Below are 107190 nucleotides of genomic sequence, written 5' to 3'. Positions count from 1 at the left end.
TGCCGGCCGGACCTACCGCCATCGCGAAAATCTCTCAAAACCACGAACTCCAGGCCGAAAACCGCACAAGGCCATGAGTCAGAAAAATTGCTGAAATGTCTTAACTTGGGTGGATTGGGTAGACAGGGGGGTAGTGCTGAAAAATGAGTCATTTTTCATAGTAGTGTTCTACGGACACCGTCTCCGCCAGTATTTTTAAAAACCGCAAACTCGCAAGAGTTTGCGGTTTTTTCATTTCTGCAGTCCGGAGCCGAATCGGCTCCTTGCGGGGCCGATGGGTGGAATTCGAAGCCTTGCGCGAGTACGCGCAAGGCTCTCAGAATCGCCCAATCACCGCGCTACGCGCAGCGGCCAACGCCGTTTCCTCACTTCAGGCACTGGCGGCAAGCGCGGTCTGGGCACTTCCAATCGCATATAGCCATCAATTTGATCCATCTCTACCCCGTTACCAATGGCTGGCAGATAATCTGTCGATGGTAATGCTATGGGTAATCCAGTAGTGCCAGAATATTTTCCAAAAAAGAGGCCGCGATGCTGGAAATCCAACCAAAAGATCGCCGTGGCTACTACATTCTTCCCCAGCGGCCGCAGGAAGCTTGCTTATTACGCTTACGGCACACCTACGCGCGTGGCTGGACAAGATGCGCATCCGAAGTGGCTTTCCCTGCTTTTTATGGTGGAGGCCCGATGGCAGGGGATGGATAAGCGAGCGATTGGTTTCGGTAATTTCAGTCTCGCTGATGGGGCTAAGTTTGATCCGCATGAGGGCCACCAGAGTGGACTCGATATCGATGTCAGGCCTCTGCGCAAAGATGGCGCAGAGGCGTCGGTTTCCTGGTCGGATACGCAATATGACCATGATGCCACCACGAAGTTAATTTCATTGTTCTTGGAGTATTCAATAGTGAAAGTGATTTTCTTTAACGACAAAGAAATTCCCCGTGTCATACAAAGAATTCACCATGACAACCATTTCCATGTGACCGTAAAGGGCTAGGAATGCCATGAACCGCTACCTGCTACCTGCTACCTTTGCTACTGGCGCTTGGCGCCGCCGCCCTGGTTCAGGCTGCAGAGCCATGGGATTGGATGCCGCGAGTCATGCAAGCAAAATACATCATTTACGGCGGTGATCTGGGTGGCCCCATGCGCCAGGCAAAGGCGATATGCGCATCGCGTTTTATGTGCGAGGTTCCGCCGCAAAAGAAATGTTTGATGCGATGGGACCGGACCGGAAAAGTGAGTGCGGTATCGAGAAGGGTGGGCGCGTGCGTGAAAAGGAGCGTATCGCGTGCAGCTATCGCCCATCCGATGGCTACCAGTGCGATTTTGGTTTTGATCTCAGCTCGGGAAAAAGCATAGGTGGTTCTGTTTGTTGATCCTGTGGCCGCACTAGCAACTTTGCTTGCTGGCCGTGTCCCGCATCGCCTATACCCCTACACCACGCACGGCCCAAGCATAAATAAAAATGATTCTCATTTATAATGAGGGTCAACTAGGTGGACGATGGGCAGGCGCCAGCGCACCGGGCAGCGGAGGAGGGCACGATGGGCAATGGGTACGGCAACGAGGACAGCATCGCGCACGAGCATCGTGTGCTGATGGGCGAGTACGGGCGCGCGCAGGCGCGTTGCAGTGCGATGCAGGCCGAGCAGGCGGCGCAGGCGATACGTATTGCGCAGCTGGAGTCGCAGCTGATGCGCACGCGGGCGCAGGTCGTCATCGGCGACACCAGGCTGGCGCTGGCGCGCGAAGCGCTGGCCGAATTGGCTGCTGCCGCGCCGGGCTTGCCCACGCGGGCACGGCTGGCGCGCAAAGTCGAATGGCTCGGCGAGCGGGTGCAGGACCTGATGCGCGAATTGCTGCGCCTGCAGTGGCTGGCGTCGCCCTCCATCGCGTCCTTGCCCGCGCTGCAAGCCGATCTGCTGGCACGCGTGCGCGAAAAAGCCGTGTTGTATGTGAGCAACTACCTGGCCCACGAACCGGGCCAGGGGGCGGGCGGCGCCAATGTAGCGCAGCAGGCGATCGAGCAGGCCGGTGGCCGCTTCCTGCACCATGCGGGTGGCGATGATGGCGTCGACGACGTTGCCGCCCTGGAAGCGAGCCTGGTGGCGGCCGACCTGGTGATTTGCCAGACGGGCTGCGTCAGCCATGACGCCTACTGGAGAGTGCATGACCATTGCAAGCGAACGGGCAAGCAGTGCGTGCTGGTGGACCAGCCGCACGCCATGCATTTCGTGCGCAAGGAAGCGCTGGCGACCTGAACTTCGCGCTTCTTAACCTGCGCTTAATCCGCATAAGACAGAATGGCCATCCATTCGACGTCCTTGAAAGCGCCCATGCTGTCCCTGCAAATCGGCCCGCTGGCCTTGCCCACAGGCCTGGTCCTGCTGCTCGTCTCCCTGTGTATCGCCTACGGCGTGGCGCATTGGCTGCGGCGCCATCGCCAGATGCCGGATGCCGGCCCCCTCGTTTCCGATATGCTGATCGCCGGCTTGCTGGTGGCGCGGCTGGCGTTTGTCTTGCGCTGGCACGAGCAATACCTCGCGGCGCCGTGGTCCATCATCAACATCCGCGACGGCGGCTTCATGGCGCCGGCCGGCATTGCTGCCGCACTGGCCATCGCCGCCTGGCGCTGCCGGCGTCCTGCCATGGCGGCCATGCGGCGTCCCCTGTCGATGAGCGTGGCCGGCGGCGCGCTGGCCTGGGGCGTGTTGAGCGCTGGCCTGGGACTGGCGTACGACAAGCCGACGGCCTTGCCGGCCGTGGCGCTGCAGACGGTCGGCGGCACTGCCATCAGCCTGGCGGTGCTGGCCGGTGGCAAGCCCATGGTGGTCAACCTGTGGGCTAGCTGGTGCCCGCCATGCCGGCGCGAGATGCCCGTGCTGGCGGCCGCGCAGAACGCGCATGCAGGTATCGTTTTCGTGTATGCGAACCAGCGCGAGGATGCCGCCGCCGTCAACGCTTTCCTTGAGCCGGCCGGCCTGGCGCTGCGCAACGTGGTGCTCGACAGCGAGGCGGCACTGGGCAAGGCAGCCGGTTCCTCCGCCTTGCCGACCACGCTGTTCTACGATGCGCAGGGGCGCTTGATCGACACCCACCTGGGCGAATTGTCCGACGCGTCGCTGGCCAGCAAGTTGCAAAAGATTGCCGGGCCATCGTCCTAGCCCGCATGCGATGTCAATTGAGCCGCCATCGGTCAGGATGCGCGGCTTTTTTTATGCCTGGCCGCAGCTGGAATTTTTTCTGATAGTATACCCCCCTATAGTATTTAAGCGGAGTGAGGCGATGGGACACACATCGAAGAACAAGACTAAGCTGCTGAACCGCGTGAAGCGCATCCGCGGCCAGGTGGAGGGCCTGGAGCGGGGCCTGGAAGAGGGCCGCGACTGCGGCGAAGTGCTGCAGCTGATCGCCGCCGTGCGCGGCGCCGTGAATGGCTTGATGGCGGAAGTGATCGAAGAGCACTTGCGCGAGCACGTGGCCAGTCCCGACATCGCCAGCGATGAACGGGCCAGGGGCGCCGATGATATCGCCGCCATCCTGCGTACCTACCTCAAATAAGCACAAGGAAGAACAGCATGAAACACGAACACATTGCGGAAGATTTATCCGCCTGGCAGCATGATCATGTTTTTGGCGGCGCCAATGTCAAGGCCGAAAGCCGCGCGCGCATGGTCATGTGGATTACCCTGGCCACCATGGTGCTGGAGATAGTCGCCGGCTGGTGGTACAACTCCATGGCCTTGCTGGCCGACGGCTGGCATATGAGTTCGCACGCGCTGGCCATCGGCCTGGCCGCCTTTGCCTATGCGGCTGCGCGCCGCTATGCGCGCGATCCCCGTTTCGCCTTCGGCACGTGGAAGATCGAAGTCCTGGCCGGCTACACCAGCGCCATTTTGCTGCTGGGCGTGGCCGTGCTGATGGTGGCGGCCTCCGTCGAGCGCCTGTTCTCGCCGCAGGCGATACATTATCCGCAGGCGATGGCAGTGGCGGCCTTCGGGCTGGCCGTCAACCTGGTGTGCGCGCTGATATTGGGCGGCCATCACGACCATGACCATGGCCATGGCCATCATGAGCATCACGACCACCACGATCACCATGATCACCATGGCCACGGCGAAGACCTGAACATGAAAGCGGCGTATATCCACGTGCTGGCCGACGCCGCCACGTCCGTGCTGGCCATCGTGGCCCTGGCCGGTGCGTGGGCTTATGGCTGGCGCTGGCTCGACCCGGTGATGGGCATCGTCGGCGCCGTGCTGGTGGCGCTGTGGGCGAAAAAGCTGATGACGGAGACGGGCAAGGTCTTGCTGGACCGCGAGATGGACCACCCGGTGGTGGCCGAAATCCGCGAGGCCGTGGAGGTGGAAAGCGGCGGCGACACGCCGCGCATCGTCGACCTGCACGTCTGGCGCGTGAGCAAGCAGCTGTATTCATGCGCCTTGTCCGTCGTCAGCCGCGATGCCGCATTGACCCCCGCCGAGCTGCGCGCGCGCATCGGCATTCACGAAGAAATCGTCCACAGCACCATCGAAATTCAATACCGTTCTTGACCTGGGTTCGCAGCGCGCCGTAAAAAAGCGCGCTGATACGGGGTGTAGGCAGTATACTGTCGGCTTTTACAGCCAGGCGCTGTTCACCAGACAGAGAGAAGTATGAGCACCTTACCAGCATGCCCGCAATGCAAATCCGAATTCACGTATGAAGATGGCAGCCAGTTGATCTGCCCTGAATGCGCGCATGAATGGTCGGCCACGGCTGGCGATGCGGTAGAAGAGGGTGCCAGGGTGTACCGCGATTCGGCCGGAAATATTCTGCAGGACGGCGATACGGTCAGCGTCATCAAGGATTTGAAGCTGAAGGGCGGCGGCGGTGTCGTCAAGATGGGCACCAAGGTCAAGAACATCCGTCTGGTCGACAGCGATCATGATATCGACTGCAAGATCGACGGCTTCGGCTCCATGAGCCTGAAGACCGAGTTTGTGAAAAAAGTCTAAGTTTTTTAATTTTCATATGCGGCGCGCCTTGCCTTGTGCCGGCGCGCCGTTTTTCATTCCGCTGTTACTTATCGCCCATGCAAATCGACTATCTCCGCCAGCGCCTGCGCGCCTTGGGCGCCAAGCCACTGCACGAACAGCGCGTGCTGCGCGACTGGATACAGGCGCAGCCGCACGACCAGGGCCGGCGCCGCGCCGAGGATTTTCTGCCGCTGCCAGTACGCGAGGCGCTGCCTGCGCTGGACTTGGAGCTGCAAGGCATGCTCAAGCTGCTCAGCACCCATCCCGGTGCGGACGGTTCGGCGCGCCTGCTGGTGGGACTGCACGATGGCCAGACGGTGGAAAGCGTGCTGCTGCCGCGCGACGGTCTGTGCGTTTCCAGCCAGGTTGGCTGCGCTGTCGGCTGCCAGTTCTGCATGACGGGCCGCGATGGCTTGATACGCCAGGTGACCAGCGGCGAAATCGTCGCGCAGGTGGTGCTGGCGCGTACCATGCGTGCCGTGAAAAAAGTCGTCTTCATGGGCATGGGCGAACCGGCGCATAACCTCGCCAATGTAATGGAAGCGATCGAGTTGCTGGGCACCGAGGGCAATATCGGCCACAAGAACCTGGTGTTTTCCACCGTGGGCGATCCGCGCGCGTTCGAGCGCCTGCCACAGGGGCGGGTCAAGCCGGCGCTGGCCTTGTCGCTGCACACGACCAAGCCGGCGCTGCGCGAGCAGCTGCTGCCGCGCGCGCCCAAGCTATCCCCGCGCGAACTGGTGGCATTTGGCGAATCGTATGCGCGCCTGACTGGCTACCCGGTGCAGTACCAGTGGACCTTGATGGAAGGCGTCAACGATGGCGACGACGAGATGGATGGTATCGTTGAACTCTTGAAGGGCAAATACGCGGTGCTCAACATGATCCCGTACAACACCATTGATGACTTGCCATTCAAGCGCCCCAGCTGGGAAAAAGCGCGTGCCATCGCCGCCACCCTGCACGGGCGGGGCGTGCTGACCAAGCTACGCGATTCGGCGGGACAGGATGTGGAAGGGGGATGCGGGCAGTTGCGGGCGCGCGCGGCGAAGGGCAAGGTCATTCCCATACGCGCCAGCACTCCTTAAAACCCACCCAGTAAATCGTTTTCATTCAATATCGCAAACGCGATCTCGGGATGCGCGGACAGGCAGCGGCGCACGGCGGCAGGAATGGCGGCGCGCGTCTTGCGGCACAGGCCAGGCTGCTCTAGCAGGCGGATCTGGAAGCCGCGCACGGTACGCACTTCGCTGCTGCCCGGCGCGACCTGCAGTTCCACCCCCAGGTTGCTCTTCAAGCGTTCCTGCAGCTTTTTCAGTTGCGCGTAACTATCGATGTGCTCGATATGCGCGAGCAGGCGCTTTTCTTCCGTCAGGTTCAGGCGCAGGATGGCGATGTCCGCCTGCGGATATTGCAGCAGCAGCTCGCGCTCGCAGTCGCACAGCTGCGGCGGGCACTCCTTGCGGACTTCAAAATCGACGACGCGCATGCGGGCATTCCAGTGGTGATCCAGGATGAATCAAGTATCGGCCGATGCCTGGCGCATGTCAATCTGCGCCGCACTATCAGCGCGGGCTGACGATCAGGCGCCAGCGGATCGGTCCCTGTTCGCCGCTGTGCTGGTGATGGTTTTGCGGCGGCATGACGTGGCCTTCCGTCGATACGATTTCGTGCGCGCAGCCGTCGCAGCGGTAGATGCCCGAGTACGGCACGGCTTCGCCGGGTGACGTCAGTTCGTCGAAGCGCGGATGCATGGAGCGGGCCACGTAGCTGGGGTTTTTGTAGTCGGCCATGGGTTCCTCTGAAAGTGGGCGATGAACCTATTCTGGCACAGAATCGTGCGCAGCCTTGACCGCGCGCGCCTTGGCGTGCGCATGGACGGCAAGCTCTATGCCATCAAGCAGGCCTTGCTGATGGCGGCCGTGCGCGATGTGGATGCGGCGCTGTATGCAGAAGGCTGATGTATGCCTTTTCGAAATTATAGACTGCCTGATTTGATATTGGTCTTGGTCGTGCCCCGACGTTCGCGATACAGTGGATTGCTCTGCTATCACTGCAAAGGAAAGACCATGCTGGAATTGATCGGGGTGCTGGGAGTCTGCGTCAGTATTATCGTAAAAGTGATTTTCGTCCAGATCGGCGCAGCGGGCAAAGGGAAGGAAGACTAATATGCGAGGGCCGCCACGCAGGGCGCCGGGACGGATAAAGCTTGCAAGCGGCAGGCTGGCGCGGCCCCGCTCCACTCCGCAAGCTGGACGCCTGCGCACTTGAGCGCCGCTTCGCGCGCCGTCCAGGCCTGCGCCAATTGCAGCGGACGTTGCGCGGCAGGGCAGGCGGCCAGTTCCTGTGCCACCTGCGGCCCCAGATAATCGCGCGCCACGTTCTGCCAGTCGGCAATGTCCTGCACGCGCATCACGTCGATGCCGATTGGGCCATGCAGGTGGATGGCGGCCAGCGACAGACCCGCTTCATGGCTGAACGACAGCCACGCCGCGCGGCCGGCCAGCAGCAGGCGCGGAGCTTGCCCTGGCGTTGACGCCATCGCGATGGAATCGATATCCATGTTCAACCACTGCGCTGCCGCAATGCGCACTGCCTGGCGCAGAAGTGCTCTGGCTTCGGCACGCGAGGCAGGGGCGTCGATGCCGATCACCAGCAAGCCGTCCTGTGACCAGTACCGGGTCACCTCCATCATGTATGCAGAGGCGCCGCCGGGCAGCCTGCCCAGTTGCTGCCGGCGGGGATATGCTCGCCCTTCATCACCAGCGTCAAGGGGCCCAGGCGCGCATTGTCGCCCACTTTTGCGCCATACAGCACGGAACTGCGCGGGCCCATGTAGACGCGCTGGCCAATTTCCACGTGGTCGATCTTCATCACGCGGTCTTCGAACAGATGCGTCTGCGGGCAGGTGAGGGCATTGAGCTCACTGTAGTCGCCGATGTGCACGCAGTCAAATTCCGTGATGTCGGTGGTGTCCATGTAGACGCCGCGGCCGATCTTGCAGCCAAACAGGCGAAAAGCCAGCGGCAGCCACGGCGTACCGCGCAGGTAGCGCATGAAATTGGGCACGGCGATGCCTTCGTATAAATTCGTCACGCCTTCCGAAACCCACACGAATGGCGTCCACATGGGCGCTGCATGCTTGCGGTAGCGTCCCAGCAGCAGCCACTTGAACAGCACGACCACCAAAAAATTGCCGATGCCGTAGGCCAGGCCGGCGATCGCCAGGTCGCCGACCACCTCGCCCCAGCGGCCGGCGCCCGCGATCGGCATGACGTCCAGCACCAGCGTATAGCCGACGGCGATCACTACCGCGTGCGGCGCGACGATGCGGAAGGCTTCGATCAGGCTGCGGCCCAGGCGGCGCAGCATGGACGGCTTGAAGGTCAGGTGTTCGGGATAGCCGCTGACCTGTTCGCGCGCGGGCAGGTGCATGGGTGGCGAACCGAGCCAGGTGTCGCCGCTGTGCATTTGTTCATTGCGCGGCGCATGCGTGTGCACGCCGATCAGCACGTGCTCGGGCAGGGTGGTGCCGTCCGGGATATAGCTGCCATTGCCGACGAAACTGCGGTGCGAGATGACGGTGGGGCGCATGGTCATCCAGCCGCCGTCGATCTGTTCGTCGCCCAGCATCACGGCGTCGGCGATGAAAGTGTCGTCGCCCAGGGTCAGCATGTCGGGTACCACCCCCAGCGCCGTGGAAATTTCGGCGCCCTTGCCCACCTTGGCGCCCAGCAGGCGATACCAGTAAGGCGCGAACACGGTGGCATAAATACCGTGCAGGACGTTCAGGCTCGACTCCTGGATATGGCTGACCAGCCACTTGGCGCAATAGATATTGCTGTGCACGGGCGAGGTGCCCGGTTTCAAGCGGGGCAGCGCGCCCCAGCGGATGGCCGCCGACAGCAGTGCCGTGAGCACGATCAGCACGGCGCTGGCGGGGAAGGCCAGCAGGAAGTAGCGCGCCAGCTGGGTCGTCACGTCGCGCCCCTGCAGCCACGGCATCATTTCGCGCTCGTCGAACCAGTCGATCAGCACGAAGCTGGGGAAGACGGGCATGAAGAACAGCACGGCGATCAGGACCATGCCGAAGCAGAAAAACACGCTTTCGCCCATCAGGCGCAAACGCGACACGGCAGGGCGCGGCGGCTGGCTGGCTACGTCAAAAGCGCCTATGTCGCGCGCCGGGGAGCCTGTCCAGATCCGGCCCGCCGGCACCGACACGCCATCGGCCAGCGCCGATTGTCCCTCCAGGTGGCCAAAGGCGCCCACGCTGGTATTGCCTTCCAAAATCGCATAGGAACTGATACAGGCGTCATCGCCGATGCTGATGCGGCCCAGCAGCAAGCGGCCCCGTTCCACCCTGGCGTTTTCAAAGTTGACGGCATTGCCCACACTGACGTTGTCGCCGATGTCGAGCAAGTCGGGCGCGCGCAGTGTCATCGAGCCGATGACGACTTCCTTGCCGACCTTCGCGCCCAGCGCGCGCAGCCACCAGCTATTGAGTGACGAGCCGCTGAGCAGATACGCGGGTGCCGATTCGACCAGCCGGTCGGCCAGCCACCAGCGGTAATACGTCAGGCCCCACAGCGGATAACTGCCTGGCTTCAGGCGCCCGGCGATCAGCCATTTGCCGCCGATGGCGATGGCAAATTCGGCCAGGGTCGCCAGCAGGAATACGCCGATCGAGGCGGCGATGGCGCGCGGCACCGTGTCGCCCGTCTCGCCGGTGAAGAAGTGATAGGTGAAGAAGGGCGCCATCCACTGCGCCATGCGCAGGGTGACCAGGCCCGGCACGGCCGCTGCCTGCGCTGCGCCGCACAGCCAGCGCCTGGCTGTGGACGGCGGCGTCCATTGCGCCTCGGGCGTGGCCAGCGCGGGCGTCTCGTTCAACACGGCGGCGATCTTGCCGATTTGCCGGTTCTGGTAGATGTCGCGCACCGTCATGTGGGCAAAATTCGGATCGGCGCGCAGGCTGGACGCCAGGCGCGCCGCCAAAAAGGAATGGCCACCGAGGTCGCTGAAGAAATCGAGCCGGCGCAAGATGGCCTGGCCCGGGAACAGCTGCGCCAGCGCCGCGAACAGGGCCGCCTCTGCTGGCGTTTCCGGCACATCCGATTCACCCGCTTCGCCGGCCGGCGGCGCGCACAAAGGCATGGCTTTCAATGCCTTCCTGTCGATCTTGCCTGAGGTCAGGCGCGGCATCAGCGCCAGCAGCTCGAAGCGGCCCGGCACCATGTACGGCGGCAGGTGCAGGTTCAAGGCTGTGCGCAGGGTCTTGGCTGTCAGCGCGTCGTGCGGGGCGTCGTCGCTGCCGACGATATACGCCACCAACTGGTCGATGCCGTCATCCTTGCGCAGCAGGACTGCCACCGTGCCCACGCCCGCCTGCTGCGCCAGCACGGCTTCGATTTCGCCCAGCTCCACGCGGAAGCCGCGAATTTTCACCTGATCGTCGGCGCGGCCCAGGCACAGCACCTGGCCGTCAGGATCGATACGCGCCAGGTCGCCCGTGCGGTACAGGCGCGCATAATCTGCACCCGCATCCTGCCCCGTGGACCACGGATTGGGCAGGAATTTTTCGACCGTCAGGTCGGGCCTGCCCAGGTAACCCTCGGCCAGACCGGGGCCGATGATGCACAGCTCTCCCGTTTCGCCGCGCGCCAGCAAGGTCAAGGGGCGGTTTTCTCCCGGCTCGGCCACTTGCAGTACCAGCAAGCCGTAGTTGGGCAGTGGCGTGCCGATGGTCACCGGCTCACCTGGCCGCAGGCGCGCCAGGCTGCACGAGACGGTGGCCTCGGTGGGGCCATAGGTATTGAACATGGCGCGGCCCGGGCGCGACCAGCGCTCGACCAGGGATTCCGGGCACATTTCGCCGCCCAGGTTGATCAACCGCAAGCTGGGTACTTCTTCGGCGAACAGGGCCAGCAAGGTCGGCACGGCGTGCAGCACGGTGACGTGATTGGCCGCCAGCGCGCGCGGTAGCGCTTCCGGATCACCCGAGATGTCCTTGGGGCCCAGCCACAGGGTGGCGCCCACCAGGTAGGCGATCCAGATTTCCTCGAACGACATGTCGAAAGCCACCGAAAAACCCTGGTAGACGGTATCGGCCTGCGTCACTTCCAGCACGGCGTTTTCGCTGCGCAGGAAGTGGCAGATGCTGCGCTGGGAAATCAAGATGCCCTTTGGCTTGCCCGTGGAACCGGAAGTGTAGATCACGTATGCCGGGTGTTCGGGCAGGACGGTTGCGCGCGCGGGCAGGTGTTCGCCCTGTGCGGCGGGCGCCAGCAGGCTTTCGGCCGTCCACATGGGGCGGCTAATGCCAGCTTCCTGCAGGCGCGGCGCGAACTGCGCACAGCTGACGACACCAAAGCCGTTGGCGTTATCGATGCAAACTTGCAGGCGCTCGACGGGCGTGTCTTCATCGACAGGCAGCCAGGCGGCACCCGCCTTGGCAATGGCGGCCTGCATCAGCAGCAGATGGGCGCCGCGTGGCAGCCACAGGCCGACGATGTCGCCGGGCTTCACGCCGGCCGCCACCAGGCGCGATGCCGCCAGTCCCGCCTGGGCATCGAGTTCGGCATACGTGATGCGGCGTGCGCCGTCGATCAGGGCAATTTGCTGCGGGCAGCGGCGGACGGTCGCTTCCAGCAGGTCGGCTAGCACTTCCTCGCGCAGCAAATCCGGTCGCGGCGGGCCGTACAGGATGTCAGCATGGGTGGACGGGGTGCCTGGGCTGGCTGCGGTGAAATCGTTCATGGATGAGGCTTATTTGTCATGCTGTGTGTGGAAACAAATGGGCTGCGCGTGGTGCGCAGCACAGTTGATACATTACAGTACGCTAGACATTTCTGCGTTGCAGAACGGGGACTTTTGCCAGGCTTTCAGCAATTATTTCGCTACAGGCTCACCGCCATGCTGACGGAATGTAAAACGGGGAAACATGGCGCCAATCTGCGCCAGCGTGCGCGCCGCCGGATAGCCGTGCAGGGAGCGACCGGCCAACGCAGTATCAACGCAGCCGTCGGCCCGGAACTGCTGCAGCACGTAGTTGTTAACGCCCTTGGCGGCCAGGGTTCTGGCCAGGGCCAGCAGCTGTTCATCGGGCAGCAGGTCCGGGTGCACGGTGGTGCGGCACTCATGAGCGACGCCGCTGGCCACGATGGCGTCCAGGCAGGCGCGCGCCGGGTCGCCGCTGCCGGCCACGCGGGTCACATGACGATAGTCGCTGAACGGCGCCTTGATGTCGAAGCCTACCCAGTCGAGCAGGGGCAGCACCTGCACCAGGCGCTGCGGATAGATGCAGGCCGTATGCAGGCCGATGGCAAAACCCAGCGCCTTGACATCGACGATGGCACGTTCGAGCACCGGATCCATGCAGGCTTCGCCGCCGCTGAAGACGACGGCGTCGAGCAGGCCCACGCGGCGGCGCAGCCAGGCCAGCACGTCGCGCCAGGGCATCACGCCGTCTTGCGTGCGCGGCTGCAAATGGGGGTTGTGGCAGTAGCCGCAACGCCAGGGGCAGCCCTGCACGAAGATCACGGCCGCCAGCTTGCCTGGGTAGTCGCTGGCGGAAAAGGGCGTCAGGCCGCCCACTTTCAATTCAGCTGCCATGGCAGACGGGCTGGTCAAGCCGGGCGCTCGCTTGCGTAAAGTACTGGCGCTCGTGGAATTCGCCCTGTTTGCCGATGTTGAACGAGGCGACGGGGCGGTGGTAGCCCATCACGCGGGTCCAGATTTCGCAGCGCTGGCGTTCGTTGTCGGCCAGGGTGATGGCGGCGGTGGTGGCGGTAATGGTCATGCGGTTGTCTCCTGTGGGTGTGTCGGATGGTTCGATTGGGCCTGCTTGCGGGCGATCAGTTCCGCGTCGCAGGTGGGGCAAAACTCGTGTTTTCCTGCCAGGTAACCGTGGCGCGGGCAGATGGAAAAGGTGGGCGTGACGGTAATGTAGGGTAGCGAGAAGCGGCTCAGGGCGCGTTTCACCAGTTCGCGGCAGGCGTTGGCGTCTGACAGCGCTTCCGTCATGTACAGGTGCAGTACCGTGCCGCCCGTGTACTTGCGCTGCAGCGCGTCCTGCAATTGCAGTGCTTCAAACGGGTCGTCCGTGTGGCCCACGGGCAGTTGCGAGGAATTCGTGTAATACGGATTGTCGCTGGTGCCAGCTTGCAGGATGGCGGGATAGCGTTTGCGGTCTTCGCGGGCGAAGCGGTAGGTCGTGCCTTCGGCCGGTGTCGCTTCCAGGTTGTACATATGCCCCGTCTCTTCCTGGAACTCCAGCATGCGCACACGCACATGGTCGAGCAGGCGGATCGCCAGCGCATGGCCTTCGGGCGCAGTGATGTCCCAGGCGTCGCCGCTGAAATTGCGGATCATTTCATTGATGCCGTTGACGCCCAGCGTGGAAAAATGGTTGCGCAGGGTGCCCAGGTAGCGTTTCGTGTACGGGAACAGGCCTTGCTGCATCAAGTCCTCGATGGTGGCGCGCTTGATTTCCAGGCTGGTCTTGCCCAGCTCCAGCAGGCGGTCCAGGTCCGCCAGCAGGCCTGCTTCGTCGCCGCGCCACAAATGTCCCAGGCGCGCGCAATTGATCGTCACCACGCCCAGGGAACCCGTCTGCTCTGCCGAGCCGAACAGGCCATTGCCGCGTTTCAGCAGTTCGCGCAAGTCCAGTTGCAAACGGCAGCACATGGAGCGGATCATGTTCGGCTTGAGTTCCGAGTTGATGAAATTCTGGAAGTAGGGCAGGCCGTAGCGAGCCGTCATCTCGAACAGGCGTTCCGCATTTTCGCTATGCCAGTCGAAATCCTCGGTGATGTTATAGGTGGGGATGGGGAAAGTGAATACGCGCCCCTTGGCGTCGCCCGCCATCATGATCTCGATGTAGGCGCGGTTGATCATGTCCATCTCAAGTTGCAGTTCGCCATAGCGGAAGTCCATCTCCTGGCCGGCGATCACGGGGATCTGCTCGCGCAGATCGTCCGGACAGACCCAGTCGAAGGTCAGGTTGGTAAATGGCGTCTGCGTGCCCCAGCGCGACGGTACGTTGAGGTTGAAGATCAGTTCCTGCATATATTGGCGCACGTCTTCATAGCGCAGCTTGTCCTTGCGGATGTAGGGCGCCATATAGGTGTCGAAGGAGCTGAAGGCTTGCGCGCCGGCCCATTCATTTTGCAGTGTACCGAGGAAGTTGACGATCTGGCCGATGGCGCTCGACATGTGTTTCGGCGGGCCGGACTCGATCTTGCCGGGCACACCGTTCAAGCCTTCGTGCAGCAAGGTGCGCAGCGACCAGCCGGCGCAATAGCCGGCCAGCATGTCGAGGTCGTGGATGTGCAGGGCCGCTTCGCGGTGCGCCGCGCCCACCTCGGGTGGATACACCTGGTCCAGCCAGTAGTTGGCGATGACTTTGCCCGACACATTGAGTATCAGGCCACCCAGCGAGTAGCCCTGGTTGGCGTTGGCGTTGACGCGCCAGTCGCGCCGCTCCAGGTATTCATTGATGGACGCGGCGACATCGACCTGGCCGCGTGTGGGGTGAACTGTCTGTGTAGTCATGAAACCTCCAATAAACACAACATGCGGTGTTTTTATGGAGATTAATCACTAAATGTAGTGGCGTCAAAGGTGTCGTGCAGTTGTATGGCGAATCCTTGATGCAGGTGAAAAAAAACCCGGCTTACTTTTTCGCGCCTCCCTGGCGCAGGATGAAGTAGCTCAGGCCGAAATGCGCGGCGCCGCAGGCGGCGATGCTGATGAGGGAAGCGGGCAGCACGTGCAGCCAGATTTCCAGCGGCGAGTAGGTGCTCCAGCTGGCCACGCGCATATCGAACGTGACGTAGTTCGCCAGCAGCCAGTAGAGGGCCAACAGGCCCGTGCAGATGGCGGCCTGGCGCAGCAGCGGCATCTGGCGGCGCGTGAAAACGGCCAGCAAGAACAGCAGCACGCCGGGCCAGGCACCCAGCACCTCGGGCGACAGGATGGACAGCGTGTCGGCGTCATAGCCTTCGGCAGGCGCGGCCCACTGCACTTGCAGCACGGTGAGGAAAAGGGTCAGCAGGAAGATCAGCAGCGGTTTGCGGGGCATGGCGGCGAGTGCAATAGGGCGGAGATGGAGCATTTTACAGCGCGGTCAAGCAAATGGAATGTACGCCGCCCACGCACGCATTCCTTCACCTGCGTCAAGGACTGCGTGGCCTGCGCGGGGCTATAGTCTGCACCCTGAGCCGACACGGGAAATGAACATCATGATGCTTGAATCAACCACCGCCAGCCGCGTGACGGGACCGCTGGAACTGGTCTGTCCCGCCGGCAGCCTGCCAGCCCTGAAAGCGGCCGTCGACAATGGCGCCGACACCGTCTACCTGGGCTTTCGCGACGCCACCAACGCGCGCAATTTTGCCGGTCTCAATTTTGACGAAAAGGCCATCGCCGAAGGCGTTCGCTACGCCCACCAGTATGGGCGCAAGGTGCTGCTGGCCTTGAATACCTATCCGCAGCCGCACAACTGGGCCGTGTGGCGCAGCGCCATCGATCGCGCCGCGCAGGCGGGCATCGACGCCATGATCGTCGCCGACCCGGGCCTGATGGCGTATGCAGCCCAGCACCACCCACAGCTGCGCCTGCATCTGTCCGTGCAGGGTTCGGCCACCAATTACGAGGCCATCAATTTTTATCATGAGCACTTCGGCATCGCCCGCGCCGTGCTGCCGCGCGTGCTGTCCATGGCGCAGGTGGAGCAATTGATAGCCAAGACGGAGGTGGAGATCGAGGTATTCGGCTTCGGCAGCCTGTGCGTGATGGTCGAGGGGCGCTGCGCGCTGTCCTCGTATGCGACGGGCGAGGCGCCGAACACGCACGGCGTGTGCTCGCCGGCCAAGGCCGTGCGCTGGCTGGAAACGCCGCAAGGCCTGGAATCGCGCCTGAACGGCGTGCTGATCGACCGCTACGCGCCCGGCGAAAACGCCAGTTATCCCACCCTGTGCAAGGGGCGTTTTGAAGTCAACGACGAAGAGTATTACGCGATCGAGGAACCGGCCAGCTTGAACACGCTGGCGCTGCTGCCGCAATTGATCGCCATGGGCGTGCGCGCCGTGAAAATCGAAGGCCGCCAGCGCAGCCCCGCCTATGTTGCGCAGGTAACGCGTGTGTGGCGCGAAGCGATCGACGCCTGCCGCGCAGGCAATGCGCGCTACGCCGTCAAGCCGGGCTGGATGGCGGCCTTGGACAAGCTGGCCGAGGGCCAGCAGCACACTTTGGGTGCTTACCACCGCTCCTGGAAATAGAAAAACCTACTGCGCTTCTCGGCCACGCCGCGAGGCGCTCGCTACGGTTTTATCACTTAAAAAGTAATGGAACAGATATGCTGAAACTTTCACTGGGCCCCCTGTTGTACTACTGGCCGCGCACCACCGTTTTCGAGTTTTACCAGCACATCGCCACGACAGCCGTCGATATCGTGTATCTGGGCGAAACCGTGTGCTCGCGCCGGCATGAACTGCGCCTGGCCGACTGGCTCGATATCGCCGACATGCTCGCTGCCAGCGGCAAGGAAGTGGTGCTGTCGACACAGGCGCTGATCGAGGCGGGCGCCGAACTGGCGACCTTGCGCCGCATCACGGGCAATGGACGCTATATCGTCGAGGCGAACGACATGGGTGCCGTGCACTGCATGGACAAGGGCGCGCCCTTCGTCGCCGGCCCGCACCTGAACCTGTTCAATGGCCCCAGCCTGCAATTGCTGGCGCGCCTGGGCGCGCGGCGCTGGGTGATGCCGCTGGAAATGGGGCAGGAAGCGCTGGCCGAAATGCAGCGCCAGAAGCCGGAAGGACTGGAAACGGAAGTCTTCGCCTATGGCCGCATGCCGCTGGCGTTTTCCGCGCGCTGCTTCACGGCGCGCAACCGCAACTTGCCGAAGGACGATTGCCGCTACAGCTGCCTGGAAGAGCCGGACGGCTTGCTGCTGCGCACGCGCGACGCAGTGCCGTTCCTGGTGCTCAACGGCACGCAGACGCAGTCGGCGCTGGTCTATAACCTGGTGCGCGAACTCGATGCCATGCGCGACATGGGCGTCGCCGTGGCGCGCATCAGTCCCCAAGCCATGCATACGGAAAAAGTCATCGGTATTTTTGACCGCGCCAGGCGCGGCCAGGTCAGCGGCATCGGCGCCCAGGCGCAGCTGGCCGCCTGCCAGCCGGCCGGCGCCTGCGACGGCTATTGGCATGGCCAGCCCGGCATGGAACAAGGAACCGCCCATTGAACGCAGCGAAAGGAATCATCATGCAAGATCAACTGGAAAGATTGCCCGTGCAGGCCCCGCCTGCCACTGGCAGGCCCACAGCGGCGTACAGGCTGCCCGAGCCGCTGGCCGAATTGCTGTCCAGGCTGCCACCGTACCCCGCGTCCTGGCTTTTCGTGCAGGGCTTGAACCGTTTGCTGGCGCCGCAATTGCCCGACGATGTGCGGCGCCGCCTGGAAGGACGCAGCCTGCGCTTGCGCCTGCTCGACGCGGGCATCGCCTTCGATTTCGAATGGCAGGGCACGGTCTTCGCGGCCGAGCGTTATGTCGGCGCGCCCGACCTGTGCATCGCCGCCAGCGTGCATGACCTGATGCTGCTGGCGCGGCGCCAGGAAGATCCCGATACCCTGTTTTTTAGCCGCCGTTTGAGCCTGGAAGGCGATACGGAACTGGGCTTGCTGTTCAAGAATACGCTCGACGCCATCGAGTTGCCGCCGTTTGACTTGCAGGCGCTGGGACCACGCCGCGTGCTGGCGCATCTGCGCGACCGGGGTGCGCGGGGCGGGTGAAGGGGCGGTAGCAGACGGAAAGATGCTCAGTGGCGGCAGTGGCCGCAGGCGCCGCTGCAGGTCGGTAATGGTTCATCCGCCGTTGTTTCACCCATGAAGCCGGCATCGTTGACGGCCGCCAGCAGGCGCGCCTGCGTGGCAAGGCGTTCGTCAAATTGCACCGTGGCGCCGTGACTGGCCAGCGAGACGCATACCGTGGCCACGCCGTTGACCGCTTCGAGCGCGCCCGTCAGCCGGTCGGCGCAGCCTTCGTGATCCATGCCGATGATATTCAAGCGTGCAGTTTGCATGTGTTCCTCTTGTTTTTCAAATAAAAAAACAGCGTAGGCGAGGGACGCGCATGCCGTCCAGAGCAGCACGCACGATTTTTTTTGTATTTGCAGTTTTATTGATCTGGGTTAATTCTACGGCGCCCGGACTCACCCTTGACTGCTGTTGTTTTATACACAGTTTCCATATTCCAATCGATAAGCGCACCTTGCCGGGCGACCTGGCTCGGCTGCCTGCCAGGCAGCTGCGTGGGCTCGGTGCGGCCACCGTGCCAGCGCATGGCTTGCGCATCGATACGTCGAACAGCACCGAAGGCCTGTTCCAGCAACTGGCCGCAGGCTGCATCGGACGTCGTCTAAAATATTACTAATGGTATTTTTGATGCATGTCAAATAAGTAATTCAATCGTGCGCAGCTTGTTTGATTAATATCAAGACGAGTTCAACAGAACACCTGTTGACACTTATAAAATTATCGCCGAACATGATTCCGCGTTACAACATTTCCCCAGCGAAACCTCTATGGCAGGTATTGCGCGGGACGCCATACGCCCGTTCAACAGCAAGCGCCTGCCAGCCAAAGAACGCCCTGATTTTCAGTAACTATCGGTATTTTTTCGAAGGTTTGCTCATGCTCGATTCGATCGCGTCGGTATTGCACCAGGTGCCAGAACTGGCCTTGTTCCTGGCGCTGACGCTGGGTTACGCAGTGGGGCAGATACGCTTCGGTCCAATCCAGCTGGGCGGCGTGTGCGGCACCCTGATCGCCGCGCTGCTGATCGGGCAAGTGGGCATTGTCCTGGACGCCAGCGTGAAGAACGTTTTCTTCATGCTGTTCATCTTTGCGCTCGGCTATGCGGGCGGTCCGCAGTTCTTCGCCAACCTCAATGCCAAAGGCTTGCGCTTAGGGCTACTGTGTTTGATCGAAGTAGTGGTGGTGCTGGTACTGGTACTGCTGGCGACGCGCTTGCTGGGCCTGGACCAGGGCACGGCGGCCGGCATGATGGCCGGTGCGGCGACTGAATCGGCTGTCGTTGGCACGGCCACGGACGCCATTTCCAAGCTGGCCTTGCCGGCGGCGCGCATCGCCGAGCTGCAAGGCAACGTGGTCACGGCCTACTCGATCACGTATATCTTTGGCCTGATTACCATTGTCATCATCACCAGCCAGATTTTTCCACTCTTGCTGCGCGTCAACCTGCGCGAGGAAGCGGACAAGTTATGGTCGAAGATGGGCGGCGCGCCAACTGGCGCCGACGCCTTGCAGGCGACGCCGGAAATGGTCGGGCGCGCCTACCGCATCAGCACGGGCGCGGGACGCCGTCTCGATTCCCTGCAGCATATTTTCGCCGGCCGCGCCAGCATCACGCGCGTGCGCCGGCATGGCAAGGTGCTGGCCCTGGAGCCCGAACTGCGCCTGCGCGCCAACGATGAAGTGCTGGTGATCGGCCACCGCCCAGCGCTGGTGGCGGCCGAGGCCATCCTGGGCGAGGAATTTGCCGATACGATGGGCTTGAACATGGCCGTCTCCGCCGTCGAAGTGGTGCTGCAGCAGAAAGCCGTCGTGGGCCAGCCCTTGCGCCAGATGGCCTTGCCCGCCGGCGTGCACGTCGCTGCCGTCATCCGTGGCGAACACAGCATGCCACCCTTGCCCGACCTGGCCTTGCAGCGCGACGACGTGCTGCGCCTGTATGGCACGACGGAAGGGCGCGAGCTGAACACGGCGCTGGCCGCCATCGGCAAACGCGTGCCCACGGGCGAGCGCAGCAATATCGTCTACGCCAGCATCGGCATCGTACTGGGCGTGTATATCGGCGGCTTTTCCGCCAAGCTGGGCGGCATTCCTTTTTCGCTGGGCACCGGTGGTGGCGCCTTGCTGACGGGCCTGGTGTTCGGCTGGTACCAGGCGAGAAAACCGGGCATGCCGGGCATCCACCCCAGCGCGCTCGACATGATGAAGGACATTGGCCTGGCCACCTTCATCGCCTGCGTGGGCCTGGCGTCCGGCCCGCAGGCGATCGGCCTGATCCGCCAATACGGCTTGTCGCTGCCGCTGATGGGCGTGCTGATCGCCGCCATCCCCGCCTCGATTTCATTGCTGATAGGACATCTTTTCCTGAAGCTGGAAGCGCCCGTATTGTTGGGCGCCATTGCCGGCCAGCAATGCAGTACGCCAGCCCTGTCGGCCGTGCAGAACGCGGCTGGCAATTCGACGCCCTTGCTGGGCTACACGATTACCTATGCCATCTCGAACGTGGTGCTGCCCTTGCTGGGGCCCCTCATCGTGGCCCTGGCCGGCTCCGTGCACGCATGAGACGCGCGCAAGCTGGGCAAGTAGCAAAGAATTCCTTCAAAACGAAAGGCGGTCAGCATGGAATGGTTGCATGAGTTATTCAAGAAGTCGCCTGAAATTGCCTTGTTCCTCTCCCTGGCAGCGGGCTACTACATCGGCAAGATCAAGTTCGGCTCGTTTCAGCTGGGCGGGGTGGCCGGTTCACTCCTGGTGGCGGTACTCGTCAGCCAGGTGGGCGTCGCCATCGATCCTGGCGTCAAAGCGGTGCTGTTCGCACTGTTCATTTACGCGGTCGGCTATGAAAGCGGGCCGCAGTTCTTCAATTCCCTGGGGCGCCAGTCGGTGCGCGAAATCATCCTGGCCGTGGTGCTGGCCGTGACGGCGCTGTTGACGGTGGTCATCATGGCCAAGCTCTTCGACCTGGACAAGGGCCTGGCGGCCGGCGTGGCGGCGGGTGGCTTGACGCAGTCGGCCATTATAGGCACGGCGGGCGACGCGATCACCAAGCTGGGCCTGGCGGCAGATGAAGTGGCGCGATTGCAGGGCAACGTGGCCGTCGGCTATGCCGTGACGTATGTCTTCGGCTCGTTTGGCGCCATCATCGTCTGCGTCAACATCTTGCCCAAACTCATGGGCCGCAGCATCCGCGAAGATGCGATCAAGGCGGAAACGGCGCTGCAGGCGGGCGTGCAGGTGCTGGGACCTGGCCAGACGCCAGCGGCGCCTGACCTGATCGGCCGCATCTATGCAGTGGGCCCGGGTGCTGGCCGTTCGGTGGCGGATATCGAAAGCGCCAATCCGAACACGGCCATCACCATCGAGCGCGTCAAGCGCAATGGCCAGGTCCTCGACGTCAGCCCTGAACTGGTGCTGGCGGCCGACGATATCGTGCTGCTGGTGGGCCGCCGCGAAGCGATGCTCAGTGTGTCTTCCCAGCTGGGCAAGGAATTGCATGCCGTCGAAGGCATGGAACTGGTCATGCAGCGCCGCGACATGGTGCTGACCAACAAGGTCTACCACAACAAGACGGTGGGCGAGATCCGCAACGCCACGGCGCCAGGCGTGCGCCACGGCATCTTTGTCGTGCAACTGAGCCGCATGGGCAAAATCTTGCCCATGCAATCGGAAACCGTGGTGCAGACGGGCGACGTGGTGACCATTTATGGCGCCGAGCAGGACGTCAAGCGCGTGGCGGCCGAAGTGGGCTACATGATCGTGCCAAGCGCCAAGACGGACTTCGTCTACATGGGCGCTGGCCTGGTGGTCGGGCTGCTGGTGGGCTTGCTGGTGGCGCGCATCGGCTCGATTCCGCTGACCCTGGGCAGCGGCGGCGGCGTGCTGCTGTCGGGCCTGGTATTCGGCTGGTTCCGCGCCAAGCGCCAGACGTTTGGCTACATGCCCAGCGGCGCCGTACAGATCTTGAAAGACCTGGGTCTGGCCGGCTTTGTTGCCGTCGTTGGCCTCACGTCCGGTCTGCAAGCGGTGGAAACCGTGCGCCAGCATGGCCTGACCCTGTTCGGCGTGGGCGTCGTCGTGACCATCCTGCCGATGATCTTGACCATGCTGATCGGTCGCTACGTCTTGCGCTATGACAACGTTGCCGTGTTTGCGGGCGCCTTGTCCGGCTCGCGCAGCGCCAACCCCGCCTTCGGCGAAGTGCTCAATGCGGCGCAAAACTCCATCCCTACCGTGCCATTTGCCATCACGTACGCATTGGCCAATGTCTTCCTGACCTTGCTGGGCCCGCTCGTCGTGGCCTTTGTCTAGTCAGCGAGTGTTTGCACTACCCGAGCCGCCCGTACGGGGCTTCCTCACCTTAAGTTCTCACTGTATTGATAAGGAGTAGCAGAAATGGATTTCAGTAACCCAGATAAACTCGCCCTGTTGAGCCCTTTCGAATTGAAAGATGCGCTGATCCAGACAGCCAAACAAAGCAACCGCCTGATGCTCAATGCAGGCCGCGGCAACCCGAATTTCCTGGCGACTACGCCACGCCATGGTTTCTTCCAGTTTGGCCAGTTCGCCATGACGGAATCGGAACGTTCCTATGTATACATGGAGGACGTGGGCGGCTTTCCCACGCGCGATGGCATCGAGGCGCGCTTTGAAATCTTCGTGCGCCAGCATGCCGACCGCCCGGGCGTGCACTTCATCGAGGCGGCCGTATCGTATGTGCGCGACCAGCTGGGCCTGAGCGCGGGCGACTTCATCTATGAGATGTGCGAAGCGATTCTCGGTTGCAACTATCCCGTGCCGGACCGCATGCTGCGCCTGTCCGAGAAAATCGTCGGCCAGTATATCCACCGCGAAATGGTGGGAGAGCATCCCTTCGTGGGCAATTTCGACATGTATGCAGTCGAGGGTGGCACGGCGGCGATGACGTATCTGTTTGCCAGCCTGAAATCGAACCACATCATCCAGGAAGGCGACACCATCGCCCTGGGCATGCCGATCTTCACGCCATACATCGAGATTCCCCAGCTGAACGATTACCAGCTCAACACGATACATATTGATGCGCCGCAATCGAACAATTGGCAATTCACAAAGAAAGAGCTGGACAAGCTGCTCGACCCGAAAGTCAAGGCCTTCTTCCTCGTCAACCCGAGTAATCCGCCGTCCGTCAAGATCGACGATGAAACGCTGGAATACATCGCCAAGATCATCAAGCAGCGCCCGGACCTGATCATCTTGACCGATGACGTGTATGCCACCTTTGCCGACAATTTCGTGTCGCTGTTTGCCATGTTCCCGTACAACACCATCCTCGTCTATTCGTTCTCGAAATACTTCGGTGCAACGGGCTGGCGCATGGGCGTGGTGGCCACGCACGAGAACAATATCCTCGACGAAAAAATTTCCAAGCTACCGGAAAGTGTCAAGAAGCAGCTTGATGCGCGCTACCACTCGATCACCACCGAGCCGCGCAAGCTGAAATTCATCGACCGCCTGGTGGCCGACAGCCGCACGGTGGCCCTGAATCACACGGCGGGCCTGTCCACGCCCGTGCAGGCGCAGATGACCTTGTTCTCCTTGTTCTCGCTGATGGATGAAGAGGGCAAGTACAAGCAGTCGATGAAACATATCGTGCTGCGCCGCAAGCAGGCGCTGTACCGCGAACTGGGCTTGCCGATGGTGCACGACGCCAATTCCGTGCGCTACTACCATCTGCTGGACATGGAGTCCCTGGCCGCGCAAATGCATGGCGAGGAATTCTCGCAGTGGCTGCTGAAAAAGCTGAAACCGAACGAAGCGCTGTTCCGCCTGGCCGAGGAAACGGGCGTCATCCTGCTGCCGGGCCGCGGCTTCGGCACTTCGCACCCGTCGGGCCGTGTCTCGCTGGCCAACCTGAACGAATACGACTACGCCAACATCGGCCGCGCCATCCGTGGCATGGCGTCGGAATTCTTTGCCGTGTTTGAAAAGGAAAAGGGCGGCAAGAGCAATGAAAAGTCGAAAAAGTAAGCGAATGATAGTTGCTTGACCGCAACGGGCGTCCCGCAAGAGGCGCCCGTTTTTGCCGGGAAACGACGCTGTCCAACAGTGCAGGCTGGAATGGACAACCCTGCATATAATTGTTATTGTGAAAGTATAAATATGGCAATCCCGTGCTTTCCCCTCATTCATTGACTGGACGCTACATGGGCAGATTGCAAGGACATAGAGCACTGGTACTGGCTGGCGCCCTGGGCGCTGTCCTGCCAGCCGTGGCGCAGTTGCCGCCCGGCGCGCCGCTGACGTTTGGCGAAGCGCTGCAGCAAGCCGCATCGGCTTCGGGCGCGGTGCAGGGTGCGGCGCTCGACGTGCGCGCCAAAACATTGAAGGCCGAGGCGCTGTCGAATATCGATGGCCCTTCGGTGGACCTGACGGCGTTTCGCGGCCGCCTGTCGACAGACTTGAGTATCGATACCAGCGGTCTGGCCGGCATCGTCGGCGGCATCGAGTCGGTGCTGCCGCCGATTCCCGGCTTGCCCCGGCCGCAGATTCCCAATTCCCTGAACCGTGAAGTGGTCACGGATCTGACCTCGTTCGGCTTGCTGGGCATGTGGCCCATCTATACGGGCGGACGCCTCGATGCCGTCAAGGGGCTGGCATCGAGCCTGACCCTGGCCGCGCAGGCCGAGCGCACGGAGGCGGAAGAACAGCTGGCAACCCTGGTGGCGCAGCGTTATTTTCAATTATTGCTGGCTAAGAGAGTCGTGGCCGTGCGCGCCGAAGTGACGGCCGGCGTGAGCGAGCACCAGCGCGACGCGGCCAAGCTGGAGAAGGGCGGCCTGATCTCGCGCGCCGAACGCTTGCGCGCCGATGTGGCGCTCGACAGCGCCCGCAGCGACGAGGCGCAGGCGCGCAGCGACGAGGAAATCGCCCAAGTGGCACTCGACCGCTTGCTCGCCACCAGCACCCAGGTGCGTCCCAGCACGCCCCTGTTCGTCAACAGCTTGCCCGTGGGCACCTTGCAATCGTTCATCAGCACGGGCATGCGCGACAATGCCGCCTGGAAAAAGATCGACAGCAAGCGGGTGCAGGCCGAGCAAGCGTTGAAGCTGCACGGCAAGGAATACACCCCCACCGTATTTGCCATCGGTAACTATAATTTGAACCGTGGCGGCGAAAAGCTCGTGCGGTCGAACTGGGCCATCGGCCTGGTGGTGGCCGTCCCGCTGGTGCACCGCATCAACACGGGCAAGATGATCGCCGCCGCCAAGCTGGACCAGGAACGGGTGGAAGTGGTGGCGCGCCAGGCCGAGCGCGACATTCCCACCCTGATCGAAAAGAACTGGCGCGCGCTGGAAAATGCCCGCATCCAGTACTTGTCCACGGCCTCCTCGGTGGAGCTGGCGCGCGAGAATATCCGCTTGCAAACGGTGGCATTCCAGCAGGGGCAGGTGACGTCGCTGGACGTGGTCGATGCGCGCCTGAACCTGGCCAAGGTCGAGACCCAGCGCGCGCAGACGGCCTATCACTATGTCATGGGACTGGCGCAATTGCTGGAAGCGACGGGCGAGACGCAGCGCCTGGGCAGCCTGGCGGCATCGGCCGACATCCATTTACCACTGGACACACAATAATGAGCACAACATTATGAGCACATCCAAAAAACCATGGGCAATCGGCTGCGCCATCATCGTGCTGGCTTTCGTGGGCTGGGGCCTGTACCAGGCATTCCAGCCGCAACGCCTGCCTTTGCAGGGGCAGATGGATGCACAGGAAGTCAATGTCTCGTCGAAAGTGCCGGGCCGGGTAGGTGAGCTGTACGTCAAGCTGGGGCAGGAGGTGCAAAAAGGCCAGTTGCTGTTCCAGCTGAGCAGCCCGGAAGTGCATGCCAAGATCGCGCAAGCCACGGCGGCCACGCAGGCGGCCGATGCGGTGGCAAGGAAGGCAGAAGCGGGTGCGCGTCCCGAGGAAATTGCTGCTGCGAAAGCCAACTGGGAACGGGCGCAAACGGGCGCGAACATTGCCAGGACCACCTTTACCCGCGTCAACAACATGTTTGAGCAGGGCGTCATTGCGCGCCAGAAACGCGACGAGGCGGAAGCGCAATGGCGTGCCGCCGAGCAACTGGCCCAAGCTGCGCGCGCCCAGTATGACATGGCGCAAAAGGGCGCCCGTGCGGAAGACAAGACGGCCGCCGCCGCACAGGCGCGCCAGGTGGGCGCCGTGCTGACGGAAGCGCAAATCGCGCTGGCCGAAACGAAGATCGCCGCGCCCGTGGCGGGCCAGGTCAGCAAGATCCAGATCCAGCCTGGCGAACTGGCGCCGCAAGGCTTCCCCGTGATCACCCTGGTGAACCTGGACGACGCCTGGGCCGTGCTGCAAGTGCGCGAAGATGAAATGGGCGCGTATACCATGGGCAGCACGCATACGGCAAATGTGCCGGCCTTGAAGCAGCAGCTGAGTTTCAAGGTCAGTTCGGTGGCCGTCTTGCCGGACTTTGCCACCTGGCGCGCGGCGCGTCCGGGCGGCACGGACTTGCGCACGTTTGAAATACGCTTGCGCCCCGCCATCAAGGTCGATGGCTTGCGCCCGGGAATGTCGGTCGTGTTTCCACCGCTCTGACTGACGCATGGGCGACACTGACAAAGGGCAGCCGACGGCGCTGGCGCGCGAGTGGACGCGGCTGCGCGGCGACTTCTGGGATCTGGGCATGCTCAGCTGGATACCCGTATTGCTGTGCGGCATACTTTGGCTGATCTTTTCCGCTGGCATCGCGCGCGACTTGCCCATCGTCGTCATCGACAATGACAATTCCACCCTGTCGCGCCAGCTCACGCGTTGGCTCGACGCCTCGCCCGGCGTCCAAGTGACGGCCAAGGTGGCGTCCAGCGACCTTGCGCTGCATCAATTGCGCGAACGCAAGGCCTTTGGCTACCTGGTGATCCCCGGCGACTTTGAAAAACAATTGCTGGGCGGGCGGCAAGCCACCGTGCAATGGCTGTACAACGCGCAGTTTTCCTCGCATGCGGGCGCCTTGCTGCGCGACGTGCGCACCGTCAGCACCACCTTGTCGGCCGGCATCGAGATGACGGCGCGGGTGAAAAAAGGCATGTCGCCCCTGCAGGCGGCGGCCCAGTTTGAACCGATCCGCACCACCTTGAACAGCCTGTATAACGACAACATCAGCTATGAAGCGTTTTTGACCCTGGCGCTGATGCCGTCGATGCTACAAATTTTCATCGTCGTCGCCGTCGTCACCACGATAGGGCGCGAGTTGCGCGACGGCACCGTGCCGCAATGGCTGGCCTCGGCCAATGGCAGCTGGCCGCGCGCCGTGGGGGCCAAGCTGCTGTTTCCGCTGATCGCTTACTGTGTGCTGGCGCTGCTGTATCTGCTGTTTTTCAGCCTGGCGCGGGACTGGGCCGTGGCGGGCAGCCTGCCGGCGTTGCTGCTGAGTATGTTGCTGCTGGTGCTAGCTTACTTTGGCCTGGGCACCTTGCTGATCGCCGCCACCCTGTCCTTGCGCCTGGCATTGTCGGGCGCCGCGTTTATCACCGCACCGGCGTTCGCGTTTGCGGGCCAGGCGTTCCCCTTGCTGTCCATGCCGCCGCTGGCGCGCGCCTGGGCAGAAGCCTTGCCGCTCACGCATTATCTGCAGTTGCAAACCAAATACTGGCTGGCCGGCGCGCCGTGGCGTTATGGCGTGCAGGAAATGCTGATACTGGCCGGTTTCGCTATCGGCTGTGGCGCCGTGGGCCTGTTCTTGCTGGCGCGCCGCGCCAACGCGTCCGCTGCCTGGGGGCGCACATGACCTGGTCTGCCTTTACCGCTACCTGGCGCGCCATGCTGGCGGACAAGGGCGCGCTAACTTTGCTGTTCATCGGCGGCATCATTTACTCGTTCTTTTATCCGCTGCCGTATTCGACGGAAATCGTCCAGCGCGTGCCGGTGGTGATCGTCGACCAGGACCGCAGTGCCATGTCGCGCCAGCTGACGCGCTTTGCCATGGCCCATCCATCGCTGGAGGTGATCGCTGTCACGCCGGACTTGCCCGTGGCGCAGGATTTGTTGTGGCGCGACAAGGTCATGGGTGTGCTGATCATTCCCGACGGCTTGCAGGCCGATGTGCTGGCCGGGCGCGCCGCGCAGGCGCAAGTGGCGGGCAATGGCTTGTATTTGATGCTCAACAAGGTGGCCCTGAATGGCCTGGCCGAAGTGGTGGGCACGGTCTCTGCCGGCATCGAACTCAAACGCCTGGGCGCGGGCACGCCATCGACGGTGCAGGCCAACGAGCAGCGCTCGCCCATCGCTTTTGATGCCGTGCCCCTGTTTAACGTGACGGAAGGCTATGGTGCCTATGTCGTGCCTGGCGTGGCTACCCTGATCGTGCAGCAGACCTTGCTGATCGGCATGACCATGCTGTTCGGTACCTGGCACCAGCGCAAGAGTTTCCCATTGGCAAGCAGACGCACGGCGGGCGGCTACCTGGGCATGCTGCTGGCCTTTGCCTGCGTGGCGTTCTTGAATTGCTGCTATTTCTTCGGTTTCGTGTTCTGGTTCCAGGATTATCCACGGGGCGGCAACTTTGGCGGCATGCTCTTGCTGCTGGTGCTTTTTTCGCTGGCCGAAGCGGCCTTCGGCATGCTGCTGGGCATGCTGTTCCGCACGCGCGAACGGGGTACGCAGCTGATGATCGCCACCTCGATGCCCGTCCTGTTCCTGGCGGGACTGACCTGGCCCGTCTCGTCCATGCCCGTCGTGCTGCAATGGCTGCGCTGGCTGCTGCCGTCGACGGCCGGTATCCAGGGCTTTGTTGCCCTCAATCAAATGGGCGCCTCCCTGTATGAAATTCGCCATGAAGTGGCCGGGCTGCTGGCCCTGCTGGTGGCATGCGTGGTGCTGGGCTGGTGGCGCTGGCGGAGAATGGATGCGCCTGCTGTCGATGTGAACAAGGTGTAATTGGCACGATATCGGTTCCACCGTCAAGGAAGTCAAGCGCGCTATGCAGCATGGCCATCCGCAGATGACGGTGGCCGACTTGCTGGGCAACCCACTGCCAGCACGCCTGGTATGAAAGCGAGCTGGCGCGCCGGTCGATCACCCATGTCACCGTGACTGGGACGCTGGAGGCGAGGCTGGCCCAAGTGGTGACGGCGCTTTCTTGCCTGCGCTAGGCTGCCGCCAGCGCCTGTTCCAGGTCTTCGCGCAGGTCGTCGATATGCTCGATGCCGACCGACAGGCGCAGCATGTCTTCCGACACGCCCGCCTTGGCCAGTTCTTCCGCGTTCAGCTGGCGGTGCGTGGTTGACGCGGGGTGGGTGGCCAGCGACTTGGCGTCGCCGATATTGACCAGGCGCGTGAATAGCTGCAAGGCGTCAAGCACGCGGGCGCCCGCTGCGCGCGGCTCTTCACCTTCGGCCAGCTTCAGGCCGAAGGACAGGATGCCCGAGGCGCGGCCATTCATGTATTTCTTCACCAGCGCGTGGTCCGGGTGGTCTTCCAGGCCCGCATAATTGACCCACGCGACTTTCGGATGCTGCTTCAGGTGCTTGGCCAGGGCCAGCGTGTTGTCGCAGATGCGGTCCATGCGCAGAGCCAGCGTCTCGATGCCCTGGATCAGCTGGAAGGCGCTCAGCGGCGAGATGGCGGCGCCCATGTTGCGCAGCGGGACGACGCGCGCGCGGCCGATGAAGGCGGCGGGGCCGAACGCTTCCGTGTAGACCACGCCGTGGTAGGACACGTCCGGCTCGTTCAGGCGCTTGAAGCGCTCCTTGTGTTCAGCCCAGGGGAACTTGCCGCTGTCGACGATGGCGCCGCCCACGGTGGTGCCGTGGCCGCCCAGGTATTTGGTCAGCGAGTGGACGACGATGTCGGCGCCGTGCTCGATGGGGCGGAACAGATAGGGGCTGGGCACCGTGTTGTCGACGATCAGCGGGATGCCGTGCGCGTGCGCGATGTCGGCCAGTTTTGCCACGTCCGTCACATTGCCCAGCGGGTTGCCGATCGATTCGCAGAAGATGGCCTTGGTGCGCGCATCGATCAGGGCGGCGAAGGTTTCTGGTTGGCGCGCGTCGGCGAAGCGCACTTCGATGCCGATCTGCGGCAGGGTATGGGCAAACAGGTTGTAAGTGCCGCCATACAGCTGGCTGGCGGAGATGAAATTGTCGCCCGCTTCGGCAATCGTCTGGATCGCGTAGGTAATCGCCGCCATGCCGGAAGCCACGGCCAGCGCGGCCACGCCGCCTTCGAGCGCCGCGACGCGCTTTTCCAGCACATCTTGCGTGGGATTCATGATGCGCGTGTAGATATTGCCGGCCACCTTCAGGTCGAACAGGTCGGCGCCATGCTGGGCATTGTCGAAGGCATAGGCCACCGTCTGGTAGATGGGGACGGCGGCCGCCTTGGTGGTCGGGTCGGGGCTGTAGCCGGCATGCACGGCCAGGGTTTCGATTCTCATGGTGGTCTCCGGTTGTTATGGTATGTGGTGGTGAAATCCGCAGCCATTGTGCCATGCGCCACTTGCCAGGCTATTACGCTTGATAGAATATTAAGTCATAAGCTCGTGCAGTCTTGATATAAGTCATGCAGCTCATCTTGCTCGATGAAGCGTTCATGCGTGCCATGCTGGGCGCAGGCATACGCGCCAGCGATGGCGCCACGGCGCATGGCGGCGTCCAGCCCATCACCGCCCAGCCACGCATGCAGAAAGGCGGCGACGAAGGAGTCGCCTGCGCCATTCGTGTCCACCACGGGCAAGTCCAGCTGCGCGCAGGGGAAGTGGCGCACTGCATCGCTGCCGCGTTCCAGCAGGTAGGCGCCGTCCGCGCCCGCCATGGCCACCACGGCTTGCGCGCGGCCGCCCGCCACGATGGCGCGCATGACCTCGTCCCGGCGTTCTTTCAGTGCAGCCGTACTGAGGAACACCAGGTCGGAGCGCAGCGCAAAGACCTTGTGGTGCGGGTTGACGCCATCCCAGTCGTGCAAGTCGGTCGACACCGTCGTGCCGCAGGCCAGCGCGTCATCGTACAGATCGCCCACCCAGGCCATGATGGAAAAGTGCGCGTGGCGCGCGGGACCCAGGTAGGGCAGGTAAAAGGCGGCCGGCATGCGCAGGTCTGCCGGGTGGCGGCCATCGTACAGCGACAGCCGCCGCCCTTGCGGATCGACCAGGTTGACGCTGCGCCGCGTGCCTGACGGCTCCACCAGGTGGCTGAAATCGAGCTTCGCTTCCGTATAGCGCTGCAAAATCGCCGCGCCTTGCGCATCGTTGCCGATGAAGTCGATGAATTTGCAGCGCAGGCCCAGCGCGTGGCAGCCCAGCGCCACGCCATTGCCCGTGTGCGCCACATAGTCATGGATGGGCAGCACGTGCACGGAATCGGCGACCGGCAGTTGCAGGGCGGGGACGCGGACGATGGTGTCGATGCCGGCGCCGCCGACGACCAGGATGTCATAGGTACTCATGGTGCAGTTTTCTCCAGCAGGACGGTGCCGGCCGCGTTCACTGCCACGGCGCCATCTTTCACTATGTATGTTTGATTCGTGTAGGCGTCGCGCAGCGCGCTGCCATCGGCGTAGACGCCGTGAACTTTCAGCGAGACGGCGCCTTGCGCGTCCGGCATGGCGATGACGGCATCGCCCTCCATCACGCGGGCGAATGCATAGGGTTTGTCCTGGATCAATCGGTGTTCGCCGCGCGCCAGCGCCGGATGGCGCAAACGGAACTGGCCCAGCTTGCGCGCGTGCGCCAGAGTAGCCGCATCGAGCGAGGTCCAGTTCATATCCGAACGCGTGGCCTGCTGTTCGTCGCCGAGGGGCGCTGTACCCGGCAAGCGGGCGCTTTCGTCGCCATAAAACAGCTGCACGCCGCCCGGCGCCAGTAGCAGGGCGCTCAAACCATGTGTGAGTTGATCGCGCGGGAACAGGCTGGTGTCGTGCGAGGAGATATACGACAGGATGTCGTAAGGTGGGCCAGCCTGCAAGAGTCCCGCGTACTGGCGGTAGACGCCATCGAGCGTCTTCCAGTCGGCGCTTGCCCGGTGCTGGAAGTCGAAATTGATCATCGAGTCGAAACCCGCATCGAACCAGTTGCTGCGCTCGGGACCATGGCCCCACGCTTCGCCCGTCATCCAGAACGGGGCGTCGTCGATCTTCTGCTCAGGGTGGCGCGTTTTCCAATCTTTCAGGGCATCGGTCGCCGCCGCGCGCAAAGCGAGCCAGCTGGCCGGTTCCACGTGCTTGACGGTATCGGCGCGAAAGCCGTCAACGCCGAATTCGCGCACCCAGTCGGCCAGCCAGTGGACCAGGTAAGAGCGCACTGTCGCATCGGGCAGGGCGACGGCGCGCGTGTCGTTCTTGCGCTGCAAAATCGGTGGCAAGCCGACGGCTGCGCTGCTTTCCGTGCGGAAGTCGGGCAAATACGCCAGCTGCATCGTGTAGTCGTCCTGGCCACCATCAGGGTAGCCGGGCAAGCCCGCGCGTACCCAGTCCGGGCCCCACCATTGTTTGAAATCAAAATTGTTGTAATCGATGTAGCTATGATAGTCGCGCAGGGTGGCCGCTTCATGGCCCGGCCACAGCACGCTCACCTTGTATTCAGACAGGGTGCGCAAGTCTGCATAGCCGGGGTGGTTCAGCACCACGTCGAACAGCACGCGGATGCCTTGCGCGTGGGCCAAGGCTATCATCTCGCGCAATTCTTCGCGCGTGCCCATGCTGGCATCCATGGTGGTGTAGTCGAGCGCCCAATAGCCGTGGTAGGCGTAGTGTTTGAATTGCTGCTTGCCGCCCACCACCCAGCCGTGGATCTGCTCGTAGGGCGCCGTGATCCACAGGGCGTTGACGCCCAGTTCCTTGAAATAGCCAGCCTTCAGCTGCTGCGTGATGCCGGCGATGTCGCCGCCATGAAAGCTGCCCACGTCGCCGCCTTCGGGGTCAAGCGTGCGGCCATAACTATGGTCGTTGCCGCGATTGCCGTTGGCGAAGCGGTCCGTCACGGCGAAGTAGACGATGGGGTTGTCGGCGAATTTTTCTGAAACCTTGGCCGCCTGCGCAGGCAGGCATGCCAGCAATGCGGCGAGAGCGGTCAGCACGGTTTTCATATCAACCCTTCACGCCGCCAGCCGTCAGGCCGGAAATCATCCATTTCTGCGCCAGCAGGAACACGGCCGTGATCGGCAAGCCGGACAGGATGGCCGCCGCGGCGAAGTCGCCCCACAGGTATTTTTGCTCGTACAAGAACAGTTTCGAGCCGACGGCCAGGGTCAGGTTGCTCTGTTCATGCAGCAGCACGGAGGCGATCGGATATTCGATGATGGCGCCGATGAACGACAGCAAAAACACCACCATCAAAATGGGCACCGTCATCGGCAGCAGCACGTAGATGAATGCCTGCCACTGCGTGGCGCCGTCGACCTTGGCCGCTTCCTCGATCTCGATGGGGATGGTTTGATAATAGCCCTTGATGGTCCAGATATGCAGGGCGATGCCTCCCGTGTAGGCCAGCACCAGGCTGCCATGGTGGTCGATGCCCAGCCACGGCACGTAGCTGCCCAGCACGTCGAAGATGGCGTAGATGGCAACTAAGGCCAGCACGGCGGGGAACATCTGCAGCAGCATCAGCGCGCCCAGGGTTTGCGACTTGAAGCGGAACTGCATGCGCGCAAACGCATACGCGCAGGTAGTCGACAGCAGCACCGTGACGCTGGCGCTCATGCTGGCCACCTTGATGGAATTCCACAGCCACAGCAGCACGGGGAAGTCCGGCTCGACCAGGGTGCCGTTGGGCGCTTGGTAAGACATACCCAGCGCCAGACGCCAGTGCTCGAAGCTGATCTCGGGCGGAATCAAACTGCCCGAGGCGAAGTTGCCAGGACGCAATGAAATCGACAGAATCATCAGGAAGGGGAACATCACCAGCGCGATCAGCGCGATCACGCAGACATGCGCGGCCAGGATGCGCCAGCGGTTGGAACGGTCGACAACGATAGCCATGGTCTGTCCTTTATGCTTTGTTCATGCGCGTCAGGCGCATGTTGACCAGCGAAATCGCGGCCACGAGGAAGAAGATCAGGGTCGAGATGGCAGCGGCCAAGCCAAAGTTCTGGCCCGAATCCTCGAACGCGATGCGGTAGGTGTAGGACACCAGCAAGTCCGTCGTGCCAGCCGGCAAGGTGGTGTCGAGGAAATCGGGACGCCCGCCCGTCAACAAGCTGATCAGCACGAAATTATTGAAATTGAATCCCAGGCTGGCGACCATCAGCGGCGTCAAAGGCTTGATGATCAGAGGCAAAGTGATGTTGAAGAAATTCGTCAGCGGTCCCGCGCCGGCCAGGGCCGAGGCTTCGTACAGGTCCGATGGAATCGCCTTGATCAGGCCCATGCACACCACCATCATGTAGGGGTAGCCGAGCCAGGTGTTGACGATCAGGATCATGGCCTTGGCCAGGGTGGTATCGGAGAACCAGGCGGGCTTGATGCCGAACAAGGCGTCGAGCACCAGGTTGATCTCGCCAAAGTTGTTGTTGAACAAGCCCTTGAAGACGAGGATGGAAATGAAGCCGGGCACGGCGTACGGCAGGAACAGCAAGGTGCGGTACAGGCCGCGAAAGCGCAGCGCATCCCAGTTCAGCAGCACGGCCAGCACCATGCCCAGGCCGGTGGTGGTGGCCACGCTGATCAGGGCGAAGATGACGGTCCAGACGAAAATGCGCAGGAAGGGACCGCGGAACGCTTCATCGGAGAAGATCTTGACGAAGTTGGCAAAGCCGACATTGACCTTGAAGCCCGGCTCCAGCTTCGCACCGTCCGGCATTTCATAAAAGCCCGTCTTGAAGTTTGGCTTGATGAGTTCGCCTGTGGCGATCTTTTTCAGGGTTTTATCTGGCAGTTGCTTGTAGACATGCGCCACGGGGCCGAATTCACGCAAGCCCACCATGCGCAACTCGATCTTGTTGGGCATGACCAGCGTGAGCTGTTTCAAATCCTTTTGCAGGGCGATGATGTCCTTGATGGGCAGTGGCGGTGCCAGCACGGGCGCCTGCACGGGGTCTGGCGGCGCCACTTCCACCGTCAGGGGCACGGCGCGCTTGAGGGCCAGCGGCGGCGTCAACAGCACTTCGCCCGTGTCCGGGCTTTCCAGGCGCAAGCGGTATTGCTTGTCGTCCGCATGCACGCTCATCGCGTAACCGGTGCTTTCCACGCGCTGCGTCTCATCCAGCAGGTATTGCGTGGCCCGTTCGTAGGTGAGCAGGTTGCGCGAGCTGAAATTGGTAAAGCCGATCGACACCGTGTACACCATCGGCAGCAGCACGAAGACGATCACCGCCGTGATGCCGGGAAACAGATAGCGGTAGGCATAGGCGCGCGGCGACGTGAAGACAAACGTCGTCAGGGTCAGCAAGCCGAGGAAAACGGCGGCCAGCATGGTCTGGCCGGAAATGTACAACATGAAGAGCAGATACAGACCCAGCGCCATGCTGATGGTCAATACCGTAGGGCCGATAAACTTGCGCACGATGGGATACCTGTGAAGATGGTGAAAGACCTGGGGGGCATGCGCGCCAGTGGCGCGCATGCCGATCCCGCAGGGGGCAAGCCCCTTGAATCTTGCTTTATTGATTGCTTAATTCATTGCTTAATTGGCCGTCGTGATGCGCTTCGCCGCCGCGTCCAGGCCATCCTTGGTCGTCTGGCGGCCCTGCGTAATGTTTTCCAGCGCCGATTGCATGGACGACCAGAAACGGCCCATTTCCGGGTTGTTCGGCATCGGGCGGCCCGCTTGCGCGCTTTCCATCGTCGCCTGGATGTTCGGGTTCGATTTCAGCTCGGCGAACAGCACCTTGTTCGCTGGCGTGCCCAGCGGAACGTCGGCGTTGATGGTTTTCAGGCCATTGATCTGCAGCATCTGGTTTTCCAGGAATTCCGTGGCCAGGTCCTTGTTCGGGCTGGCTTTGGAAATCATCGCGCCCAGCACGCCGACGAACGGCGTGGCTGTCTTGCCGGCCACGGTGGGTATCGTTGCCACGCCGAAATTGATCTTCGATTTGCGCGCGTTATCCCACGACCATGGACCGTTGATCATCATGGCGATCTTGCCCTGGTTGAAACCGGCTTCCATCTCGGCGTAGCCGGCGCCCTTCGGCATGGCGCCGCTGTTGATCAGGGTCATGACGGCATTCACGCCCGCCTGGGAGCCAGCATTGTTGACGCCCGTCTTGGCCGCGTCGTAGCGGCCATCGGCCTTGACTTCAAACGGGAAGCCGCCGCCCGCGCCCAGCAGCGGCCACGTGAAATAGGTATTCGTGTAGTCCCACAGGATGGCTTTCTTGCCCTGGCCCGAGAGCTTCTTATCCAGCGCGGCAATTTCTTCGAAGGTTTTCGGTGGATTGGGCACCAGGTCCTTGTTGTAGACCAGGGCGACGGCTTCGATCGACATCGGATAACCCCAGGTCTTGCCACCGACCGTGAACGCATTCCACGCCAGCGGCAGGATGGCGGCGCGCGCCTCCTTGCTTGGCGTCAATGGTTGCAGCAAGCCCGCGTCGATCCAGGTGCCGATGCGGTCATGCGGCCAGATCCAGATGTCCGGACCCTTGCCGGCGGCGGCGGCTTGCTGGAATTTGTTCGGTGCATCTTCTGGATGTTCGACCACCACCTTGATGCCGGTTTTCTTGGTAAATTCCTCGCCGACCTTGGACAGGCCCTTGTAGCCCTTGTCGCCATTGATCCAGATCAAGAGGGTGCCCGCTTCGGCGGCGTTGGCCATGCCGGCGGTGGCCAGGTTGCCGATGCCGGCCAGGGCGGCGGCGATCAGCGTGGTTTTGATGAGAGTGCGTTTCGCGTGCAGTATAGACATATGATGATCTCCAGTTGTATTTTTATAAGCTTGGTATCAAGGCTGAAACGATGCAACCAGGCCAGGCGGCGCCTGTAGCGCCCGGCCCGCAAAAATGGTGTTTCAGGTACAGGTCTGGCCGTGCTCGTCGAACACGTGGACGCGGGCCGGGGCCACTTGCAGCGCCACCTGCTGGCCAATGGTCCAGTCCGTATCGGCATCGGCGCGCACCACCAGCGGCTCGTCGCCACCGTCTACCTGCACATATAGATAGCTGATGTCGCCCAGTTTCTCTACCGCCTGCACGGTGGCCGTGATCGCGGAGACGGCACCCGGCGTGCACGCTTGCACGTGTTCAGGGCGCGCGCCGACGGTGACGGGCGTGCCGCTGGCCAGCGCTTTCGCCAGTGTCGCCTGCAGCATGCCGCCGGTCGTGGTGGCAATGGTGGCCACGCCATCGGCGTAGCTGTGGATCTTGCCTTTGAGGAAGTTCATGCGGGGCGAGCCGAGGAAGCCGGCGACGAACAGGTTGGCGGGATGGTGGTACAGATCGAGTGGCGCGCCCACCTGTTCGATGCGGCCCGCGTTGAGCACGACGATGCGGTCGGCCAGGGTCATCGCTTCGACCTGGTCATGCGTGACATAGATCATGGTCGAGCGCAGCTCGCGGTGCAGATTCGCCAGTTCGATGCGCATCTGCACGCGCAAGGAAGCGTCCAGGTTGGACAGCGGTTCGTCGAACAGGAAGACGTCCGGTTTGCGCACGATGGCGCGGCCGATGGCCACGCGCTGGCGCTGGCCGCCCGACAAATCCTTGGGTTTACGTTCCAGCAAGGGCTCGATGCGCAGGATGTGCGCGGCGCGCTGCACGGCGTCGGCAATCTGTACCTTACTCATGCCGGCCAGCTTCAGGCCGAACGCCATGTTTTGCGCCACGCTCATGTGCGGGTACAGGGCGTAGCTCTGGAATACCATGGCGATGCCCCGTTTGGCGGGCGGCACATCGTTCATGCGCGTCTTGCCAATATACAAGTCGCCGCCGCTGATTTCCTCCAGGCCGCAGATGCTGCGCAGCAAAGTGGACTTGCCACAACCCGATGGTCCCACGAAGACCATGAACTCGCCATCGGCGATCTCCAGGTCGATGCCGTGCAGGGTCTGCACGTCGCCATATGCCTTCTTCAGGCCCGTTAATTTCAGTCCAGCCATGTCGTCCTCACTGTATCAATCCGTCCCCGCTGATGCGCGGGGCTCGTTATTGTATTTCCAACTGGTATTACTGCCCCAGCTGGATTTTTCTTTTGGAATGTTTCTTCAAGGGCGCTTTACAGGGTGCCGAACCAGCCGCCATGGGCGGGCAGGGTGACGGCGCCGCCTTGTTTGCTGCCCGGCAAGCCGTGACCGGCAAGCTCGCCCGCCCCGGCCGCCGCTGGCCACGCAAACGTGATGGCTTCGGTACCCAGGTTGAAGGCGGCCAGCACGGGAGCCTGGCCTGCCAGGTCGCGGCGCAAGGCCAGCACGGGTTCCGGCGCATCGAAGAAGACGATCTCGCCGCGCAGTAACTGGGGCAGGGTGCGGCGCCAGGCGAGGATATTTTGCGCAAAACGCAGGGGGGAAGCGTCGTCGTTTTCTTCGACGTCAACCGCGCGCGCCAAATGTTCCTGCGGCACCGGCAACCAGGGTTTTGCAGTGCTGAAGCCGCCGTGCGGCGCATCTGCCACCCATGGCATGGGCGTGCGGCAACCGTCGCGGCCCTTGAACTGGGGCCAGAACGGGATGCCGTACGGGTCTTGCAGCGCTTCGAAGGGGATGTCCGCTTCCGTCAGGGCCAGTTCGTCGCCCTGGTACAGGCACGGCGTGCCTTTCAGCGCCACTTGCACGGCCAGCACCACCTTGGCCAGCGATGGCGACGGATTCTGGCCGCCCCAGCGCGTCATGACGCGCACGCTGTCGTGGTTGCCCACCGACCAGGAAGCCCAGCCGTCGGCCACTTTCGCTTCGAACTCTTCCACCTGCGTGCGGATATGCGCGGCCGAAAACTCAGCCGTCAGCAAGTTGAAACTGTAGGCCATGTGCAGCTTGTCGCCGCCCGTGGTGTAGGCGGCCATGGTCGCCAGCGCATTGTCGTCGCCCACCTCGCCGATGGAAATGGCTTGATATTCGTCAAGCACGGCGCGCACGCGCTGCAGATACGCAATATTTTCCGGCTGCGTCTTGTCGTACACGTGCGATTGCATGCCGTAGGGATTGATGGCTGAGACGCTGCTTGCATCGCGCTGCGCCGCTGGCGGATTGTTGCGCAGCTGTGCGTCGTGGTAAGGGAAGTTGCAGGAATCGAAGCGGAAACCGTCGACGCCCCGTTCCAGCCAGAAACGCAGGTTGTCCAGCTGCGCCTGCTGCACGGCGGGGCTGTGGAAATTCAGGTCGGGCTGGCTGGCGAGGAAATCGTGCAGGTAATACTGGCCGCGGCGCGGCTCCCATTGCCAGGCCGAACCGCCAAACACGGACAGCCAGTTGTTCGGCACCGTGCCGTCCGGCTGCTGGTCGGCCCAGACATACCAGTCGGCTTTCGGATTGTCGCGGCTGGAGCGGCTTTCGACGAACCACGGGTGGTTGTCGGACGAGTGCGACAGCACCTGGTCGATCATCACTTTCAAGCCCAGTTCGTGGGCGCGCGCCACCAGGCGGTCGAAATCGGCCAAGGTGCCAAACATGGGATCGACGTCGCAGAAATCGGACACGTCGTAGCCGAAGTCTTTCATGGGCGAGGTGAAGAAGGGCGAGATCCAGACGATGTCGGTGCCCAGGGCGGCGATGTAATCGAGTTTCGAGGTAATGCCGGGCAAGTCGCCGATGCCATCGCCATTGCTGTCGAGGAAGCTGCGTGGATATACCTGGTAGATGACGGCGCTGCGCCACCAGTCGGCGGGCAGGTTGGCGGTATTGTTCTGGATGGTCGGCATGAATGATTTCTTAAAAGTTGCCTGTAGCTTCAAGCTATCTGGGCGAGCGCTGCTGGTTGGTAGGCGAACGTCTTATTTTAAAATTCAAAGCGCTTTGGGTGTGATTGAGTATAATCCAAAGCGCTTTGAAAAGTAAAGCGATACACGCGTCACGACATACGATTTTTTATAGGGGGCATTCAGGAGAGCAATGCGCGCCACCGGCCGTGCGGCCAGTGGCGGCGTCAATACGGGAACGCCTAGAGCGGGACGGGTCCTGCCGACTCGCCCGGCAGTAGCTGGCATGGCCACAGTTCCTGCAAGTCGGTGGCGGGCGTGCCATCCATCAGGGCCAGCAGCATGTGGATCATCTTTGCGCCGGCGCCGCGCGGGTCGGGCTGGACGACGGTGGTGACGTTGTGGCCGGCCAGAGAATCTTCCATCACGCCCCAGACGATCAGCGACATCTCGCGGCCGATGGTGATGCCCGCGTCGAGCAGGGCGCGCACGGCGCCCACGCCCGACATGTGATTGTCGACGATGACGGCGGTGGGGCGCGGCGTGCGCGCCAGCAGGCGCTGCATGGCCTGGTAGCCGGCGCGGCGGTCGTGCGCGTTGTCGACCAGGTTGTCCGGATCGACGGCCAGGCCGCCTGCCCGCATGGCGCTTTGAAAACTGTCGACGCGCTGGCGTACGAAGTTCAGGTCCGGCGTGGCACTGATCAGGCCGATGCGCTGGTGGCCCAGCTGCGCCAGGCGCTCGACGGCCAGGCGCATGCCGGCCTCGTTGTCATAGTCGAACCAGGCGTGCGGCTGGTTCAGCTGCGTGCGGCCATGCGCGACGAAGGGCATGCCCTGCTGCGCCAGGTAGGCGATGCGCTCGTCGAAGGGTTTGGTGCGCCCGACCACCAGACCATCGATGCGGCGGCCCTGGACCATGCGTTCATAGGTGCGAAATTCGTTGCCGGCCGAAGCGGGCGCGATCATCATGTCCATCTGCTGCGCTTCGAGCGCCTCCGACATGCCGCCCACGATCTCGATGAACATGGGGTCGGCCAGGTCGTTCGGCATGAGCGGATAGATGATACCGACGATATTCGTGCGCCCCACGGCCAGGCTGCGCGCCATGGGATTGGGCCGGTAACCGGCCGCCTGCGCGGCAGCGAGCACCCGTTCGCGCGTGCGTTCACTCACTTCCGGATAGCCATTCAAGGCGCGGCTGACGGTGGTTTCGGAAATTCCTAGCGTTTTGGCGAGATTTTTGAGGTTCATGGATGCTGCGTCTGGGGGTGGGTCTTGCCGCTGCCGGCATCCGGCGGGATGGCGGAGGCGGTGCGGTGCGATGACGGCTAGTTTATCTGATAAATGCCGGAGCGAGCAGGGTAACGCTAGCCGGCGGCGGCGCCAAAAAAATACGCGGGCAAACCCGAAGGCGCCCGCGCTAAAAGAGGATGCTACTGAATCACTACATTGAAGCTGCCGGCCATCCAGTGCAGCGGCTGGCTGTTGATCCGGTTACTGCGCGCCCCCCAGAAAAGGGGACGCTGCTGCCAGTGGCCAGCGTCCGTGGACGCTGGCCAAAGTTTTAGGCGCTGGCGATTACCACCACGATTCAACCTGGAAGCCCATCGAGCTGCCGTTGGTCTTGCCACCAAACACGCCCGTCGACGACAGCGCCGATTCCGCGGCGGCGGCCGACTGGGCTGCCTTGTTCCATTTGGCATAGGTGTAGAAGGCGCGCAGCACGGGGCGCGACCAGAAGCTATTGCCGGCCGACAATTGCGGCGCGAAGGTCAGCTTGGTCAGGTTGCGGCTTTCGCCGCCTTCCGGCTTGACGATGTCGTGGCCCAGTTCCACGGCCAGGCTGTAGTTGTCCGTGAAGTGGTAGACGGGACGCGCGCCGATCGAGGTCCACTTGCTGCTGACGCCGGCCGTTTCCTTGTCTTCGTAGACGAATGTCGCCATGCCCGACCACTCGCCTTTTGGCTGGATCATCACTTGTTCCGTCAGGCGCGTGACCTTGTCGTCGCTGTTGGCGCCGAGGCTGAAGCCGCCCGTGTTGGCCGCGCTGCCCTTGCCGAACTGCAATGCCACCTTGTTGAAGCCGCCCAGCAGGTTGCCTTGCGTATGCATGATGGTCAGCAAGTGGCCGCTGGCGACAGGGGCCGCGCCTTCGGCATTGCGTTTCTGGTTGTATTGCAGGCCCAGCGTCAGTTCGCCGTCCGGGTTGACCTTGATGCCGGACAAGCGCAAGTCGTGGGACAGGCCCATGCGCTTGCTGTCCGTGTCGTCGGCCGTGCGCACGATGGCATAGGCCAGCTTGGCGGCGCCCAGGTCGATATTTTCCAGGCCGGCGCCAGGGCCGCTGTTATTCCAGAAGTAGTAATCGGTGATGTGCACGTCCTGGCGGTCGTAGTAGCGCTTGCCGACCCAGGCGCGCGCATCGGCGAAGGCGCCCGAGCCGATCTTGTCGGCCACCACGTTCATTTCGCGCCACGACGGGTCTGACTGTTCCCAGTCCTGGTTCTGGTTGACGGAAAACGCCACCAGGGTATTGATGCGGAAAGTGGTGCCATTGGTTGCCTTGAACGCTTCGCCGCCGAATTTCAACTCGCCGTAGGTTTCGCACTCATTGCCCAGGCGATACTTGGACGAGGCGCCAGCCAGGCCGAAACAGGCTTCCTTGCCGCCTTCGCTGCTGGTGCCGAAGCCCGAGCGAATGTAGCCGCCGAAGTCGATCGGCAGGGCGGCTTGCGCAGCCGAGGCGCTCAAGGCCAACGCCAAGGCGGCGGGCAAAGTTTTCAAGAAATGTTTGTTCATCGTGTCTCCAGTGTTTTTATAGGTTTATCAGTGCAGGATCGGCGTGCAGCAAGTTTAGCCACGCACAGCCAAAGCGCTTTAATTCTGTTTCAAAGCGCTTTGAGTATAGTTCAAAGCGCTTTGATAAGTAAACTCGTTTTATTCCTGGAAACTCATGGGAACTTCATACGTGTTGCGGGGAAACATCAAAGGCGGGCGGCGGCGCGTTGGCGCCGCCGTGGTCTGACTGAGGAAATCAGCGTGGCGGAGCAGTGCGGCCGCTTAGTTTGGCGCCTTGCAGGCGGGCAAGGTGGAAGCGGCGGGCCTAGCACTGACCGGCTGGCGCAAGAAGGCCTGGAAAGGAAAATGCGGGTGCGGCGGCCAGCAATTGCACACCGGCAAAGGCGGGCAGGCGGAGCGGGGACAGATCGAGCATGGGCTGCCACCTCCCTTGCCGCCCTGCGCGTCCTGAGCCTCTCAGCGGCTGTCGTGACGCCCGGTCGAAGATTATTCCAACCCATCAGAGATTTTTCATGACGTTGCAGAATTTATTTGCTGCGATGCACCACGCCATGCCGCGCGCTATCAGCTTATGGCCTTCCTGAATACCAGTCATGCGTTAACTAAATTGCCATGTGGAATTTATTTATGTTAATTTTACATTTGTTTCTGCAGCAGTGTATGTGCTCGACGATTGCGGGAACGTGGGGTAATTAGGCGTAATAAGCGTGCAGTAACCAACAATTATGGGTGCGAGCCCTGTTCCATTCAGGAAGTGTGCATGAAAACAGTCACCACGACGCCGCCGAATCCGGCATTCACCGTGCCGCTAAAGCCAGCTCGCAAGACGGGTTTGCTGCTCGGTGGCGGCGCACCAAATTCCACTTTGATCGCCGGCGCCCTGGCGGCCTTCCTCGACGAAGGCATCGAGTTCGACGTTATTTCCGCATCCGGCGCGGGCGTCTTGATGGGCCTGCTCTACACGACGCCGCACGAAGCGACGCCGCGCCAGGCGTTGCAGAGCTGGGCCGACACGGGCGTGGCCGACAGCATCTACAAGATGATCCCGATCAACTACAAGGTGTTCCAGAAGCCGGGCATGCACGCGAGCACCTTCCGCGACGCTTTCCAGGCACCGGCCAGCAATCCTTTTTTTCAGGCGTTCCAGCAAACGTTTGCGGGCATGCCCACCGCCTGGTCGGACTGGGGCAAGCTGATGGTGTCGTCGCTGTCGCCTTCGGACCTGTCGGCGAAAAGCCTGGGCCTGTGCGCGCACTTGCCGTTCCTGGAAAAAGCCGTCGATTTCTCGGGCGTGGCGCGCATGCGCCCTGATTTCTACATCAATGCCTACAACCTCAGCGAACACCGCATGCAAATCTGGGGCAAGCACGAGATCGAACCCATCCACGTGCGCGCGGCGCTGTCGTTTCCCTTCCTGTATGCGCCCACGACGATCAATGGCGACGATTACATCGAAGGCGCGGCGCTCGATACGCTCAATTTCGACCCGTTTATCGAAGGCAAGGGCGAGCACCATGACACCGATATCCTGGTCATCCTCGATATCCTGGGCGACGAACGATTGCTGCGCAAGCCGCGCAATCTGTACGACGCCTGGGTGCGTTCCATCATCACGCCGCTGGTGAAGATTTCCAAGAGCGAACTGCGCTTGTTCGAACTCGAGCACAACACGGATGCGCACACGGGCCAGCCCAAGCGGCGCCTGCTGAAGCTTGACTTGATGGGCGGCATACCCGAGAAGCATTGGCCCGACACGCTGGACTGGTCCAGTTCGAACATGCAGTTGCTGTTCGACGTGGGCCACAAGGCGGGCCTGGCGTTTTGCCGCCAGCACGGCGACTTGCTGCGCCGCACGCCCGACGCTTCCCCACTGGCTGCCTAGGACGCCGCGCGCCAGCTCCCGCTTGATCCCAGCCACCTGACAGGCTGCTTTTCGTCCAGCCTGGCCTTTGCCAGGCCGCCTTTTTACTGTGAAGCACATTATGAATATCACCAAGCAACTCATCCTGACCCTCACCATCGCCTTGCTGGCCCTGCTATTGCTGGGCGCCGGCGGCGCCATGCAGCTGCAGCGCGCCCAGGAGCGCTTCGACACCGTGCAAAACCGCATCATTCCCAGCATCCAGGGCTTGAATGCCGCGAAAGGTTTCCTGGCTGACTCGCGTCTGGCCGGCTACCGCCTGTCCGTGTTTTCGAACCTGGCCGACAAGACGGCGCTGGACAAGGCCGTGGCCGACGCGAATACCAATTTCGACAAGGTGATCGCCACCTACCGCGCCGAGCGCCTGTACGATGCGACGGACAGCAAGATGCTCGACGCCGACCAGGCCGCCATGGAAGCGTACCGCCGCTCACTGGTGCCGTTCTTTGCCGCCGCCTACGCGGGCGACATGGATGGCGTGCGCGCCACCTTGCTCGCCGGCACGCCGCTGGCGCTCTCGGCCGCAGCCGCCAAGAAAAGCATGGATGACCATATTGCCTACAACAACAAGCTGGTCGATGACGTCAAGGCCGAGAGCCTGGCCGCCTACGACACGGCCTTTAACACCATGCTGGCCGTGCTGGGCGTGGCCGTGTTGCTGACGGGCACGCTGGCCTGGCATATCTACCGCACCATCAGCGGCGGCCTGGGCAATATCGAACACACGCTGGAACGCGTCAGCGCCTCGCTGGACCTGTCCGCCGGCATGCCCGTGCAGCGCATGGACGAAGTGGGCCGCACCGCCACTGCCTTTAACAAGTTTATGGAGCGCATCGTCGACGTGATCGCCACCGTGCGCACCTCGGCCGATACGGTCAGCGTGGCAGCTGCGCAGATTTCGGCCGGCAACGCGGACTTGTCCGTGCGCACCGAGCAGCAGGCGTCTTCCCTGGAAGAAACAGCGTCCAGCCTGGAAGAGCTGACCTCGGCCGTGCGCCAGAATACGGACAATGCACGCCAGGCCAATACCCTGGCCGTGTCCGCCTCGGATGTGGCCCGCAAGGGCGGCGCCGTGGTGGCGCAAGTAGTGGGCACGATGGGTTCCATCAATGAATCGGCGAAGAAGATCGCCGACATTATCGGCGTGATCGATGGTATTGCCTTCCAAACCAATATTTTGGCGCTGAATGCGGCCGTCGAAGCGGCGCGGGCAGGCGAGCAGGGCCGTGGCTTTGCCGTGGTGGCCACCGAAGTGCGCAACCTGGCGCAGCGCTCGGCGGCGGCGGCCAAGGAGATCAAGGGCTTGATCGAAGATTCCGTGGAAAAAGTCAACACGGGCAGCGTGCTGGTCGACCAGGCGGGTGCGACGATGGAAGAAATCGTCGCCAGCATTCGCCGCGTGACGGACATCATGGGCGACATCGCCAACGCCAGCCACGAGCAAAGCGCCGGCATCGAGCAAGTCAACCAAGCCATTTCGCAGATGGACCAGGTGACGCAGCAAAACGCGGCCCTGGTGGAAGAGGCGGCTGCGGCAGCTGCTTCGCTGCAAGAGCGCGCCGTCGAGCTGGTCGACGTGGTGGCCGTGTTCCGCCTGCGCGGCGACGCCCAGGAAAAATCGTTGAAAGTGGCTGGCGGCTTGCCAGCCCCGGCAATGGCCCCGCGCCGCGCGCCGCAGCCGGCGCGCCGCATGCTCGGTTAATGGTATTGAGCGCCCCGGAATAGCGGGGCCATGTTGAAAAGCTATCCGTAGTCAATTCGTCGTTAAACGCCGTGTCAAATTAACGTGCCGATCCTGCCATGATGGAATACAATTCCTGCGTGGCAGCCAGCTTGCCTGGCAAGGCCGGGCACGGCGTCACGCTTGACGACCACGGAAAGATGTTTGCTTATGACACTGCAGTTTCTCCTGCTGAACGCGCGCCCTGGGCCGCGCGCGCCATCCACGCTTTCGCCCCCATCTCCCCCATCTATTTCGTCCACGCCGCTCGCTCCTCTGTTCGCCCTGGCTTTGTCGTGCCTGGTCGTTGCGGCGCCGGCCATGGCGGCCGCGCCAGCTGGCAACAGCGTCATGCTCGAAGAGCTGACCAGCACGGAATTGCGCAGCCGCATCGAACATGGCGCTACCACCGTCTTGATACCGATCGGCGGCGTCGAGCAGAGCGGGCCGTACATCGCGCTTGGCAAGCACAATGTGCGCGCCGGGCTGCTGGCGCGGCAGATCGCGCAAGCCTTGGGCAATACCATCGTCGCGCCCGTCGTCAGCTACGTGCCGGAAGGCGCCATTTCGCCGCCGGCCGGCCACATGCGTCATGCGGGCACGATATCGATCCCGCCGGCCGCCTTCGAGGCCGTGCTGGAAGGCGCGGCGGCCAGCCTGCGCCAGCATGGTTTCCGCGACATCATTTTCCTCGGCGACCATGGCGGCTACCAAAAGAATGAGCAGAATGTGGCAAGCAAGCTCAACCGCGCCTGGGGAAAAGGTGCCATTGCCAAGGATGCACGCGCCTACGCCTTGCTCGATTACTATGACATTACGCAATCGGCATATGTTGCAGAGCTGCAAAAGCGCGGCTACAGCAACACCGAGATCGGCTTGCATGCGGGTTTGGCGGACGCGGCGCTGATGTTGGCGACCGACCCGTCATTGGTGCGCAGCGAGGCCATGGCGCATGGTGCGAAACCGGGCGTGCCTGACGGCGTGCGCGGCGACGCCACACGGGCAAGCAAGGAGCTGGGCCAGATTGGCGTCAAGCTGCAGCTCGACACTTCGGTGGCCGCCATCAAGCAACTGCTGCAACGTCATCAATAATCTTCCGCTGGAGGTGCGTAACTTCCGGCATTTGCAACGAAAAAACGCGAACTCACATGAAAAAATCTCAACGACGCACCATCGTCACTTTGTCCGCCCTGGCTGCCGCACTGGCCGGCCTGGGCGTGGCCAGCCAGGTCATCGGCGCCGGCACGCCGGTACCTGCCGCAGCAGCAGTCCCCGCCGTTGCGTATTCGCCGCTGCCGGGCATGCCGCCGCTGGTCGATCCGAAAAACGTGTATGGCAGCATTGCCAGCAGCAATATGAGTCCTGTGGTCAAGGATCACTTGCGCCGTGTCTACGTGCCGAACCTGCGTTCAAACGATGTCTACGTGATCGACCAGGACAGCTTGAAGGTGGTCGACAAGTTCAAGGTCGGCAGCGGCCCGCAGCACGTGGTGCCATCGTGGGACTTGCGTACCCTGTGGGTGGCGAACAACGCCGAGCGCACGGACAAGGGCAGCCTGACGCCGGTCGACCCCTTGACGGGCAAGCCGGGCAAGGAAGTGCCGGTCGACGATCCTTATAATATGTATTACACGCCGGACGGCAAATCGGCCATCGTCGTCGCCGAAGCGCGCCACCGCCTCGATTTCCGCGATCCGAAGACCATGGCGGTGCAGTATGCTATCGACACGCCCCAGTGCGGCGGCATCAACCATGCCGATTTCTCCAATGATGGCCGCTACGCCATGTTTACCTGTGAATTTGACGGCACCATTGCCAAGATCGACCTGGTAGGGCGCAAGGTCGCCGGTTACCTGAAATTGCAGATGCCGGCCAAGCGTTTTGCCGAGTCCGGCCCCGTGGGCGGCCCGGCAAATGAGATCTGCAGCGTCAAGAAGGGCATGCCGCAAGACATACGCATCTCGCCGGACGGCAAGAAATTCTTTATCGCCGACATGGATGCCGACGGCGTGCACATCGTCGATGGCGCCACCTTGAAGGAAATCGGCTTCATCCAGACGGGCGTGGGCGCGCACGGCCTGTACCCTAGCCGCGATGGCAAGAAGTTGTATGTGGCCAACCGCGGCACGCACCGCATCCACGGCAAGCCCAAGGGCAAGGGCAGCGTCAGCGTGATCGATTTCGCCACCGAAAAAGTGGTGTCGCAATGGCCGATTCCCGGCGGCGGCAGCCCAGACATGGGCAACGTCAGCGCCGATGGCAAGTATCTGTGGCTGTCGGGCCGTTTCGACGATGTGGTGTACCGCATCGACACGAACAGCGGCGACGTTTCCAAGGTGAAAGTTGGCCAGGAGCCGCACGGCCTGACCGTGTGGCCGCAGCCGGGCCGCTATTCGCTGGGTCATACGGGTAATTTGCGTTAGGCGCCCGCCTGTTGATACTGTACGGCAACTACGCGCGCATTATGCGCCTGCGCAGGGGCGCGCCTTGGGCTAGCAGTTCGAGCAACTCGACCCGCATTGCATGGTGTTTATCGGCCTGTCGCCGTTCGCCATTCGCCATGTGCCAGCGCAGCGCTGCGCTGGAAAGCGACGCGCAGATGCTGGCCCGTTACGCCCCCGATTTATAGTGCTGTCTTGGCAAGTGCGTGGCGCAGGCGCATACTGCGCTTCCCGTCTTGCGAGCGCGGCCATCTGTCATGGCCCGCGAGGAAGCGACATCGACCATCTATTGAAGAGTATTGCATGAAATCCGGCGCCACCCTGTTTGCTGACGCTTCTGGCCGCTACGCGTATGTGAGCGACGGCTTTTCCTGGCCAGCGTTTTTCTTCGGCCCCCTGTGGGCCGTGGCCAAGCGCCGCTGGTGGTTGCTGCTGTCCATGCTGGCCATGGAGCTGTGCCTGTGGTTTGGCAGCCAGTATGCTACCGGTCTGCACATCGGGCCGCTGATGTTGTTGATGATGAGCGCCGAACTCAGCTATCTGCTGGCGCGCGGCTGGTATGGCAACCGCTGGCTCGAAGCCTCGTTGCGCAACCATGGCTATGCGCCCGTCGTGCCCGGTACTGGCGTGCGCTATTGAATCTTCCTGACATACTTTCCTTCCTGAGACTGGCGTTCGCCAACGTCAAGGCGCCCGTCCCTCAAGGGGTGGTGTTGTCCGGGACGGGAATAGTCGCAGCCGATGGTGCGTTCACCGTGGCAGATCCGCTATTGGCATCGATGAAGGCGCTGATGTCGTCGAGCGTGGGCGCGAGCATGCGCAAGGGGCCGGCCAGCGAGGCGACCAGGGTGGTATGGCTGACGGTGTCGAAATACGTTTCCGTGACGGGCCGCTGCTGCGCGCGCAGCGCCGCAGCCAGGCCGCCCGTGTTGCGTTGCGGATTGACCAGCTTGTCCTTGCCTGGCGCCGGTGCGATCAGCAGGGCGGGCGGGGCCTCGGCCGTCACGTGGGCGATGGGCTGCGACGAAGCAGGCGTGTCCGGATAGAAAAATACAGGGCGGGCCGTCGGGTTCTCGATGGGCAGGAAGTCATACGGGCCGGCCAGGCCTATCCAGCCGCGCAAGTCGTGTGGGCGCATGCCGTGGCGCGCCAGCAGGCTGGCGTCGAGCGCCACCATGGCCGCATTGTAGGCGCCGGCGCTATGGCCCATGACGAACAGGCGCGAGGGATCGCCGCCATGGCGGCTCGATTCCATCGCGGCCCAGGCCACGGCGCGGGCCGCATCTTGCAATATCTGCGGGTAATGCACGTCAGGATACAAACGATAGTCGGCAATAACGGCAAGATAGCCGCGCGAAGCGAGCGCATGGCCGACGAAGGCATAGTCGGCCCGTTCGCCCGAAATCCAGTTGCCACCATAAAAGAAGACCACCACGGGCAGGGGGCCGGCAGGGTTTTTCGGTGCATACACATCGAGTTTCTGTCGTGGCAGGGGGCCGTAAGCGAGGCCCTGCGTCACTTGCGAGGCGCTGCCGGACGACAGCGCATTGATGGCCGTCAAGGGCGAGCAGGCGATCAGGCCGGCCGCCACTGGAAGCGCCGCCAGCAGGCTAAGCAAAGTGGTGCGCAGGATCGTCATGTTTGCCTCTTTTTTTTATGCATGATGCTTGCAGTGTAGGCCAGGCAGGGCAGGGTGCGCACGCGAAAGTTGTATTGAGGCATAGGTCATTGGCCAAGGTGTCATGTCAATCTTGCCACATCAATCTTGCAGCAGCCACTTGCGTGCCGTGGCGATGACGGCGTCCGACAGGGTGCGCGTGAGCGGCGTCTGGATGTCCCAGGCATGCCAGATCAACGGCACATCGAGCGCTTGGCCGGCCGCCACGTCGACCAGCCGACCGGCGGCCAGCGCCGTTTCCGCCTGCAGCAATGGCACCATGCCATACGCATAGCCCGCTTCGATGAAGCGCACGAAATCGCGCGCCGAGCCCAGCACATGGTGCGGGTAGCGGCCCGCATAGCCGAGCCGGTGCTGCAGATAGCGCTCATGCAGCGCATCCTTGCTGCCAAAGGTGATGGCGGGCGCCTGGCTGACGGCCTCGACTGTAAAACCGTGGGGAAACCATTGCCGCGCAAACGCGGGCGAGGCCACGCACAGGTAGCGCATGGCGCCCAGCGGCGTGGCCGTGGTGCCGGCCACCAGGTCGGTGGCGCTGGTGACGCAGGCAAACACGCGCCCTTCGCGCAGCTGGCTCAGGGTATGGTCCTGGTCGTCGAGACGGATGTCGAGCAGGCAGGACGGCGGCGTTAGCAGCGGACCCAGCGCTTCCGGGATCCAGGTGGCGGCGCTGTCGGCATTGACGGCGATGGCCAGCTCCGGCAATTGCGTGGTGGGGCCCGGCTGGGCGTCGAGCGCCGCTTCGAGCAGCTTGACCTGGCGGTAGTGGGCGATCAGGCGCTGCCCCGCTTCCGTGGGCAGGGGCGGATGGCTGCGGATGACCAATAAAGTGCCTTCCAGGTTTTCCAGCGTGCGGATGCGCTGCGACACGGCCGGCTGGCTGATCGCCAGCGCATGCGCGGCCTTTTCAAAGCTGCCCAGGCCGATCACGGCGTCGAGGGCGGCCAATCCACGGTAATCGACGACGCGCATAAGTTTATCTTATATATGTTTAGAATCATTCATTATACTTATATTTACTTTTTCTTTACACTGTTGAAATAGGGTAACAACTCCACTCTCCCGCACGGTCTTGCAGGTACTTAAACCGCTACACCCTCTACCTACCTTTTGATGTCTCTGCCGATGCCGGCGGAGCGTGGGCGGCCGTGCGCGTGATGGAAAGCAATGGAAAGGTATCAATATGGATAGCGCAATTTTCTTGAAAGGCATGGGGCTCGGAGCGAGCCTGATCGTCGCCATCGGCACGCAAAATGCATTCTTGCTCAAGCAGGGGCTGAAGCGCCATTACGTGCTCACCTGCATTCTGGTGTGCCTGGTGTGCGATGCCATCCTGATTACGGCCGGCGTGGCCGGCATGGGTACGTTTATTGCCGACAAACCTGATTTCCTGCTGTGGGCCAAGGCGGGAGGCGCCACTTTCCTGATTGCCTATGGCTTGCGCGCCGCCAAATCGGCCTGGCGGCCCTCGGCCATGACGGTCTCGGCCGCCAAGTCGCCGGAAGGTTACTGGGCAGTGATCGGTGCGGCGCTGGCGTTCAGCCTGCTGAACCCGCACGCCTTCCTGGACACGGTCATCCTGCTGGGTTCGATCGGCGGCCAGCATGAAGGCATGGGCCGCTTCTACTTTGCCGGTGGCGCCATCATGGCCTCGGCCCTGTGGTTCTGCCTGCTGGGCTTTGGCGCCCGCTACCTGGCGCCCGTATTTGCCAAGCCCATGGCCTGGCGCGTGCTCGACGGCATCATTGCCCTCGTCATGTGGGCCATCGCCGCCTCGCTGTTCCTGTAAGCAATTAACGCGTGAGGAATGCCAGGACGCGGCTGGCGAGCTTGCCATCTGGCGGCCACAGCAGTTTCAGCGCGCTGAAGCGCGCCTGGCAGGACACGGGCCGCAGCTTGGCGGAGCGTTTGGATATCTTCGCTGCCCGACATCACCCTGTCTATCAAGCTTTCGTGGCCCGGTCGCAGGCAGGGCCGGGCAACAGGAAGTCACTTGCGCGCTCAGGGGAATTCCACGGCGCGATGATACCTATCACTCCCAGCGGGGCGCGATTCGCCGTAAAATACCCGAAAGCCATATTTGCCGATTCAACCAGTATGCATACAGGATTGCCATGACCTCGACCGCGCCAGACTCCCTGCACATCGTTTGCCCCCATTGCGACGCCGTCAACCGACTGCCGCCAGCCCGGCTGCACGAACAGCCCACGTGCGGCAAGTGCCAGAAGGATTTATTTACGGGCCAGCCCGTGGACTTGGCCAGCGCGCGTTTCCTCAAGCATATTGAACGCAGCGACATTCCCGTGCTGGTGGATTTCTGGGCGCCCTGGTGCGGCCCGTGCCGCAGCATGGCGCCATTCTATGCCCAGGCCGCCAAGATGCTGGAGCCGGCGTTTCGCGTCGTGAAGGTCAATACGGAAGCATCGCCAGACCTGGGCACGCGTTTCAATATCCGCAGCATTCCCACCCTGGCCCTGTTCTTGCGCGGCGTGGAAGTGGCGCGCCAGCCGGGCGCCACCGATGCGAATGGCATCATTGCCTGGGCGAAAGACAAGGCGCGCTGAGGGGCAGCGGCGCCATCTTTTGCAGTATCGCCAGCACGCAGGCCAGCGCCGTGTCGATATCGAACCGGTCGATGGCGCCATAGCCGAGGAACAGGCCCTCGTGGCGGGCTGGACCGTGATTTTTTGCAAGATGCCTGAATAAACCCTGTGTTCGTTGGCGAACAGACGCTTGCGCGCTGGCGGCTTAACGTGGCGTAAATATCATCGGCCAGGGAGTCATCATGCAAGCCAATGTGGGCAATGTGGAAGCTGGCGTCGACAAGACGCCGCAGCAGCTGGAAGCCGCGCAGGAAGAGGCGCGCCGCGCCTTCATCGGCGAACTGTGGCAGCGCTTTGAAACGCTGCAGGAATGGGCCGTCAGCCATTGGCCGGACCAGAAAAACCCCTTGAGTTCGGCTGACTTCGTCGAGGCGCGCAAGGAAATTTTAAGTTTGCGTTCGCCGGCCGGGCCGCTGAACCAGCCGGCCACGCGCGATGCGGCGGAGCCGGCAGATGGTGGGGCGCAGTATGTCGATGTGACGCCCGCACCCTGGCCCTGATGGATTAGCTGGCCGCCGTTTGCCCCGCCCCGCCCTGGGCAAACACCCAGCATAGCAGGCTCACCACCAACCCAGCCATCACGCCATACGCCAGGTTCAGCGCGCTGTCGAACAGCAGCGGCGCCACCAGGCCGGAGACCAGCGCGAACAGCAGCATCTGGATAAAGGACTGCATCGACGAAGCCAGGCCGCTGTTGTTGGGGAAGTGGTTGAGCGCCATCAAGGTCATCGGCGGCATGGCGATCGACAGGGCGAACGAGTAAAAGAACAGGGGCAGCACGGCCCATGGCACTTCGGCGGCAAAGAAGTAGTTGTAGCCGATGTTGGCCAGCGCGGCGGCTAGCATCAAGATGAAGCCGGTCCAGATCATCTGGCGCTGGCTGAAGTGGTGCGCGATTTTCGCCGACAGGGCTGAGCCGAACACCATGCCGCTGATCAGGGGAATGAACAGCCAGGCAAATGCCGTTTCCGGCAGGTGCAGGATGTTGATGATGAAGTAGGCGGCCGAACCGATGTACAGGGCAAAACCGCCAAAGGCGGCGCCAATGGCCGTCGACAGCAGCAGGAATTGGCGGTGGCACAGCACTTTCCAGTAATTGACGGCGATGTTGCCCAAGTGGAAGGCGTGGCGCTGTTCTTTCGGCAGGCTTTCCGGCAGCGCGCGCCAGACGACGACGAACATCAGTACGCCGAAGGCGGTGAGGAACCAGAAAATCCAGCGCCAGCCCAGGCCAACTTGCAGCCAGCCGCCCAGCACGGGGGCAATCGCCGGCGCCAGCGCGAACACCATCATGATATGCGAGAGGATTTTTTGCGCGGCGGCGCCCGAATAGCGGTCTTGCACGATGGCGCGGCCGATCACCGAACCGGCACCGGCGGACAGGCCCTGCAGCACGCGCCAGGCCAGCAGCCAGCCCATGGACGGCGCCAGCGCGGCGCCCACGGAGGCGATCACATACAGCACCAGCGAGACGAGAATGACGGGACGGCGGCCGAACGAATCGGACAAAGTGCCGTAAAACAGCATCATGAAAGCGAACGTGAACAGGAAAAAGCTCAGGGTTTGCTGCACCAGCAGCGGGCTGGCATTGAAATCGTGCACGATGGCGGGGAAAGACGGCAGGTACGTGTCAATTGCGAGCGGTCCGACCATCGCCAGGCCCGCCAGAATCCATGTTAATAATTTAGTCATGTTGAAGAGTGTTTTTGTTAGTCCGTCATTTTACGCTAGTGGCAACAATCGGGTTGGCAGTAGGGCTGGCGAGGTTTGATATGCGTTTTTCGCATATCAAACCTTGAAATCCTTCGTTTGCTTTTCTGGTGGCCGCCATTAAGCTGGGCCGACCCGGCCTGTACGCCGTTTTTTGGAAGTGACACACCATGCACAGCATTTATCCCGCCGCGCCCGCCGACGACACGGCCCAGTGGAACCTGGGTCCCGTGATCCAGGCGCTGCGCAGCTCGCGCGAAGACAAGCACAAGATCCGCCATAACGGCAGGGTGCGCGAACTGCCGTCGCGCGAGGCGCTCACTACCATCGTCAATGGCCTGTCGGCGGCCCTGTTTCCCACGCATTACGGGCGCCCGAACCTGACGGATGAAAGCATCGATTATTTTGTCGGCGACACTCTCAACACCACCTTGAACCGCCTCAGCGAGCAGGTGCGGCGCGGCTTGCTATTTTCCGTGCCGGCGGGCGAGGAGCAGGACGCCGCGAGCGACGATGCGGCCCTGGCGCAGCAGGCGCGCGACATCACGCGCGCGTTTGCCGCCAGCCTGCCCGATATCCGTGCCCTGCTGGTATCGGACGTGCAGGCCGCCTACGCGGGCGACCCGGCCGCCACCTCGGTGGCCGAGATCATGCTGTGCTATCCGGGCACCATCGCTATTTTGTACCACCGCCTGGCGCATCGCCTGCATGCGCTGGGTGCACCATTCCTGGCGCGCCTGATCGCCGACATCGCGCACACCCTGACGGGCATCGACATCCACCCGGGCGCGCACATCGGCGCGTCCTTCTTCATCGACCATGGCACGGGCGTGGTGATCGGCGAGACGGCCATCATCGGCCAGCGTGTGCGCCTGTACCAGGCCGTCACCCTGGGCGCCAAGCGCTTCCCGGCCGATGCTTCCGGCGCGCTGATCAAGGGCACACCGCGCCATCCCATCGTCGAAGACGACGTGGTCATTTACGCGGGCGCGACGGTACTGGGGCGCATCACCATCGGCGCGGGATCGACCATCGGGGGCAATGTGTGGCTGACGCAGAGCGTGCCGCCTGATAGTAATATATCGCAGGCGCAGATGCGCAACGATTAGTAGCGGCGGAACGGAAAACGAACCCCAGCCTTTGCCTGTGGGTTAAAAGGCAGAGGCCTTACTTCACCGTCAGCGCTTCATAGCGGGCCACGGGTACGCCATCCTTCAGCAACAGCAGTTCCTGGTCGGCGTAGCGGTAGCCATTGACTTCGCCCAGGGTGGTCAGCAACTCGCGTTCGAGGTCCATGTCCTGCGGCTGGCACATCATCATGGTACCGGCCAGCTGCGCAAAACTCAGGGTGCTGACGCCATCGCTGGTGTAGCCGCCCATCATCTGGTTGCAGCCACTGTGGCCACTGGCGCGGCCTTCGGCCAGCAGCAGGGTCACATCGCGCTGCTCGGGCGCCGTGCGCACGACTTTCTTGCCCTTCAATTCCTTCAGTTTCCACTGTGTCTGCGTCAGCTTCGGTGCCGGCTTAACTGGCGACGTCGCGCCAGGCGCTGCGGCGGGCGCATCGGAACGGGCCGGCGTTTGCGCGCAGCCAGCGGTGATGGCGACGATGGCGGCGAAGGGAACTAGTCTGGCGATATTGAACATGGCGCTTCCTGATTGAAGTGATAGCTGCCAGAGTAGCAGATCGGCGCCACCGCAGCGTACACGGTTGACAAGTTCATTCCTGCCGCTCCTGTTCCAGCCGGGCGTCGAGCAAGGTGCGCGCCGCCGCCACATAGGCGCGGCATGCCTGCGGGTCGATGAAGGCTTCGCTGCCGGCCGTGGCGCTTTTCTCCAGCCTCTCCCACAGTTTCGACGCTTCCGGGTGGGCCGAAATAAGCACGTCGCAGGGCAGCTTTTCCAGGGTGTCGAAGCTGTGCTGGAAATCGGCCAGCGCGTTTGGATACTCGCTACTGGCGCTGAATTTGAAACCGGGCCGCGAAACGGCATTGATGCTGTCCGCGTACACCATATTCAGGCAGCGCGGGCCGTCGCACGATTGCCAGGTCCAGCTCAGGCCTCCGGGCGTGTGGCCCGGCGTGGCATGCGCCGTCAGGTTGACGGGGCCGACGTTGAAATGGCTGCCGTCGCGCGCCAGGCGCATGTCCTTCACGGGCCGATACTTGGGCAGCGCGTGGTATTGCGGGTCATCGGGTCCCACTTCGCCCGATGCCAGGTCCAGCGCGGCCGATGGGCTGGCGGCCACCAGCGCGTTGCTGCGCTGCTGCAATTCGGCCAGGCCGCCCGCATGGTCGATATGGCCGTGCGAATTGAGTATCAGCTTGACGTCCTCGATGCGAAAGCCCAGCGCGCTGATATTGGCGATGATCTTTTGCGCCGATTCCGGCAAGCCGCCATCGATCAGCACATGGCCTTGCGGCGACGTGACCAGCACCGAACTGAGGCCCATGACGCCCACATAATAGGTGTTGCCGAAGATGCGGAACGGCGCCTGGTCGGCGTTCCAGGTGCTGCAGATGTCGCAGCCTGGGGTGGCGGGCGTCGCTGGCGCCTGTGCCAGGGCCAGGGAACCATGGCCGGCCAGCAGCAGGGCCAGGGCCAGCGCGCGTGGTGGTGTGTGGGGCATTGCAGTCCTTATCAGTGTTGCCAAGGTGGCGTATGCTGACATGGAACGCAGTCTGGCGCAAACGCTCACACGCTCACGGCGACTCTGGCGCTGCCGGCGTGCAGGCGGCAGCGTCCAGGTAGGCCAGTTTGATCAGGGTATCGTCCGGATAGCGGGTATCGCCCACGGGCGAGAGAAAGGACTTGCCAGCGTTTTGCACCGGCAGGGTGACGCGGCGCTCGCCATCGAGCAGGGTGGCGGCGCCATGGCCTCAAATCGCGTGCGCGGCGTGCAATTGGCCGAGGATGGCTTCTTTTAATTGGGCTTGTGCCGCCGGTGCGCGCAAGCGTGGCCGGGGCTGGGCCACGTCGTAATGGGCGCGTGGCGGTCCGGCGTGCGTGTCGAGCATGACGATGCGGTCGCTCAGGTACAGCGCTTCATCGATATCATGCGTCACCAGCAACACGGTCAAGCCATGGCGTGCGGCGACGGCGGACAGCAGGTCTTGCAGTTTCATGCGCGTAAACGCGTCGACGGCGGAAAACGGTTCGTCGAGCAGCAGGATGCGGGGCTGGCCAAACAGGCCGCGGGCGATGGCGGCCCGCTGCGCCTGGCCGCCCGACAGCTGCTTGGGCAGGCTGTGCGCATGGCCGTGCAGGCCCACTTCTTCCAGTAATTGCGTGACCCTGGGATCGTGTTCGCCTCTGGCGCCCAGGCCAAAGGCGATATTTTGCGCCACCGTCAGCCAGGGAAACAGGCGCGGCTCCTGGAAGATCAGGCCGATATCGGCATGCACGCCGTCCAGCGGACGGCCATCGAGGTGCAGCTTGCCGCGAAAGTCGCCATCCAGGCCCGCCACGATGGATAGCAGGCTGCTTTTGCCGCAGCCGCTGGCGCCGATCAGGCTGACGATGTCGCCCTGGTGCAGCTGCAGTTGCAGGTTGTGCAGCACGCGCCGCGCACCATAGCGTTTTTCAATGATAGCGATGTCAAGCAGGGGAGTCATGCGGGGCCGCTTTCGTCAGATGGTCGTGTAGCTGTCGCGCCAGGCGAGCAGACGGTTTTCCAGGCGCTGCATCAGGCTGTCGCTGGCCTTGCCCAGCACGGCCAGCAGCATGATGGCAGCCAGCACGATGTCGGCGCGGCTCGTTTCGCGCCCGTCGCTGAGCAGATAACCGAGGCCCTGGCTGGCGGCGATCAGCTCGGCCGCCACCATGAACATCCAGGCCAGGCTCAGGCCATTGCGCAAGCCCGTAAAAATGGCGGGCAGGGCGGCCGGCAGCAGCACGCGCCGCGCCAGCGCGGGGCGGCTCAAGCGGTACAGGCGGGCCGCGTCGATCAGCTTGCGGTCCACGTCGCGGATGCCCGAGGCCACGCCCATGTACACGGGGAAGAAGGCGCCGATGCCGATCAGGACCAGCTTAGGCGCTTCATCAATGCCCAGCCACAGCAGCAGCAATGGCACCCAGGCCAGCGAAGGAATGGCGCGCAGTGCCTGGAACGTAGGGTCCAGCAGCGCCTCCACCTTGCTGTTCAAACCGACGGCCGCCCCCAGCACGATGGCCAGCAGGGCGCCGCCGGTAAAACCGATGGCCACGCGCACGCTGCTGGCCAGCACGTGGCCGGCCAGGCCGTGGCGCGACAGGTCTGCGACGGTGGCGGCGATGTCGCTGGGCGCAGGCAGCAGGTTGGCGGGAATGGCGCCCGTGCGCACGCCAATTTCCGCCGCCAGCAGCGCAACGCCCGGCAGTAGCAAACCCCAGGCCGCGCGTGGCAAAAGCAGGCGGCGCGGCGCGATCGCGTCTTGCTCGGCATGGGCTGCGCTGAGTAGTTGTCTGGCCATGGTGTTAGCTATGCCTTGGCGATGTAGGGCTGGGCGAAGCGCGTGTCGACCAGCTCTGCGATGGCGCGGTTCAAGTCGGCGCCGGGCTTGACCAGCGCTTCATCGGCGAGGATGGGCGCGGCCGCCAGCAATGCCTTGAGGTGTTCGCTGGAGGGCTGCGGATTGCTGAAGTCACTGCGCAGTTTTATCTGCAGCAGCGCTACCGGCAGGCTGACCTTGGCTTCCTCAGACAGGATTTTCGCCGCCTCGCCCGGGTTGGCGCGTATCCAGGCGCGCGCCCTTTCGTAGGCTTGTATCACCTTGCCCGTTTCGGCCGGCCGGCTGGCCAGGAAATCTTCGCGCACGTTCAGGAAGCCGTAGGTATTGAAGGCCACGTTGCGGTAGATCAGGCGCGAACCCGATTCCAGTTCGCTGGCGGCCATGTGCGGATCGAGGCCGGCCCAGGCATCGACCTTGCCTTGCTCCAGCGCGGCGCGGCCATCGGCATGCTGCAGGCTGACGTGTTCGATATCGCCGCGCTTGAGGCCCGCCGTTTTCAGTGCGCGCAGCAGGAACAGATACGGATCGGTGCCCTTGGTGGCGGCCACTTTCTTGCCCTTCAAATCGGCGATGCTGCGGATGGGACTATCCTTGCGCACCACCAGCGCCGTCCACTCGGGGCGCGAAAAAATATACGGTGCGCGGATGGGATTGCCGTTGGCCCGGGCCAGCAGGGCGGCCAGGCCGGCGCTCGAACCGATGTCGATGCTGTTGGCGTTCAGGTATTCGAGCGCGCGGTTGCTGCCCGCGCTGAGCACCCACTTGATGCTGGTGCCATCGGGCTTGAATGCTTCTTCCAGCCAGCCGAAGCGGCGCAAGACCAGGCTGGTGGGCGAGTAGTAGGCGTAGTCGAGGCGCAGCTCCTTCAGGGGCGCCGCAGCGGAGGCAAGGGTGGGCAGGGCGGTGATGGCGGCGCCGGTGGCGGCCAGTTGCAAGACGGTTCTGCGTTTCATGGTGTCCTTGAGTGGGGGGAGTGATGCTTCAGGCCGCAGCCAGTGTGCCGGCTTCGGGCGAGATGCTGACCTGGCGTCCCGCATGGCCGGCCGGCAAGCGCGGGCCCTGGCCGAAGACCTTGTGGCGCAGCGTGCCTTCTTCGTAGCTGCTGCGGTAGCGGCCGCGCCGCTGCAGTTCCGGCACGATGTAGGCCACCACGTCGGCCATGCTGTCGTGCGCCACGGCGAAGGCCAGATTAAAGCCGTCGATGCCCGTCTCGTCCATCCAGGCTTCCATCTGGTCCGCCACCTGCCGTGCATCTCCCACAAACACGGGGCCACGCCCGCCAAGGCCGATGTATTCGGCTGCCTCGCGCACCGTCCAGCTGCGATGCGGGTCGGCCTGGCTGAACGATGCCAATGCCGAGCGGCCAGCGTCCGAATCGATGTACTCGATGGTGGCGTCGAGCCGGTAGCGGCTGAAATCGACGCCCGTCCAGCCGGACAGCAGCACCAGCGCCGCCTCGATATTGATATGGCGCAAATAGTCGGCATGTTTTGCGCGTGCGTCCGCTTCGGTGGCGCCCGTGATGACCAGCGCCTGCGCGTAAATCAGCAGCGCATCGCCGTCGCGGCCCGCCAGGCGCACGGCGGCGCGCAAGTCGTCCGCGTAGCGCTTGACCACGGTCTTGCTGGGGCCACTGACAAAGGTCGCTTCCGCGTGGCGCGCCGCAAAGCGCGTGCCGCGCGGCGAAGTGCCCGCCTGGTACAGCAGCGGCGTGCGCTGCGGCGACGGTTCGCACAAATGGATGCCGGGCACCTGGTAATGGCGGCCCACGTGATTGATCGCATGCACGCGCGCCGGATCGGCGTAGATGCCGCGCGCCTTGTCGTTGACGACGGCGTCGTCATCCCAGCTCTTTTCCCACAGCTTGTAGACGACGTCGAGGTATTCGTCGGCCAGGTCATAGCGCGCATCGTGGCCCAGCTGCTGTGTCAAGCCCAGGTTGCGCGCCGCGCTATCGAGGTAGCCGGTGACGATATTCCAGCCGATGCGCCCGCCCGTCAGATGGTCCAGGGTCGAAATGCGCCGCGCAAACGTGTACGGATGCTCGTAGGTGAGGGCGCAGGTGACGCCGAAACCCAGGTGCGAAGTCGCTTGCGCCATGATGGGCACCAGCGCCAGCGGATCGTTCAGCGGCACCTGCACGCCGTGCTCCAGGGCCGCATCCAGGCTGCCCCGGTACACGTCATATACGCCCAGCACGTCGGCGAGAAAAACCGCATCGAACAGGCCCGCTTCCAGCAGCCGCGCCAGCTCCGTCCAGTGCGCGGGATCGGTGTAGCGGTGGCTGCGGTCGCGCGCATGCGTCCACAGTCCCGGCGACTGGTGGCCCACGGTATTCATCTGGAAGGCGTTGAAGCGTATCGTCTTGCGCATGGTTTATTTGCTCACGGAGTTGGCCGCCGTCTGCAAGGCTTGCTGATAATCGGGTTTCGAATAGCCGGCAAAGTGTTTATTCGTGATGTCCAGGAATTCGCGCGAGCGGTAGGCGGCCGCGAGGTCTTTCGCGAACTGCTTGTCCTTGTCGGCCGTGCGTATGGCCACCAGGTTGATGTAGTTGGGCGAAATTTTCTCGGCCACCAGCGCATCCGTCAGTTTCAGTCCCGACGCCAGCGCGTAATTGCCGTTAATGAAAGAATAATCGGTGTCGCCCAGCGAGCGTGGCAGCTGCGCCGCTTCCAGCGGCAGCAGCTTGATTTTCTTCGTGTTGATGGCGATATCCTTTTCCGATGCGCGCACGGGGTCAAAATTGCTGCGCAGCTTGACCCATTTCAACTGGTCGAGCAGTACCAGCGCGCGTGCCTGGTTGGTCGGGTCGTTCGGCAAGCCCACCGTCGTGCCTTCCTTCACATCGTCCAGCGTCTTGTGCTTCTTGCTGTAGATGGCGATTGGCGCCGTGGGAATAGTGATCAGGTCCGTCAGGGCCAGCTTGTGTTCGGCCGCGAATTTCTTCAGGTAGACGATGTGCTGGAAGACGTTGGCGTCGAGCGAACCCTCGGCCAGCGCAAAGTTGGGCTGGATGTAGTCGTTGAATTCGACCAGCTTGACCTTGTAGCCCTGTTTTTCCAGGATCGGCTTGATGCCCAGCTTGATCTGGTCCGCGTACGGCCCGGCGCTGGTGCCGATGGTGATATCTTTCGGGTCCTTGGCATGGACGAAGTTGCTGGCCAGGGCCAGGGTCAGGGCGGTAAGCAGTATGGTGCGGCGGGCGATGGTCATGGCAGTTCCTTTGATTGAATGGAGTATCAATAAAACCCAACAGCAGATGCTGGGGTCAGACCCGGCGGGTCTGAGCCCAGGTGATGTCACGAATAAGCGGTCGGCTCGGGCACGGTGCCGCTCAAGGCAAAGCGTCCCAGGTCGCGCAGCTTGTAGTCGATGGGGTCGTGCAGGGTGTGCACGCGCACATTGCGCCAGTAGCGGTCGAATCCATACTGGGCCGAGGTGGAGCGCGCGCCCGTTAGTTCGAACATCTGGCTGCTGATCTCCAGACCCGCCTTGTGCGCCAGGCATTTGGCTTCGGCCACGGACACGGCCAGCAAGCCCCGTTCGCGCGCCGTGACCAGCGCGCCCTTGCGAAACACCGCTTCGAGTTCCTGCGCCGCGCCGTCGGCCAGCACTTGCGCGGGGCGCAGCAGCAGCCACAACTGGCCGTAGCGGTGCTGTATCAATGGGTCGTCCGTGGCCTGCGCCACGCCCGAGGCAAACCAGGCCTTTGCCTGTTCGCCCGTGTAGCGGCGCGCCGCCTCGAACGCCCCTTCGGCAATGCCCAGATACAGGTTGGCCATGATCAGCTGCGCGATCTGCGAGCGCACGCTGGCTTGGGGCGTGGCCGCTTGCGCGGGCGCTTGCAGCACCAGCTCTTGCGGCAGGGCGACCCCTTGGAAATGCACATTGCCGCTGTCCGTCTGGCGCTGGCCGAAGGCGTCCCAGTCAGCCTGTACCTGCACGCCGTCCTGGCGCGTGGGCAGGGCGGCGATTAGCGCCGTCTGCGTGGGCGCATGCCAGGCGGAGACGGTCAGCCAGTCCGAGCCCACGGAGCCGGAAGAAAAACTCTTCATGCCATCGAGGATAAAACCGTCTTCGCTGTCTGTGGCAGTGACGCGTTTGTCGAGCGGATTCAATGCATTGCCCCAGAACAGGCGCTCGTCGACGGTCAGCGCGAGCAGGCGGCGCTGCTGCAGCGCGCTGCCATACAGCTGCAGGCCAGCCAGCTGCAAATGGTGGAAGCCGAAGACATGCGCCAGTGCGCTGTCGGCGCGCGCCAGGATGCGGATCACCTGGTATACGAGGGGCCAGGAAGCACCCTGGCCGCCGAATTCCACAGGGATGGATAAAGTCAGCAAGCCCGATTCGCGCAGCCATTCGCGTTCTTGCGCCGCATGGCCGCCGGCCTGGTCGCGGGCGTTGGCCGTTTCGGCCAGGCGCGCAGCGAGCAAGGTGGCGATGCCGATGGCGTCTTGCAGCGGTGCCGGTGCGGGGGCGGTGGAGCGGGAGGAATGCAGAAAAGCGCTAGACATTGGGGTAATTCCAGAAAGACGATGAAGCTGATATTGCACCGCCGTGCGCGCGCCGTACACGAAGAAAACCGCAGATGGATATGCGAAAAAAGCCGCTGTGGGCCGAACGCGATGCGGTGCGGGGCGTCGGGCCTGGATAGTCGGAAAACGCATATCAAAGCGCGAAAGCATTCGTTTTGTCCGGCGCCTGATGGCGATAGGCTGCAAGCATCCGAGTAGATCCACTTTCGATAACGCACAGGGACGGGCATCACATGAGCATCTTGTTATTGGGCGGTAGCCCGCAACACCCATCGAGTTCCAGCCGTTTGCTGCTGCATATTGGCGAGCAGCTGGCGCTGCAGGGCCACAGCTACAGCAAGCTGCAGGTGCGCGACCTGCCTGCGCGTGCCTTGCTGCTGGCCGACTACGACGACGTGGCGATTGCCCATGCCGTGCGCGCCGTGGCTGACGCCGACGCCATCGTGATCGCCACGCCGATCTACAAGGCGGCATATACGGGCTTGCTGAAAGCTTTCCTCGACCTGCTGCCGCAAGATGGCCTGGCCGGCAAGCTGGTGCTGCCGCTGGCCACGGGTGGCGGCCATGCCCACACCCTGGCGCTCGATTATGCGCTGCGCCCCGTGCTGCATGCGCTGGGCGCCAAGCAAGTCTTCACCAGCATTTATGCCAATGCGCAGCAGCTGGCCTGGCACGAAGAGCGCGGTCTGAGCCTGGACGCGCCGATTGCCGCCCGCGTGCAGGCCGGCATCGATGAATTGTCCTCCGGGCTGTTCGTGCTGCAGGGCCAGCGCCCGCCCGCACCGGTGGCCGCCGCACTCGATCCATATCTGCCCGGCCGTTCGCTGCACGAGCAGCCTTACGCGCCCCAATTTCAAACCGCCTGACCATCCATCGACCAAGGAACCGCCATGACCCACCGCCACGCACAACGCCTTTCACGCCGTACCACCCTGGGCCTGCTGTTTGCCGCCGTCGCCGGCGTGATGGCGGCCGGCATGCCGGTCGCGGCGCAGGCGCAAAGCAAGCCGGAAGTGCGCATCGGCTACCAGAAATACGGCACATTGACCTTGCTCAAAGGGCGCGGCACCCTGGAAAAACGCCTGGCCGAGCAGGGCGTAGGCGTGAAATGGACGGAATTCCCGGCCGGCCCCGTGCTGCTCGAAGGCTTGAACGTGGGCAGCATCGATTTTGGCAGCGTGGGCGAGGCGCCGCCCATCTTTGCCCAGGCGGCCGGCGCCAACCTGGTATATGTCGGCAATGAACCGGCGTCGCCAGCCAGTGAAGCCATCGTCGTGCCCAAGGGGTCCAGCCTGCGCACGCTGGCCGATTTGAAGGGCAAGAAGATCGCCCTGAACAAGGGCTCGAATGTGCACTACCTGCTGTTAAAAGCACTGGAAAAGGCCGGCGTCGCGTATGCCGACTTCCAGCCCGTGTTCCTGCCGCCGGCCGATGCGCGCGCCGCCTTCGAGCGTGGCAGCGTGGATGCCTGGGCTATCTGGGACCCGTTCCTGGCGGCTGCCGAAAAGCAGCTGGGCGCCCGCGTGCTGGCCGATGGCAAGGGGCTGGTGGCGAACTACCAGTTCTACCTGGCGTCGCGCACCTATGCCGAAAAAAATCCTGAAATCCTGCGCATCGTGCTCGATGAAGTGGCCAAGGTCGATGACTGGGGCCGCAACAACCCGGACGACGTGGCGACGATCCTGTCGGCACAGACGGGCTTGAGCAAGGACGTGGTGGCGCTGGCCGCCTCGCGCTATGCCTATGGCGTCAAACCCGTGTCGGTCGATGTCATCGCCTCGCAGCAAAGGGTGGCGGACGCATTTTCCAGCCTGAAACTGATCCCGAAACCGATCGTTGTCAAGGATGCGCTGCTGCCGGCGCGCCAGCTGGCCACCAGCACTAAATAAAGAAAGAACACCATGTCATTGAATGTCTTCTGGTTCATTCCTACCCACGGCGACAGCCGTTACCTGGGCACCTCGCAGGGCGCGCGCCCCGTCGATGCCGATTATTTGCGCCAGGTGGCTGTTGCCGCCGATACGCTGGGTTACGACGGCGTGCTGCTGCCCACGGGCCGCTCCTGCGAAGATGCATGGGTGGTGGCGTCGTCCCTGATTAGCGTGACGCACAAGTTGAAATTCCTCGTCGCCGTGCGCCCAGGCTTGTCCACGCCCGGCCTGGCCGTGCGCATGGCCTCGACCTTTGACCGCCTGTCGAATGGCCGCTTGTTGATCAATGTCGTCACGGGCGGCGACCAGGGCGAACTGGAAGCGGACGGCCTGTTTGCCGACCATGCCAAACGCTACGAAATATCGGATGAATTCATCAAGGTGTGGCGCGCCACGCTGGCCGGCGAAGGTGGCGCGGCCGGCTACGATTTCGAGGGCAAGCATATCCAGGTGAAGGGGGCGAAAACGCTGTATCCGCCCGTGCAAAAGCCGTATCCGCCGCTGTATTTCGGCGGCTCGTCGGAACCGGCGCATGAACTGGCGGCCGAGCAGATGGATGTGTACCTGACCTGGGGCGAGCCGCCTGCCGCCGTGGCCGAGAAAATCGCCGATATCCGCGCGCGCGCCGCCAAGCGTGGCCGCACGGTGCGCTTCGGCATCCGCTTGCATGTGATCGTGCGCGAAACCAACGAGGCGGCCTGGCGCGCGGCAGAGGAATTGATCAGCCACCTCGATGACGACATCATCGCCAAGGCGCAAACGTCGTTGGGCAAGATGGATTCCGTGGGCCAGCAGCGCATGGCCGCCCTGCATGGCGGGCGGCGCGACAAGCTCGAAGTGTCGCCCAATCTGTGGGCCGGCGTGGGCCTGGTGCGCGGCGGAGCCGGTACGGCACTCGTTGGCGACGCCCAAACGGTGGTGGCGCGCATGCAGGAATACGCGGACCTGGGCATCGACACTTTCATTTTCTCGGGCTACCCGCACCTGGAAGAATCGTACCGCTTCGCCGAACTGGTGTTCCCGCTGCTGGGCAAGGGCAAGGCCGTGGGCGAACAATCCTTGACGGGACCCTTTGGCGAAGTCATGGCCAGTGATATTGTGCCGGCAACCGCGCAGAAAAAGGCGGCCTGAGATGGCGGCGGGCGCGGTGAAAGCAGTGAAATCAGTAGGCGCAGGCGCTGCGTGGCGTGATGCGCTGGCGCCGTGGGCCTTGCCTGTGGCGCTGCTGCTGGCCTGGCAACTGGCCTCGCAGTGGGGCTGGCTGTCGAGCCGCATCCTGCCCGAACCGTGGGCCGTGGCGAAAGCCTTCTGGAACCTGGCCATGTCGGGCGAGCTGTGGCTGCATTTGAAAACGAGCTTGTGGCGCGCGACGGTGGGCTTCGTCATCGGTGCGGGTCTGGGCTTGCTGCTGGGCCTCTTGACGGGCAGCTTCCGCCATGCGGAAACCCTGCTCGACACAACCTTGCAAATGGTGCGCAACATCCCGGCATTGGCCCTGATTCCGCTGGTGATCCTGTGGTTTGGCATCGACGAGACGGCCAAGCTGTTTCTGCTGGCTGTCGGCGTGTTTTTCCCCGTCTACCTGAATACCTTCCACGGCATCCGCTCGGCCGACCAGGGCCTGATCGAAATGGCGAAAAGCTATGGCTTGTCCGGCTGGCCCCTGTACCGCGACGTGATCCTGCCGGCCGCCATGCCGTCCATCCTGGTGGGCGTGCGCTTTTCGCTGGGCCTGGTATGGGTGCTGCTGATCGTCGCCGAAACCATCTCGGCGCAGGCCGGCATCGGCTACATGACCATGAATGCCCGCGAATTCCTGCAAACGGACGTGGTGCTGGTGGGGATTTTGCTGTATGCCTTGCTGGGCAAACTGGCCGACCTGTTCTCGCGCCGGCTGGAACGCCACTGCCTGCGCTGGAATCCCGCCTACCGATAATGATGAAAGAGGACACCATGCTGCTTGCCCCGATCCAGATCGAAACGGATTTCCTGACGCACTTCGTGCAAAACGACCCGGCCAGCGCGCCGGCGCAGGCGAAAACCGCTCCGTCTGCCCCTTTGAGCCGCCGTGGCGTGCCGCTGGCCCTGACGAATCTGAGTAAATCGTACACCAGCCGTCCCGTGTTGAAAAACGTGGACTTGCAGCTCGAAGCGGGCGAGTTTGTCGCCATCGTGGGGCGCAGCGGCTGCGGCAAGAGCACCTTGCTGCGCTCGATCGCGGGCCTGGAAAGCGTGGACGAAGGCAGGGTTGCCATCGGTTCCGATGTTGGCTCGATCCTGGGTACGCCGGATATCCGCATCATGTTCCAGGAGCCGCGCCTGCTGCCGTGGAAGACGGTGCTCGATAATGTGGCCCTGGGCTTGCCCCGTTCCGTGGGCGCTGCCGCAGCCGCCTTGTGGACGGTAGGCCTTGCCGAGCGGGCCGGCGAGTGGCCGGCGGCCCTGTCGGGCGGGCAGAAGCAGCGCGTGGCGCTGGCCCGCGCCCTCGTGCACGAGCCGCAATTGCTGCTGCTCGACGAACCTTTGGGCGCGCTCGACGCGCTGACGCGCATCGAAATGCAGCAGCTGATCGAGTCGCTCTGGCTGGCGCGTGGTTTTACGGCCGTGCTGGTGACGCACGATGTGGCCGAAGCGGTGGCCCTGGCCGACCGCGTGCTGCTGATCGAGGATGGCCAGATCACCCTGGACGTGCAGGTGGACTTGCCGCGCCCGCGGCAGCGCGGCAATGCGGCTTTCGCCGCGCTGGAGCAGGCTATTTTGTCGCGCGTGCTGCAACCATCTCGGCCAGTACAATAAAACCGTCGCTATCGACCGTCGCTACGATGCTGTCGTAGCTGTCGATCACGGGGTGGCGCGTGGCCAGCGGATGCGCATGCGTGGCGGTGACGACGATGACCTTCGCGCCAGCCGCTTCGCCCGCCTCGATGCCGACCGAGGCGTCTTCGAACACCAGGCAATCAAAGGGCGCCACGCCTAGCTTTTCAGCCGCCAGCAGGTAGCAATCGGGTTTTGGCTTGCCCGCCTTGACGTCTTCCGCCGTCACCATGATGGCGGGGATGGGCATGCCGGCCGCCTTCAGGCGCGCCGTGGCCAGCGCCCGCGGCGCCGAGGTGACGATGGCCCATTGCGCCGGCGGCAGCGATTGCAAAAAGCGCAGCGCGCCCGCAATTTCAATGATACCCGCTACATCGATGATCTCGGCATCCGTGATGCCCTGCGACTCGCGCTGCGCATCGACGCCGGGCAACGCCAGCCTGGTGATGGTGTCGACCGAGCGCGCGCCATGGATGGTGGGTAGAAAGGCCAGCACGTCGAGCCCCTGGCGTTGCGCCCACGTGCCCCAGATCCGCTCGGCGGCGGCGATGGAATTGATGACCGTGCCGTCCATGTCAAAAAGAAAAGCGCGGTAGCGGCCTGCGGCCGATGGCAGTGGTACAGGGGACGGCGAGGGCAGGGCGGACATGGCTTCCTTCCAAAAGATGGGCTGGAAGCCATTGTAACGGCAGTGGGTTTTTATTTCAGGTAGACCGACTCAAAACGCGCCACGGGCGCACCATCCTTGAGCAGTATCAGCTTTTCGCCATCGAGCTGGTAGCCCGTCACGCTATTCAAATTGGCCAGCACGGCGCTTTCCAGCTGCATCAAGGGCGGCGGGCACGCCATGCGGGTGCCGGCCAGCTGCGTGAAGCGCAGGGCCGTGCCGGCCACGGTGTAGCCGCCCATCACGCGGTTGCAGCCTGTAAAACCGGTGACCTTGCCGTCGTCGGAAAGCGTGATGCGCACTTCGCGTTCCTGCTCCGGCGCCATCGTCACCGTGGCGCCATCGAGCTGCGTCAGCTTCCAGTAGGTATTCGTCAGGCTGGCCTGCGGCGCCAGGCTGGCGTTTGGCATGGTGTTGTCGACCGTTGCGGCGCAGCCGCCAGCCATGGCGATTGCGGCGGCGAGGGGCAGGAATTTTAGACGATTCGTCAGACAATGCGTCAGGCGTTGCAGCATGGGAGACTCCTGTGAGGGGTGAACGATGGCTGCCAGACTAGCAGATTTTTTGCGCGCACCGTGGTATCGCAGCGGCACTGATCTGCTGTTTTGCCAGTATAGGCATTACACTCATGGCTGCTGTTCAATTTTTATAGAATGTGAAGCGAGAAGACGATGCCTGTAAGTTCCTACCTGAATACCCGTCCCATGCTGGGCGAGCGCGTGTACCTGCATGATACGGCGCAAGTGATTGGCGATGTGCAGATCGGCGACGACTGTTCCATCTGGTGCAACAGCGTGCTGCGCGGCGACGTCAACCGCATCGTCATCGGCGAGGGCAGCAATATCCAGGACTTTTCCATGGGGCATGTGTCGCACAGGAATGCGGCCAAGCCGGACGGTTCGCCCTTGACGATTGGCAAGTATGTGACCATCGGCCATTCCGTGATCTTGCACGGCTGCACCATTGGCGACGAGTGCCTGATCGGCATGGGCAGCATCGTCATGGATGACGTGGTGGTGGAAAAGCACGTGATGCTGGGCGCGGGCAGCCTGGTGTCGCCGGGCAAGGTGCTGGAAAGCGGGCATTTGTATGTGGGCCGCCCCGCCGCCAAGGTGCGCGCGCTAACGGACGCCGAGATCGCCTACCTGCGCTATTCGGCCGAGCATTATGTGCGCGTGAAGAACAATTACCTGGCGGGCGGTGAGCCGGGCTGAACTGAACTGAACTGAATATCAGTCCTTGGGAGCGGACGACGGTTGCGTGTATTTGTCGAAATTGGCGATGTAGTCGTTGAAGTTATCCGTCAGCATGCGCTTGTATTGTTCGGTGAAAAATGCCACGGCGTCGTCTTTTTCCTGGCGCATTTTTTCCACGTCGTTGGTCTTGCTGGCAATCAGGAAGGCGTTGAAGCGTGCTGCCGCGTACAGCAGCGAGGTGGCCACTTCGTTACCGCGGCTATGCTCGCATTGCTCATTCGCCACGGCGATGATTTGGTCGGCGCGTTCCCAGAATTCCGGGCCCGGTGCTGGTTTTGTGCTTGGTGTGCTCATACGACTCCTCGTGAAATTGCGTGCCAGTCTACACAGCGCACTGCGGCCTGTCCAGCGGCGCGCCACGCTTCAGGGCGCTTGCAGGATTTGTTCGACCAAAACGGCCAGGGGCTGGCCGATATCGAGCACGATGCCCGCTTCGTCAGGCAGCAAAGGCTGCAGGGTAAGCAGCTGGCTGTCGAGCAGGCTGGCAGGCATGAAATGGCCTTGCTGTTCCTGGCGCTGCTGCATGCGGCATTCCAGCACGGCGCGCGGTCCGTCCAGATGGGCAAAGCGCAGTGCCGGGTCGCCCGTGCGCAGCAGATCGCGGTAGGCGCGCTTCAGGGCGGAGCAGGAAACGACGAGGCCGCTACCTTGCGCACGGGCGGTGGCGATGCGCTCGCGCAAGGCGGCCAGCCAGCCGGCCCGGTCGGCATCGTCGAGGGGGATGCCGGCGGCCATCCTGGCCACGTTCTCGGGCGGGTGCACCTCGTCGCCTTCCACGTACGGCAGGCCCAGCGCACTGGCCAGCAGGCTGCCGACTGCGCTCTTGCCGCAGCCCGATACGCCCATCACGACCCAGCGCACGGCCGGCGCGCCTGCACTCATGGCGCCGAGACGATGATGGTGACGCGGCGGTTTTCTGCCTGGCCCGCCTTGCTGGCGTTCGAGGCCACCGGCTTGCCCATGCCCAGGCCCTTGACGATGATGTTGTCGCGTGGAATGCCCGTCGCGCTCATGGCACCGGCTACCACGTTGGCGCGCGCCAGCGACAGCTTGATGTTGTAGTCTTGCGTGCCTTCGTTATCCGTGTGGCCTTCCACGCGCATGTGGTTGATGCCCACTTTCAGCAGGGCGGCGCTGATCTTCTGGACGGCGCTGCGGCTGGGCGGCGTCAGCTTGGCGGCGTCAAACTCGAACAGCAGCTTGTCCGTAAAGCTCAGCTCCCAGCCTTCGTCGGTCTGGTGAAAGCCCTGCTCCGTCATGGCGGCGATCTGTTCGGCATTGAATGGCGGTTTCTTTTCTGGCGTGCTTTGGCAGGCCGCCAGCAGGCCCAGCATCAGCAGGCCGAGAAAGCCGAGGCGTAATTGCTTGTAAATCAATTGCATGGTGATGCTCCTTGCGGTCAGGGGTGAATCTGGGGCTGGGGCAGGCGCGCCACCTGGCGCGTGCCACGCTGCGCCTGCTTGGCGCGGTACATGGCGTCGTCCGCCGCACCCACCAGCGACACGGCGTCGATGGCGTGATCGGGGAAGACGGCCACGCCGATGGTCAGCGAACTGACGATACTGTTGCCAGTTGGCAATTCAATCGCGTGCGACATGGCGGCGATGATGTTGTCGGCGATGTGCATGGCGTCGCTGCTGCTGCGCAGCGGCTTGAGCAGGATGGCGAACTCGTCGCCGCCCAGGCGCGCCACCAGGTCGCCTTCGCGCAATTGCTGCTTGATGCGCGCGGCAATCGTCACCAGTACGCGGTCGCCCGAGGCATGGCCGAAAGTATCGTTGATGTACTTGAAGCGGTCGCTGTCGAGGAACAACACGGCCACCTTGCCATTGCCGAGCCTGGCCTCGATGATGGCGCGTTCCAGCTCCGCTTCCATGAAGGCGCGGTTGGACAGGCCCGTCAGGCTGTCGTGGTTGGCGCGGTGCGACAGCGAGGCGTTTTCCTTTTGCAGATGGCTTTGCCACGCTTCAAGTTCGTCGAGCAGGGCGTTGAAGTCGTCATTGATCTGGTTCAGTTCTGCAATATTGGCAGGTGGCACGCGCAGTTCGAACGAGCGGTCGCGCCGCACGCGGTGCGCCGTTTCGGCCAGGTGGCGCAGCGGCGCCGTGATGTCCGTTTCCATGCGGCGTGACAGGCGTACGGCAACGATCAGGCTGAGCGCCAGGCAAGCGAGCAAACAGGAGAGGCCGCTGAGCAGGAACGGCAGCAGGCTGCGGCTGTGCGGCACCAACGCGATGCTGCCGATCACCTGTTCGTTATGCGTGATGGGAAACGATAGCGAATCGGGCAGCATCCAGTCCGTCAGCGTGCGCTCGATGTAGTAGCGCGTGCCATGTTCGCCCCGTTCCCAGCGGGCCAGGACCTTGCCATCCTTGTCGCTCACTTGTGCCCGGTCGATATCTTCATTGACGCCGATCAAGGCCAGCGCTTCCTTGGCGGCCATGGGGTCGCCAAAGACGACGGCCGCTTCCACCGTGTAGCTCATCGAGCGGGCCACCAGGCGCAAATTTTGCTCCGAATACACGCGCAAGGCCAGCAGCGCCACGGCCGTCATGGTCAAACCGGCGGCCAGCACGGCGATCAGCGACACGCTCAGGTGGGCACGCCGCAGCACGCTGTCGAGCGTGGGCCGCGCTTTGCGGGTGCGTTTGCTATTCAGCCGGGCGTTCATGGCTGGGGTCCCTTGCGACGGGCTATTTGCAAGGCGTTCGGATGCACGCGCAGGCCGCTGCGGGCGATGGCGTCGAGATTGACGTCAAAGCCGATCTGCGCCTCGACCAGGCGCAGGCAGAACATGGTGCCCACGGAGCAGGCGGTACCCGGTTCACTGACCGATAAAATGGGTTTACCGATGACCTGCGCCAATAGCAGTTCGCGCTCGCTGTCGGGCAGGCTGCCCATGTAGACGACGTCGCATTCATTGATGGCGCCGCTGGCCGGCTGGATCTTGACGCGGAGTCGCTGTCCTGCGCTGGAGGCGGGCGTATCGACGATGGCTGCGCCATGGTGGGGTGTGCCGACCATGCAGACGCGCACTTCGGGGCGCGCCACGGGCCAGCGCACATAGCTGATGATGCCGAACAACACCTGCGCCACATCGGCCGGCCGCCTGGCGTCCGGTGCGGCGCCACCTTGTGCCCACGCCGCCCCCGGCGCCAGCACAGTGCAGGCGAACAGCGAGGCCAGCAGCACGGCAGCGAGCACAGTGGTGAGCAATGCGTGCGGCGCGGTGCGCTGCCTGTGGCAAGGGAAGGAAGGCACGGCGTTGAGTGTCTTTATTCAGGTCAGAAATTGCTGCTCAAATTGCTACTCAAATTGCTACTCATAAACACCGACTGTACGGAACTGTATGCTGAAAGTAAATTAATTGTGCGATATAACCTTGCATTATAAACACTAATTTAAAAACTTGCATTCTTTACCACGAGAACTGCCAGGCTACATTGCTCAAGTGGCGCTGAACTGTCTCTATTCTTCCAATGTCGCTTCCAGTAAGTCGATTTCGCGCAGCAGGCGCAAGTGGATGGTGTCGTCCAGTTCGCCTGAGATACGGCGGCGGAACAGTTCGTCGCGCTCCGCATTGAGCGCTTCGAGGCGTAGCGCCCGCTCAGCCTTGGCCAGTTCCTGCATGCGGCTTGCCTCGTCGTTGCTGCTTTCGCCATACGTGAGCCGGCGCCGGTAGGCTTCGATCAGGCGGTTGGCCGCCTCGCTGACGACTTGCTGCTTGCCGTCCTTGTCGATGCCGGCGCAGACTTTTTCCAGCCGCGCGATGGCGGCCTCGGCGGCAGCGGCGCGGGCATTGCGCTCTTCCGTCGAGCGGCGCGCGGGCGGCGCGAAGACCAGCCCCTTGGTCAGCAGGGGCAGGGTGACGCTGGCCAGTATCAACGACAGCAGGATGACGCCCATGGCCAGGAAGATGACCAGGTCGCGTGCGGGGAAACGCGTGCCGTCAGGCAAGAACAACGGCAGGGTCAGTATGCCGGCCAGGGTCAGCGCTCCGCGCACGCCTGCAAACGAGGCCACCAGCAGCAGGCGCAGGCTGGGGCGCGCCAGCGGCGCCGCTTCCTTCGATTCGCCAGCCACCTTCTTGTTGTGCTTGAACAAGGTCAGCTTCATCGAGATGAAGACCCAGACGAAGCGCATGAAGGTCAGCCCCACCGTGATGGCGACAACGAACAGGGGCAGTTTCCAGGCACTGCCGGCGCCCACTTCGATGGATGCGCCCGGCAGGCCGGCAACGGTGGCGGGCAATTGCGCGCCCAGCATGACGAAGATCACGCCATTCAAGACCAGTTGCACGGTATCCCACACCGCCTTGCGCTGCGTGCGCGTGGCCGCCAGCGGGCGGCCGATCAGGTCGGCGTAATGCATGGACACGCCCGCCGTGGCGGCGGCCAGGATGCCCGAGCCGTGGATCTGCTCGGCGCCCAGGTAGGCGGCGAACGGGATCAGGATGCTGATCAGGATTTGCAGGCCCGGTTCTTCGCCGACCTTGCTCACCAGCCATCTGTTTGCCAGGCCCACGCCCCACGAGATGGCCAGGCCGACGACGATGCCGCCACCGGCTTCCTGCACAAAGCTCAGCGAGGCGGCGCCGATCGAGAAGCCGCCCGTCATCATGGCGCCCACGGCAAACGTGAAGCAGACCAGGCCCGAGGCGTCGTTCAGCAGGGACTCGCCTTCCAGGATATGCATCAGGCGCGGCGGAATCGGATTGCCGGCGGCAATGGCCGAGACGGCCACGGGGTCGGTCGGCGAGAGGATGGCGCCCAGCGCGAAGGCGACGGCCAGCGGCACGCTGGGAATGAGCCAATCGATGAAGAAACCCATGCCCAGCACGGTAAACAGCACCAGGCCGATGGCCAGCATCAGGATCGAGCGCGCATCGGAAAAAAACGCGCCCTTGGGAATGCGCCAGCCATCGAGAAACAGCAGCGGTGGAATGAAGAGCAGGAAGAAAATGTCGGGGTCGAGCGGCACTTGCACGCCAAACATGGCCAATCCCGTGCCGCCGGCAATCTGGATCAGGGGCAAGGGCAGCGGGATCCAGCGCGAACGGGCGATGAAGCCGCACAGGACGACGGTGAGGACCAGGGTGAGGATAATGGTAACGGTATGCATGAAGGGGGAGGGCCGGCGTGCTGAAACGGAGATTATAAGGCGCAGCTTGCGCGCAGCGCTGCCTAGGTGTCATCGCGTACATACAACAAGTCACAATCGCGGTAAGATTGTAACAATTGGCCATGCCGCCGCCGCTGCCTGTGGACGGTTGCTGCGCATGCGCTTTGACTCTTACGGAATCCTGTTTTGCTCAAAAAGATTTTCACCGGCCTGCTGGTTTTGCTGGCGCTGCCCGTCATCGCGGCGTTGGCCGCGTATGTCTATTACTGGCGTCCCGCGCTGGCGCCCATCAACCCGCCTGCCGCCACGGCGTTTTCGCCGCAAGTGGTCGAGCGGGGGCGGATCCTGGCGGGCATGGGTAATTGCGCCGCCTGCCATACGGCCAAAGACGGCGCTCAATTTGCTGGCGGACACGGCTTGGCCACGCCGTTTGGCACGATTTACGCCACGAACATCACGCCCGACCCGCAAACGGGCATCGGCCGCTGGTCGCTGGCCGCCTTCCAGCGGGCCATGCGCGAAGGCGTGGGCCGCGATGGCGCGCACCTGTTTCCCGTCTTTCCCTACACCCACTTCACGCTCGTCTCGGAGGCGGACCTGACGGCCCTGTACGCGTATTTCATGACGCGCCCGCCCGTGTATGCGGCAGCGTCCGCCAATAGCGTGCCATTTCCCCTGAATCTGCGGCCCCTGCAGGCGGGCTGGAAGTTGCTGTACTTTAAGCCGGCCAGCTTCCAGCTTGATCCTGCGCAAGGGCTGGACTGGAACCGGGGCCGCTACCTGGCCGAAGGCCTGGCCCATTGCGCCGCCTGCCACACGCCGCGCAATGCGCTCGGTGCCGAGCTTGCCGGTTCGCCGTATCTGGGCGCATCGATTGATCACTGGTATGCGCCAGCCCTGACCAGCGCCAACACGGCACCGTTGCCATGGACGCACGATGAGCTGTATGCCTTCTTGCGTACGGGCGCGACGGCCCTGCACGGCGTGGCGGCCGGCCCCATGTCGGCTGTGGTGCACGAAGGCATGGGGGCCTCGCCCGATAGCGATGTCCGCGCCCTGGCCACCTATTTCGCCGGCGTTTCTGGCGCAGGCAGTGAAACCGCGCGCAAAGTTGATGTGGGTGCCGTGGTGAAGGCCGGCATCGACCGTTCGCAGCGCGTCAGCCTGGTCGATAACGACCGCGGCGCCAGCCTGTACGTGGCCGCTTGCGCGTCTTGCCACTCAAACAGCAACGGCCAGCCCGTGGCCCTGCGGCCGGAACTGAGCCTGAACAGCGCCGTCAGCGCGCCCGATCCAGCCAACCTGATCCAGGTGATACTGCACGGCATCAATAGGGACGAGGCCATGCGCGGCGTGCTGATGCCCGGTTTTGCCCAGTCGCTGACGGATAACGACGTGGCCCAGCTGGCCGCCTATTTGCGCCGTAGCCGCAGCCATCAGCCGGCCTGGACGAACCTGGAAGCGGCCGTGGCACGCGCTCGTGCCACGCCTGGCGCTGGCAAGCAATAATTGAAAGTTTCTTATGTATAACACTTATGTATAACATTTCTGTTAATGGCCAGCCTTTTACCGCCGAGGTCGATGCCGAAACCCCCTTGCTGTGGGTGCTGCGCGACGAAGTCCATTTAAAAGGCACCAAGTTTGGCTGCGGCATCGGCATGTGCGGCGCCTGCACCGTGCATGTGGACGGCCGGGCGATCCGCTCGTGTATCACGCCGATTGCTGCCGTGGCCGGTTGCGCCATCACCACCATCGAAGGCCTCTCGCCGGACGGCACGCACCCGCTGCAGCAAGCGTGGATCGCCACGCAGGCGCCCCAGTGCGGCTATTGCCAGTCGGGCCAGATCATGCAGGCGGCGACCTTGCTGCGCGACTATCCGCAGCCAACGGATGCGAATATCGATGCTGTCATGAGTGGCAACCTGTGCCGTTGCATGGCGTATGTGCGCATCCGCAAGGCCATCAAGCTGGCGGCCGGCATGCAGGAGGCGCCTGATGTTTAAATTACCCAAAGAAAATTCGTCGCTGCGCCCCAGCGCGCTGGGACGGCGCGGTTTCCTGATCGCCGCCGCCGGCACGGGTTTTACGCTGGCCTTCCTGCGCGCCGACAGCTCATTTGCCAACAGCTCATTGGCCGACAGCAAGGTGGCGCCCGTGCCGGCAGTGACACCGGCCGCGCCCGTGTTCGACCCCAGCATCTGGTTCGAGCTTGATGTGGACGGCATGATCACCGTCAATATCGCCAAGGCGGAAATGGGCCAGCATATTGGCACGGCCCTGGCGCGCATCGTGGCCGACGAACTGGAAGCGGACTGGAGCAAAGTGCGCCTGCGTTACGTCGATACGGACCCGAAATGGGGCTTGATGGTGACCGGCGGCAGCTGGTCCGTCTGGCAGAATTTCGATCCGCTCAGCCGTGCTGGCGCCGCTGGCCGCCTCGCGCTGGTCGAGGAGGGCGCGCGCCTGCTGCGCATGCCCGTGTCTGGCTGCCACGCCAAACTGGGCGCCGTGCATGGACGCGGAGGTTCGATTTCCTATGCCGAGATCGTGCGCCGTGGCAAGCTGGCGCGCCAGTACACGCCCGCGCAATTGAAGGCCATCGTGCTGAAAACGCCGCAGCAGCGCAGCCTGATCGGCCACCGCGTGCAGGCGCTCGATATTCCATCGAAAACGGATGGCACGGCCCAGTACGGCATCGATGCGCACGTCGACGGCATGCTGTACGCGCGCCCGAAGATACCGCCCACGCGCTACGGCTCGAAGGTCGTCTCCATCGACGACTCGGCGGCCAGGCAGGTGAAGGGCTATCTGCACTCGCTGGCCTTGCAAGATCCCAGCGGCAGCGTGCCCGGCTGGGTCATGGTGGTTGCCGAATCATACGCCGCTGCCATGCGCGCGGCCGACCTGGTGCAAGTGAAATGGCGGGCCGGCGCAGCGGCGCATGTGTCGGAGCAGGATATTGTCAATTACGCCAGCAAGCAGCTGGCAGACGCCAGCCTGGGCGCGCGCTTGGTCGATGATGATGGCGTGGAGCAAGCTTTCAAGGATGCCAGCCTGACGCTGGAGCGCCACTACACCACCAGTACCGTGCTGCATTTCCAGCTCGAACCGGTCAATGCGCTGGCGCAAAAAGTCGACGGCATCTGGCACATCCATGCGGGCAATCAATGGCAATCCTTGATACTTCCCGTGCTGGCCAAGGCCTTGAAAGTGCCGCAAGACAAGGTCATGCTGCACACCTATCTGCTGGGCGGCGGCTTCGGGCGGCGCCTGAATGGCGATTATTGCGTGCCGGCCGCGCTGGCGGCGCAGGCCCTCGGGCGGCCCGTCAAGATGCTGTGCACGCGCGCCGACGATGCGCGTTTCGATTCGCCCCGCTCGCCCTCCGTGCAGCATGTGCGCATGGCCTTCGATGGCGAGGGCAAGGTGTCGGCGATGGTGCATGAAGCGAGCGCGGGCTGGCCCACGCAAGCGATGATCCCCGCCTTGCTGGCCAAGGACAAGGCCGGCCATCCGTATGACCCGTTCGCCATCGCTGGCGCCGACCACTGGTACTCGGTGGGCGCGCAGCGCGTGCGGGCCGTCTCGAACGACTTGGCCAACAGCAGTTTCCGCCCCGGCTGGCTGCGCTCGGTGGGGCCGGGCTGGACGAATTGGGCCGTGGAAAGTTTCATGGACGAGGCGGCGCAGGCGGCCAAGGTCGATCCGCTGGCGTTCCGCTTGTCGCTGCTGCAGGCGACGGGGCGCAACGCGGGCAGCGCGCCAAATGCCGTCGGCGGCGCCGCGCGCCTGGCCCATGTGCTGCGTCGGGCGGCGGAAAAGGCCGGCTGGGGCACGGCCATGCCGCCCGACACGGGCCTGGGCATCGCCGCCACGTTTGGCCAGGAGCGCGGCATGCCCACCTGGACGGCCTGCGTGGCCAGGGTCAAGGTTGACCGCAGCACGTGCATGGTGAAAGTCGAGAAGCTGACCATGGTGATCGACGCCGGCACCATCGTCGATCCGGACGGCGCGCTGGCGCAGGCGGAAGGCGGCGCCCTGTGGGGCGTGAGCATGGCCATCCATGAAGGCACGGCTTTCCTGAATGGCGAAGTGAAGGATACCAACCTGAATACCTACACGCCCCTGCGCATGGCCGACGTGCCGGAACTCGATATCGAGTTCGTGGCCAGCACGCAAACGGCGACGGGCATGGGCGAGCCGCCCACCACGGCCGTGGCGCCGGCCATCGGCAATGCCATCTTTGCCGCCGTGGCATCGCGCGTGCGGCATTTGCCGATCCGCCCGGAAGCCGTGCTGAAGGGACTCGACCGGCACGGTGCCGTGTAACGTTGCCATGTGGAAAATGTTGTCACGCATGCGTGAACGCTTGCGCAGGAACGGCCGCAGGCTGCTACACTGAGGACTGCCGCTCTAGGCCTGCAGCATGCCCGCCGCGGCTAAATCAGCGTAGTACCAGCTTGATTTCAGCTCAATTCCAGCTTGATTCCAGCTCGATTGCGGAGGCAGCCATGCAAGAACAATTTGTCAGCATCACGGCCGATGAACATCATTTGGACGGCGTGCTTGATTTGCCCGAGCGCCCGGTGGGCATCGTCCTGTTTGCCCACGGCGCCGGCGCCGATAGTGACTATCTGGGCGCCTCCAGCCATGCCACATCGCAAGATTTCCTGCGAGCGGGCATCGCCACCTTGCGCTTTGACCAGGCCGGTGTCGGGCCTGGCGGCGGAAGCAACGGCCATGCCTACTTCGTGCGCAGCGATATCGTCCTGCTGGCGCGCCAGCTGGAAAAAGCCCTGGGCTGGCTGCAAATGGACCCTTCCACGCGGCGCTTGCCCTGCGGCTTGTATGGCTATGGCACCAGCGCGGCCGTGGTGATGCAGCTGGCGGCCTGGCGCAGCGGAGAAATCGCCGCGCTGGCGGTCTGCGATGGCCAGGTGGAAATGGCGGGCAAGGCGGCACTGGAAAATGTGCGCGTGCCCTCCTTGCTCATCGTCGGTGGCCGCGATCCCGATGTGGCCGGCTTGAACCGCATGGCGTTTGCCACCTTGCGCTGCGACAAGCAACTGGAACAAATCGCCTCGCCTGGCGGCCCCGACGCGCGGCACCAGGCCGCCTTGCTGGCCACGGACTGGTACACCCGCCATTTCAACGGGCATATCAGCACGGCGCAATAGCGGCCAATCAGGCGGCGCGCAAGTTCCTTGCATGGAAGCGCACATGCTCTTCCATGAAAGTGGCGATGAAGTAATAGCCGTGGTCATAGCCGGCATGGCGGCGCAGCTGCAGGGGCTGGGCCGCATCCTGGCAAGCGGCCTCGAAGGCTTCGGGGAACAGTTGCTCGGGCAAGAACTTGTCGGCCAGGCCCTGGTCGATCAAGATACCGGCAGGAAATAATACCGGCTGGCCCTGCAAACCGTGCATCAGCGCGCTGGCGTCGTAGTGCTGCCAACTGGCCTCGTCGCTGCCCAGGTAGCCCGTAAAGGCTTTCTTGCCCCACGGACACTGGCTGGGCGCGGCGATCGGCGCAAAGGCGGACACCGAACGGAACAGTCCGGGATTGCGCAAGGCCAGCACCAGTGCGCCATGGCCACCCATGGAATGGCCGAAAATACCCGTGCGTTGCGCATCGATAGCCAGTTCCTGCTCCAGCAGGGCGCGCAATTCCAGGATGTAGCTGTACATGCGGTAGTGGCCGCTCCATGGCGCCTCGGTGGCATCCACGTAAAAGCCGGCGCCCGCACCGAAATCCCAGTGATCGCTCTCGCCCGCGATGCCCGCGCCACGGGGGCTGGTGTCGGGCGCGATCAGGATCAAGCCTTCCTCGGCCGCCACGCGCTGCGCGCCGCCCTTGATCATGAAGGTTTCTTCGGTGCAAGTTAAGCCGGCTAGGTAAAACAGGGCGGGGCGCTTGGCGCCGGCCGCGGCGCCGGGCACGGTGTCGGGAATGAAGGCCGAAAAACGCATGGGCAAGCCGATGGCTTGCGCGTCGTGGCGATAAAAACGTTGTACGCCGCCAAAACAGGCGTGTTCACTCAACAGTTCCAGCATGAATTCTCCTCGTCAATCCCATAGTATAGCGAGAGTGGTGGCAGGCCGAAACTGCCTGGACTGCAATGCGTCGCGGCTTCAGCCCAGCAAGTCCGCGACGAGGGGTAATACTTCCTGCGCGGGCGCTTCGGTCTTGAACGCCAGCAAATGGTCGGCGCGCGTCTTGCCCAGGTTGATGGCGGCCACGGGCTTGCCCGCTTCGGCCGCCATGCGGCACAGGCGAAAGCTCGAATACACCATCACGGACGAGCCCACCACCAGCAGGGCGCTGGCGTCTGCCATCTTGCGCCCGGCCTCGGCGGCGCGGTCAAGCGGCACGCCGTCGCCGAAAAACACCACGTCTGGCTGCAAGGTGCCGCCGCAGTGCAGGCAACGGGGCACGTGGAAGGCGGCCAGTTGCGATGGTTCCAGCAGCGCGTCGCCATCGGGCGCCGGCGTGGCCGTGGCGCCCAGCATGTGCGGATTGTCGCGTTCCAGCAAGTCCTGGATGATGCGCCGTGGAAAGCTGGCGTGGCAATCGAGGCAAATGACCGCATGTATGCTGCCGTGCAATTGCGTGACGGCGGTACTGCCGGCCCGTTGGTGCAGGCCATCCACGTTTTGCGTGACTAGTCCGCCTATTTGCTGGCGCTGCGCCAGCTGGGCGATGGCCAGGTGAGCGCGATTGGGCAGCGCGCGTGCCAGCGTCGGCCAGCCTACCATGCTGCGCGCCCAGTAGCGGCGCTGCACGGCTTCTTGGCGGCGAAAATCCGGCCCCTGCACGGGCGCATTGCCGCGCCGCACGCCTTGCGCGTCGCGGTAGTCGGGAATGCCGGACGCCGTGCTGATGCCAGCGCCCGTCAGCAGCAGCACGTCCGGGTGGCGTTGTAGGAACTGCGCCAGCTGATCGAGGGCGGGCCGCTGGCTGGCGAAAGGAAATATTGGCATGATGCGCCATGCTAACCGAAAAGCATGGCGCTGTTGCATGGGGATATTATTTACTCCAGCTGCATGCCGAAGCGCTGCAAACGCGGCTGCCAATGGTCAAGGATATTGGCCGAGACGAGGATGCGTTCGGCCTTGCCGATCAGCAGTTCGCGCGGCACGAAGCCGAAGTAGCGCGAGTCGGCGCTGTTGTCGCGATTGTCGCCCAGCATCATGAAGTGGTCGGCCGGCACCGTCACGGGGGCAAAGCTGCGCGCCGCGCCTGCGATCTGCGGCAAGACCTGGATACGGTGCTGCTCGGTATTGTTGCGTTCGCTGATGCGCTGCGCCGTCAGTTGCCCCAGGTGGGCGATCCTTTCGGGCGCCGTGTCGAGCGCCGTGTACCGGGCGGCGTGGCCATTGATGACCAGCTGTTCATTGCGCATTTCCACCGTATCGCCAGGCAGGGCGATGATGCGCTTGATCAGCCGCGTGCCATCCTTGGGCGAGGCAAAGGTGACGATGTCGCCGCGTGCCGGGTCGCCCAGGCGTTGTAGCACGATATCGGTCAGCGGCACTTTCAGGTTGAAGGCCAAGCGGTTGACGAAGACCACGTCGCCTTCGAGCAGGTTGGGACGCATGGACGCCGACGGTATCGGATTCCAGTCCGCCACGGCCGTGCGGAACACGCCGAACAGCAGGAGAAACATCAAAAAGCCCTTGTTGGTGCGCATCCATGTCGTCATGTCGTCTCGCTCTGGGCCTGTGCCCGTGGTGATTGGGGAGGCGCAGCTTGCAGCGCACGCCATGCAATACACGATGCGCGGCCAGACTGAAGCCATTCTTAAATCACCGTGCCAGTGTGCAAACGGCACGCTTTTTGTTGCGCGCATGCCGCATGCGATGGCGGCGGGATAAAATCGCGCTATGCGTCGGGCGTGACTTCTGGCGAGTGCTTCTGCGGATCAGGCCCTGGCGTGCGCCTTGCGTCGCTCGAAATACAACAGGTCCGTCCACTCGTCCTGGAAATGCATGGCTTTTTCCGATTGGCCGTATTGATGAAAGCCATTGCGCTGCATGACGGTGATCGAGCCCAGGTTTTGCGGCCGCACGGTCGCTTCCAGGCGCCACAGATCCAGTTTGCCGAACGCTTCTTCCAGCAGCAGGGCCACGATGCGCGTGGCGTAGCCGCGTCCGCCAAATTGCGCACCTATCCGATAACCGAGCGCCGCCTTGTTGAAATAAGGCCGCATCACGGCTGTCAGATTGACCCTGCCGATGATCTGTCCGTCCAGTTTGGCCAGGTATTGGTGGGTAATGTCTTGCTGGCGCTCGCGCTGCGATTGTTCGATGGCGGCGGCGATGGCGTCGGCGCTATAGTAGGAAGGCGCGCGGGCCGTGACCCAGGATTCAAAATACGCGCGGTTTTCCAGTTCGAAGGCCAGCAGGCCGGGGATGTCGGCGCTGGTCGGCGGGTGCAATTGCAGGCGGTCGAGGTTGGGCATGGAAGCTTGTCAAAAAGAGATGTGCCATTATATGCACGCGGCGTCGTTCGCTGCACACCAGAGTCACTCATCAAGGAGCAGCATGCTGTCCCATATTTGCATCGGCACCAACGATTTTCCCCGCGCCTACGCCTTTTACGCGGCACTGCTGCGGGAACTGGACTTGATCGAAAAATTTCATGACCCGCACCAGCCTTGGGCGGGCTGGATGAATGCAGACGCGCCGCGTCCCCTGTTCGTGCTGGGCGCGCCGCATGACGGCTTGCCCGCTACACCAGGCAACGGCCAGATGACGGCCCTGCTGGCGGCCAGCCGCGCGCAGGTCGACCGCTGCCATCGGGCCGTGCTGGCGCTGGGCGCCGTGTGTGAAGGCGCGCCGGGCCTGCGGCCCCACTACCACGCCAATTACTATGGCGCGTATTTCCGCGACCTCGATGGCAACAAGCTCTGTGTCTGTTGCCACGGGGAAGAGTAATTCAGCGCGGGCGCCAGACCTCTGTCTCCGTCCAGCCCAGTTCAAGAAAATCCCGCGCCCGCTCGTCCGCTTCGCTGGCGCAAAAGAATTCGTCGAGCTGCGGTGCTTCGATGCGCGTGCCGGCCAGCATGGCGTGTACTTGCCCCCGATGGTGGATCTGGTGCTGGAACAGGTGCGCCAGCATGCGCAGGCGCGTATCGACTTGCGGCGTGTCGCGCAAGATCGTCACGGGCCGCGCCAGGTCCGCATCGCACAGGCTGCGGCAATGCGCGATCAGGCGTGTGTCGGACGCGCGCTGCGCCAGCTGCAGCGCCGCGCAGTCGGTGAATGGCTCGTCCTGTTCAAAAAATACATAGCAGTCGGGATGCGGCGCTTCGCCGCGCAGCTCGCGCTCCAGCGCATCGAGATAAAACCAGTCGCACGTGAGGATATGATTCAGCGTGAACTGTATCGTCGGGAAAAAACTCGTGCGCGTGGCCTGGAATTCGGCCGGGGACAATAGGCCGCACGCCTGCAGCAAACGGTGGTTGGCCCAGGCGTTGTTGTACGCCTGGCTGGTGACGTAGCGGGCCAGCATGTTGCTCATGATTTACCTTGCAAAGCAGGGGGGGGCCTGCGAGAGCGCTACTGTAGCACTTTGCGGCAGGTGGACAAGGCCGCTCACGCGCGCCGCACCAGCGCTGCTGTCTTCAAGTAAAATCGCGGGGCGGATTTCGCGATAGTGATGCATATAGGGCTAAAAGAGCAATGGGTTGGATAGGAAAATTACTGAACGGCGGCGAAAAAAACCAGCCTGCGCCAGTTGCGGCAGCGGCGGCGCCCGAGATGACACGGCAGCCAGCCACCATCAGCGAAATCGATGCCATCTACTACCGCTGGCTGGCGGCTGTGGGTTCGACGCAGGCTCCGGCGCAGGCCGAACAGCAGATTCTGGACGAATTGACGCGCCTGGCCCGTGAACCGATCGCTGGCGCTGCGCTGGTACCGCGTATTCCGGCCATCATTGCGCAGTTGATGCGTACCTTGCAAGATGAAAACATGAGCGCGGCCGAGCTGTCGCGCCAGCTGTCCCAGGACGTGGTGCTGGTCGCCGAGGTCTACCGCGAAGCGAACCGGCCCTGCTACCATTCGCGCTACAACGCCAGCCCGTCGATCAACAACATGGAAGGCGCCATCATGCTGCTAGGGCAAAACGGCATGCGCATGCTGCTCGCCCGCGTCGCCTTCCGTCCCATCGTCAGCATGCAAAGTGGCGGGCTGACCATACGCACGGCGCCGCTGATCTGGCGCCAGTCCGAGAAGTGTGCGCTGGCGGCCAACCTGGTTGCGCCTGCAATGCAGGCAAACGCCTTCGACGCCTATCTCGCGGGACTGATGGCCAATGTCGGCCTGGTGGTGGCCTTCCGGCTGATCGACCAGATGCATGCGCCCGATGTCTTTCCGCAATCGGACGCCTTCATTGCCCAGGTGTTTGCGCAAGCGCGTATCTTGTCGGTACGGATCGCCGAATTATGGGAGTTTCCGGAGTCCGTGACCCGCGCAATTGGGCAGACTGATGCCAAGCCGCAGGCGCAAGCGCTGGCGCTGGGCGAGCGCCTGAGCAAGCTGCGCATGCTGGTCGATACTGGCCGCTTTCCTGCCGACGATCCCTTCGTGACTGCTGGACTCGGCAAGAGTGACTTGCTGGTGTTTGACAAACTTGCCGACGACGAGGATTGATGGCCGCAGGCCGCTCAACCCCGCGCAGAGCATGTCGCTCAACGCGCAAAGTAGAGCGCATGCAGGTGCTCGATATCGACATCGGCCGCTGCCTGCGAGAGCGCCACTTTACCACTTTGCATCAGGTAGACATGGTCTGCCACTTTCACCGCGCGCGCCGTGTTTTGTTCGACCAGGATGATGGTGCGCTGGCCATCGTTCAGGCGTGCCAGGATCTCGAACAGTTCGTTCACTACCAGCGGCGCCAGGCCCAGCGACGGCTCATCGATGATCAGCAGGGAAGGGTCCGACATCAGCCCGCGCGCCATCGCCAGCATCTGCGCTTCGCCGCCTGACAATGACCCGGCCAGCTGGCGGCGCCGCTCGTGCAGGCGCGGGAACATGGCATAGGCTTCGGCCAGGCGCACCGGCATGTGGCTGCGGTGCTCCTTCGGGAAGGCGCCCATGATCAGGTTTTCTTCCACGCTCATGTCGCGAAACGTCATGCGCCCCTCGGGTATCATCGTCACGCGCGCATCGCTCATTTTCCAGGTGGGCGTGCCGTTGATGGCCTGTCCATCGAGCGCAATGCTGCCCGCGCCGACCGGCAGCAGGCCCATGATGGCGCGCAGCAGGGTCGTCTTGCCGGCGCCATTCGGGCCGATGATGGTGGTCAGCTTGCCCTTCTGGATATTCAGCGAGACGTCCCACAGCACATTGATGGCGCCATAGCCGGCGCGCAGATTCTCGATATTAAGCATGGGCGGCTCCCGTATAACTCTCGATGACGGCCGGGTTGCGGAAGACGCAATCGGGTGTGCCATCGGCGATCAGCTGGCCAAAATTGAGCACGGCCACGCGCTGGCACAGATTGCTGATGGTCTCGATGTCGTGCTCGATCATGACGATGCCCACGCCGAAGCTGGTATGGAGCTCCTTCAGCATGCCCATGAAACGGCGCTTGCCGTTCGTCTCCAGTCCCGCCAGCACTTCATCGAGCAGCAGCAGTTTCGGATTGGTGGCCAGCGCCTTGGCCACTTCCAGCGCTTTTAACTCTGTCAGCGCCAGTTCGCTGGCCGCGTCGCGCCCGGCTTTATCCAGCAGGCTCGTGAAATCGAGGATTTCGTCGATCTTGCGCCTGTCCACCTTGCCCGTGCCGAAGCGCTGCGCCACGACCAGGTTTTCGCGCACCGTCAATTCATGCATCGGTTGCGGGATCTGGAAGGTGCGGCCCAGTCCCAGGCGTGCGCGCTGGTACATGGGCGTGGCCATGATGTCGCGCCCCTCGAAACGGATGCTGCCACTGGTCGGGCGCACCAGGCCGGAAATGGCATTGAACAGCGTGGTCTTGCCGGCGCCATTGGCGCCCACCAGGCCGATCACGTCGTGGCTGCCCACTTTCAGGGTGACGCTATCGACGGCCGTCAGGCCACCGAAGCGCACGCAGACATTATCGAGTTCAAGCATGTATTTTCTCCTCGGCCTTGGCCACGGCCTTGGCCACGGCCTTGGCCTTGACCAGTTTGCGCAGCAGCGGCAGCAGGCCGTTCGGGCTGAAGACGATCATCGCCACCAGCAGCACGCCCAGCACCAGCTGGTGCCCGGTGGGGATCAGCGACTTGAAGATCAGTTGATCCACCAGATACACCACCACGGCGCCCAGTACGGGGCCGAGGATGGTGCGGTAGCCGCCGAAGATGGCCGCCACGATGGGCAGCGTCACCCACAGGCTGTTGAAGGCGTAATCGGGTTCCAGAAAATTGATGTAGTGGGCGTTGAAGGCGCCGAACAGGCCCGCCATGAAGGCCGACACCAGCAGCATCATGCCTTTCAATAGCGTGCTGTTGACGCCGACGACGCGCGTGGCGTCCTCGCTGTCGTGCATGGCGCGCAGGGCAATACCATAATGGCTGGAGCGGATGCGGCTGTACGCGAACGCGCACGCCACTATCAGGGTCAGCACCACCAGGTAGGCGCCCGTCTTGCTGGCCAGGTCAAAGCCGAAAACGGTGGGCAGCGTGGGGATATTGTTGACGCCACCAGCGCCACCGGTGACCGAACTCCATTCCGTAGCCAGGATGCGGAAGATGTGGGCGTAAGCCAGGATGGCCAGCGCAAAATACGGCCCGCGCAAACGCAGCACGGGCAGCATGATGATGGCAGCCAGCGCCGCACCAACCCCGCCCAGTGCCATGGCGGCAAATACGGGCAGGCCCAGTTTTACGGTGGTGAGCGCGGAAACATACGCACCCACGCCGAAGAAGGCTGCGTGGCCGAAGCTGACCATGCCGCCCAAATTGCCCAGCAAGGCCCAGGACATGGCCACGCCGCCGATGATCAGTGCTGCCACCACCATGCTCATCACATACTGGTTGCTGCCCAGCGCCAGCGGCACGGCCACATACGCGGCCAGCAGCAGTAGTATGGCCCAGAGCGTGGTCGGGACAGTGGTCGAACGTTTCGATGATGATTTCATCCGCGCCTCCTTTGTGCCCCAAACAAGCCGTTCGGCATGATGAACAGGACCAGCAGGAACAGCACCATGCCGGACAATTCCTGCAGCGCGGAGCTGGCCAGGGTGACGGTCAGCGCTTCGGCCACGCCCAGCAGCACGGCGGCGACCAGCACGCCCGGTATCGAGCCGATGCCGGCGAGTACCGTGATGATGAAGGCCTTCACCGTCAGCGCGCCGCCGTAGGCGGGCTGGATCACCCCATAGCTGAATAAAGCCACGCCCGCAAATGCGGCCAGGATGCCGGCCACCAGGAACGACACCAGTTCCGTGCGGCCCGGGTCGATGCCCATCAGCTTGGCCGCGTCGCGGTTGCTGGAGACGGCGCGCACGGCGCGGCCATACCAGCTGGTGGCCAGCCAGCGCCAAAGCACCCCCATTAGCACCAGGCTGACGCCGAAGAAAATGACTTCGCTGCGCATGCTGAAAAACGGGCCGATTTCGATGCCTTCCTGCAGCCAGCTTGAGGACGTGGAGCGGATGTCGGCCTTCCACACCAGCAAGATGACATTGGTAAGGATCACGCCGATGCCGTAAGTGAGGATCAGCGAATTGATTTCGCGGTCCTTCTTGATGCGGCTGACGATCAGGTAGACGCCCACCGACGTCAGGCTGACGATCACCAGCGCGATGGGAATGGCGAACATGGGACCGAGTCCCAGGCCTGATTCGACGCTGTAGGCGATATAGGCGGCCAGCAGCACCAGTTCGCCGTGCGCCAGGTTGATCACTTTCATGGTGCCAAATACCAGCGCCAGTCCCAGTGCGATCAGGGCGTAGGAGCCGCCCTGCAGCAAGCCCGAATACAGGGCCTGCAAGATTAATTCTGTCATATCGTCATCCCGTCAGGCAGGCTGGCGCATCGCGTACAAAGCGTGTACAAAGCGCAGGACTGCCGTTCATCGGTGCGCGCCCGGGCGGGCACGCGCGTGTGCAGCGGGCGGCTGCTGTTACCAGGGCAGGGCCGGATACTTCAGCTTGCCCGTGGCATGCTCCTTCGGCCAGACGATCACCACCTTCTTGTCCTGGTGCTGTGCCATGCGGTGCACGAAATTGTGGTTGTCGCCGTTGGCGGCGAACTGCACCCGCCCAATCAGGGTTTCGCGGTCCGTCTTGCGCATCTCCTCGGCCACGCCACCCTTTTTCAGGGTGCCCTTGTCGGCTGCGCGCGCGATGGCTTCAAACAGCAGCATCGACTGCACATAGCCGAACTGGCCCAGGTAATCCGGCTCCTTCTTGTACAACTGCTTGTAGGCGTCGCTGAAAGCCTTGCCGTCGGCCGTCTTGAATTCGGTGGGGAAGGGCAGCAGCGCCGTGCCGAACACGTTCGGCATCAGGTCGGGGAAGTCGGCCGCCATTTTAGGGGTGGCCAGCGACCACACGCCCACCATGGCCTTGATCTTCGGTTTCAGCACGCGCGCGGCGCGGATGATGCCCACATAATCGTTTTCATAGCCGACCATGGCCACCACTTCGGATTTATCCTGCAGCCGGATCTTGTTGATGATGGGCTTGAAGTCGGTGATGGCCGGGTCGAACGAGTGGGTCGTCACCTTGACGCCCTTGGCCGCCAGCGCTTTCTCCACGTCTTTCGCCAGGCCCGTGGTGGCATCCTTGGTCGAGTAGATGATGGAGACCGACTTGGCGCCCACGTCTTGCAGCATGCCCAGCATGGCTTTTTCGTAGCCAGCCGTGTTATTGATGCGGAAAAAATTCTTGCGCCCGCTCGCTACCAGGCTGTCATCCACGCCGCCCGAGGTGATGTAGACCAGGCCCAGTTTGTTCGCCGTGTCCGAGGCGGGCGAGATATTGTTCGAGCCGTAGCCGCCCGTGATGGCCACCACGCCCTGGCTGGCCAGCTTTTCAACGGCGGCAATCGCCTTGGCCGGCGCCGATTCGTCGTCGATGGTGAGGATCTTGATCTTGTGCTTGCCGTTGGTCTTGTTGAAGACCTCGGCCGCGACCATGATCCCTTCCTGCATGCCGGCGCCCACCCTGGCCAGGTTGCCCGTCAGGGGGATTTCCGCGCCGACCAGGAATTCGTCGGCGCTGGCCTGCGACAGCCAGGCGCTGGAAACCAGGGCTGCCATGGCGATGCGTGTCAATGTGCGTTTCATCGTGTCTCCTCCGGTGATGCGGCTTGGTTTGCCAGCGCTAGGATCGGCGCCGTCAAAGTACCGCATAGGTTTTATTGTCGGGTCTCTTGAAATCAACTGCAATGCTGAATTTACTTTCCGCTCTGCGCCATCTGCCGCAGCTGCCCTTTTAAAATCTTGCCCGTGGCCGCCGCCGGCAATGCCTCCATGACGATGATGGCGGACGGGCATTTGTATGGCGATAAAATCTGCGCCAGCCAGGCCTGCAATTCGTCTACCGTGGCGCTCTGGCGCGGGTCCAGCTCCACATACGCGATGACGTCCTCGTTGCCATCGTCCAGGGTGCGCCCCACCACGGCCGATTGCACCACGGATGGATGCCCGTTCAGCGCCGTTTCCACTTCCAGCGGATAGACATTGAAGCCGGAGCGGATGATCAATTCCTTGGTGCGTCCGACAATGAACAGCGCGCCGTCAGGATCCTGGCGCGCCATGTCGCCCGTATTGAGCCAGCCGCCGTCGCGCATGGTGGCCGCCGTCATGGCCGCTTCGCGGTAGTAGCCTGCCATGACATTCGGCCCGCGTATCCACAGTTCACCCGCTTCGCCTGGCGTGACATCCACGCCGTCCAGGCTGACGATGCGCACTTCCACGCCAGGGATCGGCGTGCCGACCGAATCATCCAGGCGCGGCGCTTCCAGGCGCGTCTGGCTGATGGTGGGTGCGCTTTCCGTCATGCCGTAGCCGTTGTGCAGTGCGGTGCCCAGCAGCTTTTCCACGTTGTGTTTCAGCGACGGTGCCAGCGGCGAGCCACCCGCGTAGGCAAAGCGCAGTTGCGTGGGCAGCGCGGTATTGGCACCGCCAAGCGTTTGCAGCAGCTTGGCGTACATGGCGGGTACGCCCTGCACGATGGTCAAGCCGTCATCTTTCAGCGCCGAGAGCAGGCTATCGACGGAAAAACGCGGCACCAGGTACAGGGCGGCGCCCGCATACAGGGTGCCCAAGGCAACCGAGGCCAAACCATACACGTGCGAAATGGGCAGCACGCCATACGCGCGGTCGGAGCGCGTCAGGCCGCGCAGTGTGCTGGAGACGGCGGCGATGAATAGCAGGTTGCGGTGCGTCAGCATCACGCCCTTCGATTGCCCCGTGGTGCCGGTGGTGTAGATCAGCGCTGCCACTTGTTCGTTGCCTGGCACGCAGGCTTCGGCGATGCTGGTTTCGTTCAATTCGCCCGCCAGCAGGTCGCCCATGCCGTCGACGGTGACGCTGCTGGCGCCGCGGCGCGCCGCATGTGCCGCAGCTTCCGGCGAGGCGCCGGCCAGGAACAGCACCCTGCGCGCGGAACTGTGCAGGGCGATGGTATCGATCTCGCGCGCCGACAGGCGCGCATTCGCGTTGACGATCCAGGCGTCGATGCTGGCCGCAGCAAAGATCAGCGCCACCTGCAGCGCGCAGTTCTCGCCTACCACCATCAGGCGGTCACCGGCGCGTACATCCAGATCGCGCAGCAACTGCGCGGCGCTTTCCACGCCATGCTGCAACTGGACATAGGTCCAGCTGCAGCCTCCCTCATGCAGCGCGGGCGCGTCGGGCGTGCACGCGGCCCAGCGGGCGGGAATGGCCGACAGGCGCGCCGGCAGGCTGGCCAGCAAGGCGGGAATATCCATCGCAGCCTCCTTCACTTTTGCGCTGCCTTGATCATGTTGCGGGCGATGACGATCTGCTGGATCTGCGTCGTGCCCTCATAAATGCGGAACAGGCGCACGTCGCGGTAGAAGCGCTCGGCGGCATATTCGCTGATATAACCGGCGCCGCCATGGATCTGCACCGAGCGGTCGGCCACCCGGCCGCACATTTCGGAGGCGAACAGCTTGCAGCACGATGCCTCCGTCGAAATGTCTTCCTTGTTGTCGCGGCGGCGTGCGGCATCGAGCACCATGCTGCGCGCGGCGTAAATCTCGGCCTTGCTGTCGGCCAGCATGGCCTGGATTAGCTGGAACTCGGCGATCGGCTGGCCGAACTGCTGGCGCTCCATGGCATATGCCAGGGCGTCGGCCAGCATGCGCTCGGCCGCGCCCACGCAGACGGCGGCGATGTGCAGCCGGCCTTTGTCGAGCACTTTCATGGCAGTTTTAAAGCCCACGCCTTCCTTGCCGCCGATGATGTTACCTGCTGGTACGCGGCAGTTTTCAAAGATCACGTCGCAGGTATGCGCGCCTTGCTGGCCCATTTTTTTATCGATCTTGCCCAACGAGAGTCCCGGCGTGTCCTTTTCCACGATGAAGGCGGAAATGGCCGAGGCGCCCCGCTTGACGGGATCCGTGCGCGCCATGACCGTAAAGATGCTGGCCTCTGGCGCATTGGTGATGTAGCGCTTGCTGCCGTTGAGGATATAAAAATCGCCGTCGCGCACGGCCGTGGTGCGCAGGGAAGCCGCATCGGACCCCGATCCCGCTTCCGTCAGGGCGAACGAACCGATGATCTCGCCGGACGCCAGCTTGGGCAGGTAGTGCTGTTTCTGTGCTTCCGTGCCATCGATGACGATGCCTTGCGAGCCGATGCCGTTATTCGTGCCGATCAGCGACCGGAAGGCGGGCGAGGTGCGGGCGATTTCAAAGGCGACCCGTACCTCTTCCTCCATGCTCAGTGCCAGCCCGCCGTATTCTTCCGGGATGGACAGGCCGAACAGGCCCAGCTCGCGCATCTGCGCCACGATGGCCGGTGGTATCGTATCCGTTTCCGCCACCAGCGCCTCGTTTGGCACCAGCACTTCGCGCACGAAGCGGGCAATGCTGTCGAGCAGGATGTTCAGGGTTTCTTCGTCGCGTATCATGGGGTCCTCGGAGGCTTTATTGATAAGGGCGCGCAGTCTAACTGCGGCCCAGGTTTTTTTCCACTGTCTTGACCAGGGCCACCAGGCGCGGCCCCAGGTCCGATTCGAGTTTTTCGCGCGACAGCAAAAAGGCGGGGCCGCCGCAATTGAAAGCCATCACTTGCTCGCCGTCAAAGCCCAGCATGGGCACGCCCACGGCATGCACGTCGTTCTGCCATTCGCCGGCCGAGATGCAAAAGCCCCGCTCCTGGTAATCCTTGAAACCCTGTTCGATGCCGGCCTTGATGCGTGGCCAGCGCTCGGTGTCGTGCACGCGCGCATGGTCCATCAGGTAATCGCGTTCGGCCTGCGGCAGGATGCACAACAGAGCCTTGCCCATGGCCGTCGTCATCAAGGGAATGCGTGAACCGACGTCGAGGCGCAGGGTGACGTTGGCGCTGCTGCGGCAGGTCTCCACGTACACCATGCTGAGGCGGTCGCGCGTGCCCAGCGAGACCGATGCCTGTGCATGTTCGGCCAGTTCTTCCATCAGGGACCGCGCCATCTTGCGTACGTCGAGGTTCGACAGCATGCGGTAGCCCAGGGCCAGCACGCCTGCGCCCAGCTGGTATTTGCCCAGATTGCCCGAGTAATTCAGGTAGCCCAGCTTGGTGAGGGTGTATGTCAGGCGCGAGATGGTCGGCTTGGGGATGGCCGTGCGCCTGGCCATCTCTGCGTTCGACAGGAAGACTTCGCCGGGACGGAAGCAGCGCAGCACTTCCAGGCCGCGCGCCAGCGCGTTGACGAACTGGCGGTCCTTGCCTTCCTCGTCGTCGCTGAAGACGATGAGTTCCGGATCCGTTGCGGCTTGAATAGTACGCATGTTTGCTGTCATTTTCAGGCTCCCTGGAAATCAGTTTGCCTAGCCAAATCTTGCGTGTCAATCGATTTGTGAAACATTCGTTCGCACAGCGAAATGCTGCAACGCATGAATTGGCGCATGAAGTTTCATGGAAATTTGATCTGCGCGGGCGTTTTGAGTCTTGCCGCGTGAGTGTTGTTATATGCGTTTGTATGCGCGCATTTGCCCTGTCGCGCCAAAGCGCAGCAGCCCGGCTTGTCAATTGTATTTGCTCGATGACTGCGTCATGCGGCCCGGGAAGGGCGGCATTGCGCGTAGCGCCGGCGGTGCGCAATAGGCCCCGCGCACGATAGTTGTCGCCGAAACGGGGGGTGGGCGAATATACTAGGCGAAAAGGGAGGCGTTGCGCTTCCCGTCCGCCCTTATCATCCAGCGAGAATTCATCCTTATGGCGTCATCCCCAGAAAACCTCAGCATGGCCGTGTTTTGCGACTTCGAGAACGTCGCGCTCGGCGTGCGAGATGCAAACTACGAAAAATTCGATATCAAACCTATCCTGGAACGTTTGTTGCTCAAGGGCAGCATCGTCGTCAAGAAGGCGTATTGCGACTGGGACCGTTATAAGAGCTTCAAGGGCACCATGCATGAAGCGAACTTCGAGCTGATCGAAATTCCCCATGTGCGCCAGTCCGGCAAGAACTCGGCCGACATCCGCCTGGTAGTCGATGCGCTCGACTTGTGCTACACCAAGGCCCACGTGAATACTTTCGTTATCATCAGTGGCGATTCCGATTTTTCGCCGCTGGTGTCGAAATTGCGCGAGAACGCCAAGCAGGTGATCGGCGTGGGTGTCAAGCAGTCGACTTCCGACCTGCTGGTGGCCAACTGCGATGAATTCATTTTCTACGACGACCTGGTGCGCGAAAGCCGCCGTACGGCCGCCAAACGCGACGCGCGCGAAAGCCCTGCTGCGGCCGCCAAGCGCTCGCCCGACGAAGAAGTGCGCCGCAAGGAAAAATACGAGTCGCGCAAGACCGAGGCGATCGAGATGGCCGTCGAGACCTTCGACGCGCTGGTCTCCGAACGGGGCGACAGCGGCAAGATCTGGGCCTCGATGCTGAAAGAAGCGATCAAGCGCCGCAAACCCGACTTCAGCGAGTCGTATTACGGTTTCCGCACCTTCGGCAACCTGCTGGAAGAAGCGCAGACGCGCGGCTTGCTGGAATTTGGCCGCGACGAGAAATCGGGCGCCTATGTCTACCGCAGCAGCGGCCTGGTGCCTGTCCCTGCGCCGGTGAATGCGGAAGCGCCGAACGAGGCAGTCGCTGCCGGCGACACTGCCGTGATGGCGGAAGAGGGCAACCGCGAGGGCGGCAGCCGCCGCGATTCGCGCCGCAATGGCCGTGGTGGCCGCAAGCAGAACGAGCACCGCCGCAGCGAAGCTGCGCCGCAGGCTTTCGTGCCGGTGGCCGACGCCGAAGTGGGCGTCGCCGCTGTCGAGCAGTACCAGGAAGCGCCGCAGCCAGAGGTGGCTCCCGAAGTGGCGGAGGTGGTGGCCGAGGAAGGCAACGCCAAGCGCGGTTCGCGCCGCAATGGCCGTGGTGGCCGCAAGAATGGCGACGGCGCCCGCGCAGCGCGCGGCGCAGCCGAAGTGGTGGCCGAAGTGGCACCCGCAGTCGAGAGTATGGTGGCGCCAAAGCCTGAGCCGGTGATGGAAGTGGTCGCCGAAGCGGCTGCCGAAGCGAAACCGAAGGCCAAGCCGCGCGCGCCAGCCCGCAAGGCGGCTGCGGCGAAAAAGCCGGCCAGGAAGGCGGTCGACGCCTCGGTAGAAGTGGCCGAAGTGGCCGAAGTGGTTGCAGTTGCTCCGGTGGAAGTCGCTGCCGTGGCCGAAGACAAGCCGGCCAAGGCGCCACGCAAGACGCCAGCGCGCCGTCCCGCGCGCAAGAAGGCGGACGTGGCCTGACAGCACTGATAGTACTAGTACAATACGGAAAGCCGGGGTGCAGTTGCATGCACCCCGGCTTTTCTGTTTTTGCGCCTGCCTAGTCAAAGCGGACGACCGTCATCGCCTCAAGCGTGTACGATGGGCTTGTCTTTAACGCGGCGGGCGGGTAGTGCATGTATCACGGTGAACGGTTCAACAGCATTTCCCATACGCTGGGCGCTGCCCTGGCGGCCATCGGCGGCGTCATCCTGATCGTCGTGGCAGCCCGCACGGGCGACCCGTGGAAAATCGTCAGCTGCAGCGTGTATGCGGCCATGCTGCTGACCCTGTACCTCACTTCCACCCTGTACCACAGCGTGCGCGGCAAGGCCAAGGCCGTGCTGCAGCGGCTCGACCATTGCGCCATCTACCTGCTCATCGCCGGCACCTACACGCCATTCATGCTGGTGACCCTGCGCGGACCGTGGGGCTGGTCGCTGTTTGGCGTCGTCTGGGGGCTGGCGCTGATCGGCATCGTGCAGGAATATGTGTACGCCAGGGGTGCGCGCCTCCTGTCGCTGGTGATTTACGTGGCGATGGGCTGGCTGATCGTCATCGGCATCAAGCCCCTGCTGGCGGCGCTGCAGTGGAACGGCTTCCTGTGGCTGGTGGCGGGCGGCCTGTGCTACACGGGCGGCATCGTCTTTTACGCTACCGACCACAAGCTGCGCCACGGCCACGGCATCTGGCATCTGTTCGTGCTGGCCGGTAGTTGCTGCCATTTTGTCGCCATTTTATTCTACGTTGCCTGACGTAGGCTGCTGCATTCACTGTTGCCGTGATTCCATTATAATGGCGCGATATGTGAAATGTGGGCAACAATAAGGCAAGAATGGACATCAACTCGGACGACCTGAAAATCTTCGTCAGCGTTATCGACAGCGGCACCCTGAGCGCTGCCGCCGTGCATCTGGGGCAAACCACCTCGGGCGTCAGCCGCGCCCTGTCGCGCCTGGAAGACAAGCTGGCCACCTCGCTCTTGACGCGCACCACGCGGCGCATGGAATTGACGGAAGAGGGCCAACTGTTCCTGGACAAGGCACGCGTCATCCTCGCCTCGATGGAAGACGTGGAGGAATCGATTCGTATCCGTCGCCAAAAGCCGGCCGGACGCCTTTGCGTCGATGCTGCCTCACCCTTCATGCTCCATTGCGTGGTGCCGCACGTGGCCGAGTTTCGCGCTATCTACCCGGACATTCGCTTGGAGCTGACCAGCAATGACCAGATTGCCGACCTGCTGGAACACCGCACCGATATCGCCATCCGCATCGGCGCCCTGGCCGACTCGACCCTGCACGCGCGCGCCTTGCGTTCCAGTGCGCTGCATTTGCTGGCCACGCCAGCCTACCTGGCGCGCCACGGCACGCCGGCAACGCCAGAGGAGCTGGCCAGCCATGCGCTGCTGGGCTTTGCGCAATATGAGCTGGGGAACAGCTGGCCGCTGCGCCACGAGACGGGCAACAGCCTGCAGATCGTGCCCGCGCTGGCGGCCTCCAGCGGCGAAACCCTGCGCCAGCTGGCCCTGCACGACCAGGGCATCGTCTGCCTGTCCGACTTCATGACGAAGGACGATATCGCCGCGGGCCGGCTGGTGCAGGTGCTGCAACCGTTTTATACGGGCTACCGCCAGCAGATCCACGCCGTGTATTACCGCAACACGCAACTGGCGCAGCGCATCAGCTGTTTCCTGGAGTTTTTGCAGCAGAAGCTGTAGGCGGAGGGAAGGTGTGGTGGCAGAGCATCGTCGCAGCAGGGCCATCACTGCAGCTTCAGCGTACGTCAGCGTAGGGTGCACGTCTCTTCGGCCCGCAGCAGCGCTTCCACTTCCTGCGCCGGCAGCGGGTGGCTGAAGTAAAAGCCTTGCGCCTCGTCGCAGCCGTGGCGGCGCAGGTAGTCGAGTTGCTCGGCCGTTTCCACGCCTTCGGCCACCACGCGCAGTTTCAGGTTGTGCGCCAGCGCGATGATGGACACCACGATAGCGGCATCGTTCGCGTCGCGCGCGACGTCGTCGACGAAGCTGCGGTCGATCTTCAGCACATCGATGGGGAAGGTGCGCAGGTAGGCAAAGCTGGAATAGCCGGTGCCGAAATCGTCGATCGACAGCTGCACCCCCAGCGCCTTCATGTCGTGCAGCTGGCTCACGGCCAGCGCCACATCGTGCATGAACAGGCTTTCCGTCAATTCGAGCTCCAGGCAGGCTGGCACCAGGCCCGTTTCAAACAGCACCTGGGCAATCGAGGCGACCAGGTTCGGCTCATTGAACTGGCGCGCCGACAGGTTCACGGCCAGGCGCAGCTTGCCCAGCCCTGCTGCATGCCAGGCTTGCATTTGCGCGCAGGCCTGGCGCAGGACCCAGGCGCCGATCGGCACGATCAGGCCCGTATCTTCGGCCAGCGCGATGAAGCGCTGCGGCGCCACCATGCCCAGGTCCGGGTGCCGCCAGCGCAGCAGCGCTTCCACGCCGACGATGCGCCCGCTGGCCAGGTCCACTTGCGGCTGGTAGTGCAGCACGAACTGATCCCGTTCCAGGGCGTTGCGTAGCGCCGTTTCGATGCGCAGGCGTTCCAGCGCGGCCTGGTTCATGGCCGTGGTGTAGAACTTGATGTTGTTGCGGCCCTGCTTCTTGGCGCAATACATGGCGATGTCGGCCTGCTCGATCAGGTTCTGCGTTTCGCCATTCAGGGTCGCGTCGCCGGGCGCGTCGTAGCGCGACAGGTCGTAGACGGCCACGCCGACGCTGCAGGTGACGAAAAATTCCTTGCCACTGAGTAATATCGGTTGCGCCACGGCGTCCATCACGCGCTGCACGATGGCGCTGCTGAGCACTTCGTCCGCCTGTTCGCACAGGATGGCGACAAATTCGTCGCCGGACAGGCGCGCCACCGTATCGCTTTCGCGCAGGCTGGCCTGCAGGCGCGTGGCGATGGTTTTCAGGAGCTGGTCGCCCGCCTTGTGGCCGAGGCTGTCGTTGACGAACTTGAAACGGTCGAGGTCGATCAACAGCACCCACAGTGCGCGGTTCTTGCGGCGCGACAGGGCCATGGCTTGCGCCAGGCGGTCGCGCAGCAGGGCGCGGTTGGGCAAGCCGGTCAGCACGTCGTGGTGGGCGATGTGCTGGATCTGCTGTTCGGCCAGCTTGCGTTCCGTGATTTCCGAACCCGTGCCCCGGTAGCCGCGAAACTCGCCCAGTTCATTGAACAGCGGCTCGCCATTGACGCTGAACCAGCGCAACTGGCCATCGCGGTCCGGCATCGCATATTCGAGGTTGGCGAAGGGCAAGTGCGCTTCCAGGTTGGCGATATGCTGCTTGCCCCAGCGCGCATTGCGCATGTCCGGGTTGTTGTCCCAGCGCGTCCTGCCGATGAAGCGTTCCAGCGGCATATTCGATTTGTCGGTAAAGCCGCTGGTGATGTGGGTGAAGCAGAAGTTGGTATCCTGTTCCCAGTACCAGTCCGAGGACAGGGCCAGCAGGCGCCGGAAGCGTTTTTCGCTCTCTTGCAGCGCCCGTTCCGTGTGCTGGCGCGCACGCACGTCGGCGCTCAGCAGTTCATTGCTGCGTTTCAGGTCGGCAGTGCGCTGCTCCACCAGCAATTGCACGCGGCGCGAGCGTTGCGTCAGCGTTTGCACGAAGGCGGCTGTCAATATGCTGAACAGCAGGCCCGTGATGAGGGTGAACAAGGAGCCCAGATGGTCGGCCAGAAATGGCCGCGGATGGGCCTTCACGCGCACATGCCAGGGCCGGCCAGCCGAGGAAAAGGCTCGGTCATAAAGGCTGTGATAGGAAAAATGCGGCCAGCGTGGCAGCAACTCCCAGGTGTTGCCCGGCTGGTCGGCCGGCGGCTGGCCATGCCGGAAGATCAATTGCCTGGGATCGGCGCCGGCATCGGCATACACGCTGATTTCCAGCTGCGGGTCGCCCAGCAGGTCGGCCCCGGCGAGGATTTTCTGCACCAGTTCGCCGGCGCGAATGACGGCCGCCGTATCGCCGATCAGCGCCGCGCGCCGCTGCTGCACGGTTTGCAGGGGCGCGCCGTAGCGGTACACGGGGCGCAGGATGACGAAGCCCCGCTGCGATCCCTGCGCCAGGGCCAGCAGGCCGGTGGCGGTGGTCTGGCCGCTGATGATCGCCTGTTCCAGCGCGCCGGCCAGCAAGCCATCCGGGCGCACGTTCAGGCCGAACGCGGCGCGGTTGCCTTGCAGCGGTTCGAGGTAGTCGATCATCAGGTAGCTGGCGTGCGTGGCCGCCGGCACGACGGCGCCGTCGCGCATTTCCGTCATGGCGTAGCCGGGCACGATGCGCCGCAGTTCGGCCTCGAATGCGGCGCGTTGCGCGTGCGGCACGAGTCGGTGGAAATTGAAAGCCTGGATGAACGGGTGGCGCTGCAGCAGCGGCGTGGTGAAGTCGTGGAACTGTGCGCGCGTGACGGGCACGATGGTGGCAAACAGCTCGTTGGTGGTGGTCAGCACTTCCACCGCGTCGTCGAGTCCCTGCTTGATGGCAGCCACGCGCGCGCCGGCGCGCTGTTGCAGGCTCAGGCTCATCTTGTCGTATTCGAGCTCGCTGATGGCGGCGAACAGCAGGGCCGTCACGCTGACGCCGCAGGCAAGGGCCAGTGCGGCCGCGGCAGAAATGGACAATGGCAGGCGGCCACGCAACATGGATTTTCCTATTTCACGTCATGGGCACAATTGTTTGGCAGCGGCTGCCGGCCCGCGCAGGCCGTAGTTTGTCATAAATCATGGCAAACATGCTGATGTCACACCAAAATACTGCGAATATGCAACTATATTGATGGCCATGGCGCACGATTGTCAGTCGCTGCTGCTGCCCGATAGCCGGCACACGCGCCACAACTGCCATGCCGGCAGCAGCCGGTTCAGCAGCGCCAGTCCGGCAAGGCGGCGCCAGCGCACCAGGCGCACGACACGCATGGCGCGGCCGGCAGAGCGCTTGTCCGGCTTGGCGGCGAAGATGATGCGGTTGTTGCCGGCGATGCCGTCGAAGCTGCAGACGGCACCGCGGAAGGTCAGCATCAGGCGTTCGAGCATGGCGGGGTAGTGTTCGTCATAGCTGAACAGGTTGGCCACCAGTACGCCGCCGGGCAGCAGGGTGCGCAGGCAATCGGCATAAAAACGCGCGCTGCCCAGGGCTGGCGGCAAGCCCGTTTCGTCGTAGCCGTCGAGCAGCAGCACGTCAGCGCAGCCCGGATGCTGGCGCAGATAGCTGACGGCGTCCGTCTCGATAATGCGCAGGCGCGCGTCGTCGGGCGGCAGCATGAATTGCTCGCGCAAGGCAATCACGTCGGCGCGCAGTTCGAGCACCGTGATGCGCGCCCCGGGCAGGTGGCGATGGCAAAATTTCAGCAGCGAGCCGCCGCCCAGGCCCACCATCAGGATATGCCGCGGGCGCGGCACGAAGAGGGTAAAGCACATCATGGCGCGCGCATAGCGCAGCAGCAGGTGGTCGGGGCGCGACAGCAGCATTTCGCTCTGGATCATGCCCGGCTGAAATTCCAGACGGCGCCGGTCGCCGCAGGTGTGGACCTGCGGCGCTGGCAAGGGGGAGGGCAGGTTTTCCGGCATGGGTATTTCGCTGAGTGAACGTGGGCTGATGTTTTGTTGCATTCAGAGAAATCTGATAAGCTCCCGTGAGAATACCCGATTATAATCCGCACGCAGTGTGCGCAGTGGCGCGGCGGCCTGGCCACCTGCCGTTTGACACGCGGTTCGAGCGCAGCGCAAGGCATCACACGGCGCGCAGCGGCAAGGCCGCGCGCGGCCGGGCACCATGGAGACAAGCATGTTTTTGGATCACCCCAACATTACGGCCACGAATAGTTTTACCGAGCCTGACCGCATCGAGCGGCTGACGCGCGTGTATGGTTACGCGGCGGCGCTGGCCGACCAGGCAGCGAACTTGATTTTCATTGAAAAAGTGGCGCAGATCCACGATCACAAGGGCACCCTCATCGTCTTTTGGCACGAGGCGCCCAGCGAGCTGGAAAAGCAGTACTTCGTGCAGGCCTGGGCCAGCAAGGTCGGCGACGGCAGCACCAATGTCGAGCACGAAATCTGACATGACCTGCCGCGCCAGCGCGGCGATGGGGTAGCCCATGGATATCAAGACCCTGGTACTGGCCCTGGCGCTTGGCAACCTGAGCCTGTGCGCGGCCCTGTTCTTCTTCGAATATGAGCGCAAGAAGTCGCTCAGCATGTCTACCTGGGCGGTGGCCAAGCAGTGCCAGGCCGTGGCCTGGTGTTTGCTGTACTTGCGTGGCGTCCTGCCCGATTTCCTCTCCATCCTGGTGGGTAACGGCCTGCTGTTTGCCGGCATGGCGCTCGATGCGGGCGCCTTGTGGCAGGCGGCCGGGCGCAGCAGCTGGCGCCGCACTGTGCTGCCGGCGCTGGGCGTGTCGATTGCGCTGTTTGCCGCCTGCTACCTGTTCGACGTGGCGCCATTGCTGCGCAGTGCCGGCGGTTCGTTGATCGTCGCCGCTTTCTTCCTCGCCGGCGTGGCCGCCCTGTGCCTGAAGTGGCGCGAAGCGAGCATGCTGCGCCGCTTCCTGGTCGTCAGCATGGGCCTGCTGTCGCTGCTGATCGCGGCGCGCGGCGTGCTGGCCGCTACCGTGCCCGGTTTTGACGCGGAACTGATGCAGCTGGCCGGCTTCGGCGCGCTGTACCTGATGATGCTGACGAACGCCTTCGGCTACCTGCTGCTGTCGCGCGAAAAGCTGGGCGGCGAGCTGGCGCGCCTGGAAGTGCTCGACACGGCCACGGGCGTGCCGAACCGGCGCGGCTTTTACCAGGCGCTGGCGCCGTGGATGGCGCTGGCGCGCCGGCCCGGCTTGCCGACGGCGCTGGTGGTGCTCAATATCGACCATTTCAAGCGCGTCAACGACAGTTATGGCCATCCGGTGGGCGACGCCGTGCTGAAAGCCATCGTCGACACCTGCCGCCTGCAATTGCGCGACAGCGACCTGATGGGCCGCCTGGGTGGCGCCGAATTCGCCATCTTGCTGCCACGCACCAACCTGGCCGATGCGCTGATGGTGGCCGAGCGCATCCGCGCCGCCGTCGCGGCGCTGCCGGTGAAGACGGAGCGCGCCGTGCTGCAACTGACGGCCAGCCTGGGCGTGACTACCATCCGCGCCGAGGACAGCACCGTCAGCCTGTTCAAACGCGCCGATGAAGCGCTGCAGGCGGCCAAGCAGGCGGGCCGCAACAAGGTGGTCGAGGCGCAGGGTGTCAGCACCCTGGATGTGTGAATCTTCTAACTATTATTTAAGTGAAGCAAGTTATGCTGTGGGGTGGACACTTGCGCCCCGTTGCCGTCCGCACGGCAACTCTTCGCTGTTCCTTGCGGTTCCTTGCGGTTCCTCTTTCTTACTCTTGCCAGGCTCATTATGAAAAGTCTCAAATCCCTGCCTGTTTGGCCGATTGCCGCGCCGATTGCCGGCTGGCTGTTCCTGTTCGGCGCCACCTTCAACTTTGGCAGCGCCTATCAGATCGTGCTGGTGGCCGGTTTGATCGGCAGCGTACTGGCCGCCGTGTACCACGCGGAAGTGGTGGCGCACCGCATCGGTGAACCGTACGGTACCCTGGTGCTGGCACTGGCCGTGACCCTGATCGAGGTGGCGCTGATCGTCTCCCTGATGCTGGCGGGCGGGCCGGAAACGACGGGACTGGCGCGCGATACCGTGTTTGCCGCCATCATGATCATCCTGAACGGCATCGTCGGCATTTGCCTGCTGCTCGGTGCCGGGCGCCACAGGGAGCAGACTTTCGGCCTGCTGGGCGTGAGCGCGTCGCTGGCCACCCTGGCGGCGATTGCCATCCTGACCCTGGTGCTGCCCAATTACACGTCGAGCGCCGCCGGGCCGTACTACAACTCCAGCCAGCTGATTTTCATCGCCGTCATCTCCCTCGTCCTGTACGGCACCTTCGTGCTGGTGCAGACGGTGCGCCACCGCGATTACTTCCTGCCCAAGGAAGCCGTGGGCGATGAAGAAGTGCATGCCGAGCCGCCGACGCCCACCGTCGCCTGGATCAGCGCCGGCGCGCTACTGGTGTGCCTGGGCGCCGTGGTGCTGCTGGCCAAATCGCTGGCGCCCGCGCTGGAGACAGCCATTGCCGCCATGGGCGCGCCGAAAACGCTGGTCGGCATCGTCATCGCCGCCATCGTGCTGCTGCCCGAAGGCCTCGCTGCCGTGCGCGCGGCCCGCGCAAACCGTTTGCAGACGAGCTTGAACCTGGCGCTCGGCTCCGCCCTGGCCAGCATCGGTCTGACCATTCCTGCCGTGGTGGTGGTGTCGCTGGCCACGGGCCTGACGATTACGCTGGGCCTGGATATCAAGTCGACTGTGCTGTTGCTGCTGTCGCTGATGGTGGCCACCCTGTCGCTGGGCACGGGCCGCACCACGGTCATGCAGGGTACCGTGCACCTGGTGATTTTCGCCGTATATTTGTTTACTACCATCGTCCCGTAAGCGCGGCGGCTGGCCACCGTTTTGTCACAATCCTGTCACGCTGCTGTCATACGATGGGGGTAGTGTGGTAGGATTTTAAATCGTTTAAATGATTTATATCGTTTACCAACTGAGTTTGCCAGCTTTTCGTAGTTGGCACAGCAATGACAAGACAAGAGGCCAGTATGTATGCAGCGGTGGACCTGGGGTCCAACAGTTTTCGTTTACACGTCGGCAAACACGATGGCGATACGATACGCGTGGTCAAGAGCGTGCGCGACCCGATCCGCCTGGCCGCCGGCCTGGATGCCAATGGCGACCTGACCACGGCGGCCATGCAGGCGGCGCTGGCCTGTCTGCAGCGCTTTCGCGCCATCCTGGCCGGTTTCGAGCTTGACGCCGTGCGCGTGGTGGCGACGTCGGCCATGCGCGTGGCGCGCAACGGCGCTGTCTTCCTGCCGCTGGCCGAGCAAGCTATCGGCTACCCGATCGAGGTTATCTCGGGCGAGGAAGAAGGGCGTCTGATCTACATGGGCGTGGCCAATTCGCTGGCCATTCCCGGCGAGCGCCGGCTGGTGATGGATATCGGCGGCGGCTCGACCGAGCTGATACTGGGGCGTGGCCACGATATCGAAAGGGTGGAATCGTTCAGCCTGGGCACCGTCAAGCAAAGCCTGTCGTTCTTCATCGGCGGGCGCATCGATGCGCCCTCGTTCGAGGCAGCCATCCTGTCGGCGCGCAGCCATTTCGAGGATGCTGCGCCGCCCTACCGCCCGCAGCACTGGAAGAGCGCCTACGGTTCTTCCGGCACCATCCGCACGATCGCCGACATCATCGCCCGCAACAAGCTCGGTGATGGCGTGCTGTCTGGCGCCAGCCTCGATGCGCTGGCGCGGCGCTTCATTGAATTGGGCCACACCAGCCGCATCGACATGCCCGGCCTGCGGCCCGACCGCGCCAGCACCATCGTCGGCGGCCTGGCCATCCTGATCGGCCTGTTCCGCGAGCTCGATATTGCCGTCATGACGCCGATCGAGGCGGGCTTGCGCATGGGCGTGATGTGGGACTTGTACCTGCGCTCGACCAAGCGCGACCGCCGCGAGCAGTCGGTGCAGGGCTGCATGGACAAATTCCATATCGACCAGCAGCGCGCCGGCCGGGTGGCCGAGCAGGCGCTGGCCATGTACGCCCAGCTCAAGCCCACGTCCGAGGCACTGGTGAAGTGCCTGCGCTGGAGCAGCTTGCTGCACGAGGTGGGCCTGGCCGTGTCGCAAACGGGTTATCACAAGCATGCCGCCTACATCATTGAAAATGCCGACCTGCCCGGTTTTACCACGCGCGAACAGAAGACCATGAGCCGCTTGATCCTGGCGCAGAAGGGCAACCTGCGCAAGATCGGTGAAGTGCTGTCGGACCCGGATTTCGCCAAGGCCGTGCTGGCGCTGCGTTTGTCCATTTTGCTCATGCATGCGCGCATCGAGGCCGATTTCAGCGAGCTGCGCCTGCGCATGAAGAGCCGCATCGAACTCGATATCAAGCGCGGCTGGGTGGCGCACCATCCCACCGTGTCGTTCTGGATCGAGAAAGAGCAGGAATTCTGGGATGAGGTAGGGGTAGACTTTACTATCCGTGCCAGCGCCTAGGAAGGCATGCAGTGCGCATGACATGATGTGCCGCAAGCAAGATTTTTAAAAACAGTATATATTGTTTATATTATTTATTGGATTGGAAAAACCATGACCAAAACCGTCCCAGCGAAAAAAGCCGACAACGCGCCCGTGTCGATGTTCCCGACCAGCGCTTCCATCAACGCCGCCGCCAAGGCCGCGACTGTTGCCAAACCTGCCGCCAAGCCGGTAGCCAAGGCCGCTGTTGCGAAACCAGCCGCCGCCAAACCGGCCGTTGCCAAGCCCGCAGTCGGCAAGGCGCCTGCCGTCAAAGCTGCTGCCAAACCAGTGGCGAAACCTGCTGTCAAGGCGGTCGCCAAGCCTGTCGTCAAGGCCGCCGCCAAGCCTGTTGTAAAAGCCGTCGCCAAGGTCATCGCCAAGCCAGCCGCCAAGCCGGTGCCGACGAGCGCTGCCAAGCCAGCGGCAAAAGCCGTCGCCAAGCCAGCCGTAGCGAAAAAGGCGCCTGTCGCCAAGGCCGCCGCCATCAAGGAAAAAGCCCGCAAGCCCAAGCTGGTGCGCGATAGCTTCACCATGCCCGAAGCCGAATACGAAGTATTGGGCCAGGTCAAGAAAGCCTGCCTGAAGGCCGGTTTCGAGATCAAGAAAAGCGAATTGCTGCGCATCGGCGTGGCGCTGATCAGCCAGATCGACCTGGCGACCCTGCAAAACGTGCTGGCCGGCTTGCCGCAGCTGAAAACGGGCCGTCCGAAAAAAGATTGATGCTGGCAGCAGGGCCAGGGCGATTGCATGAAGCATCAAGTCGGCAAGCCCAAGACCTTGGCGAGATAGTCGGCACTCCAGCCAGCTTTTAAGCGTTTGGTAGCGATGCCGACCTTGGTCGACTTTTCA

General features: G+C 63.2%; 104 protein-coding genes. 50 read left to right on the top strand and 54 right to left on the bottom strand.

Going from position 1 to position 107190, the window contains the following annotated elements:
- Positions 1–484: 484 nt before the first annotated feature.
- From ACQ4W6_RS22580 to ACQ4W6_RS22545, 8 genes are all read left to right on the top strand, one after another.
- Positions 485–997 carry a hypothetical protein gene (locus ACQ4W6_RS22580; protein ID WP_436569416.1) on the top strand — a complete coding sequence of 171 codons (513 nt, stop codon included), beginning with the start codon at positions 485–487 and terminating at the stop codon, positions 995–997.
- A gap of 169 nt (positions 998–1166) precedes the next feature.
- Positions 1167–1379: a hypothetical protein gene (locus ACQ4W6_RS22575; protein WP_436569415.1), complete on the top strand. Its 213-nt coding sequence runs from the start codon at positions 1167–1169 to the stop codon at positions 1377–1379.
- A gap of 318 nt (positions 1380–1697) precedes the next feature.
- Positions 1698–2264: a DUF2325 domain-containing protein gene (locus tag ACQ4W6_RS22570; protein WP_436569419.1), complete on the top strand. Its 567-nt coding sequence runs from the start codon at positions 1698–1700 to the stop codon at positions 2262–2264.
- A 75-nt stretch (positions 2265–2339) separates the two neighbouring features.
- Entirely contained in the window at positions 2340–3167 is an 828-nt protein-coding gene (locus ACQ4W6_RS22565) for a TlpA family protein disulfide reductase (protein WP_436569414.1), read from the top strand.
- A gap of 121 nt (positions 3168–3288) precedes the next feature.
- Positions 3289–3564, top strand: a complete 276-nt coding sequence (locus tag ACQ4W6_RS22560) for a metal/formaldehyde-sensitive transcriptional repressor (protein ID WP_436569413.1) — start codon at positions 3289–3291, stop codon at positions 3562–3564.
- A 17-nt stretch (positions 3565–3581) separates the two neighbouring features.
- On the top strand, positions 3582–4556 hold the full coding sequence (gene dmeF, locus ACQ4W6_RS22555) for a CDF family Co(II)/Ni(II) efflux transporter DmeF (RefSeq protein ID WP_436569412.1): 975 nt from the start codon (positions 3582–3584) through the stop codon (positions 4554–4556).
- Positions 4557–4658: 102 nt separating this feature from the next.
- Complete coding sequence (locus ACQ4W6_RS22550; RefSeq protein ID WP_436569411.1) at positions 4659–5000, top strand: zinc ribbon domain-containing protein YjdM; 342 nt, start codon at positions 4659–4661, stop codon at positions 4998–5000.
- A 77-nt stretch (positions 5001–5077) separates the two neighbouring features.
- Positions 5078–6109 carry an RNA methyltransferase gene (locus tag ACQ4W6_RS22545; RefSeq protein WP_436569410.1) on the top strand — a complete coding sequence of 344 codons (1032 nt, stop codon included), beginning with the start codon at positions 5078–5080 and terminating at the stop codon, positions 6107–6109.
- Here the strand turns inward: ACQ4W6_RS22545 and ACQ4W6_RS22540 are convergent.
- Together ACQ4W6_RS22540 and ACQ4W6_RS22535 are read right to left on the bottom strand one after the other, a co-directional pair.
- A complete protein-coding gene (locus tag ACQ4W6_RS22540; protein WP_436569409.1) occupies positions 6106–6510 on the bottom strand; it encodes a hypothetical protein in 405 nt (134 codons plus the stop codon). The two genes, ACQ4W6_RS22545 and ACQ4W6_RS22540, sit on opposite strands and share 4 nt — an antisense overlap.
- Positions 6511–6586: 76 nt before the next feature.
- Complete coding sequence (locus tag ACQ4W6_RS22535; protein ID WP_436569408.1) at positions 6587–6814, bottom strand: protein L; 228 nt, start codon at positions 6812–6814, stop codon at positions 6587–6589.
- Between the two features lie 21 nt (positions 6815–6835).
- Between ACQ4W6_RS22535 and ACQ4W6_RS22530 the strand changes: the two genes are divergently transcribed.
- Positions 6836–6982: a hypothetical protein gene (locus tag ACQ4W6_RS22530; protein ID WP_436569407.1), complete on the top strand. Its 147-nt coding sequence runs from the start codon at positions 6836–6838 to the stop codon at positions 6980–6982.
- A gap of 203 nt (positions 6983–7185) precedes the next feature.
- Here ACQ4W6_RS22530 and ACQ4W6_RS22525 read toward each other — a convergent pair whose 3' ends face one another.
- The 6 genes from ACQ4W6_RS22525 to ACQ4W6_RS22500 form a co-directional block, all read right to left on the bottom strand.
- On the bottom strand, positions 7186–7716 hold the full coding sequence (locus ACQ4W6_RS22525; RefSeq protein ID WP_436569406.1) for a 4'-phosphopantetheinyl transferase family protein: 531 nt from the start codon (positions 7714–7716) through the stop codon (positions 7186–7188).
- A complete protein-coding gene (locus ACQ4W6_RS22520) occupies positions 7713–11780 on the bottom strand; it encodes a Pls/PosA family non-ribosomal peptide synthetase (protein WP_436569405.1) in 4068 nt (1355 codons plus the stop codon). Before ACQ4W6_RS22520 ends, ACQ4W6_RS22525 begins: the two co-directional genes overlap by 4 nt.
- A gap of 132 nt (positions 11781–11912) precedes the next feature.
- A complete protein-coding gene (locus tag ACQ4W6_RS22515; protein WP_436569418.1) occupies positions 11913–12635 on the bottom strand; it encodes an anaerobic ribonucleoside-triphosphate reductase activating protein in 723 nt (240 codons plus the stop codon).
- Positions 12625–12822, bottom strand: a complete 198-nt coding sequence (nrdD, locus tag ACQ4W6_RS22510) for an anaerobic ribonucleoside-triphosphate reductase (protein ID WP_436569404.1) — start codon at positions 12820–12822, stop codon at positions 12625–12627. Before nrdD ends, ACQ4W6_RS22515 begins: the two co-directional genes overlap by 11 nt.
- The gene (locus ACQ4W6_RS22505; RefSeq protein WP_436569403.1) at positions 12819–14576 is read right to left on the bottom strand and encodes a ribonucleoside triphosphate reductase; all 1758 of its coding nucleotides are present in this window, start codon (positions 14574–14576) and stop codon (positions 12819–12821) included. Before ACQ4W6_RS22505 ends, nrdD begins: the two co-directional genes overlap by 4 nt.
- A gap of 121 nt (positions 14577–14697) precedes the next feature.
- Positions 14698–15105 (bottom strand): hypothetical protein, encoded by a 408-nt coding sequence (locus ACQ4W6_RS22500; RefSeq protein WP_436569402.1) that lies wholly within the window; start codon positions 15103–15105, stop codon positions 14698–14700.
- 160 nt (positions 15106–15265) lie between these two features.
- On the opposite strand from ACQ4W6_RS22500, the gene ubiU reads away from it, so the two are divergent.
- From ubiU to ubiT, 3 genes are all read left to right on the top strand, one after another.
- Entirely contained in the window at positions 15266–16303 is a 1038-nt protein-coding gene (ubiU, locus tag ACQ4W6_RS22495; RefSeq protein ID WP_436569401.1) for a ubiquinone anaerobic biosynthesis protein UbiU, read from the top strand.
- A 77-nt stretch (positions 16304–16380) separates the two neighbouring features.
- Positions 16381–17277 carry a ubiquinone anaerobic biosynthesis protein UbiV gene (ubiV, locus tag ACQ4W6_RS22490; RefSeq protein WP_436569400.1) on the top strand — a complete coding sequence of 299 codons (897 nt, stop codon included), beginning with the start codon at positions 16381–16383 and terminating at the stop codon, positions 17275–17277.
- Positions 17278–17297: 20 nt separating this feature from the next.
- The gene (gene ubiT / locus ACQ4W6_RS22485; protein ID WP_436569399.1) at positions 17298–17825 is read left to right on the top strand and encodes a ubiquinone anaerobic biosynthesis accessory factor UbiT; all 528 of its coding nucleotides are present in this window, start codon (positions 17298–17300) and stop codon (positions 17823–17825) included.
- A gap of 26 nt (positions 17826–17851) precedes the next feature.
- Here ubiT and ACQ4W6_RS22480 read toward each other — a convergent pair whose 3' ends face one another.
- The gene (locus ACQ4W6_RS22480; RefSeq protein ID WP_436569398.1) at positions 17852–18115 is read right to left on the bottom strand and encodes a heavy-metal-associated domain-containing protein; all 264 of its coding nucleotides are present in this window, start codon (positions 18113–18115) and stop codon (positions 17852–17854) included.
- Positions 18116–18303: 188 nt separating this feature from the next.
- Between ACQ4W6_RS22480 and ACQ4W6_RS22475 the strand changes: the two genes are divergently transcribed.
- The 8 genes from ACQ4W6_RS22475 (at position 18304) to ACQ4W6_RS22440 (ending at position 28781) form a co-directional block, all read left to right on the top strand.
- Positions 18304–18465, top strand: a complete 162-nt coding sequence (locus ACQ4W6_RS22475) for a hypothetical protein (RefSeq protein ID WP_436569397.1) — start codon at positions 18304–18306, stop codon at positions 18463–18465.
- Positions 18466–18725: 260 nt separating this feature from the next.
- Positions 18726–20408 (top strand): aspartate-alanine antiporter, encoded by a 1683-nt coding sequence (gene aspT, locus ACQ4W6_RS22470; RefSeq protein WP_436569396.1) that lies wholly within the window; start codon positions 18726–18728, stop codon positions 20406–20408.
- A gap of 57 nt (positions 20409–20465) precedes the next feature.
- Entirely contained in the window at positions 20466–22154 is a 1689-nt protein-coding gene (aspT, locus tag ACQ4W6_RS22465; protein WP_436569395.1) for an aspartate-alanine antiporter, read from the top strand.
- 84 nt (positions 22155–22238) lie between these two features.
- The gene (locus ACQ4W6_RS22460) at positions 22239–23852 is read left to right on the top strand and encodes a bifunctional aspartate transaminase/aspartate 4-decarboxylase (protein ID WP_436569394.1); all 1614 of its coding nucleotides are present in this window, start codon (positions 22239–22241) and stop codon (positions 23850–23852) included.
- Between the two features lie 176 nt (positions 23853–24028).
- Complete coding sequence (locus ACQ4W6_RS22455; protein ID WP_436569393.1) at positions 24029–25456, top strand: TolC family protein; 1428 nt, start codon at positions 24029–24031, stop codon at positions 25454–25456.
- A 13-nt stretch (positions 25457–25469) separates the two neighbouring features.
- Positions 25470–26444, top strand: a complete 975-nt coding sequence (locus ACQ4W6_RS22450; protein WP_436569392.1) for an HlyD family secretion protein — start codon at positions 25470–25472, stop codon at positions 26442–26444.
- Between the two features lie 7 nt (positions 26445–26451).
- Entirely contained in the window at positions 26452–27633 is a 1182-nt protein-coding gene (locus tag ACQ4W6_RS22445; RefSeq protein WP_436569391.1) for an ABC transporter permease, read from the top strand.
- Positions 27630–28781, top strand: a complete 1152-nt coding sequence (locus ACQ4W6_RS22440) for an ABC transporter permease (RefSeq protein ID WP_436569390.1) — start codon at positions 27630–27632, stop codon at positions 28779–28781. The genes ACQ4W6_RS22445 and ACQ4W6_RS22440 overlap by 4 nt, the downstream gene beginning before the upstream one ends.
- A 211-nt stretch (positions 28782–28992) precedes the next feature.
- Here ACQ4W6_RS22440 and ACQ4W6_RS22435 read toward each other — a convergent pair whose 3' ends face one another.
- From ACQ4W6_RS22435 to ACQ4W6_RS22400, 8 genes are all read right to left on the bottom strand, one after another.
- Positions 28993–30279: an O-acetylhomoserine aminocarboxypropyltransferase/cysteine synthase family protein gene (locus ACQ4W6_RS22435; protein ID WP_436569389.1), complete on the bottom strand. Its 1287-nt coding sequence runs from the start codon at positions 30277–30279 to the stop codon at positions 28993–28995.
- Positions 30280–30374: 95 nt separating this feature from the next.
- Complete coding sequence (locus ACQ4W6_RS22430) at positions 30375–31286, bottom strand: carbohydrate kinase family protein (RefSeq protein WP_436569388.1); 912 nt, start codon at positions 31284–31286, stop codon at positions 30375–30377.
- A complete protein-coding gene (locus tag ACQ4W6_RS22425) occupies positions 31283–32923 on the bottom strand; it encodes an alpha-amylase family glycosyl hydrolase (protein ID WP_436569387.1) in 1641 nt (546 codons plus the stop codon). Before ACQ4W6_RS22425 ends, ACQ4W6_RS22430 begins: the two co-directional genes overlap by 4 nt.
- 1 nt (position 32924) lies before the next feature.
- Positions 32925–33815: a maltose ABC transporter permease MalG gene (malG, locus tag ACQ4W6_RS22420; RefSeq protein WP_436569386.1), complete on the bottom strand. Its 891-nt coding sequence runs from the start codon at positions 33813–33815 to the stop codon at positions 32925–32927.
- A 10-nt stretch (positions 33816–33825) separates the two neighbouring features.
- The gene (malF, locus tag ACQ4W6_RS22415) at positions 33826–35337 is read right to left on the bottom strand and encodes a maltose ABC transporter permease MalF (RefSeq protein WP_436569385.1); all 1512 of its coding nucleotides are present in this window, start codon (positions 35335–35337) and stop codon (positions 33826–33828) included.
- A 120-nt stretch (positions 35338–35457) separates the two neighbouring features.
- Positions 35458–36678, bottom strand: coding sequence for a maltose/maltodextrin ABC transporter substrate-binding protein MalE (gene malE / locus ACQ4W6_RS22410; protein ID WP_436569384.1), 1221 nt, complete (start codon positions 36676–36678; stop codon positions 35458–35460).
- 102 nt (positions 36679–36780) lie between these two features.
- Positions 36781–37866 carry an ABC transporter ATP-binding protein gene (locus ACQ4W6_RS22405; RefSeq protein WP_436569383.1) on the bottom strand — a complete coding sequence of 362 codons (1086 nt, stop codon included), beginning with the start codon at positions 37864–37866 and terminating at the stop codon, positions 36781–36783.
- 116 nt (positions 37867–37982) lie between these two features.
- Entirely contained in the window at positions 37983–39620 is a 1638-nt protein-coding gene (locus tag ACQ4W6_RS22400) for an alpha-amylase family glycosyl hydrolase (protein ID WP_436569382.1), read from the bottom strand.
- Between ACQ4W6_RS22400 and ACQ4W6_RS22395 the strand changes: the two genes are divergently transcribed.
- Positions 39619–39756 carry a hypothetical protein gene (locus ACQ4W6_RS22395; RefSeq protein WP_436569381.1) on the top strand — a complete coding sequence of 46 codons (138 nt, stop codon included), beginning with the start codon at positions 39619–39621 and terminating at the stop codon, positions 39754–39756. The two genes, ACQ4W6_RS22400 and ACQ4W6_RS22395, sit on opposite strands and share 2 nt — an antisense overlap.
- Positions 39757–39859: 103 nt before the next feature.
- On the opposite strand, the gene ACQ4W6_RS22390 is transcribed toward ACQ4W6_RS22395, so the two are convergent.
- Complete coding sequence (locus ACQ4W6_RS22390) at positions 39860–40870, bottom strand: substrate-binding domain-containing protein (protein ID WP_436569380.1); 1011 nt, start codon at positions 40868–40870, stop codon at positions 39860–39862.
- A 327-nt stretch (positions 40871–41197) separates the two neighbouring features.
- The gene (locus ACQ4W6_RS22385; RefSeq protein ID WP_436569379.1) at positions 41198–42418 is read right to left on the bottom strand and encodes a maltoporin; all 1221 of its coding nucleotides are present in this window, start codon (positions 42416–42418) and stop codon (positions 41198–41200) included.
- Positions 42419–43178: 760 nt separating this feature from the next.
- On the opposite strand from ACQ4W6_RS22385, the gene ACQ4W6_RS22380 reads away from it, so the two are divergent.
- From ACQ4W6_RS22380 to ACQ4W6_RS22360, 5 genes are all read left to right on the top strand, one after another.
- Complete coding sequence (locus tag ACQ4W6_RS22380; protein ID WP_436569378.1) at positions 43179–44300, top strand: patatin-like phospholipase family protein; 1122 nt, start codon at positions 43179–43181, stop codon at positions 44298–44300.
- Between the two features lie 100 nt (positions 44301–44400).
- Positions 44401–46041, top strand: a complete 1641-nt coding sequence (locus ACQ4W6_RS22375) for a methyl-accepting chemotaxis protein (RefSeq protein ID WP_436569377.1) — start codon at positions 44401–44403, stop codon at positions 46039–46041.
- Positions 46042–46230: 189 nt separating this feature from the next.
- On the top strand, positions 46231–47151 hold the full coding sequence (locus ACQ4W6_RS22370) for a creatininase family protein (RefSeq protein ID WP_436569376.1): 921 nt from the start codon (positions 46231–46233) through the stop codon (positions 47149–47151).
- Between the two features lie 56 nt (positions 47152–47207).
- Positions 47208–48482: a YncE family protein gene (locus ACQ4W6_RS22365; protein WP_436569375.1), complete on the top strand. Its 1275-nt coding sequence runs from the start codon at positions 47208–47210 to the stop codon at positions 48480–48482.
- Positions 48483–48803: 321 nt separating this feature from the next.
- On the top strand, positions 48804–49139 hold the full coding sequence (locus ACQ4W6_RS22360; protein ID WP_436569374.1) for a DUF2628 domain-containing protein: 336 nt from the start codon (positions 48804–48806) through the stop codon (positions 49137–49139).
- A 61-nt stretch (positions 49140–49200) separates the two neighbouring features.
- Here the strand turns inward: ACQ4W6_RS22360 and ACQ4W6_RS22355 are convergent, their stop codons facing one another.
- Together ACQ4W6_RS22355 and ACQ4W6_RS22350 are read right to left on the bottom strand one after the other, a co-directional pair.
- A complete protein-coding gene (locus ACQ4W6_RS22355) occupies positions 49201–50139 on the bottom strand; it encodes an alpha/beta hydrolase (RefSeq protein ID WP_436569373.1) in 939 nt (312 codons plus the stop codon).
- Between the two features lie 120 nt (positions 50140–50259).
- Positions 50260–51150 carry a LysR family transcriptional regulator ArgP gene (locus ACQ4W6_RS22350; RefSeq protein WP_436569372.1) on the bottom strand — a complete coding sequence of 297 codons (891 nt, stop codon included), beginning with the start codon at positions 51148–51150 and terminating at the stop codon, positions 50260–50262.
- A gap of 211 nt (positions 51151–51361) precedes the next feature.
- On the opposite strand from ACQ4W6_RS22350, the gene ACQ4W6_RS22345 reads away from it, so the two are divergent.
- The 3 genes from ACQ4W6_RS22345 (at position 51362) to ACQ4W6_RS22335 (ending at position 53281) form a co-directional block, all read left to right on the top strand.
- Positions 51362–51967 carry a LysE/ArgO family amino acid transporter gene (locus ACQ4W6_RS22345; protein WP_436569371.1) on the top strand — a complete coding sequence of 202 codons (606 nt, stop codon included), beginning with the start codon at positions 51362–51364 and terminating at the stop codon, positions 51965–51967.
- A gap of 325 nt (positions 51968–52292) precedes the next feature.
- On the top strand, positions 52293–52742 hold the full coding sequence (trxC, locus tag ACQ4W6_RS22340) for a thioredoxin TrxC (RefSeq protein ID WP_436569370.1): 450 nt from the start codon (positions 52293–52295) through the stop codon (positions 52740–52742).
- A 221-nt stretch (positions 52743–52963) separates the two neighbouring features.
- Positions 52964–53281 (top strand): hypothetical protein, encoded by a 318-nt coding sequence (locus ACQ4W6_RS22335; protein WP_436569369.1) that lies wholly within the window; start codon positions 52964–52966, stop codon positions 53279–53281.
- A 4-nt stretch (positions 53282–53285) separates the two neighbouring features.
- Here the strand turns inward: ACQ4W6_RS22335 and ACQ4W6_RS22330 are convergent, their stop codons facing one another.
- Positions 53286–54473 carry a multidrug effflux MFS transporter gene (locus ACQ4W6_RS22330; RefSeq protein ID WP_436569368.1) on the bottom strand — a complete coding sequence of 396 codons (1188 nt, stop codon included), beginning with the start codon at positions 54471–54473 and terminating at the stop codon, positions 53286–53288.
- Positions 54474–54661: 188 nt separating this feature from the next.
- On the opposite strand from ACQ4W6_RS22330, the gene epsC reads away from it, so the two are divergent.
- On the top strand, positions 54662–55600 hold the full coding sequence (epsC, locus tag ACQ4W6_RS22325) for a serine O-acetyltransferase EpsC (RefSeq protein WP_436569367.1): 939 nt from the start codon (positions 54662–54664) through the stop codon (positions 55598–55600).
- A gap of 58 nt (positions 55601–55658) precedes the next feature.
- On the opposite strand, the gene ACQ4W6_RS22320 is transcribed toward epsC, so the two are convergent.
- The 9 genes from ACQ4W6_RS22320 to ACQ4W6_RS22280 all read right to left on the bottom strand — a co-directional run bounded on the left by ACQ4W6_RS22320 (position 55659) and on the right by ACQ4W6_RS22280 (position 63498).
- The gene (locus ACQ4W6_RS22320; protein WP_436569366.1) at positions 55659–56138 is read right to left on the bottom strand and encodes an META domain-containing protein; all 480 of its coding nucleotides are present in this window, start codon (positions 56136–56138) and stop codon (positions 55659–55661) included.
- A 73-nt stretch (positions 56139–56211) separates the two neighbouring features.
- The gene (gene bla / locus ACQ4W6_RS22315) at positions 56212–57120 is read right to left on the bottom strand and encodes a subclass B3 metallo-beta-lactamase (RefSeq protein WP_436569365.1); all 909 of its coding nucleotides are present in this window, start codon (positions 57118–57120) and stop codon (positions 56212–56214) included.
- Between the two features lie 73 nt (positions 57121–57193).
- On the bottom strand, positions 57194–57319 hold the full coding sequence (locus ACQ4W6_RS22310) for a hypothetical protein (RefSeq protein WP_436569364.1): 126 nt from the start codon (positions 57317–57319) through the stop codon (positions 57194–57196).
- 51 nt (positions 57320–57370) lie between these two features.
- Positions 57371–58105 carry an ABC transporter ATP-binding protein gene (locus tag ACQ4W6_RS22305; RefSeq protein WP_436569363.1) on the bottom strand — a complete coding sequence of 245 codons (735 nt, stop codon included), beginning with the start codon at positions 58103–58105 and terminating at the stop codon, positions 57371–57373.
- Positions 58106–58120: 15 nt separating this feature from the next.
- Positions 58121–58942: an ABC transporter permease gene (locus ACQ4W6_RS22300; RefSeq protein ID WP_436569362.1), complete on the bottom strand. Its 822-nt coding sequence runs from the start codon at positions 58940–58942 to the stop codon at positions 58121–58123.
- 8 nt (positions 58943–58950) lie between these two features.
- Entirely contained in the window at positions 58951–59934 is a 984-nt protein-coding gene (locus ACQ4W6_RS22295) for an aliphatic sulfonate ABC transporter substrate-binding protein (protein ID WP_436569361.1), read from the bottom strand.
- 28 nt (positions 59935–59962) lie between these two features.
- Complete coding sequence (locus ACQ4W6_RS22290; protein ID WP_436569360.1) at positions 59963–61354, bottom strand: LLM class flavin-dependent oxidoreductase; 1392 nt, start codon at positions 61352–61354, stop codon at positions 59963–59965.
- A gap of 3 nt (positions 61355–61357) precedes the next feature.
- The gene (locus tag ACQ4W6_RS22285) at positions 61358–62197 is read right to left on the bottom strand and encodes a MetQ/NlpA family ABC transporter substrate-binding protein (RefSeq protein ID WP_436569359.1); all 840 of its coding nucleotides are present in this window, start codon (positions 62195–62197) and stop codon (positions 61358–61360) included.
- A gap of 86 nt (positions 62198–62283) precedes the next feature.
- Positions 62284–63498, bottom strand: coding sequence for an acyl-CoA dehydrogenase family protein (locus ACQ4W6_RS22280; RefSeq protein ID WP_436569358.1), 1215 nt, complete (start codon positions 63496–63498; stop codon positions 62284–62286).
- 254 nt (positions 63499–63752) lie between these two features.
- Here ACQ4W6_RS22280 and ssuE point away from each other — a divergent pair, with 254 nt between their 5' ends.
- From ssuE to ACQ4W6_RS22255, 5 genes are read left to right on the top strand one after another with little or no spacing between them, the layout of a single operon-like run.
- Positions 63753–64385, top strand: a complete 633-nt coding sequence (gene ssuE / locus ACQ4W6_RS22275; protein ID WP_436569357.1) for an NADPH-dependent FMN reductase — start codon at positions 63753–63755, stop codon at positions 64383–64385.
- A gap of 24 nt (positions 64386–64409) precedes the next feature.
- Positions 64410–65408, top strand: coding sequence for a sulfonate ABC transporter substrate-binding protein (locus tag ACQ4W6_RS22270; protein ID WP_436569356.1), 999 nt, complete (start codon positions 64410–64412; stop codon positions 65406–65408).
- Positions 65409–65420: 12 nt separating this feature from the next.
- Positions 65421–66581 carry an FMNH2-dependent alkanesulfonate monooxygenase gene (ssuD, locus tag ACQ4W6_RS22265; protein WP_436569355.1) on the top strand — a complete coding sequence of 387 codons (1161 nt, stop codon included), beginning with the start codon at positions 65421–65423 and terminating at the stop codon, positions 66579–66581.
- A gap of 1 nt (position 66582) precedes the next feature.
- Positions 66583–67386 (top strand): aliphatic sulfonate ABC transporter permease SsuC, encoded by an 804-nt coding sequence (ssuC, locus tag ACQ4W6_RS22260; protein ID WP_436569354.1) that lies wholly within the window; start codon positions 66583–66585, stop codon positions 67384–67386.
- Positions 67387–67403: 17 nt separating this feature from the next.
- Positions 67404–68246, top strand: coding sequence for an ATP-binding cassette domain-containing protein (locus ACQ4W6_RS22255; protein ID WP_436569353.1), 843 nt, complete (start codon positions 67404–67406; stop codon positions 68244–68246).
- Here ACQ4W6_RS22255 and ACQ4W6_RS22250 read toward each other — a convergent pair.
- Positions 68203–68913 (bottom strand): HAD-IA family hydrolase, encoded by a 711-nt coding sequence (locus ACQ4W6_RS22250; RefSeq protein ID WP_436569352.1) that lies wholly within the window; start codon positions 68911–68913, stop codon positions 68203–68205. The genes ACQ4W6_RS22255 and ACQ4W6_RS22250 overlap by 44 nt on opposite strands.
- A 50-nt stretch (positions 68914–68963) precedes the next feature.
- Complete coding sequence (locus tag ACQ4W6_RS22245; protein WP_436569351.1) at positions 68964–69446, bottom strand: META domain-containing protein; 483 nt, start codon at positions 69444–69446, stop codon at positions 68964–68966.
- 156 nt (positions 69447–69602) lie between these two features.
- Here ACQ4W6_RS22245 and ACQ4W6_RS22240 point away from each other — a divergent pair, with 156 nt between their 5' ends.
- On the top strand, positions 69603–70145 hold the full coding sequence (locus tag ACQ4W6_RS22240; protein WP_436569350.1) for a gamma carbonic anhydrase family protein: 543 nt from the start codon (positions 69603–69605) through the stop codon (positions 70143–70145).
- A gap of 18 nt (positions 70146–70163) precedes the next feature.
- Here ACQ4W6_RS22240 and ACQ4W6_RS22235 read toward each other — a convergent pair whose 3' ends face one another.
- The 6 genes from ACQ4W6_RS22235 to ACQ4W6_RS22210 form a co-directional block, all read right to left on the bottom strand.
- The gene (locus tag ACQ4W6_RS22235) at positions 70164–70481 is read right to left on the bottom strand and encodes a DUF3144 domain-containing protein (protein ID WP_436569349.1); all 318 of its coding nucleotides are present in this window, start codon (positions 70479–70481) and stop codon (positions 70164–70166) included.
- A 69-nt stretch (positions 70482–70550) separates the two neighbouring features.
- A complete protein-coding gene (locus tag ACQ4W6_RS22230) occupies positions 70551–71069 on the bottom strand; it encodes a gluconokinase (protein ID WP_436569348.1) in 519 nt (172 codons plus the stop codon).
- Positions 71066–71569, bottom strand: coding sequence for an outer membrane lipoprotein YfiB (gene yfiB, locus ACQ4W6_RS22225; protein ID WP_436569347.1), 504 nt, complete (start codon positions 71567–71569; stop codon positions 71066–71068). Before yfiB ends, ACQ4W6_RS22230 begins: the two co-directional genes overlap by 4 nt.
- Before the next feature lie 17 nt (positions 71570–71586).
- Positions 71587–72858: a diguanylate cyclase DgcN/YfiN gene (gene dgcN, locus ACQ4W6_RS22220; RefSeq protein ID WP_436569346.1), complete on the bottom strand. Its 1272-nt coding sequence runs from the start codon at positions 72856–72858 to the stop codon at positions 71587–71589.
- Positions 72855–73403: a regulatory sequestration protein YfiR gene (gene yfiR / locus ACQ4W6_RS22215; RefSeq protein WP_436569345.1), complete on the bottom strand. Its 549-nt coding sequence runs from the start codon at positions 73401–73403 to the stop codon at positions 72855–72857. The genes dgcN and yfiR overlap by 4 nt, the downstream gene beginning before the upstream one ends.
- 252 nt (positions 73404–73655) lie before the next feature.
- Positions 73656–75308, bottom strand: a complete 1653-nt coding sequence (locus tag ACQ4W6_RS22210) for a Na+/H+ antiporter (RefSeq protein ID WP_436569344.1) — start codon at positions 75306–75308, stop codon at positions 73656–73658.
- Between the two features lie 186 nt (positions 75309–75494).
- Here ACQ4W6_RS22210 and ACQ4W6_RS22205 point away from each other — a divergent pair, with 186 nt between their 5' ends.
- From ACQ4W6_RS22205 to ACQ4W6_RS22190, 4 genes are all read left to right on the top strand, one after another.
- Complete coding sequence (locus tag ACQ4W6_RS22205; RefSeq protein ID WP_436569343.1) at positions 75495–76817, top strand: c-type cytochrome; 1323 nt, start codon at positions 75495–75497, stop codon at positions 76815–76817.
- 26 nt (positions 76818–76843) lie between these two features.
- On the top strand, positions 76844–77311 hold the full coding sequence (locus ACQ4W6_RS22200; RefSeq protein ID WP_436569342.1) for a (2Fe-2S)-binding protein: 468 nt from the start codon (positions 76844–76846) through the stop codon (positions 77309–77311).
- Positions 77304–79637, top strand: coding sequence for a xanthine dehydrogenase family protein molybdopterin-binding subunit (locus tag ACQ4W6_RS22195; protein ID WP_436569341.1), 2334 nt, complete (start codon positions 77304–77306; stop codon positions 79635–79637). The genes ACQ4W6_RS22200 and ACQ4W6_RS22195 overlap by 8 nt, the downstream gene beginning before the upstream one ends.
- Positions 79638–79819: 182 nt before the next feature.
- Entirely contained in the window at positions 79820–80485 is a 666-nt protein-coding gene (locus ACQ4W6_RS22190) for a dienelactone hydrolase family protein (protein WP_436569340.1), read from the top strand.
- Between the two features lie 7 nt (positions 80486–80492).
- Here the strand turns inward: ACQ4W6_RS22190 and fghA are convergent, their stop codons facing one another.
- The 4 genes from fghA to ACQ4W6_RS22170 form a co-directional block, all read right to left on the bottom strand.
- Complete coding sequence (gene fghA / locus ACQ4W6_RS22185; protein ID WP_436569339.1) at positions 80493–81359, bottom strand: S-formylglutathione hydrolase; 867 nt, start codon at positions 81357–81359, stop codon at positions 80493–80495.
- Positions 81360–81437: 78 nt separating this feature from the next.
- Entirely contained in the window at positions 81438–82286 is an 849-nt protein-coding gene (locus ACQ4W6_RS22180) for an NAD-dependent protein deacetylase (protein WP_436569338.1), read from the bottom strand.
- Positions 82287–82336: 50 nt separating this feature from the next.
- Positions 82337–83008: a signal peptidase I gene (gene lepB, locus ACQ4W6_RS22175; RefSeq protein WP_436569337.1), complete on the bottom strand. Its 672-nt coding sequence runs from the start codon at positions 83006–83008 to the stop codon at positions 82337–82339.
- A gap of 219 nt (positions 83009–83227) precedes the next feature.
- The gene (locus ACQ4W6_RS22170; protein ID WP_436569336.1) at positions 83228–83767 is read right to left on the bottom strand and encodes a GNAT family N-acetyltransferase; all 540 of its coding nucleotides are present in this window, start codon (positions 83765–83767) and stop codon (positions 83228–83230) included.
- Positions 83768–83849: 82 nt separating this feature from the next.
- On the opposite strand from ACQ4W6_RS22170, the gene ACQ4W6_RS22165 reads away from it, so the two are divergent.
- The gene (locus ACQ4W6_RS22165; RefSeq protein WP_436569335.1) at positions 83850–84242 is read left to right on the top strand and encodes a VOC family protein; all 393 of its coding nucleotides are present in this window, start codon (positions 83850–83852) and stop codon (positions 84240–84242) included.
- 1 nt (position 84243) lies between these two features.
- On the opposite strand, the gene ACQ4W6_RS22160 is transcribed toward ACQ4W6_RS22165, so the two are convergent.
- Positions 84244–84828 carry a DinB family protein gene (locus ACQ4W6_RS22160; protein WP_436569334.1) on the bottom strand — a complete coding sequence of 195 codons (585 nt, stop codon included), beginning with the start codon at positions 84826–84828 and terminating at the stop codon, positions 84244–84246.
- A 239-nt stretch (positions 84829–85067) separates the two neighbouring features.
- Here ACQ4W6_RS22160 and ACQ4W6_RS22155 point away from each other — a divergent pair, with 239 nt between their 5' ends.
- Complete coding sequence (locus ACQ4W6_RS22155) at positions 85068–85961, top strand: HDOD domain-containing protein (RefSeq protein WP_436569333.1); 894 nt, start codon at positions 85068–85070, stop codon at positions 85959–85961.
- Positions 85962–85999: 38 nt separating this feature from the next.
- On the opposite strand, the gene ACQ4W6_RS22150 is transcribed toward ACQ4W6_RS22155, so the two are convergent.
- The 8 genes from ACQ4W6_RS22150 to ACQ4W6_RS22115 form a co-directional block, all read right to left on the bottom strand.
- The gene (locus tag ACQ4W6_RS22150) at positions 86000–86701 is read right to left on the bottom strand and encodes an ABC transporter ATP-binding protein (RefSeq protein WP_436569332.1); all 702 of its coding nucleotides are present in this window, start codon (positions 86699–86701) and stop codon (positions 86000–86002) included.
- A complete protein-coding gene (locus ACQ4W6_RS22145) occupies positions 86694–87407 on the bottom strand; it encodes an ABC transporter ATP-binding protein (protein WP_436569331.1) in 714 nt (237 codons plus the stop codon). Before ACQ4W6_RS22145 ends, ACQ4W6_RS22150 begins: the two co-directional genes overlap by 8 nt.
- Positions 87400–88416, bottom strand: a complete 1017-nt coding sequence (locus ACQ4W6_RS22140) for a branched-chain amino acid ABC transporter permease (RefSeq protein WP_436569330.1) — start codon at positions 88414–88416, stop codon at positions 87400–87402. The genes ACQ4W6_RS22145 and ACQ4W6_RS22140 overlap by 8 nt, the downstream gene beginning before the upstream one ends.
- Positions 88413–89285 (bottom strand): branched-chain amino acid ABC transporter permease, encoded by an 873-nt coding sequence (locus ACQ4W6_RS22135; protein ID WP_436569329.1) that lies wholly within the window; start codon positions 89283–89285, stop codon positions 88413–88415. Before ACQ4W6_RS22135 ends, ACQ4W6_RS22140 begins: the two co-directional genes overlap by 4 nt.
- 117 nt (positions 89286–89402) lie before the next feature.
- The gene (locus ACQ4W6_RS22130; RefSeq protein WP_436569328.1) at positions 89403–90569 is read right to left on the bottom strand and encodes an ABC transporter substrate-binding protein; all 1167 of its coding nucleotides are present in this window, start codon (positions 90567–90569) and stop codon (positions 89403–89405) included.
- Positions 90570–90679: 110 nt separating this feature from the next.
- Positions 90680–92218 (bottom strand): class I adenylate-forming enzyme family protein, encoded by a 1539-nt coding sequence (locus ACQ4W6_RS22125; RefSeq protein ID WP_436569327.1) that lies wholly within the window; start codon positions 92216–92218, stop codon positions 90680–90682.
- Positions 92219–92229: 11 nt separating this feature from the next.
- Complete coding sequence (locus ACQ4W6_RS22120) at positions 92230–93384, bottom strand: acyl-CoA dehydrogenase family protein (protein ID WP_436569326.1); 1155 nt, start codon at positions 93382–93384, stop codon at positions 92230–92232.
- A 37-nt stretch (positions 93385–93421) separates the two neighbouring features.
- Positions 93422–94246 (bottom strand): IclR family transcriptional regulator, encoded by an 825-nt coding sequence (locus ACQ4W6_RS22115; protein WP_436569325.1) that lies wholly within the window; start codon positions 94244–94246, stop codon positions 93422–93424.
- 427 nt (positions 94247–94673) lie between these two features.
- On the opposite strand from ACQ4W6_RS22115, the gene ACQ4W6_RS22110 reads away from it, so the two are divergent.
- The 3 genes from ACQ4W6_RS22110 (at position 94674) to ACQ4W6_RS22100 (ending at position 97923) form a co-directional block, all read left to right on the top strand.
- Positions 94674–96188 (top strand): NYN domain-containing protein, encoded by a 1515-nt coding sequence (locus ACQ4W6_RS22110; protein WP_436569324.1) that lies wholly within the window; start codon positions 94674–94676, stop codon positions 96186–96188.
- 155 nt (positions 96189–96343) lie between these two features.
- Positions 96344–96961 carry a PAQR family membrane homeostasis protein TrhA gene (trhA, locus tag ACQ4W6_RS22105; protein WP_436569323.1) on the top strand — a complete coding sequence of 206 codons (618 nt, stop codon included), beginning with the start codon at positions 96344–96346 and terminating at the stop codon, positions 96959–96961.
- 80 nt (positions 96962–97041) lie between these two features.
- Positions 97042–97923, top strand: coding sequence for a LysR substrate-binding domain-containing protein (locus ACQ4W6_RS22100; protein ID WP_436569322.1), 882 nt, complete (start codon positions 97042–97044; stop codon positions 97921–97923).
- A gap of 65 nt (positions 97924–97988) precedes the next feature.
- On the opposite strand, the gene ACQ4W6_RS22095 is transcribed toward ACQ4W6_RS22100, so the two are convergent.
- Positions 97989–100868, bottom strand: a complete 2880-nt coding sequence (locus ACQ4W6_RS22095) for a bifunctional diguanylate cyclase/phosphodiesterase (RefSeq protein WP_436569321.1) — start codon at positions 100866–100868, stop codon at positions 97989–97991.
- Positions 100869–101021: 153 nt separating this feature from the next.
- Positions 101022–101792: a spermine/spermidine synthase domain-containing protein gene (locus ACQ4W6_RS22090; protein WP_436569320.1), complete on the bottom strand. Its 771-nt coding sequence runs from the start codon at positions 101790–101792 to the stop codon at positions 101022–101024.
- Positions 101793–102009: 217 nt separating this feature from the next.
- Here ACQ4W6_RS22090 and ACQ4W6_RS22085 point away from each other — a divergent pair, with 217 nt between their 5' ends.
- From ACQ4W6_RS22085 to ACQ4W6_RS22065, 5 genes are all read left to right on the top strand, one after another.
- Positions 102010–102285 (top strand): hypothetical protein, encoded by a 276-nt coding sequence (locus ACQ4W6_RS22085; protein WP_436569319.1) that lies wholly within the window; start codon positions 102010–102012, stop codon positions 102283–102285.
- A gap of 37 nt (positions 102286–102322) precedes the next feature.
- Positions 102323–103474: a GGDEF domain-containing protein gene (locus tag ACQ4W6_RS22080; protein WP_436569318.1), complete on the top strand. Its 1152-nt coding sequence runs from the start codon at positions 102323–102325 to the stop codon at positions 103472–103474.
- Positions 103475–103612: 138 nt separating this feature from the next.
- Positions 103613–104695 carry a calcium:cation antiporter gene (locus tag ACQ4W6_RS22075; RefSeq protein ID WP_436569317.1) on the top strand — a complete coding sequence of 361 codons (1083 nt, stop codon included), beginning with the start codon at positions 103613–103615 and terminating at the stop codon, positions 104693–104695.
- Positions 104696–104859: 164 nt separating this feature from the next.
- Positions 104860–106317: a Ppx/GppA phosphatase family protein gene (locus ACQ4W6_RS22070; RefSeq protein WP_436569417.1), complete on the top strand. Its 1458-nt coding sequence runs from the start codon at positions 104860–104862 to the stop codon at positions 106315–106317.
- 93 nt (positions 106318–106410) lie between these two features.
- The gene (locus tag ACQ4W6_RS22065; protein ID WP_436569316.1) at positions 106411–107061 is read left to right on the top strand and encodes a hypothetical protein; all 651 of its coding nucleotides are present in this window, start codon (positions 106411–106413) and stop codon (positions 107059–107061) included.
- Positions 107062–107190: the final 129 nt, after the last annotated feature.

This window comes from Janthinobacterium woesei, assembly GCF_051380875.1.
Classification (GTDB): Bacteria; Pseudomonadota; Gammaproteobacteria; order Burkholderiales; family Burkholderiaceae_D; genus Janthinobacterium.
Note: the sequence above shows the minus strand (reverse complement) of the source record. Positions and strands in the feature narration are given on the sequence as shown.

Coding starts and splice junctions, on each gene's coding strand:
- ACQ4W6_RS22580 (WP_436569416.1), top strand. CDS start 485: ATGGGTAATCCAGTAGTGCCAGAATATTTTCCAAAAAAGAGGCCGCGA.
- ACQ4W6_RS22575 (WP_436569415.1), top strand. CDS start 1,167: ATGCGCATCGCGTTTTATGTGCGAGGTTCCGCCGCAAAAGAAATGTTT.
- ACQ4W6_RS22570 (WP_436569419.1), top strand. CDS start 1,698: ATGCGCACGCGGGCGCAGGTCGTCATCGGCGACACCAGGCTGGCGCTG.
- ACQ4W6_RS22565 (WP_436569414.1), top strand. CDS start 2,340: ATGCTGTCCCTGCAAATCGGCCCGCTGGCCTTGCCCACAGGCCTGGTC.
- ACQ4W6_RS22560 (WP_436569413.1), top strand. CDS start 3,289: ATGGGACACACATCGAAGAACAAGACTAAGCTGCTGAACCGCGTGAAG.
- dmeF (WP_436569412.1), top strand. CDS start 3,582: ATGAAACACGAACACATTGCGGAAGATTTATCCGCCTGGCAGCATGAT.
- ACQ4W6_RS22550 (WP_436569411.1), top strand. CDS start 4,659: ATGAGCACCTTACCAGCATGCCCGCAATGCAAATCCGAATTCACGTAT.
- ACQ4W6_RS22545 (WP_436569410.1), top strand. CDS start 5,078: ATGCAAATCGACTATCTCCGCCAGCGCCTGCGCGCCTTGGGCGCCAAG.
- ACQ4W6_RS22540 (WP_436569409.1), bottom strand. CDS start 6,510: ATGCGCGTCGTCGATTTTGAAGTCCGCAAGGAGTGCCCGCCGCAGCTG.
- ACQ4W6_RS22535 (WP_436569408.1), bottom strand. CDS start 6,814: ATGGCCGACTACAAAAACCCCAGCTACGTGGCCCGCTCCATGCATCCG.
- ACQ4W6_RS22530 (WP_436569407.1), top strand. CDS start 6,836: ATGAACCTATTCTGGCACAGAATCGTGCGCAGCCTTGACCGCGCGCGC.
- ACQ4W6_RS22525 (WP_436569406.1), bottom strand. CDS start 7,716: ATGATGGAGGTGACCCGGTACTGGTCACAGGACGGCTTGCTGGTGATC.
- ACQ4W6_RS22520 (WP_436569405.1), bottom strand. CDS start 11,780: ATGAACGATTTCACCGCAGCCAGCCCAGGCACCCCGTCCACCCATGCT.
- ACQ4W6_RS22515 (WP_436569418.1), bottom strand. CDS start 12,635: ATGGCAGCTGAATTGAAAGTGGGCGGCCTGACGCCCTTTTCCGCCAGC.
- nrdD (WP_436569404.1), bottom strand. CDS start 12,822: ATGACCATTACCGCCACCACCGCCGCCATCACCCTGGCCGACAACGAA.
- ACQ4W6_RS22505 (WP_436569403.1), bottom strand. CDS start 14,576: ATGACTACACAGACAGTTCACCCCACACGCGGCCAGGTCGATGTCGCC.
- ACQ4W6_RS22500 (WP_436569402.1), bottom strand. CDS start 15,105: ATGCCCCGCAAACCGCTGCTGATCTTCCTGCTGACCCTTTTCCTCACC.
- ubiU (WP_436569401.1), top strand. CDS start 15,266: ATGATGCTTGAATCAACCACCGCCAGCCGCGTGACGGGACCGCTGGAA.
- ubiV (WP_436569400.1), top strand. CDS start 16,381: ATGCTGAAACTTTCACTGGGCCCCCTGTTGTACTACTGGCCGCGCACC.
- ubiT (WP_436569399.1), top strand. CDS start 17,298: ATGCAAGATCAACTGGAAAGATTGCCCGTGCAGGCCCCGCCTGCCACT.
- ACQ4W6_RS22480 (WP_436569398.1), bottom strand. CDS start 18,115: ATGCAAACTGCACGCTTGAATATCATCGGCATGGATCACGAAGGCTGC.
- aspT (WP_436569396.1), top strand. CDS start 18,726: ATGCTCGATTCGATCGCGTCGGTATTGCACCAGGTGCCAGAACTGGCC.
- aspT (WP_436569395.1), top strand. CDS start 20,466: ATGGAATGGTTGCATGAGTTATTCAAGAAGTCGCCTGAAATTGCCTTG.
- ACQ4W6_RS22460 (WP_436569394.1), top strand. CDS start 22,239: ATGGATTTCAGTAACCCAGATAAACTCGCCCTGTTGAGCCCTTTCGAA.
- ACQ4W6_RS22455 (WP_436569393.1), top strand. CDS start 24,029: ATGGGCAGATTGCAAGGACATAGAGCACTGGTACTGGCTGGCGCCCTG.
- ACQ4W6_RS22450 (WP_436569392.1), top strand. CDS start 25,470: ATGAGCACATCCAAAAAACCATGGGCAATCGGCTGCGCCATCATCGTG.
- ACQ4W6_RS22445 (WP_436569391.1), top strand. CDS start 26,452: ATGGGCGACACTGACAAAGGGCAGCCGACGGCGCTGGCGCGCGAGTGG.
- ACQ4W6_RS22440 (WP_436569390.1), top strand. CDS start 27,630: ATGACCTGGTCTGCCTTTACCGCTACCTGGCGCGCCATGCTGGCGGAC.
- ACQ4W6_RS22435 (WP_436569389.1), bottom strand. CDS start 30,279: ATGAGAATCGAAACCCTGGCCGTGCATGCCGGCTACAGCCCCGACCCG.
- ACQ4W6_RS22430 (WP_436569388.1), bottom strand. CDS start 31,286: ATGAGTACCTATGACATCCTGGTCGTCGGCGGCGCCGGCATCGACACC.
- ACQ4W6_RS22425 (WP_436569387.1), bottom strand. CDS start 32,923: ATGAAAACCGTGCTGACCGCTCTCGCCGCATTGCTGGCATGCCTGCCT.
- malG (WP_436569386.1), bottom strand. CDS start 33,815: ATGGCTATCGTTGTCGACCGTTCCAACCGCTGGCGCATCCTGGCCGCG.
- malE (WP_436569384.1), bottom strand. CDS start 36,678: ATGTCTATACTGCACGCGAAACGCACTCTCATCAAAACCACGCTGATC.
- ACQ4W6_RS22405 (WP_436569383.1), bottom strand. CDS start 37,866: ATGGCTGGACTGAAATTAACGGGCCTGAAGAAGGCATATGGCGACGTG.
- ACQ4W6_RS22395 (WP_436569381.1), top strand. CDS start 39,619: ATGAATGATTTCTTAAAAGTTGCCTGTAGCTTCAAGCTATCTGGGCGA.
- ACQ4W6_RS22400 (WP_436569382.1), bottom strand. CDS start 39,620: ATGCCGACCATCCAGAACAATACCGCCAACCTGCCCGCCGACTGGTGG.
- ACQ4W6_RS22390 (WP_436569380.1), bottom strand. CDS start 40,870: ATGAACCTCAAAAATCTCGCCAAAACGCTAGGAATTTCCGAAACCACC.
- ACQ4W6_RS22385 (WP_436569379.1), bottom strand. CDS start 42,418: ATGAACAAACATTTCTTGAAAACTTTGCCCGCCGCCTTGGCGTTGGCC.
- ACQ4W6_RS22380 (WP_436569378.1), top strand. CDS start 43,179: ATGAAAACAGTCACCACGACGCCGCCGAATCCGGCATTCACCGTGCCG.
- ACQ4W6_RS22375 (WP_436569377.1), top strand. CDS start 44,401: ATGAATATCACCAAGCAACTCATCCTGACCCTCACCATCGCCTTGCTG.
- ACQ4W6_RS22370 (WP_436569376.1), top strand. CDS start 46,231: ATGACACTGCAGTTTCTCCTGCTGAACGCGCGCCCTGGGCCGCGCGCG.
- ACQ4W6_RS22365 (WP_436569375.1), top strand. CDS start 47,208: ATGAAAAAATCTCAACGACGCACCATCGTCACTTTGTCCGCCCTGGCT.
- ACQ4W6_RS22360 (WP_436569374.1), top strand. CDS start 48,804: ATGAAATCCGGCGCCACCCTGTTTGCTGACGCTTCTGGCCGCTACGCG.
- ACQ4W6_RS22355 (WP_436569373.1), bottom strand. CDS start 50,139: ATGACGATCCTGCGCACCACTTTGCTTAGCCTGCTGGCGGCGCTTCCA.
- ACQ4W6_RS22350 (WP_436569372.1), bottom strand. CDS start 51,150: ATGCGCGTCGTCGATTACCGTGGATTGGCCGCCCTCGACGCCGTGATC.
- ACQ4W6_RS22345 (WP_436569371.1), top strand. CDS start 51,362: ATGGATAGCGCAATTTTCTTGAAAGGCATGGGGCTCGGAGCGAGCCTG.
- trxC (WP_436569370.1), top strand. CDS start 52,293: ATGACCTCGACCGCGCCAGACTCCCTGCACATCGTTTGCCCCCATTGC.
- ACQ4W6_RS22335 (WP_436569369.1), top strand. CDS start 52,964: ATGCAAGCCAATGTGGGCAATGTGGAAGCTGGCGTCGACAAGACGCCG.
- ACQ4W6_RS22330 (WP_436569368.1), bottom strand. CDS start 54,473: ATGACTAAATTATTAACATGGATTCTGGCGGGCCTGGCGATGGTCGGA.
- epsC (WP_436569367.1), top strand. CDS start 54,662: ATGCACAGCATTTATCCCGCCGCGCCCGCCGACGACACGGCCCAGTGG.
- ACQ4W6_RS22320 (WP_436569366.1), bottom strand. CDS start 56,138: ATGTTCAATATCGCCAGACTAGTTCCCTTCGCCGCCATCGTCGCCATC.
- bla (WP_436569365.1), bottom strand. CDS start 57,120: ATGCCCCACACACCACCACGCGCGCTGGCCCTGGCCCTGCTGCTGGCC.
- ACQ4W6_RS22305 (WP_436569363.1), bottom strand. CDS start 58,105: ATGACTCCCCTGCTTGACATCGCTATCATTGAAAAACGCTATGGTGCG.
- ACQ4W6_RS22300 (WP_436569362.1), bottom strand. CDS start 58,942: ATGGCCAGACAACTACTCAGCGCAGCCCATGCCGAGCAAGACGCGATC.
- ACQ4W6_RS22295 (WP_436569361.1), bottom strand. CDS start 59,934: ATGAAACGCAGAACCGTCTTGCAACTGGCCGCCACCGGCGCCGCCATC.
- ACQ4W6_RS22290 (WP_436569360.1), bottom strand. CDS start 61,354: ATGCGCAAGACGATACGCTTCAACGCCTTCCAGATGAATACCGTGGGC.
- ACQ4W6_RS22285 (WP_436569359.1), bottom strand. CDS start 62,197: ATGACCATCGCCCGCCGCACCATACTGCTTACCGCCCTGACCCTGGCC.
- ACQ4W6_RS22280 (WP_436569358.1), bottom strand. CDS start 63,498: ATGTCTAGCGCTTTTCTGCATTCCTCCCGCTCCACCGCCCCCGCACCG.
- ssuE (WP_436569357.1), top strand. CDS start 63,753: ATGAGCATCTTGTTATTGGGCGGTAGCCCGCAACACCCATCGAGTTCC.
- ACQ4W6_RS22270 (WP_436569356.1), top strand. CDS start 64,410: ATGACCCACCGCCACGCACAACGCCTTTCACGCCGTACCACCCTGGGC.
- ssuD (WP_436569355.1), top strand. CDS start 65,421: ATGTCATTGAATGTCTTCTGGTTCATTCCTACCCACGGCGACAGCCGT.
- ssuC (WP_436569354.1), top strand. CDS start 66,583: ATGGCGGCGGGCGCGGTGAAAGCAGTGAAATCAGTAGGCGCAGGCGCT.
- ACQ4W6_RS22255 (WP_436569353.1), top strand. CDS start 67,404: ATGCTGCTTGCCCCGATCCAGATCGAAACGGATTTCCTGACGCACTTC.
- ACQ4W6_RS22250 (WP_436569352.1), bottom strand. CDS start 68,913: ATGTCCGCCCTGCCCTCGCCGTCCCCTGTACCACTGCCATCGGCCGCA.
- ACQ4W6_RS22245 (WP_436569351.1), bottom strand. CDS start 69,446: ATGCTGCAACGCCTGACGCATTGTCTGACGAATCGTCTAAAATTCCTG.
- ACQ4W6_RS22240 (WP_436569350.1), top strand. CDS start 69,603: ATGCCTGTAAGTTCCTACCTGAATACCCGTCCCATGCTGGGCGAGCGC.
- ACQ4W6_RS22235 (WP_436569349.1), bottom strand. CDS start 70,481: ATGAGCACACCAAGCACAAAACCAGCACCGGGCCCGGAATTCTGGGAA.
- ACQ4W6_RS22230 (WP_436569348.1), bottom strand. CDS start 71,069: ATGAGTGCAGGCGCGCCGGCCGTGCGCTGGGTCGTGATGGGCGTATCG.
- yfiB (WP_436569347.1), bottom strand. CDS start 71,569: ATGCAATTGATTTACAAGCAATTACGCCTCGGCTTTCTCGGCCTGCTG.
- dgcN (WP_436569346.1), bottom strand. CDS start 72,858: ATGAACGCCCGGCTGAATAGCAAACGCACCCGCAAAGCGCGGCCCACG.
- ACQ4W6_RS22210 (WP_436569344.1), bottom strand. CDS start 75,308: ATGCATACCGTTACCATTATCCTCACCCTGGTCCTCACCGTCGTCCTG.
- ACQ4W6_RS22200 (WP_436569342.1), top strand. CDS start 76,844: ATGTATAACATTTCTGTTAATGGCCAGCCTTTTACCGCCGAGGTCGAT.
- ACQ4W6_RS22195 (WP_436569341.1), top strand. CDS start 77,304: ATGTTTAAATTACCCAAAGAAAATTCGTCGCTGCGCCCCAGCGCGCTG.
- ACQ4W6_RS22190 (WP_436569340.1), top strand. CDS start 79,820: ATGCAAGAACAATTTGTCAGCATCACGGCCGATGAACATCATTTGGAC.
- fghA (WP_436569339.1), bottom strand. CDS start 81,359: ATGCTGGAACTGTTGAGTGAACACGCCTGTTTTGGCGGCGTACAACGT.
- ACQ4W6_RS22180 (WP_436569338.1), bottom strand. CDS start 82,286: ATGCCAATATTTCCTTTCGCCAGCCAGCGGCCCGCCCTCGATCAGCTG.
- lepB (WP_436569337.1), bottom strand. CDS start 83,008: ATGACGACATGGATGCGCACCAACAAGGGCTTTTTGATGTTTCTCCTG.
- ACQ4W6_RS22170 (WP_436569336.1), bottom strand. CDS start 83,767: ATGCCCAACCTCGACCGCCTGCAATTGCACCCGCCGACCAGCGCCGAC.
- ACQ4W6_RS22165 (WP_436569335.1), top strand. CDS start 83,850: ATGCTGTCCCATATTTGCATCGGCACCAACGATTTTCCCCGCGCCTAC.
- ACQ4W6_RS22160 (WP_436569334.1), bottom strand. CDS start 84,828: ATGAGCAACATGCTGGCCCGCTACGTCACCAGCCAGGCGTACAACAAC.
- ACQ4W6_RS22155 (WP_436569333.1), top strand. CDS start 85,068: ATGACACGGCAGCCAGCCACCATCAGCGAAATCGATGCCATCTACTAC.
- ACQ4W6_RS22150 (WP_436569332.1), bottom strand. CDS start 86,701: ATGCTTAATATCGAGAATCTGCGCGCCGGCTATGGCGCCATCAATGTG.
- ACQ4W6_RS22145 (WP_436569331.1), bottom strand. CDS start 87,407: ATGCTTGAACTCGATAATGTCTGCGTGCGCTTCGGTGGCCTGACGGCC.
- ACQ4W6_RS22140 (WP_436569330.1), bottom strand. CDS start 88,416: ATGAAATCATCATCGAAACGTTCGACCACTGTCCCGACCACGCTCTGG.
- ACQ4W6_RS22135 (WP_436569329.1), bottom strand. CDS start 89,285: ATGACAGAATTAATCTTGCAGGCCCTGTATTCGGGCTTGCTGCAGGGC.
- ACQ4W6_RS22130 (WP_436569328.1), bottom strand. CDS start 90,569: ATGAAACGCACATTGACACGCATCGCCATGGCAGCCCTGGTTTCCAGC.
- ACQ4W6_RS22125 (WP_436569327.1), bottom strand. CDS start 92,218: ATGGATATTCCCGCCTTGCTGGCCAGCCTGCCGGCGCGCCTGTCGGCC.
- ACQ4W6_RS22120 (WP_436569326.1), bottom strand. CDS start 93,384: ATGATACGCGACGAAGAAACCCTGAACATCCTGCTCGACAGCATTGCC.
- ACQ4W6_RS22115 (WP_436569325.1), bottom strand. CDS start 94,246: ATGCGTACTATTCAAGCCGCAACGGATCCGGAACTCATCGTCTTCAGC.
- ACQ4W6_RS22110 (WP_436569324.1), top strand. CDS start 94,674: ATGGCGTCATCCCCAGAAAACCTCAGCATGGCCGTGTTTTGCGACTTC.
- trhA (WP_436569323.1), top strand. CDS start 96,344: ATGTATCACGGTGAACGGTTCAACAGCATTTCCCATACGCTGGGCGCT.
- ACQ4W6_RS22100 (WP_436569322.1), top strand. CDS start 97,042: ATGGACATCAACTCGGACGACCTGAAAATCTTCGTCAGCGTTATCGAC.
- ACQ4W6_RS22095 (WP_436569321.1), bottom strand. CDS start 100,868: ATGTTGCGTGGCCGCCTGCCATTGTCCATTTCTGCCGCGGCCGCACTG.
- ACQ4W6_RS22090 (WP_436569320.1), bottom strand. CDS start 101,792: ATGCCGGAAAACCTGCCCTCCCCCTTGCCAGCGCCGCAGGTCCACACC.
- ACQ4W6_RS22085 (WP_436569319.1), top strand. CDS start 102,010: ATGTTTTTGGATCACCCCAACATTACGGCCACGAATAGTTTTACCGAG.
- ACQ4W6_RS22080 (WP_436569318.1), top strand. CDS start 102,323: ATGGATATCAAGACCCTGGTACTGGCCCTGGCGCTTGGCAACCTGAGC.
- ACQ4W6_RS22075 (WP_436569317.1), top strand. CDS start 103,613: ATGAAAAGTCTCAAATCCCTGCCTGTTTGGCCGATTGCCGCGCCGATT.
- ACQ4W6_RS22070 (WP_436569417.1), top strand. CDS start 104,860: ATGTATGCAGCGGTGGACCTGGGGTCCAACAGTTTTCGTTTACACGTC.
- ACQ4W6_RS22065 (WP_436569316.1), top strand. CDS start 106,411: ATGACCAAAACCGTCCCAGCGAAAAAAGCCGACAACGCGCCCGTGTCG.